Annotated in this window: 97 protein-coding genes, 1 tRNA gene and 1 pseudogene (2 of these 99 cut by a window edge); 43 read left to right on the forward strand and 56 right to left on the reverse strand. The window is 66.1% G+C overall.

All coding sequences use genetic code 11. The features are described from left to right. The 5 genes and pseudogenes from GUY37_RS00275 to GUY37_RS00300 form a co-directional block, all read left to right on the forward strand. Positions 1-297, forward strand: partial view of a class I SAM-dependent methyltransferase gene (locus GUY37_RS00275; RefSeq protein WP_166820794.1) — the final stretch only. Its footprint begins 426 nt before the window's first position; 297 of the gene's 723 nt are visible here — the last part of the coding sequence; its start codon lies off the left edge, out of view; it ends in the stop codon at positions 295-297. 162 nt (positions 298-459) lie between these two features. Then, positions 460-3,645: pseudogene (fdnG, locus tag GUY37_RS00285) on the forward strand (formate dehydrogenase-N subunit alpha); the annotation flags it as partial. A gap of 476 nt (positions 3,646-4,121) precedes the next feature. Further along, positions 4,122-5,255 carry a 4Fe-4S dicluster domain-containing protein gene (locus GUY37_RS00290; protein WP_166820797.1) on the forward strand — a complete coding sequence of 378 codons (1,134 nt, stop codon included), beginning with the start codon at positions 4,122-4,124 and terminating at the stop codon, positions 5,253-5,255. After that, positions 5,252-6,526, forward strand: a complete 1,275-nt coding sequence (gene nrfD, locus GUY37_RS00295) for an NrfD/PsrC family molybdoenzyme membrane anchor subunit (RefSeq protein ID WP_166820800.1) — start codon at positions 5,252-5,254, stop codon at positions 6,524-6,526. Before GUY37_RS00290 ends, nrfD begins: the two co-directional genes overlap by 4 nt. A gap of 198 nt (positions 6,527-6,724) precedes the next feature. Beyond that, entirely contained in the window at positions 6,725-6,955 is a 231-nt protein-coding gene (locus tag GUY37_RS00300) for a hypothetical protein (RefSeq protein ID WP_166820803.1), read from the forward strand. 53 nt (positions 6,956-7,008) lie between these two features. On the opposite strand, the gene selD is transcribed toward GUY37_RS00300, so the two are convergent. Beyond that, on the reverse strand, positions 7,009-7,995 hold the full coding sequence (gene selD, locus GUY37_RS00305) for a selenide, water dikinase SelD (protein ID WP_166820806.1): 987 nt from the start codon (positions 7,993-7,995) through the stop codon (positions 7,009-7,011). Positions 7,996-8,110: 115 nt separating this feature from the next. On the opposite strand from selD, the gene GUY37_RS00310 reads away from it, so the two are divergent. From GUY37_RS00310 to selB, 3 genes are all read left to right on the forward strand, one after another. Then, positions 8,111-8,205: transfer RNA gene (locus tag GUY37_RS00310), tRNA-Sec, on the forward strand. A 61-nt stretch (positions 8,206-8,266) separates the two neighbouring features. Next, a complete protein-coding gene (selA, locus tag GUY37_RS00315) occupies positions 8,267-9,655 on the forward strand; it encodes an L-seryl-tRNA(Sec) selenium transferase (protein ID WP_166820809.1) in 1,389 nt (462 codons plus the stop codon). Further along, positions 9,648-11,585, forward strand: coding sequence for a selenocysteine-specific translation elongation factor (selB, locus tag GUY37_RS00320; RefSeq protein WP_228278268.1), 1,938 nt, complete (start codon positions 9,648-9,650; stop codon positions 11,583-11,585). The genes selA and selB overlap by 8 nt, the downstream gene beginning before the upstream one ends. Positions 11,586-11,649: 64 nt before the next feature. On the opposite strand, the gene GUY37_RS00325 is transcribed toward selB, so the two are convergent. Next, the gene (locus GUY37_RS00325) at positions 11,650-11,991 is read right to left on the reverse strand and encodes a cupin domain-containing protein (protein ID WP_166820813.1); all 342 of its coding nucleotides are present in this window, start codon (positions 11,989-11,991) and stop codon (positions 11,650-11,652) included. A gap of 56 nt (positions 11,992-12,047) precedes the next feature. On the opposite strand from GUY37_RS00325, the gene GUY37_RS00330 reads away from it, so the two are divergent. Next, positions 12,048-12,260 carry a hypothetical protein gene (locus GUY37_RS00330; RefSeq protein ID WP_166820815.1) on the forward strand — a complete coding sequence of 71 codons (213 nt, stop codon included), beginning with the start codon at positions 12,048-12,050 and terminating at the stop codon, positions 12,258-12,260. Positions 12,261-12,537: 277 nt separating this feature from the next. Further along, positions 12,538-13,143, forward strand: a complete 606-nt coding sequence (locus GUY37_RS00335; RefSeq protein ID WP_166820818.1) for a hypothetical protein — start codon at positions 12,538-12,540, stop codon at positions 13,141-13,143. Positions 13,144-13,194: 51 nt separating this feature from the next. On the opposite strand, the gene GUY37_RS00340 is transcribed toward GUY37_RS00335, so the two are convergent. The 3 genes from GUY37_RS00340 to GUY37_RS00350 all read right to left on the reverse strand — a co-directional run bounded on the left by GUY37_RS00340 (position 13,195) and on the right by GUY37_RS00350 (position 17,626). After that, positions 13,195-14,460 (reverse strand): M20 family metallo-hydrolase, encoded by a 1,266-nt coding sequence (locus GUY37_RS00340; RefSeq protein ID WP_166820821.1) that lies wholly within the window; start codon positions 14,458-14,460, stop codon positions 13,195-13,197. Positions 14,461-14,483: 23 nt separating this feature from the next. Beyond that, positions 14,484-16,229, reverse strand: a complete 1,746-nt coding sequence (locus tag GUY37_RS00345; RefSeq protein WP_166820824.1) for a thiamine pyrophosphate-dependent enzyme — start codon at positions 16,227-16,229, stop codon at positions 14,484-14,486. Positions 16,230-16,294: 65 nt separating this feature from the next. Beyond that, the gene (locus tag GUY37_RS00350) at positions 16,295-17,626 is read right to left on the reverse strand and encodes an MFS transporter (protein WP_166820827.1); all 1,332 of its coding nucleotides are present in this window, start codon (positions 17,624-17,626) and stop codon (positions 16,295-16,297) included. A 182-nt stretch (positions 17,627-17,808) separates the two neighbouring features. Here GUY37_RS00350 and GUY37_RS00355 point away from each other — a divergent pair, with 182 nt between their 5' ends. Then, positions 17,809-18,993 (forward strand): helix-turn-helix domain-containing protein, encoded by a 1,185-nt coding sequence (locus GUY37_RS00355; protein WP_228278269.1) that lies wholly within the window; start codon positions 17,809-17,811, stop codon positions 18,991-18,993. Here GUY37_RS00355 and GUY37_RS00360 read toward each other — a convergent pair. After that, positions 18,932-20,107, reverse strand: coding sequence for a DUF2332 domain-containing protein (locus GUY37_RS00360; RefSeq protein ID WP_166820830.1), 1,176 nt, complete (start codon positions 20,105-20,107; stop codon positions 18,932-18,934). The two genes, GUY37_RS00355 and GUY37_RS00360, sit on opposite strands and share 62 nt — an antisense overlap. Positions 20,108-20,493: 386 nt before the next feature. Here GUY37_RS00360 and GUY37_RS00365 point away from each other — a divergent pair, with 386 nt between their 5' ends. Together GUY37_RS00365 and GUY37_RS00370 are read left to right on the forward strand one after the other, a co-directional pair. Next, entirely contained in the window at positions 20,494-21,858 is a 1,365-nt protein-coding gene (locus GUY37_RS00365; protein WP_166820832.1) for an MFS transporter, read from the forward strand. Between the two features lie 91 nt (positions 21,859-21,949). Next, a complete protein-coding gene (locus tag GUY37_RS00370) occupies positions 21,950-23,386 on the forward strand; it encodes an FAD-binding oxidoreductase (RefSeq protein WP_166820835.1) in 1,437 nt (478 codons plus the stop codon). Between the two features lie 4 nt (positions 23,387-23,390). Here the strand turns inward: GUY37_RS00370 and GUY37_RS00375 are convergent, their stop codons facing one another. Further along, on the reverse strand, positions 23,391-24,410 hold the full coding sequence (locus tag GUY37_RS00375) for a siderophore-interacting protein (RefSeq protein WP_228278270.1): 1,020 nt from the start codon (positions 24,408-24,410) through the stop codon (positions 23,391-23,393). Between the two features lie 322 nt (positions 24,411-24,732). Here GUY37_RS00375 and GUY37_RS00380 point away from each other — a divergent pair, with 322 nt between their 5' ends. Beyond that, on the forward strand, positions 24,733-25,713 hold the full coding sequence (locus GUY37_RS00380; protein WP_166820841.1) for an ABC transporter substrate-binding protein: 981 nt from the start codon (positions 24,733-24,735) through the stop codon (positions 25,711-25,713). Positions 25,714-25,745: 32 nt separating this feature from the next. After that, the gene (locus tag GUY37_RS00385; protein WP_166820843.1) at positions 25,746-27,101 is read left to right on the forward strand and encodes a D-serine ammonia-lyase; all 1,356 of its coding nucleotides are present in this window, start codon (positions 25,746-25,748) and stop codon (positions 27,099-27,101) included. A gap of 9 nt (positions 27,102-27,110) precedes the next feature. On the opposite strand, the gene GUY37_RS00390 is transcribed toward GUY37_RS00385, so the two are convergent. Then, positions 27,111-30,341 (reverse strand): hypothetical protein, encoded by a 3,231-nt coding sequence (locus GUY37_RS00390; RefSeq protein ID WP_228278271.1) that lies wholly within the window; start codon positions 30,339-30,341, stop codon positions 27,111-27,113. A gap of 173 nt (positions 30,342-30,514) precedes the next feature. Between GUY37_RS00390 and GUY37_RS19065 the strand changes: the two genes are divergently transcribed. Beyond that, positions 30,515-31,510 (forward strand): hypothetical protein, encoded by a 996-nt coding sequence (locus GUY37_RS19065; RefSeq protein ID WP_228278501.1) that lies wholly within the window; start codon positions 30,515-30,517, stop codon positions 31,508-31,510. A gap of 21 nt (positions 31,511-31,531) precedes the next feature. Here GUY37_RS19065 and GUY37_RS00400 read toward each other — a convergent pair whose 3' ends face one another. Further along, complete coding sequence (locus GUY37_RS00400) at positions 31,532-32,941, reverse strand: APC family permease (protein ID WP_166820846.1); 1,410 nt, start codon at positions 32,939-32,941, stop codon at positions 31,532-31,534. A 146-nt stretch (positions 32,942-33,087) separates the two neighbouring features. On the opposite strand from GUY37_RS00400, the gene GUY37_RS00405 reads away from it, so the two are divergent. Further along, a complete protein-coding gene (locus tag GUY37_RS00405) occupies positions 33,088-33,480 on the forward strand; it encodes a hypothetical protein (protein WP_166820848.1) in 393 nt (130 codons plus the stop codon). On the opposite strand, the gene GUY37_RS00410 is transcribed toward GUY37_RS00405, so the two are convergent. Further along, positions 33,416-34,342, reverse strand: a complete 927-nt coding sequence (locus GUY37_RS00410) for a LysR family transcriptional regulator (protein WP_166820850.1) — start codon at positions 34,340-34,342, stop codon at positions 33,416-33,418. The genes GUY37_RS00405 and GUY37_RS00410 overlap by 65 nt on opposite strands. Positions 34,343-34,497: 155 nt before the next feature. Here GUY37_RS00410 and GUY37_RS00415 point away from each other — a divergent pair, with 155 nt between their 5' ends. The 5 genes from GUY37_RS00415 to GUY37_RS00435 all read left to right on the forward strand — a co-directional run bounded on the left by GUY37_RS00415 (position 34,498) and on the right by GUY37_RS00435 (position 39,216). Further along, positions 34,498-35,856 (forward strand): aromatic ring-hydroxylating oxygenase subunit alpha, encoded by a 1,359-nt coding sequence (locus GUY37_RS00415; RefSeq protein WP_166820853.1) that lies wholly within the window; start codon positions 34,498-34,500, stop codon positions 35,854-35,856. Further along, positions 35,853-37,220 (forward strand): hybrid-cluster NAD(P)-dependent oxidoreductase, encoded by a 1,368-nt coding sequence (locus GUY37_RS00420; protein WP_228278272.1) that lies wholly within the window; start codon positions 35,853-35,855, stop codon positions 37,218-37,220. The genes GUY37_RS00415 and GUY37_RS00420 overlap by 4 nt, the downstream gene beginning before the upstream one ends. 66 nt (positions 37,221-37,286) lie before the next feature. Next, positions 37,287-38,096 (forward strand): class I SAM-dependent methyltransferase, encoded by an 810-nt coding sequence (locus GUY37_RS00425; RefSeq protein ID WP_166820855.1) that lies wholly within the window; start codon positions 37,287-37,289, stop codon positions 38,094-38,096. A gap of 100 nt (positions 38,097-38,196) precedes the next feature. After that, a complete protein-coding gene (locus tag GUY37_RS00430; protein ID WP_166820857.1) occupies positions 38,197-38,877 on the forward strand; it encodes a DUF2306 domain-containing protein in 681 nt (226 codons plus the stop codon). Positions 38,878-38,958: 81 nt separating this feature from the next. Then, the gene (locus tag GUY37_RS00435; protein WP_166820860.1) at positions 38,959-39,216 is read left to right on the forward strand and encodes a hypothetical protein; all 258 of its coding nucleotides are present in this window, start codon (positions 38,959-38,961) and stop codon (positions 39,214-39,216) included. A gap of 129 nt (positions 39,217-39,345) precedes the next feature. Here GUY37_RS00435 and GUY37_RS00440 read toward each other — a convergent pair whose 3' ends face one another. The 6 genes from GUY37_RS00440 to GUY37_RS00465 form a co-directional block, all read right to left on the reverse strand. After that, positions 39,346-40,887, reverse strand: a complete 1,542-nt coding sequence (locus tag GUY37_RS00440) for an ABC transporter substrate-binding protein (protein ID WP_166820862.1) — start codon at positions 40,885-40,887, stop codon at positions 39,346-39,348. Beyond that, entirely contained in the window at positions 40,887-41,720 is an 834-nt protein-coding gene (locus tag GUY37_RS00445; protein WP_166820864.1) for an ABC transporter ATP-binding protein, read from the reverse strand. Before GUY37_RS00445 ends, GUY37_RS00440 begins: the two co-directional genes overlap by 1 nt. Beyond that, complete coding sequence (locus tag GUY37_RS00450; RefSeq protein WP_166820867.1) at positions 41,717-42,532, reverse strand: ABC transporter ATP-binding protein; 816 nt, start codon at positions 42,530-42,532, stop codon at positions 41,717-41,719. The genes GUY37_RS00445 and GUY37_RS00450 overlap by 4 nt, the downstream gene beginning before the upstream one ends. 2 nt (positions 42,533-42,534) lie before the next feature. Next, positions 42,535-43,476: an ABC transporter permease gene (locus GUY37_RS00455; protein ID WP_166820869.1), complete on the reverse strand. Its 942-nt coding sequence runs from the start codon at positions 43,474-43,476 to the stop codon at positions 42,535-42,537. After that, positions 43,476-44,414, reverse strand: a complete 939-nt coding sequence (locus tag GUY37_RS00460) for an ABC transporter permease (protein WP_166820872.1) — start codon at positions 44,412-44,414, stop codon at positions 43,476-43,478. Before GUY37_RS00460 ends, GUY37_RS00455 begins: the two co-directional genes overlap by 1 nt. 92 nt (positions 44,415-44,506) lie before the next feature. Beyond that, positions 44,507-45,187: a TetR/AcrR family transcriptional regulator gene (locus GUY37_RS00465; RefSeq protein WP_166820874.1), complete on the reverse strand. Its 681-nt coding sequence runs from the start codon at positions 45,185-45,187 to the stop codon at positions 44,507-44,509. A gap of 45 nt (positions 45,188-45,232) precedes the next feature. Here GUY37_RS00465 and GUY37_RS00470 point away from each other — a divergent pair, with 45 nt between their 5' ends. Then, positions 45,233-46,201 (forward strand): quinone oxidoreductase family protein, encoded by a 969-nt coding sequence (locus GUY37_RS00470; RefSeq protein WP_166820877.1) that lies wholly within the window; start codon positions 45,233-45,235, stop codon positions 46,199-46,201. Between the two features lie 18 nt (positions 46,202-46,219). Here the strand turns inward: GUY37_RS00470 and GUY37_RS00475 are convergent, their stop codons facing one another. Continuing rightward, positions 46,220-47,266 (reverse strand): proline racemase family protein, encoded by a 1,047-nt coding sequence (locus GUY37_RS00475; protein WP_228278273.1) that lies wholly within the window; start codon positions 47,264-47,266, stop codon positions 46,220-46,222. Further along, the gene (locus tag GUY37_RS00480) at positions 47,263-49,386 is read right to left on the reverse strand and encodes an oxidoreductase (protein WP_166820879.1); all 2,124 of its coding nucleotides are present in this window, start codon (positions 49,384-49,386) and stop codon (positions 47,263-47,265) included. The genes GUY37_RS00475 and GUY37_RS00480 overlap by 4 nt, the downstream gene beginning before the upstream one ends. Positions 49,387-49,574: 188 nt before the next feature. On the opposite strand from GUY37_RS00480, the gene GUY37_RS00485 reads away from it, so the two are divergent. Continuing rightward, positions 49,575-50,321, forward strand: a complete 747-nt coding sequence (locus GUY37_RS00485) for a GntR family transcriptional regulator (protein ID WP_228278274.1) — start codon at positions 49,575-49,577, stop codon at positions 50,319-50,321. 292 nt (positions 50,322-50,613) lie between these two features. Here the strand turns inward: GUY37_RS00485 and GUY37_RS00490 are convergent, their stop codons facing one another. Together GUY37_RS00490 and GUY37_RS00495 are read right to left on the reverse strand one after the other, a co-directional pair. After that, positions 50,614-52,152 (reverse strand): MFS transporter, encoded by a 1,539-nt coding sequence (locus tag GUY37_RS00490; RefSeq protein ID WP_166820884.1) that lies wholly within the window; start codon positions 52,150-52,152, stop codon positions 50,614-50,616. 305 nt (positions 52,153-52,457) lie between these two features. Then, on the reverse strand, positions 52,458-54,002 hold the full coding sequence (locus tag GUY37_RS00495) for an aminotransferase class I/II-fold pyridoxal phosphate-dependent enzyme (protein ID WP_228278275.1): 1,545 nt from the start codon (positions 54,000-54,002) through the stop codon (positions 52,458-52,460). A gap of 91 nt (positions 54,003-54,093) precedes the next feature. Here GUY37_RS00495 and GUY37_RS00500 point away from each other — a divergent pair, with 91 nt between their 5' ends. Next, positions 54,094-55,098, forward strand: a complete 1,005-nt coding sequence (locus GUY37_RS00500) for a LysR family transcriptional regulator (RefSeq protein ID WP_166820887.1) — start codon at positions 54,094-54,096, stop codon at positions 55,096-55,098. A gap of 34 nt (positions 55,099-55,132) precedes the next feature. Here GUY37_RS00500 and GUY37_RS00505 read toward each other — a convergent pair whose 3' ends face one another. The 6 genes from GUY37_RS00505 to GUY37_RS00530 form a co-directional block, all read right to left on the reverse strand. Then, on the reverse strand, positions 55,133-56,518 hold the full coding sequence (locus tag GUY37_RS00505) for a tripartite tricarboxylate transporter permease (protein ID WP_152348949.1): 1,386 nt from the start codon (positions 56,516-56,518) through the stop codon (positions 55,133-55,135). Continuing rightward, positions 56,515-56,937 (reverse strand): hypothetical protein, encoded by a 423-nt coding sequence (locus GUY37_RS00510; RefSeq protein ID WP_166820889.1) that lies wholly within the window; start codon positions 56,935-56,937, stop codon positions 56,515-56,517. The genes GUY37_RS00505 and GUY37_RS00510 overlap by 4 nt, the downstream gene beginning before the upstream one ends. A 48-nt stretch (positions 56,938-56,985) precedes the next feature. Further along, positions 56,986-57,921 carry a hydroxymethylglutaryl-CoA lyase gene (locus tag GUY37_RS00515; protein ID WP_166820892.1) on the reverse strand — a complete coding sequence of 312 codons (936 nt, stop codon included), beginning with the start codon at positions 57,919-57,921 and terminating at the stop codon, positions 56,986-56,988. Continuing rightward, entirely contained in the window at positions 57,918-59,192 is a 1,275-nt protein-coding gene (locus GUY37_RS00520; RefSeq protein ID WP_166820895.1) for a hydroxymethylglutaryl-CoA reductase, degradative, read from the reverse strand. Before GUY37_RS00520 ends, GUY37_RS00515 begins: the two co-directional genes overlap by 4 nt. Positions 59,193-59,342: 150 nt before the next feature. After that, positions 59,343-61,241 carry a helix-turn-helix domain-containing protein gene (locus tag GUY37_RS00525; protein WP_166820898.1) on the reverse strand — a complete coding sequence of 633 codons (1,899 nt, stop codon included), beginning with the start codon at positions 61,239-61,241 and terminating at the stop codon, positions 59,343-59,345. 78 nt (positions 61,242-61,319) lie between these two features. Continuing rightward, positions 61,320-62,600 carry a pyridoxal phosphate-dependent aminotransferase gene (locus GUY37_RS00530; RefSeq protein WP_208094730.1) on the reverse strand — a complete coding sequence of 427 codons (1,281 nt, stop codon included), beginning with the start codon at positions 62,598-62,600 and terminating at the stop codon, positions 61,320-61,322. A 161-nt stretch (positions 62,601-62,761) separates the two neighbouring features. Here GUY37_RS00530 and GUY37_RS00535 point away from each other — a divergent pair, with 161 nt between their 5' ends. From GUY37_RS00535 to GUY37_RS00545, 3 genes are all read left to right on the forward strand, one after another. Further along, positions 62,762-63,397: a TetR/AcrR family transcriptional regulator gene (locus GUY37_RS00535; protein WP_166820904.1), complete on the forward strand. Its 636-nt coding sequence runs from the start codon at positions 62,762-62,764 to the stop codon at positions 63,395-63,397. Positions 63,398-63,506: 109 nt separating this feature from the next. Continuing rightward, entirely contained in the window at positions 63,507-64,343 is an 837-nt protein-coding gene (locus tag GUY37_RS00540; protein WP_166820906.1) for an ABC transporter ATP-binding protein, read from the forward strand. Continuing rightward, positions 64,340-65,074, forward strand: a complete 735-nt coding sequence (locus GUY37_RS00545; RefSeq protein ID WP_166820909.1) for an ABC transporter permease — start codon at positions 64,340-64,342, stop codon at positions 65,072-65,074. The genes GUY37_RS00540 and GUY37_RS00545 overlap by 4 nt, the downstream gene beginning before the upstream one ends. 40 nt (positions 65,075-65,114) lie before the next feature. Here GUY37_RS00545 and GUY37_RS00550 read toward each other — a convergent pair whose 3' ends face one another. From GUY37_RS00550 to GUY37_RS00570, 4 genes are all read right to left on the reverse strand, one after another. Continuing rightward, positions 65,115-66,587: an amino acid permease gene (locus tag GUY37_RS00550; RefSeq protein WP_166820912.1), complete on the reverse strand. Its 1,473-nt coding sequence runs from the start codon at positions 66,585-66,587 to the stop codon at positions 65,115-65,117. A 170-nt stretch (positions 66,588-66,757) separates the two neighbouring features. Beyond that, the gene (locus GUY37_RS00555) at positions 66,758-67,333 is read right to left on the reverse strand and encodes a GNAT family N-acetyltransferase (RefSeq protein ID WP_166820915.1); all 576 of its coding nucleotides are present in this window, start codon (positions 67,331-67,333) and stop codon (positions 66,758-66,760) included. 190 nt (positions 67,334-67,523) lie between these two features. Continuing rightward, the gene (locus tag GUY37_RS00565; RefSeq protein WP_166820918.1) at positions 67,524-68,660 is read right to left on the reverse strand and encodes an ABC transporter permease; all 1,137 of its coding nucleotides are present in this window, start codon (positions 68,658-68,660) and stop codon (positions 67,524-67,526) included. After that, the gene (locus GUY37_RS00570; protein WP_166820921.1) at positions 68,657-69,544 is read right to left on the reverse strand and encodes an ABC transporter ATP-binding protein; all 888 of its coding nucleotides are present in this window, start codon (positions 69,542-69,544) and stop codon (positions 68,657-68,659) included. Before GUY37_RS00570 ends, GUY37_RS00565 begins: the two co-directional genes overlap by 4 nt. A gap of 328 nt (positions 69,545-69,872) precedes the next feature. On the opposite strand from GUY37_RS00570, the gene GUY37_RS00575 reads away from it, so the two are divergent. The 3 genes from GUY37_RS00575 to GUY37_RS00585 are packed head-to-tail and all read left to right on the forward strand — an operon-like array spanning position 69,873 to position 74,702. Beyond that, on the forward strand, positions 69,873-72,299 hold the full coding sequence (locus tag GUY37_RS00575) for a SpaA isopeptide-forming pilin-related protein (protein WP_166820924.1): 2,427 nt from the start codon (positions 69,873-69,875) through the stop codon (positions 72,297-72,299). A gap of 10 nt (positions 72,300-72,309) precedes the next feature. Then, a complete protein-coding gene (locus GUY37_RS00580) occupies positions 72,310-73,692 on the forward strand; it encodes a SpaH/EbpB family LPXTG-anchored major pilin (RefSeq protein WP_166820927.1) in 1,383 nt (460 codons plus the stop codon). Continuing rightward, positions 73,689-74,702, forward strand: coding sequence for a class C sortase (locus tag GUY37_RS00585; protein WP_228278276.1), 1,014 nt, complete (start codon positions 73,689-73,691; stop codon positions 74,700-74,702). The genes GUY37_RS00580 and GUY37_RS00585 overlap by 4 nt, the downstream gene beginning before the upstream one ends. Here the strand turns inward: GUY37_RS00585 and GUY37_RS00590 are convergent. From GUY37_RS00590 to GUY37_RS00625, 8 genes are all read right to left on the reverse strand, one after another. Next, on the reverse strand, positions 74,674-77,352 hold the full coding sequence (locus GUY37_RS00590; RefSeq protein WP_166820930.1) for a helix-turn-helix transcriptional regulator: 2,679 nt from the start codon (positions 77,350-77,352) through the stop codon (positions 74,674-74,676). The two genes, GUY37_RS00585 and GUY37_RS00590, sit on opposite strands and share 29 nt — an antisense overlap. Before the next feature lie 244 nt (positions 77,353-77,596). After that, the gene (locus GUY37_RS00595) at positions 77,597-78,268 is read right to left on the reverse strand and encodes a response regulator (RefSeq protein ID WP_166820933.1); all 672 of its coding nucleotides are present in this window, start codon (positions 78,266-78,268) and stop codon (positions 77,597-77,599) included. Next, complete coding sequence (locus GUY37_RS00600) at positions 78,265-79,719, reverse strand: sensor histidine kinase (protein WP_166820936.1); 1,455 nt, start codon at positions 79,717-79,719, stop codon at positions 78,265-78,267. The genes GUY37_RS00595 and GUY37_RS00600 overlap by 4 nt, the downstream gene beginning before the upstream one ends. A gap of 142 nt (positions 79,720-79,861) precedes the next feature. After that, positions 79,862-80,449 (reverse strand): class I SAM-dependent methyltransferase, encoded by a 588-nt coding sequence (locus tag GUY37_RS00605; protein WP_166820939.1) that lies wholly within the window; start codon positions 80,447-80,449, stop codon positions 79,862-79,864. Between the two features lie 47 nt (positions 80,450-80,496). Further along, positions 80,497-81,366, reverse strand: a complete 870-nt coding sequence (locus GUY37_RS00610) for an anti-sigma factor (RefSeq protein ID WP_166820942.1) — start codon at positions 81,364-81,366, stop codon at positions 80,497-80,499. Next, positions 81,363-81,938 carry a sigma-70 family RNA polymerase sigma factor gene (locus tag GUY37_RS00615; RefSeq protein ID WP_166820946.1) on the reverse strand — a complete coding sequence of 192 codons (576 nt, stop codon included), beginning with the start codon at positions 81,936-81,938 and terminating at the stop codon, positions 81,363-81,365. Before GUY37_RS00615 ends, GUY37_RS00610 begins: the two co-directional genes overlap by 4 nt. A 228-nt stretch (positions 81,939-82,166) precedes the next feature. Next, entirely contained in the window at positions 82,167-82,859 is a 693-nt protein-coding gene (locus GUY37_RS00620) for a fasciclin domain-containing protein (RefSeq protein WP_228278277.1), read from the reverse strand. A gap of 225 nt (positions 82,860-83,084) precedes the next feature. Then, entirely contained in the window at positions 83,085-84,653 is a 1,569-nt protein-coding gene (locus tag GUY37_RS00625; RefSeq protein ID WP_166820949.1) for a molybdopterin-dependent oxidoreductase, read from the reverse strand. Positions 84,654-84,761: 108 nt separating this feature from the next. Between GUY37_RS00625 and GUY37_RS00630 the strand changes: the two genes are divergently transcribed. Beyond that, positions 84,762-85,265, forward strand: coding sequence for an OsmC family protein (locus GUY37_RS00630; protein WP_152347219.1), 504 nt, complete (start codon positions 84,762-84,764; stop codon positions 85,263-85,265). On the opposite strand, the gene GUY37_RS00635 is transcribed toward GUY37_RS00630, so the two are convergent. Beyond that, the gene (locus GUY37_RS00635; RefSeq protein ID WP_166820953.1) at positions 85,258-86,127 is read right to left on the reverse strand and encodes an alpha/beta fold hydrolase; all 870 of its coding nucleotides are present in this window, start codon (positions 86,125-86,127) and stop codon (positions 85,258-85,260) included. The genes GUY37_RS00630 and GUY37_RS00635 overlap by 8 nt on opposite strands. 135 nt (positions 86,128-86,262) lie before the next feature. Here GUY37_RS00635 and GUY37_RS00640 point away from each other — a divergent pair, with 135 nt between their 5' ends. The 3 genes from GUY37_RS00640 (at position 86,263) to GUY37_RS00650 (ending at position 88,807) form a co-directional block, all read left to right on the forward strand. Next, positions 86,263-86,955 carry a trimeric intracellular cation channel family protein gene (locus GUY37_RS00640; protein ID WP_166820956.1) on the forward strand — a complete coding sequence of 231 codons (693 nt, stop codon included), beginning with the start codon at positions 86,263-86,265 and terminating at the stop codon, positions 86,953-86,955. Between the two features lie 93 nt (positions 86,956-87,048). After that, positions 87,049-87,942 carry a hypothetical protein gene (locus GUY37_RS00645; RefSeq protein ID WP_166820959.1) on the forward strand — a complete coding sequence of 298 codons (894 nt, stop codon included), beginning with the start codon at positions 87,049-87,051 and terminating at the stop codon, positions 87,940-87,942. A 4-nt stretch (positions 87,943-87,946) separates the two neighbouring features. Next, a complete protein-coding gene (locus GUY37_RS00650; protein ID WP_166820961.1) occupies positions 87,947-88,807 on the forward strand; it encodes a PPK2 family polyphosphate kinase in 861 nt (286 codons plus the stop codon). A 111-nt stretch (positions 88,808-88,918) separates the two neighbouring features. Here the strand turns inward: GUY37_RS00650 and GUY37_RS00655 are convergent, their stop codons facing one another. Together GUY37_RS00655 and GUY37_RS00660 are read right to left on the reverse strand one after the other, a co-directional pair. After that, positions 88,919-89,341 (reverse strand): OsmC family protein, encoded by a 423-nt coding sequence (locus GUY37_RS00655; RefSeq protein WP_166820964.1) that lies wholly within the window; start codon positions 89,339-89,341, stop codon positions 88,919-88,921. A 113-nt stretch (positions 89,342-89,454) separates the two neighbouring features. Continuing rightward, on the reverse strand, positions 89,455-90,024 hold the full coding sequence (locus tag GUY37_RS00660; RefSeq protein WP_166820967.1) for a cysteine hydrolase family protein: 570 nt from the start codon (positions 90,022-90,024) through the stop codon (positions 89,455-89,457). Between the two features lie 94 nt (positions 90,025-90,118). Here GUY37_RS00660 and GUY37_RS00665 point away from each other — a divergent pair, with 94 nt between their 5' ends. Continuing rightward, a complete protein-coding gene (locus tag GUY37_RS00665) occupies positions 90,119-91,420 on the forward strand; it encodes an MFS transporter (RefSeq protein ID WP_166820970.1) in 1,302 nt (433 codons plus the stop codon). 67 nt (positions 91,421-91,487) lie between these two features. Beyond that, entirely contained in the window at positions 91,488-92,333 is an 846-nt protein-coding gene (locus tag GUY37_RS00670; protein ID WP_228278278.1) for an MOSC domain-containing protein, read from the forward strand. On the opposite strand, the gene kynU is transcribed toward GUY37_RS00670, so the two are convergent. Next, positions 92,330-93,643, reverse strand: coding sequence for a kynureninase (kynU, locus tag GUY37_RS00675; protein WP_166820976.1), 1,314 nt, complete (start codon positions 93,641-93,643; stop codon positions 92,330-92,332). The two genes, GUY37_RS00670 and kynU, sit on opposite strands and share 4 nt — an antisense overlap. 215 nt (positions 93,644-93,858) lie before the next feature. On the opposite strand from kynU, the gene GUY37_RS00680 reads away from it, so the two are divergent. Further along, positions 93,859-94,413 carry an OsmC family protein gene (locus tag GUY37_RS00680; RefSeq protein WP_166820979.1) on the forward strand — a complete coding sequence of 185 codons (555 nt, stop codon included), beginning with the start codon at positions 93,859-93,861 and terminating at the stop codon, positions 94,411-94,413. 121 nt (positions 94,414-94,534) lie between these two features. Here GUY37_RS00680 and recQ read toward each other — a convergent pair whose 3' ends face one another. From recQ to GUY37_RS00695, 3 genes are all read right to left on the reverse strand, one after another. Next, complete coding sequence (recQ, locus tag GUY37_RS00685) at positions 94,535-96,361, reverse strand: DNA helicase RecQ (protein ID WP_166820982.1); 1,827 nt, start codon at positions 96,359-96,361, stop codon at positions 94,535-94,537. Positions 96,362-96,575: 214 nt separating this feature from the next. Next, complete coding sequence (locus GUY37_RS00690) at positions 96,576-97,778, reverse strand: IS110 family RNA-guided transposase (protein ID WP_166829080.1); 1,203 nt, start codon at positions 97,776-97,778, stop codon at positions 96,576-96,578. Positions 97,779-98,312: 534 nt separating this feature from the next. Next, positions 98,313-99,620, reverse strand: coding sequence for an MFS transporter (locus GUY37_RS00695; RefSeq protein WP_166820985.1), 1,308 nt, complete (start codon positions 99,618-99,620; stop codon positions 98,313-98,315). A 54-nt stretch (positions 99,621-99,674) separates the two neighbouring features. Between GUY37_RS00695 and GUY37_RS00700 the strand changes: the two genes are divergently transcribed. Continuing rightward, on the forward strand, positions 99,675-100,133 hold the full coding sequence (locus GUY37_RS00700; protein ID WP_166820988.1) for a Rieske (2Fe-2S) protein: 459 nt from the start codon (positions 99,675-99,677) through the stop codon (positions 100,131-100,133). Positions 100,134-100,159: 26 nt separating this feature from the next. Here the strand turns inward: GUY37_RS00700 and GUY37_RS00705 are convergent, their stop codons facing one another. The 3 genes from GUY37_RS00705 to GUY37_RS00715 form a co-directional block, all read right to left on the reverse strand. Next, a complete protein-coding gene (locus tag GUY37_RS00705; protein ID WP_166820991.1) occupies positions 100,160-100,534 on the reverse strand; it encodes a hypothetical protein in 375 nt (124 codons plus the stop codon). Next, positions 100,531-101,634 (reverse strand): serine hydrolase domain-containing protein, encoded by a 1,104-nt coding sequence (locus GUY37_RS00710; protein WP_166820994.1) that lies wholly within the window; start codon positions 101,632-101,634, stop codon positions 100,531-100,533. The genes GUY37_RS00705 and GUY37_RS00710 overlap by 4 nt, the downstream gene beginning before the upstream one ends. Positions 101,635-101,715: 81 nt before the next feature. Beyond that, complete coding sequence (locus GUY37_RS00715; RefSeq protein ID WP_166820996.1) at positions 101,716-102,312, reverse strand: ArsR/SmtB family transcription factor; 597 nt, start codon at positions 102,310-102,312, stop codon at positions 101,716-101,718. 124 nt (positions 102,313-102,436) lie between these two features. Here GUY37_RS00715 and GUY37_RS00720 point away from each other — a divergent pair, with 124 nt between their 5' ends. Both GUY37_RS00720 and otsB read left to right on the forward strand, forming a co-directional pair. Then, positions 102,437-103,378 carry an HdeD family acid-resistance protein gene (locus tag GUY37_RS00720; protein ID WP_208094732.1) on the forward strand — a complete coding sequence of 314 codons (942 nt, stop codon included), beginning with the start codon at positions 102,437-102,439 and terminating at the stop codon, positions 103,376-103,378. A gap of 35 nt (positions 103,379-103,413) precedes the next feature. Further along, positions 103,414-106,059 carry a trehalose-phosphatase gene (otsB, locus tag GUY37_RS00725; RefSeq protein ID WP_166821013.1) on the forward strand — a complete coding sequence of 882 codons (2,646 nt, stop codon included), beginning with the start codon at positions 103,414-103,416 and terminating at the stop codon, positions 106,057-106,059. Between the two features lie 200 nt (positions 106,060-106,259). Here the strand turns inward: otsB and GUY37_RS00730 are convergent, their stop codons facing one another. Next, complete coding sequence (locus GUY37_RS00730; protein ID WP_166821016.1) at positions 106,260-106,712, reverse strand: MaoC family dehydratase; 453 nt, start codon at positions 106,710-106,712, stop codon at positions 106,260-106,262. Between the two features lie 146 nt (positions 106,713-106,858). On the opposite strand from GUY37_RS00730, the gene GUY37_RS00735 reads away from it, so the two are divergent. Continuing rightward, positions 106,859-107,407, forward strand: a complete 549-nt coding sequence (locus GUY37_RS00735; RefSeq protein WP_166821019.1) for a DUF1990 family protein — start codon at positions 106,859-106,861, stop codon at positions 107,405-107,407. Between the two features lie 113 nt (positions 107,408-107,520). On the opposite strand, the gene GUY37_RS00740 is transcribed toward GUY37_RS00735, so the two are convergent. From GUY37_RS00740 to GUY37_RS00755, 4 genes are all read right to left on the reverse strand, one after another. Beyond that, on the reverse strand, positions 107,521-108,405 hold the full coding sequence (locus GUY37_RS00740; RefSeq protein WP_228278279.1) for a M15 family metallopeptidase: 885 nt from the start codon (positions 108,403-108,405) through the stop codon (positions 107,521-107,523). Positions 108,406-108,805: 400 nt separating this feature from the next. Then, positions 108,806-110,092: a sensor histidine kinase gene (locus tag GUY37_RS00745; RefSeq protein ID WP_166821023.1), complete on the reverse strand. Its 1,287-nt coding sequence runs from the start codon at positions 110,090-110,092 to the stop codon at positions 108,806-108,808. A gap of 4 nt (positions 110,093-110,096) precedes the next feature. Next, the gene (locus tag GUY37_RS00750) at positions 110,097-111,065 is read right to left on the reverse strand and encodes a response regulator transcription factor (RefSeq protein WP_152347199.1); all 969 of its coding nucleotides are present in this window, start codon (positions 111,063-111,065) and stop codon (positions 110,097-110,099) included. After that, complete coding sequence (locus tag GUY37_RS00755; protein WP_228278280.1) at positions 111,065-111,826, reverse strand: hypothetical protein; 762 nt, start codon at positions 111,824-111,826, stop codon at positions 111,065-111,067. The genes GUY37_RS00750 and GUY37_RS00755 overlap by 1 nt, the downstream gene beginning before the upstream one ends. Positions 111,827-112,051: 225 nt before the next feature. Between GUY37_RS00755 and GUY37_RS00760 the strand changes: the two genes are divergently transcribed. Next, positions 112,052-112,333, forward strand: coding sequence for a hypothetical protein (locus GUY37_RS00760; protein WP_152347198.1), 282 nt, complete (start codon positions 112,052-112,054; stop codon positions 112,331-112,333). A 278-nt stretch (positions 112,334-112,611) separates the two neighbouring features. Here the strand turns inward: GUY37_RS00760 and GUY37_RS00765 are convergent, their stop codons facing one another. The 3 genes from GUY37_RS00765 to GUY37_RS00775 all read right to left on the reverse strand — a co-directional run. Then, a complete protein-coding gene (locus tag GUY37_RS00765) occupies positions 112,612-114,879 on the reverse strand; it encodes a heavy metal translocating P-type ATPase (RefSeq protein ID WP_166821025.1) in 2,268 nt (755 codons plus the stop codon). Next, complete coding sequence (locus GUY37_RS00770; RefSeq protein ID WP_166821027.1) at positions 114,879-115,091, reverse strand: heavy-metal-associated domain-containing protein; 213 nt, start codon at positions 115,089-115,091, stop codon at positions 114,879-114,881. Before GUY37_RS00770 ends, GUY37_RS00765 begins: the two co-directional genes overlap by 1 nt. A gap of 87 nt (positions 115,092-115,178) precedes the next feature. Next, a protein-coding gene (locus GUY37_RS00775) for a metal-sensitive transcriptional regulator (protein ID WP_166821029.1) crosses the window boundary here: on the reverse strand, positions 115,179-115,343 show its 3' portion. It continues 129 nt past the right edge of the window; 165 of the gene's 294 nt are visible here — the last part of the coding sequence; its start codon lies beyond the right edge, outside the window; its stop codon occupies positions 115,179-115,181.

The raw sequence follows: 115,343 nt of genomic DNA on the forward strand, positions 1-115,343 counted from the left end.
ACCCGGGAGGAGCTGCTGGCCCGCGTCGCCGCGCACGTGGCACCGGGAGGGGCGCTTCTGCTCGTCTCCCATGCGACGATGCCGCCGTGGGCCGAAGAGCACAGCGAGAAGTTCGAGCACGGCATGGATCACCACCACGAACTGGTCAGCCCGAACGGAGACTTCGCACTCCTCATCGGCGCCAGCCCGAACCGGTGGGAGATCGAACTCGCCGATACCCGGACACGACAGGTGATCTCACCGTCAGGCGAACCCGCCGAACTCGACGACGCGGTTCTCCTGGCCCGCCGAGTCTGAACTCCACAGCCCGAGTTCAGCTCTATGCACGAAGAGCTCCGCAGTCGAGACCGACGGCGGAGCCGCCTCGGTGAACCGGGTGATTCCCAGCCTCTGAGACAGGGGCGAATCACCCGGTCTCACCAGGTGCATTTCCGCCCGATGAGGGTCTATGGTGGAGCCATGGCTCGATTCAGCTTCCTCGAGTGGCCGGTACTCCGGCAGTTCCGCACGTCCGATAAGTCCGGACGCGGAGAATCAGTCGTGTCTCCGACGACTCGAGACACCACTCCACGCACGGCCACGGCCGATAAGGTCGTCCAATCCGTGTGCCCGTACTGCGCCGTCGGCTGCGGGCAGAAGATCTTCGTCAAGGACGACAAGGTCGTCCAGATCGAAGGCGACCCGGATTCGCCGATCTCACGAGGCCGACTGTGCCCGAAGGGCGCAGCCAGCGAACAGCTCGTCAACGCCCCCGGCCGCGTCACCGACGTCCTCTACCGGGCCCCGAAGGCCAAGGACTGGACGAAGATCGACCTGTCCACCGCGATCGATATGATCGCCGACCGCTTCATCGAAGCCCGCCGCAACCACTGGGAGGACGTCGACGACAAGGGCCACCCGCTCAGGCGCACGATGGGCATCGCCAGTCTCGGCGGGGCGACGATCGACAACGAAGAGAACTACCTCGCGAAGAAGCTCTACACCGCGGCCGGGGCGATACAGATCGAGAACCAGGCGCGTATTTGACACTCCGCCACGGTTCCCAGTCTGGGAACCTCGTTCGGGCGCGGCGGCGCCACTCAACCCGTCCAGGATATGGCGAATGCGGACTGCATCATCATTCAGGGCTCCAACATGGCCGAGTGCCACCCCGTGGGCTTCCAATGGGTGACCGAGGCCAAGGCCCGAGGTGCCCGCGTCATCCACGTCGATCCTCGTTTCACGCGTACCACCGCGATCGCCGATAGGCATGTGCCCATCCGGGCCGGCTCCGACATCGTGCTGCTCGGTGCGCTCATCAATCGCGTCCTGTCCGAGGGCACGTACTTCTCCGAGTACGTACGGGCGTACACGAACGCGACGAACCTCATCAGCGACGACTTCATCGGCGCCGAAGACCTCGACGGTCTGTTCTCCGGATTCGACACGGACACGCACTCCTATGACAACTCGTCGTGGTCGTACCACACCGACGCCGAGGGTGCACCGGTCCGTGACGAGACGATGAGCGACCCGCGTTCGGTGCTGCAGATCCTGAAGCATCACTACTCCCGCTACACCCCGGAGATGGTGGCCGAGAACTGCGGCATCAAGCCGAACGACTTCGACTACCTCTACGAGTCGGTCACGAAGAACTCCGGCCGGGACCGGACCACGTGCTTCGCCTATGCGGTCGGGTGGACCCAGCACAGCCTCGGCGCGCAATTCATCCGCACGGCCTCGATCCTCCAGCTCCTGCTGGGCAATATGGGTCGCCCGGGCGGCGGAATCATGGCCCTGCGCGGTCATGCCACGATCCAAGGCTCGACCGACATTCCGACGCTGTTCAACCTCCTGCCCGGCTACCTGCCGATGCCCAGCGCCGGAGTCCACGACACCTTCGACGACTACGTCGCAGCCGTCGGCACCCCCGAGACCCACAAGGGCTATTGGGCCAACGGCCGCGCCTACACGGCGAACCTGCTCAAGGCCTGGTGGGGCGACGCGGCGACGCCGGAGAACGACTTCGCCTTCGACTACCTGCCGCGGATCAACGGAGCCCACGGCACCTACCAGACGCAGGTGCGGATGCTCGCCGACGGCGTCGACGGATACTTCCTGCTCGGCCAGAACCCGGCCGTGGGGTCGGCGAACGGACGCATGCAGCGGATGGCGATGAGCCACCTGAAGTGGATGGTCGTCCGCGACTTCAGCCTCATCGAGTCCGCCACCTGGTGGAAGGACGGCCCGGAGATCGCGACCGGGGAGCTGAAGACCGAGGACATCGACACCGAGATGTTCTTCCTGCCTGCCGCCAACCACACGGAGAAGGCCGGCACGTTCACACAGACCCAACGCCTCGTGCAGTGGCGGCACAAGGCCGTCAACCCGCCCGGCGACGCGCAGAGCGAACTCGACTTCTTCTTCGAGCTCGGCAAGGCCGTGCGGGAGAAGCTGAGAGACTCCGATGACCCGCGCGATCGGCCGCTGCTCGACATGACCTGGGACTATCCGGTCGATGACGAGGGCGAAGTCGACGCCGAGTCGGTCGTCAGGGAGATCAACGGCTACTTCGTCGGCGGTGAGCGGGACGGGCAGGCGTTGGAGAACTTCAACCAGATGACCGACGACGGCACCACCGCCGGCGGCTGCTGGATCTACGCGGGCGTCTACGCGGGAGGCGTGAACATGGCCGCCCGACGCAAACCGCGCAGCGAACAGGACGAGACCGCGGCCGAATGGGCGTGGGCATGGCCGGCGAACCGCCGCCTCCTCTACAACCGCGCCTCCGCGGCCCCCGACGGAACTCCCTGGTCGGAACGGAAGAAGTTCGTGTGGTGGGATGAGGAATCCGGGAAGTGGACGGGCAAGGATGTGCCTGATTTCCCTATCGACCGGGCACCCTCGGCACGATCGGATGTCGCCTATGGCGGACCCGACCACCTCGACGGCGATGATCCCTTCATCATGCAGGCCGACGGCAAGGGCTGGCTGTTCGCTCCCAGCGGCATGGTCGACGGCCCCCTGCCCACACACTACGAACCGCAGGAATCGGCGGTGACGAACCCGCTGTACCCCCAGCAGAACTCTCCGACCCGGATGGTCATGCGCCGCGAGGACAATCTGTCCGCACCCGGTGCCGGCGTGCCCGGTTCCGAAGTGTTCCCCTACGTGTTCACGACCTACCGGCTCACCGAACACCACACCGCAGGCGGGATGTCCCGCTGGCTGCCGTACCTGTCCGAGCTGCAGCCGGAGATGTTCTGCGAGATCTCCCCGGAGCTCGCCGCGGAGGTGGGCCTCGAACCCTACGGCTGGGCGACCTTGGTCTCCCCACGGTCGGCCATCGAGGCCCGGGTGCTCGTGACCAGGCGGATGACCCCGCTGACGATCGGCGGGACGACGGTCCACCAGATCGGCCTGCCCTACCACTGGGGTGTCGGCGGAACCGGAGCCGTGGTCGAAGGCGATTCCGCCAACGACCTGCTCGGCGTGACGATGGACCCCAACGTCTATATCCAGAACAGCAAGTACGTCGCGGGAACGATCATCCCCGGCAGGCGTCCGCGCGGCCCCGAGCTCGTCGACTTCGTCGAGAAGTACCAGCGAGAGGCCGGGTTGAGTCCCGAATCCGGCAACCAGCAGGTCACAGTGCCCGCCGAGGATGTCGAGACCTCCCACGATGCCGGACGGGGACGCAGCGTCGGCGGGCACGCTCACCGCGGCGGCGATTCGGCCGTCGGAGTCACCCCGGGCAGGACTCTGGCCGGGGGACCGGGGGCAGGCTCCGACGAGAACGGCACGACCGCCTCGGCGAAGGGATCGGATCAGGACACGGACACCTCGGCGACAGTCGACAGTGCCGATGACCGCACCGGACGGATCGGCCTCGAGCCCGTCGAAACAGCAGTGGCCAACCGCGCCGACGACGGCGACCCCAGCGACGGCGACCCCGCCCGCGGACGGCGCGACGACGGCACGGCGATCACCGACGCCGAGGCGGAAGCGGCCGAAGCCCGCGCAATGAAGGCGCGAGAGGTCTCGCTCGGATCCGAGGCTGCGGACGGTGTCGACTCGACCGAGTCCGACACCGGCTCTGCCGAGTCCGAAGCGCGCAACGACGATGAGGAGGACAACGACTGATGTCGACACCGACGATCGATGAGGGCACGCTCGCCGACGGGCATTGGCACGATTCCTCGCACAGCCGCAAGGGGTTCTTCACCGACACCTCGATCTGCATCGGCTGCAAGGCCTGCGAGGTCGCGTGCAAGGAATGGAACCACAATCCGCAGGACGGAACCTTCGAACTCCTCGGCTCCTCCTATGACAACACCGGCGGCCTGGGCGCGAACACGTGGCGTCACGTCGCTTTCGTCGAACAGGATTCCGACCGGATCGAGAAGGCCCGCGAATCCGGACGCAAGCTCGTCAACCTCGGGATGCCGACGATCCGACCCCGCACGGATGAGTCATCGGGGGCCCAGCCTCTCGACGGCGCCCTCGGTGCTGCTGCGGAGGGGCGGACCAGCGCAGGACTGCCGACGACACCGGAGCTCGGTGTCGACCTGTTGGCTCCCGGTGCCCTGGAGCCGACTGACCCTGCAGACTTCACCGGCGTCGATACGACCCCGCCGGACACCGCCGACTTCCGCTGGCTGATGTCCTCGGACGTGTGCAAACACTGCACACATGCAGGCTGTCTCGACGTCTGCCCGACCGGCGCCCTGTTCCGCACCGAATTCGACACCGTCGTCGTGCAGAACGATGTCTGCAACGGCTGCGGCACCTGCGTGGCCGGCTGCCCCTTCGGTGTCATCGAACGCCGCGACGACGGCACGATCAACACTCCCACCGACCGGGAAGATCGCAAGGCCGCGGATATGGACGTGCCGGACAAGGGCACCGCGAACAAGTGCACGCTCTGCTACGACCGCCTCGTCGAGGGCCAGGAACCGGCCTGTGCGCAGACCTGCCCGACTCAGTCGATCAAGTTCGGCGACCGGGACGACATGGTCGCCCAGGCACATGAACGCGTGGCCGCACTGCACGAGAAGGGGCTGACCGAGGCCCGCCTCTACGGAGCGAACCCGAACGACGGCGTCGGCGGCACCGGGTCCGTCTTCCTCCTCCTCGACGAGCCCGAGGTCTACGGGCTGCCGCCGGATCCCAGGGTGGTGACGAAGGACCTGCCCGGCATGTATGCGAAGGCCGGCCTGGCGGCGCTCGGCATGGCGGCGGCGGCCGGTCTCGCGTTCCTGGGGAGCAGGCGTTGAGCACATCCGAATTCGATTCCTACCGACCACCCGAGCCGGAAGGCGGACGGAAGAAACGTCGCCGAGGCGGCCGCGGCGGTCCCGGCGGACGCCGCGGTGGGCCCGGCGGTCAGGGTTGGAAGAACCGGGGGGCCGAGGGCAATCGTGAGATGCCGATGGTCGAGGACGTCGAATTCACGTCCTACTACGGCAGACCCATCGTCAAGGCTCCGCCGTGGGGCGACGAGATCGCCCTCTACCTGTTCCTCGGAGGCCTGGCCGGAGGCTCCTCCCTGCTGGGCCTGGGTGCACAGTTCACCGATCGCCCCGGTCTGCGCATCGCCACGAGGCTCACGGCGCTCACCGCGACCGGTGTGGGCGGCGCGGCCCTCGTGGCCGACCTCGGGCGGCCGGAGCGCTTCATCAACATGATGCGTGTGTTCAAGGTGTCCTCGCCGATGAGCTTGGGCACCTGGATACTCTCGGGCTTCGGCGTCGGCTCGGGAGTGCTCGCTGCCATCGAGGTCGATCGGCTGACCGGTGACAAGCTGCTGCCCTTCGGCCCGCTGCGACGTCTGCTCCACGCCTTCGAGACGCCTGCCGCCATCGAGTCCGCTCTCTTCGCCACTCCTCTGGCTGCGTACACCGGGGTGCTGCTCGGCGATACCGCGGTTCCCACCTGGAACGCGGCCGGTCGCAATGGACTGACGTACGTGTTCGCGTCGTCTGCCGCGCTGGCCGCCGGTGGTGCCGCCATGGGGCTGGCGCCGGTTCGCGAGGCGGGGCCCGCTCGTCTGCTCGCGCTGACCGGTGCCGCGAGTGAAGTGGTGGCGATGGACCGGATGAAGAAGGGGATGCATCCCGCCGAGGTCGATCCCATGGAAGAGGGCGAACCCGGTCACAAGCTCCATCGGGCCGAGAAGCTGCTCATCGCCGGAGCCATCGGCACCGCCGTCGCCGAGGTGGGCGCCAGGGTGTTCGCGAAGAAGCTGGCGCGCGGTGGCGGTGCAGCTGGTGGCGCGACTGGTGCGATTGCGGATGCCGTGAGCCGCGCTGTTGGTTCAGCTGGCCGCGGCAAACGCAGCTGGAAGACCCGCGCTGTGCTGCGCGGACTGTCCGTCGTCTCCGGTGCGGCTCTTGCGGCCGCCTCGGCGTACACGCGTTTCGGTGTACTCGAGGCAGGCATCGAATCGACGAAGGATCCCAGGCAGGTCGTCGAACCCCAGCGCGCTCGCCTCGAAGAGCGTCGCGCGGCCGGCATCACCGACGACTCGATCACCACCGGACGGTAAGCGTCCCTCACCGATAGTGGCTCTGGCTACTGTTGGTGTCGGCGCCTACAGTTCGCTCGGCATCTCTCACCGTGAGCTCCGAAGCCTCGCCGAAACCACTCGGTGCAGCGGTGCGATTCGGAGCTGACGGCGTGTGATGCCCGTCGGTTCGGCAACGAGGCTTGCGGAAAGAGTCTCGTCGGGTAACGTGAGAAACCTATGAAGAAGCTGCTCAAGGACCGCGAAAGCCTGAGAAGTGGTGTGCTCGTGGCGCTGCTCTTCCCGCTGGTCTACTTCGGCATGAATCTGCTCGGCTGGGGCAACGAGTCTTTCAACTGGTGGCAGACACTGCTGGGTGGCCTATTCACTGGCGTCTTCTTCTGGTTCTTCATGTCCAGCTTCCGCCAGTTCCGCGACGAGGACGTGACCCCGCCCAGCCAAAGGAAATAGCAGCCGCGGACTGGTGGCACCCGCATCCGAGTGTGAAGTGCCCCTGGCGAAACTCACCGCACGTGCACACCCGAGCCGGCGACGATCTCGCCGATGACAGGGTGACCGGGCAGCTCGCCGACGACGAGCAGTCCGCCCGAGGTCTGCGCATCGGCCAGAAGCAGCAGGTCATCCTCGCTCACCGAATCATCAGCGGTGAGATGCGGTCGCACCCAGTCGAGGTTGCGCCGCGTTCCGCCTGAGACATAACCGGCGGCGACCGACTCATCGACACCGTCGAGGCGCGGCACCGCGGCCGCGTCGATGACGGCACCGACCCCCGAGGCACGAGCCATCTTGAAGAGGTGGCCGAGCAGACCGAAACCGGTGACGTCGGTCGCCGCCCGAACACCAGCGGCAACAGCGGCCCGTGACGCCTCGTCGTTGAGCGCGGTCATCGTCGCGATGGCCTCATCGAAACGATCACCCGTAGCCTTGTGCCGATTGTTGAGGATGCCCACGCCGATCGGCTTGGTCAAGGTCAGGGGCAGCCCCGTCTCGGCGGCGTCATTGCGCAAGATCTCATCCGGGTGGGCGATGCCGGTCACGGCCATCCCGTACTTCGGTTCGGGATCATCGATCGAATGTCCGCCGGCCACGGGGCAGCTCGCCTGCGCGGCAACGTCGAGCCCGCCGCGCAGGACCTCGGTGAGCAGCTCCATCGGCAGCTTCTCGCGCGGCCATCCGACGAGGTTGATCGCCGTGACCGGTGTCCCACCCATCGCGTAGATGTCGGAGAGCGCATTCGCGGCAGCGATCCGTCCCCAGTCGTAGGCATCGTCGACGACGGGAGTGAAGAAGTCCGCGGTCGACAGCACCGCGAGATCCTCACGAACCCGCACCGCCGAGGCGTCGTCACCATCGTCGAGGCCGACGAGGACATCGGGGGAAGACTGTCCCGTGAGCCCACGGACAGCGTCCTCGAGCTCACCCGGCGGGATCTTGCAGGCGCATCCTCCGCCGTGGGCGAACGAGGTCAGACGGTCCACAGTCGCAGTCATACCGTGAGACTAACACTGGTGGCGACGACCCGTCACCAGACGCCGCGTGTGGGCCCCACCGACCGCGGCGAGGCGGGCGAACACAGCCGCTGACGGCCGCGATAGGATGACCGGTGGAGGCGTCCGTGTCCTGGTGGGCGCCCTGGTCTTCAAAACCAGTGAGACCGAGTATCTCGGTCTGGCGGGTTCGATTCCCGTCCGCCTCCGCCAACCTTTTCGTGGTCACCTCGACGAGGTGGCGCACCCGCGTCGGCACACCCAAGGAGGGCAGATGGTCGAGTCCGACCCGCGTCGGTCCATTCCGCGCACGGATCATCTCCTCGCCCTCCCTGAGGTCGTCGCCGCCGGTGAGCACCTCAAGCAGGGGACGATCAAGGCGATCATCTCCGAGGTGCAGACCGCGGCCCGAACCGGTGAGATCCCCGTCGCCGAGGTGGCCCCCACCATCATTTCCAGGCTCGGTTCCCGTTCGGCCTCCTCCCTGACCCCGGTGCTCAACGCCACCGGAATCCTCGTCCACACGAATCTCGGCCGCGCACCGCTCTCTACTGCGGCGACACGGGCCATCACCGAGGCGGCCGGCTACGTCGACGTCGAAATGGACCTCGGCACCGGCAAACGCAGCAAGCGAGGGGCCGGGGCGAAGGCCGCCCTGTTGCGGGCGTGTCCTGCCGCCGAGGACGCCCTCGTCGTCAACAACGGAGCCGCGGCCCTGCTGCTGGCCGTCACGGCACTGCGCGGCAGCTCCCCGGTGGGCACCGCCTCGGCGAGTGGCGATTCTGCGCGGAATTCCCGCGCTGATTCCGAGCCCGGCGAGATCGTCATCAGCCGCGGCGAACTCATCGAGATCGGTGCCGGGTTCCGCCTCACCGACCTCATGACCACGACCGGTGCACGGCTGCGCGAGGTCGGCACGACGAACCGCACCCACCTGGCCGACTACGCCGAGGCGATCGGCCCGAACACATCGAGTCTGCTCAAGGTGCACACCAGCAACTTCCGCGTCGAGGGGTTCACCTCCGCCGTCGACGTGGCCGACCTGCGCGGACTCGCCGATCACCACGGACTGCCGCTCATCGTCGACCTCGGTTCCGGACTCTTCACTCCCGACCCGGCCCTGCCCGATGAACCCGATATCGACTCGGCTCTGCGCGCCGGCGCCGACCTCGTCATCGTCTCCGGCGACAAACTGCTGGGCGGACCGCAGGCCGGGCTCATCCTCGGCCGCACCGAAGCGGTGCAGACACTGGCGAAACACCCCCTGGCCCGGGCGCTGCGGACCGACAAACTCACCCTCGCCGCGCTCGAGGCGACGATCACGGACGCCGCGAACCCGATCCACGATGCCCTCCACATCGACCCGGACCGTCTGCGCGAACGCACCGAGACCCTCGCCGAGGCAGTCGGTGCCACAGTCGTCGAACACGACGGTCGAGTCGGCGGCGGGGGAGCCCCCGGAGTCCCCCTGCACGGCTGGGCCGTCGAACTGCCCGAAGACTGCGCCCACGCACTGCGTGCCGGCGATCCCGCGATCGTCGCTCGCGTCCATCAGGGGCGATGCCTCATCGACCTGCGCTGCGTACCCGAAAGCGACGACCAGTGCGTCGCCGCCGCCATCGGCGGGGTGCTGGGACCTCGCCACCTCGGTGACAATGGCTGAGATGCCCCACGCCGCCGAAGAGGCAACCGCCGGCACCTTCGTCATCGCTACCGCCGGGCACGTCGACCACGGGAAGTCGACGCTGGTGGGTGCCCTGACCGGAATGGAACCCGACCGCTGGGCCGAGGAGAAGAAGCGCGGTCTGACGATCGACCTCGGCTTCGCCTGGACGACTCTGCCCTCGGGCCGGGAGCTCGCGTTCGTCGACGTCCCCGGACACGAGAAGTTCCTCGCGAACATGCTCGCCGGGCTCGGCCCCGCCCCCATCGCCTGCTTCGTCATCGCCGCCGACAAGGGCTGGCAGGCCCAATCGAGTGACCACCGCGACGCGATCAACGCGCTCGGCATCACCCACGGCCTCGTCGTCATCACCCGCGCCGACCTCGCCCCTGACTCCCTTGAGACCACGAAGGCGCAGGCCAGCGCCCAGCTGCGTAAAACAACACTCGAAGCGGCCCCGATCGTCACGGTCTCGGCCACGACCGGGGAGGGTCTGCCCGAACTCATCAGCGTCCTCGACGAGGTCACGGCCACAGCCGAGCCCCCGTCCGCCTCGGCGCGTGTGCGGTTGTGGGTCGACCGAGCGTTCACGATCAGAGGCGCCGGCACCGTCGTCACCGGAACACTCACCGCAGGCACCCTGACCACCGGCGATACCGTCGAACTGCGCGGAGAGACCATCGACCGGGCCGTGGGCGTGCGCGGTCTGCAGTCCCGGAATTCCACCACCACCGAGGTGGTCCCGCAGGCCCGCGTGGCCGTGAACCTCCGCGACGTTCCCGCCGATGACCTCCACCGCGGCGACGCCCTGCTCACCGCCGACACCTGGCCGATCGTCGACACGATCGACGTTCGCCGCACCATGGGCGAGGCCCTCGACTCCGGCATCCACGAACTCATGGCCCATATCGGCACCGCCGCCGTCCCCGCTCGATTGCGGGCCTTCGATGCCGACCACGCCCGTCTCACCCTCGACCGACCGCTTCCCCTCCAGGTCGGCGACCGGATTGTGCTCCGCGCCCCAGGAAGCCGCAACGTCTTCGCAGGCCTCCTCGTGCTCGACGTCGACCCGCCCGAACTGTCCCGACGAGGCGACGGTGCCCGGCGAGCTCAAGAGCTGGCCGACCGTCCCATCGAGGGCGATATCCTCGCCGAGGTGGCCCGCCGCGGAGCCGTCGAACGCGCCGTCCTCACCCGGTTCGGACTTCAGTTTCCCGTCGACGAGGACCTGCCTGGAGAGGTCGAGGAGGTGGGTGGGTGGCTCGTCCACTCGCCGACGCTGACCGCCTGGGTCGAGGCGGCGAAATCCCTGGTCAGTCGTGAACTCGCCGCTGCACCGATGGTTGCGGGAGTACCCGTCAAGGCCATTGCCGAGGCATTGCGCCGGACCCCTGGCGCAGGTCGCAGACGAAGCGCCGAGACCAGTCGCGGTGCCTCGCCGAAGGCGAAAGGGCGGCCGACGCGGCCCCTGCCCGAAGACTCCGGCGGCGCGACTCGCACACTGCTCGGCGCTATCATCTCCCGAGCGGGACTCGAAACCGTCGACGGAATGGCTCGCCCGCCCGGTCACTCCGCGGACCTCGGAGCCGCCGAAGCCGGGCTCGCCGAGATCGAACGTCGACTCTCAACCGACCCGTTCGCCGCCCCTGAGGCCGATGACCTGCGCGAACTCGGCCTCGGAGGGCGGGAGCTCGCGGTCGCCGAGAAAGCGGGGCGGATCCTGCGCCTCGGCGACGGGATCGTCGTCTCACCGCGCACGCCCGCGCAGGCGATGCGGATCCTCGCCGGTCTCGAACAGCCGTTCACGACCAGCCAGGCCAGGCAGGCGTTGGGGACGACCAGGCGGACCGTCATCCCCCTCCTCGAACACCTCGACGCGCGCGGATGGACTCGTCGCCTCGACGGTACGCATCGCGAGGTCGTGCGTTAGGGGAGTCAGCACTGGTGAGGCGGCGGGGTTTCGGAATCCTATGGTGAGGAGATCTTCGCAGCGCTCAGGAATAGGACGGTTTGTCCACGCTGGTCACCGTGGTGAGCAGGAATGCGCATTCTTCCAGTGCCAGCACCGAGTGGCGCTCATGGGTGAGGATCCACAGTTCGCCGGCCCCGAACTCCCCCTGCATCTCCTCGCCGAGTTCGACCCGAATGCTGCCGGTCAGCACCTGGATGCTGGCCGCAGGGGGCGAATTGTGAGCGGGAAGTCGAACGCCATCTGCCAGAGCGATCACTGATTGGCGCAGTTCGCCGTCGTGGGCGACGAGTTCGGCGCTGCGTCCGTTCTCATTTTCGCGTGCAAGCGCCAAGTGGGTTTCGGTCAGTTCATTCAGGTCAGCCATGTCAGTCCTCAGGGTCGTCGGAGTGTGATCCACGATACCCGAGGGCTGCTGGGAGGATGTCGTCCATCGCGGAGGCGGTCAGCCACGCCCTCGAGGAGAACGGCTCCCTCGGTTCGGTCGCCCACGAAGTCTCGTACCCGTACGACCAGGACGACAGCTTCGTCCCCTACCGCCTGAACGGTGTGATCCTCTCCGGCCCTGAGTTTTCCGTGGCACGCGCCTGCAAGCAGCCCGACGAGCCGATCGAGACCCCGGTCACGGGCAGGTGAGAGCGCCGCTGGTGACCGCGAGGCGTTCAGCGAACTCTGATCGCATGCACACGGAACCGTGACGATTCGTTGCGACGAGAATGAGCCTCCTCGGAGTCTCTCTGCATTGAACGGGGCCGCTCGGTCCGTCAGTGTGGTGTGGGGCGATTCCACGGCACCTTCTGCTCTGGTGTTCCTGTGCCGACCACAGACCGAATACCGCAGAACACAACACGTATGCCGCGCACCAGGAGTCGCCGACCGGGTCGAGGACCCGATCGAGAGAAAGTGAGAACAGATGAAACGTGCGCGCACTCTTGCGGTGACTGCACTGTCCGCCGCCGTCCTCGCCGGGGGAGTCTCCCTGGCAACGGCCACCTCGGCCTCGGCCGGCCCGATCTCCGGAGGCGTCAGCCAGGAGAACGCAGAAGCACCGGCCGGTGACGGCTCCGAAGCCGGATCGACCGGAGGGATCGACGACCCGGACGAGTTGAGCGAGGAGCAGATCGACAATGCGCGCACCATCATCGGCGTCGGCAAGGGCGCGGATCTGTCGAAGCAGGCGCAGACGATCGCTGTGATGACCGCACTGCAGGAATCGAGCCTCAACGACCTCGACGGCGGGGACCGCGATTCCGCCGGTGCGTTCCAGCAGCGTCCGTCGATGAAGTGGGGATCGGTCGATGAAGTCACCGACACCGTGTACGCATCGAAGGCTTTCTACGGAGTCGACTCCGGAAGCGCGAACCCGGGCCTGACCCAGATCGACAACTGGGAGAGCATCGACCCCGGTGACGCCGCACAGGAGGTGCAGCGCTCTGCCTTCCCCGACGAATATGCGAAGTGGGAGCCGCTGGCTGAGAAGCTCGTCGACGACAACCAGGACGTCGACGACATCGACTGATCCAGCGGCGCAGTCAATTGGGTTGGCCCGGACTCAGCCCTTCCGAAGAGATCAGGCCAGGGCCCCGGCGGCGAGCCGGCGAACCACCTCGGTGAGGTGATGGAGTCCCGAGACGAGATCCTCGTCCTTCGTGAATTCGGCGAGGCTGTGGGAGATCCCGTCGACGCTGGGGATGAAGAGCATGACGGTGGGCACCTCGTCCTTCATGTTCGTCGAATCGTGCCCGGCCACGGTCATCACCCGCGCCGAGGTGAGTCCCAGGTCGTCCGCGGCCGACCGTGCCAGCTCGACCCCGTCCTCGGAGTACGGATTCTGATCCCAGCTGTGTTCGGCGACGATCTCGATATCCACGTGATCATCGGCGCTGACCTGGGCGATCGTGGACATCAGCTTCTCATGGGCGGCGGCGATCACCTCGGCGTTGGGGGAGCGCAGGTCGAGCAGCAGGCTGACCTCACTGGCGACGACGACCGGGGAATTCGGATACACGGTGAGCTGACCGCACGCGGTGTGCAGCGCGCCGGGCTCGAAATCGTCGACGAGTTCACGCGCAGCCACGACGAGACGGGCGGCCCCGAGCAGGGCATCCTGCCGATCCGACATGAGCGTCGACCCGCTGTGAGCCTGCGCACCGGTGACCTTGAACTCGTACTTGTGTGCCGCCCACGTGGCGTTGACCAGGCCGATCGTCACTCCGTCCTCTTCCATGCTGCGACCCTGCTGGACGTGGATCTCCGCATAGGAGGCGATCTCGGGGGCGGTGAAGTCACCGCGCTCGCCGATCGCATCGAGCGCCTCGGCGACGGTGACGCCGGCAGCATCCTGCGTGGTCAGGGCCGCCTCGAGCTCGGCCTTGCCGGTGAAGACGTTGCTGCCCATCATCGAGGGCTTGAACCGGGAGCCCTCCTCGTTGAACCAATTGACGACGGCCAGATTGAACCTCGCGCGCGAGGGATCCGCCCGCAGCTCATCGGCGACAGCGAAGCACGCATGCGCCGAGGCCATCACCCCATAGGCACCGTCGAAGCGCCCGGCCGTGGGCTGCGAATCCATATGCGAACCCGTGAGCACGTACGGGGCGCCCGGCACGAGCTCGAGAAGCCCGAACTGATTGCCGATCGCATCCCGGTGGACGCTGAAACCGTGCTGCACGAGCAGATCCTCGAACCATTTCCGCTGCTGACCATCGGCAGCACTCGCCGCCTGTCGGTCGACCCCATTCGTGCCCTCGACCGCACCGAAACGCGAATGCACGGCCCAATCGGCGAGGAACTCGGCTTCGCGATCGGCACTGATCAGAGTGGGTGAAACGGTCATGATGGGTCCTTTCGACAACGGGGTCAGGCGGTTTCGTCGGCGGCTGGGGGCTTGGTCGCCGGGTCGATGAGCACGTGGATGAGCGCGGGAGAATCCGATGCCAAGGCGCGGTCGAGCGCCGGCCCGAACTCCTCGGTCGTCTCGACGCGTTCCCCGTGCCCGGTCAGACCGGACACAGAAGGCCCTGCCCCGTTCCCGGAATCGTCACCCACCGAGGAGACCCCGGAGCTGCTCAGATCGAACGCCGTCATCCAGGCCGCGAAGTCAGGGTTGACCATCCGCGTGCCCGAGGGCCGGCCCGGATAGTGGTTCTCCTGGTGGGACACGATCGTGCCGTACACACCGTTGTCGATGACGATGATGAGCGGCTTCGCTCCGTGGGCGAAGGCCGTGGCGATCTCCTGTCCGTTCATGAGGAAGTCCCCGTCGCCGCAGATCGCGACGGCTCGCCGGTCCGGGCACGCCAAGGACGCGGCGACAGCTGCGGGAACGGCGAGCCCCATGGCTCCGTTGCGGGCCCCGACGAGGGTCGCAGGCCGTTCGTGCCGGATGAAGCGGTGCCCCCAGATGGTGGCATTGCCCGCCCCGTAGGTCAGGATCGCTTCCCCGCCGAGGCGGTCGTCGAGGATCCCGATCGCCACCCCCAGATCGACCCCGGGCCGGTCTCCGGCGGTGGCTTGCGAATCGGCGGGTGCCGCCTCGGCGTCGGGCCTGTAAGCGGCGAACCGGGCCTGTGCTGCCACGCGCTCGTCCCTCCAGTCATCGGTTCGCGCACCGCGCGCAGCGGCGGCATCGAGACTGGTCAGAGTCTCGGTGAAGGACCGTGGTGACGCGAAGATCTGCTGATCGATCCGGCCGGCATGCTGTGTGGCTTCGGCGTCCAGGGATACGAGCACCGTCTCGGCGTCGAAGCCGATCGTGTAACCGTCGCTGGCCACATCGGAACGGGTACAGCCGACGAAGACGAGCAGGTCCGCCTCGGCGAACCCGGCCGCCACCGCATCGGCGCGACCATAGCCGAGCCACCCGGCCCATGCCGGCGAGGAATGCGGCAGCGCATCGTAGGCGCGCCAATCGCAGAAGACCGGCACCCTCGCCGAGGCGGCGAACCGAGCGAGATCGGCACCGCAGCCCGACTGCCAACCGTCACCGCCGAGGACGAACGCGGGACGTTCGGCTGCCGCGATGCGGGAGGTCAGCGACTCGAGCTCGGTGTTCGCCGGGATCGGCGGGGCCGCCTCGGTGAGGGTCGGGGTGGGGGATTCGGTGAGACGGACGAGGACGTCCTCTGGCAGGCCGACGACGACGGGGCCGGGCCGACCGGACGCGGCGATGCGCAGGGCATCGGCGGTGAGCTCTCCGGCACGGTGCTCGTCATCGATGGTGAGCACGCGCTTCGCCGTCGAGGAGAACCATTCGGGCAGGCTGAACTCCTGGAACGATTCCCGCGACCTGTCGGTGAGCGGGACGAGGCCGACGAAGAGGACGAGCGCGGTCGCATCCTGCCAGGCCGTGTGGACGGAGATCATCGCGTTCGCCGCACCGGGCCCGCGGGTGACCATGGCGATTCCCGGACGACCGGTCAGGCGCGATTCGGCCAGAGCCATGAACCCCGCACCGCCCTCCTGACGGCACACCACGGTGTCGATGGACGAGTCATAGAGCCCGTCGAGCACGTCGAGGTAGGACTCGCCGGGGACCGCGTAGACGCGTTCGATTCCCGCGCTCTCCAGGGTGTCGACGATGAGGTGGCCGGCGGAACGCGACATGGGGTGTCCTTTCGACGATCGAGCGGTGAGGGTCCGGGGCTTCCGGATCGGTGCTGTGCTGGTTCTCAGTGTTTGAAGCCGGGCAGGGCGACGCTCATGCGGGGAGCGACATATCCGGCGAAGGCGGTGAACAGGGAGAGGAAGGCGAGCATCGCCGCGGCCGGCCACCAGTGGTCACCGGCGGAGGCGACGAAGCTCGTGGCCAGCAGCGGGATGAATCCGGAGATCATGCCCGCGGCGTTCTGCGCCATCCCCACACCCGTGTAGCGGGTGGTGGCGGGGAACAGACCGGTGAGCACGGTGCCCGAGGCCGCGTAGGGCAGGGACAGGGTGGACACGGCCAGGGTCATGGCGATGACGACGAGGACCGGATTGCCGGACTCGAACATGAAGAACGCAGGCACCGCGACGGCCGCCGAGGCGACTCCACCCCAGAGGATGACCTTCGAGGCTCCGTACTTCGTGCCCAGGGCACCGCCCCAGAGGAGGGCGAGGATCTCGACGGCGGCCGCGACCATGCTGCCGAGCAGGAGGAGCGAATCGTCGTAGCCGAGGATGTTGACCCCGTACCAGACGCAGAACGCGGTGACGAGGTAGAAGCCGCCGACGCCGAGCAGGGCCGCGGCCATGCCGATGATGATCTGCTTCCACGAGTCACGGAAGGTCGTGCGGATGGGGCTCTTCTCGACCTCACCGGACTCTTCGAGCTGACGGAAGACCGGGGACTCCTCGAGGCGGGCACGCAGGTAGATGGCGACGACGAGCAGCGGCAGGGCGATGAGGAACGGGATCCTCCAACCGAATGAGTTGAAGCTGTCCTGGGAGAACACCAGGGTCATGACGAAGAAGCCGCCGGAGGAGAGGATCGTGCCGATCGGGGAGCCGATCTGCGGGATCGCCGCGTAACGGGCGCGCAGGTGGAGCGGGGCGTTCTCGACGACGAGGGTCATCGCGCCCGACCATTCGCCGCCGACGAAGAGTCCCTGGAGGATGCGCAGGAGCACGAGCAGGGCAGGGGCGGCGAAGCCGATCGCCGCATAGGTCGGCAGGAGGCCGATGAGGCCGGTGACGACGCCGATGCCGATGATCGTGATGAGCAGGACCTTCCGGCGCCCGATCTTGTCGCCCATGCGGCCGAAGATCAGACCGCCGATGGGGCGAGCGGCCAGACCGACGCCGAAGGTGGCGAACGAGGCCATCGCGGCGGCCGTGGCGTTCTCGCTGGTGAAGTACTGGACGTTGAAGACCAGGGCGGCCGCTGCCGAGAAGAGGAAGAAGTCGTACCACTCGAGGGCGGTGCCGATCAGCGCCCCGGCGGCGACCTTGTTCGCGTCCTTGATGCTCAGTTCCGTCGTGGCATTGAGCTCGGCGGACGCCGTGATGTTCTGCTCGCTCATGGTTCTCTCCGTCGAGTACTGGGATAGCGGCCCGATCGGCCGCATCCGATTGCGGATGGTGCACTGGCCGGTGTGTTCGACCGGCAGGTATCGACCTTACAGAGTGCCACATGTCCTGATCCAGGCACATTTGTCGCCGATAAGCGGACCGTGTTTGTGCGGATGCACATAATCTTGAGGGTGTGAAGGAAGAACAGGATGGAATTAAGGGCACACGACAGCTTCGGGACCGGCCGGTGCCCGGGGACGAACGACGGTGGCTCGAACTCCTCGACGCCCTCGACCTCGATGAGCTGACCGAGCGGTTCATGACGCGCGTGGTCACGGTCTCCGGCTACGATCCCGCCCCGATTCCGATCTCGGAGCTGCGCCGGACCGGGCGACTGTCCTTCTCCACCCTGATCGAGGGGCTGCGGGCAGGCGGTTTCGACGGGCCTGTGGCGGTCTCGACGGAGGTCGGGGTCTCCCGGGCTCGTGCAGGCATCCCTCTCGAGGCGCTCATGACCGCGATCCGGCATGACTTCAATGTGCTCTGGGAGGTGCTCACCCGGGTGGCGAGCCAGGACGATGCGGAGCTCGTCATCCGCCACACCGGCATCGTCTTATCCACCGTCGACGAGTACGTCTCCCAGGTCCAACAGGCCTACACGGCCGAGCTGGCGCGGATGCGGGCGGAAGAGGATTCGGTGCATGCGGGACTCATCGCAAGCCTCTTCGACGATCCCGATCCGACCGGCGAGAGGTTATCGACGATCGCGACCGGTCTCGGCCTCGGCGTGGACTCACCGCTGCTCGTCATCGCCGCCACCGGGGACGATGTCCGGGCCCTGCGGGTGATCGTCTCCGATCATGCCCGCGCGGGCGGGACCATGTTCACGCACCACCTCGGCGAGGTTCTCATCGCCTTCACGAGTGTTCACGAGACTCCCGGCCACTCCTCGGAGACGCTTGCCCGCAGGATCGCCGAGGCCCGGGTGGGGTATGTGCGCGCCGAGGGCATCGGGGCCCTGCGGCGTTCGGCGCTGACGGCCCGAGACCTCGCCGACGTCATCGCCGCTGATGAGACGTCCGCGATGACGTGGCGCAGCGGATGGGCGCGCCTGGCCGCCCGGTCGCTGAACGCGGCGGGCAACCCGATCCTCGCCGATGTCGAATCGGCGCTGTCCGCCTGCGGTCCGGTCGAGCGCGAGCGCCTCATCGAGGCGGTGCGCGCCTATCTGGCCTCGGGCAGCATCGGCGCCAGTGCGACCGAGCTGTTCTGCCACCGCAACACGGTGGCCAACCGTCTGCGCCGCTTCGCCGAACTCACCGGTGTCGACCCGATGATCCCCGCCGAGGCGGCCCGTCTCGTCGTCGGTTGGGCGTGAGTTGGTCGCGGCGGGGCTGCGGCAGTCCGGTGAGGCTCTGCCCGTGTGGTCCGGTCAGAGCGACTGCTCGGCCGTCGACGCTGAGGATGAATCGCCCATCGGGGTTGATTCCAAGCGCCTCGAGTTGTGCCCGGTTTTCGGGGAGGACGCCAGCTCCCTCATTGCTGATCCACACGAGGTCTTCGCACGATTGCATGAGCGAAGCGAAGCTGGCACGCGCCTCGGCGTCGACATAGGCCAGCACCGCACTGTGGAACACGACCGGCTGGGTGCCGTCCGGTACCTCGGCGAGCAGGGACTCGACGGTGTCGAGCAGGTCACCGCAGACGAGCCGGGGCGGTGCGGCGGCGACGAGCGCAGCCGCCGCAGTGAGCCGTTCGCGTCGCTCATCGTGCTCGGGCCAGATCAGTGAGGTGAGCCATTCCCGCTGGTCAGGTTCGGTAATGTCGAGCGGATTGAGATCGATGCCTGCCCGCCACGCGACCTCGGGGATGCGGAAAGGTGCCTCGACATTAGTCAGTTCGCACTCGAGGACGACCGGGCTGAGGCCTTTCGGCGGGTGGAGGCTGACCAAGCGGCCGGACTTCGCTCCGGGCTCCGTCCGGGACTCCGAACTGGGCGAAGCGGACTCCGAACTGGGCGATGCGTGCCCGGCACGTTCGGTCGTTCCTTCCGCACCGACCACCTCGGTGACGGTGTAGCGGTAGCTGTAACGGTCGGGATAAAGGCAGAGCCCCGCAGAGGCACTGACCTCGATGAGTGCTAGCGGTCGGTCGATCTGCGCGAGCGCCGGCAGCAGCGCCGCGCACCGGCCGGCCTCATTCGTCTGCGTCGAACGGGCGAGCATGAGTTCGCGCACCTTCGCCCAATGATCAAGCAGCCACGACCGCAGCTCAGCATAGGAGCCCTCACCGGCGCCGAGGTGGCGGGCTGCAGCGAAGAGGAGGTTGGCTCGGCGTTTGGGGCGGGGCAGTTCGAGGAGGAGTGCGATGATCTCGTCATCGGCGGACACGCCCTCGGCCCAGGCAGTGTATATCGGGGAGGTGCCGGCGGCCTCGAGGCGGGCGAATGTCCGATAGTAGTCGCGCAGGGTTTCGGCGTCGAGTTCAGTCATCGGCTGCACCGTGGCTCCCCTTCGCAATCGGGTTGTCTGCACTCATCGTAACCAAGTCGCCCAAAGCTAATTCTCGAAGCCTGATGGCGCGGCAGCTGGTTATGAGTGCAAACGCCACGGCACTAAGGCTGCGCGTCTGCACTTTGAACCAGCTGGTCAGTGATCAGGCGCGGGGTCGGCACGCTGCTGAGGGGCGATCGGGACCGCTGAGCCGTCTCGTCCCGCCGCCGCTTCGGCACGCGCCGCGTCCCGGTATTCGGAACTTCGCGCCCGAACCCTGGGCCAGCCGCCCGCGCTGTCGTAATGTGTTGCCGTACTGCGCCGACGGCCGCCACCGCGGCGCATCCCGTGCCACCACCGTGGCCGGCCTGATTGAAGGAGATCCCATGTCATCCGAGGTGAGCCCGCTGACCAGCGGACAGACCCCCGCCGATTCGGCCCTGGAGAAGAGGACCCTGCGCAAGGTCCTCCTCCGCCTCATCCCGTTCATCATCGCGATGTACTTCATCAACTATCTCGACCGCACGAACCTCGGCATCGCCGGACCCGGCGGAATGAACGAAGACCTCGCGATGAACGCAACCCAGTTCGGGTTCGCCGCAGGCATCTTCTTCTTCGGCTACCTCATCCTCGAGGTGCCCTCGAACCTCGCGCTGCACAAGTTCGGTGCTCGTATCTGGCTCGCTCGGATCCTCATCAGCTGGGGCATCGTCGCCGCCGCGATGGCCTTCGTGCCCAACCACGGTTGGCTCTATGTCCTGCGGTTCCTCCTCGGCGTCGCCGAAGCCGGCTTCTTCCCCGGCATCATCCTCTACCTCACCTACTGGTTCCCGACCTCGATGCGCGCCCGGGCCACCGCCCTGTTCATGCTCGCCATTCCGCTCTCCAGCGTCGTCGGCACACCGGTCTCCTCGTGGCTGATCTCCAGCGGCAACGCGATCTTCGAGAACTTCGCGGGCTGGCGCTTCATGTTCATCATCGAAGGCGTGCCGGCGATCGTGCTGGGCATCATGTGCATCTTCTACCTCACCGACCACCCGCGCGACGCGAAGTGGCTGAGCCCCGAGGAGCGCAACTGGCTGCAGACGACGATGGACGCCGAAGAGAAGTCCAAGGAAGAGACCTTCCACTACCCGGTCCGCCGCTCCCTGCTGCAGCCGCGAGTCTGGGCGCTGTCCTTCGTCTACTTCGGCATGGTCTACGGCCTGTACGCCATGAGCTTCTTCCTGCCCACGATCATCTCCGGCTTCCAGGAGACCTTCGGCGTCGAATACTCGATCGTCGAGATCGGCTTCATCACCGCCATCCCCTACGTCTTCGGGGCGCTGGCCATGTATTTCTGGTCCCGCCACGGCGACCGCACCGGCGAACGAGTCTGGCATGTCGCCCTGCCGCTGTTCGTCGGCGGAGTGGCGATCCCGATCGCCCTCTATCTGTCCTCGCCGTTCACCACGATGGTCGCCGTGACCATCACCTGCATGGCCATCTGCGCGGCCCTGCCCACCTTCTGGCCGCTGCCGCAGACCTTCCTCGCCGGGGCCGGTGCGGCCGCCGGGCTGGCGCTGATCAATTCACTGGGCAATTCGTCGGGATTCTTCGCCCCGTACATCACCGGCTGGCTCGCCGATCTCACCGGCACCCAGAATGCCGGTATGTGGGTCGTCGGGGCTGTGATGATCGCCGCCGGAATCGTCACCCTCATCCTCAAGGCCGCTCCCGCGCCCGATAACCTGGACGCGAACCACACGTGAAGGCAGGCAGAGCTGACGTCTCCCGTCGCCGAGGCGGCCGATCGTCACCGTGTCCCGTCCGCGTTCGCCGCCACCGATCCGAGGAGCAGCATTGACGACCCCGACGTCCACCGCACCCGACTTCCCCGCCCTCGACCCGACAGCTCTCGACGATCTCGCCGCGCGGCTCAGCCCGGGCGTACTGACGACGGACCCCGACGTCATCGACGCCCACTCCAGCGACGAAGCCCTGTTCTGTCCACGCGAAGGCGCGATCGCCCTGGTCAGGGCCGCCTCGGCGGAGGATGTGCAAGAGGTCATGCGGTTCGCCACCGAGCATCGCATCCCCGTCGTCCCACAAGGGGCACGGTCCGGAATCTCGGGTGGAGCGAACGCCTCACCCGGGGCGATCCTGCTCAACGTGTCGAAGATGAACGATGTCGTAGCCGTGAACGAGGCCGAACGTCTCGTCACCGTCCAGCCGGGCATCATCAACCAGGACCTCAAGGACCACCTCACCCCGTTCGGACTGTCGTACCCACCGGATCCGGGTTCGGTGGCGCTGTCATCGATCGGTGGGAACATCGCGACGAACGCAGGCGGACTGTGCTGTGTGAAATACGGTGTGACCAGGGACTATGTTCGGTCGCTCACGGTTGTTCTCGCCGACGGGACCATCACCACGCTCGGCCCGCAGACGGCGAAGGGTGTGGCCGGACTCGACATGCGCCACCTCTTCATCGGATCCGAAGGCACTCTGGGCATCGTCGTCGAGGCGACGCTGCGCCTGGTGCCCGCCCTGCCCGAGCCGTTCACCGCGATCGCGACGTTTGCGAATGAGCGCAGCGGGCTGCAGACCGTCGCCGACTTCATGGCCGGAGGAGGGGTGCCGAGTCTGTTCGAGTTCCTCGACGGGGCGAGCCTGCGCATGCTCAACGACTATGGCGACTTCGGCCTCGACGGCGATGCCGGGGCCATGCTCATCATGCAGGTCGACGACAACCCGACCGAAGCGGAAGCCGCGATGTCGACCTTCACCGAGGTGGCTCAGGGCTGTGGTGCCCTCGACGTCGCGTACTCCGACGACCCGACGGATTCCGCGGCCCTCATCACCGCGAGGCGGATGATCCAGCCGGCCTACGAGAAGTTCGCGAACGCCCACGGCGGCGGTCAGCTGCTCGACGATGTGTGCCTGCCGCGCACCGCGCTTCCCGAATTCTGCGACCGACTGGCCGAGCTGCGGGCATCATCCGGACTCGAGATCGCTCTCGTCGCGCACGCCGGTGACGGCAATATGCACCCCTCGGTGTTCTTCGACTCTGCGGATGCGGCCGAGACGGCGAAGGCCGAAGAGGTCTTCGAAGAGATCATGCGCGTCGGCCTCGACCTCGGCGGCACGATCACCGGCGAACACGGGGTCGGGTTCCTCAAACGTGCCTGGCTGCCGAACGAACTCGACGAGGGCTCACGACGGATCCAGCTGGCAGTGAAGAACGCCCTCGACCCGCAGGGCATCCTCAACCCAGGAAAGATGCTCGCCGAGATCTGAGCGTTCAGCCCTCGGCTTTGCCCTGCCGCCAGTAGCCCATGAACGCGATCTGCTTGCGATCGACCCCGACTTCCTGGACGAGGTAGCGGCGCAGACGCTTGACCGGTCCGGCCTCTCCGGCGATCCAGGCATAGAAGGGACGGTCGTCCTTCTCCGTCGCACTCGAACTGCCCTGGGCCGCCTCGGTGAGGGCCGCGGGAACATCCCAGAGGATCTCCTCGTCGATGTTGACATCATCGAGTTCCCGCACCGGACCACTCGGCCCGCCGGCCGACCCTGCCGATCCGGCCCCCGCCTCGGCGGGGATCCGGGTTTCAGAGCGCACGGCCTCACGGACGGCGGGTTCGAGCAGTTGTCCGAAATCGGCGTTGCCGCGCGACAGCCATTCGATCTCGAAGCCGGCGGGAGCAGTCATGTCGATGATGTCCTCGGCGCTCGGGACCTCGAGAACGGCCTTGCCTAGGGCCTGGCTGTCCTTGAGCGAATCGAGGATCGAGGCGATCGCGGGCACGGCGGTCTCGTCGCCGGCGAGCAGGATCTGGTGGGCGTCGCCGGGGGCGAATTCGATCCCGGCGCACGGGGTCTCCGAGGCACGGGAGGGGCCGATGATGTGGAGACTGTGCCCCACCTCGGCGGCTTCGGCCCATTGGGCCGCCGGACCCGAATGACCGTGCTCATCGGTGTGGAGGACCATGTCGATGACGAGTCTGCGCTCGGCATCGTTCCATTCCCGCACCGTGTAGGTGCGCATCGCGCCGCGAACCTCGGGATCGATCTGCAGCCAGGCCTGGTACCAGGACACACCGGCGGCTTCCTGCTCCGTGAGGAATGCGGGCAGATCGAACTGCGGCGCGGCAGCACGCTGAGGAGGGATGACGAGTTTGATCCGCAGGTCACGAGGGTGCGTGTTCGGGCCGAATTCCTCGAGTCCCGCACCCCCGAATGTCACCCGACGGAAAGACGGGCTGAGGTCTTCGACGGCGAGGACCTCTGCTTCGAAGGCACCGATGGGGGCTCGTGACACTGATTCTCCTTCGCATCCCACGACCATAGGGGCGTGGGTTCGTCCCCGCGGGGACGCGTTCTGTTCGTGTGTGCAGCTGTCGAGGACGTCGGAACATCCACAACACTGCTCTACTCTAATTCAGTAAGGCTAGCCTTTCCAAATAGTGTTACGGTGGTTCCGGCGTCACCACAGGCGTCATCAACAGGGCAGCCGAGCAGCGCTCTGACCAGCACTTCCACCGTTCCGTCACGTCCAAGGTCCCCGCGGGGACCTGCCCGATCCGTCCTCGCCGGGACTCACCCGTTCCGTCCCCGCGGGGACGCTCACCGAAAGGCTCTCGATGCGTCGTCGTCAGCTTCTTGCCCTCTCCGTTCTCGCACCGTTCGCCCTCGTCGCCTGTCGAAGTGAGGCCGATGGCGCCGCAGGAAGCGGTGCTTCCGGCTCCACAGGCGGCGTCCCGAACTTCACATACTCGCCCGAAGGCTATGACGGGCTGACGATCGAACTCGACCGGCCTGCCAAGCGCATCGCAGCGGACTTCTATTCGGCGGCCGGGCTCGCGCAGTACGGAATCACCCCGGTCGCGGTCTTCGGCTTCGGGCAGAACGAATCCCCGGGCAAGGCCTTCGACTCCGAAGGAGTCGAGGTCGTCGGCACCGATATGGAACTCGATATCGAAGCCCTCGCGGTCGCCGAACCGGACATCCTCGTCGCCTACGGCAATGAGGCCGGCGACGGGTGGACTTGGTGGGACGATAAGGTGAAAGGCCAGGTCAGCGAGCTCGTGCCCTTCGTCCCGGTCAAACTCGGCGGGCAGGGGCCCGATGCGATGTTCGCCCAGTACGCGGCCATCGCCGAAGCGCTGGGCAAGGACACGGACACCGGCGACATCGCGGACAGACGCAAGGACTTCGACGACTCCCGCACCCGCATCCGCAGCGTGGCGAAGAAGCAGGACGAGCTGACCGTGTTGCTGGCGAACTTCACCGCGGAGATCAATTACACCTCGAACTCCCTGGGCATCGCCGAGATGCTCAGCGAGGACGGACTCACCCTCGTCGGTCCCGATGCCACGGGTGAGAGCAGCTGGGCCGAGGTCTCCTGGGAGAAGATGTCGGACTACCCGGCCGACGTGGTCCTCGTCCACGACGCCTCGACCGACTATGAGGACAACCCCGTCTACAAACGGCTGCCCGCGGTGGAGGCGGGGCAGCTGGGCACCTGGGACGACAAACGCGCCTACACCTACGACGGCTATGCGAAATGGCTGAACGAACTCGCCGACGTCCTCGAATCCGCGAAGAAGATCGTTAAGAGCTGAGCATCTGCGTCTGGCCCGGCTACCATCGGTGCATGAGCGAACTGCCTGACGAACTCAGCACCGACGAGGTCATCCGATCTCTGGCAACGGGCCGACCGACCATATGGGTTCGGTCCAACCCCACCGAGGCGGCCCTGCCCGATCTCGCCGACGTCATGGACTCCGCGGCGGCCCGGTTCGACCGCTTCGCCCCCTGGTTCGCCGAGACCTTCCCGGAAACGGCAACGATCCCGGACGAGCTCGAATCGGCATTCCCCGAGGCCCGCGGCGGGATGATCGAATCGGCCCTGGTCCCCGCCCCCGCGACGCAGCAGCGCCTCGACGGCCTGTTCGGATCGGACTTCGTCGGACAGCTGTGGCTCAAGCGCGACGACAGCCTGCCGGTGAGCGGGTCGATCAAAGCGCGAGGCGGCTTCCACGAGGTGCTCGAATTCGCCGAGGCGGTCGCCGCCGATCGCGGCCTCGAGGCTCATGATCCCGCCACCTATTCGAGTCCGCAGTTCCGTGAGATCGCCGCGAACCACCGCATCGTCGTCGGCTCGACGGGCAACCTCGGGCTGTCGATCGGGATCCTGAGCGCTCGCCTCGGATTCGCCGCCTCGGTGCACATGTCCGCTGACGCCCGCGCCTGGAAGAAAGACCGGCTGCGCGATCACGGAGTCGACGTCATCGAACACGCCGGTGACTTCGTCGAAGCCGTCGAAGCCGGCCGAGCCTCAGCGGAAGCCGCCGAGAACACGCATTTCGTCGACGACGAGGACTCGGTGAGTCTCTTCGCCGGATACGCGGTGGCCGCACTGCGGCTCAGACGGCAGTTCGATGCCGCCGGAGTGACCATCGATGAGCAGAATCCGCTCACCGTCTATCTGCCGTGCGGAATCGGCGGCGGTCCCGGGGGAGTGACCTTCGGACTCAGACGCGTCTTCGGTGCTGCGGTGCGCTGTGTCTTCGTCGAACCGAGCCAGGCACCGGCGATGTTCCTCGGCGTGCGCACCGGTCGGCACAGCGACATCTGCGTTCAGGACATCGGACTGACCGGGGCCACCGCTGCCGACGGACTGGCGGTCGCCCGCCCGTCACGATTCATCGGACCGACGATCGGGCCGCTGATCTCCGGTTTCGCCGCCCTCCCCGACGAGGTCATCCGGGCCGGAGTCGGCGTGCTCTATGAGACCGAAGGCATCGATGTCGAGCCCTCGGCGACCGCTGGGCTGACCATTCCGTGGCGGATGGGCGACGCAGCGGCTGCGTCTCCGGCGGGCGTCCACCTGGTGTGGCTCACCGGTGGGGCGATGGTTCCCGACGATGAGCGGGCTGCCTACGTCGATGAAGGACGAGGGCTGCTGGAGAGGATCGGCGGTACCGCCTCGGCGATATTCGTCGACTGACGCGCCAGCTCACCAGTCCCAGGGATCGTCGGTGACGGTGATGACGACCTTGCCGTCGACGATCTCAGCCGTGCCGGTGAGGTCGAAGGTCACGGTGTCATCGAAGGGTTCGGACTCGTCGAACATGTCGTAGCTGCCGGTCACGAGCGCCTCACCGGAGGTGTCCGAGGAGATCAGCCACGCAGGTCCGCCGTTCGGACCGGTCGCATCCGCGGGATCCGAATACTGGTCGGCACCGATGGAGTCATCGGCGACGGTCACCGTCGGATACGACGAGATCGACCACGTGAGTCCGGTGGCATCGAAGCTCTCCGCCATCGAGGAGCCGAACGGGCACCCGTCGGGCTCGGCGACGGTCTTCTTGGCGCAGCTGTCGATGAGGGTCTTGACCTGCTTGTCGACCTCGCTGCGGAACGCGTCCGAGGGGTGGGCGGCAAGCAGCGGCGTCTCCTCACCCTCCATGTCCGCGTCGTCTCCGAGGAAGGCCCGCACCTCGACCGCGTCGGCGGTGATGAGATCGGACTTCTCAGCCAGATCGATCGTGTAGAGACCGGGGAAGGCCGGCAGGGACAGCGTCGACCCGTCGCTGTCGACATCGATTCCGTTGACCTTGACCTTCTTGAGGCCGGGAGTGTCGACGGTGAGGGTGAGCAGATCCGGGCTCTTGAGCGTCCAGTCGTCGAAGAACAGCGCCTTCTTCCCCGCCTTGTGCAGGGTCAGGGTGCTGTTGCCCTTGGACCCTCCGACGTCATAGGTGACCGCGACCTTCGCTGTGTCGCCTGACATCTCGGCATCCTCGACGGTGACATCGTCGGGCAGCGCCTTGGAGTCGCCGAGGACGTCGTTCGTCAGCAGGGTCCGTGACTCCTGTGGAACATCGACGTCGGCGACCTTGAGCGCACCCTCGGCGTCTCCGTCGGAGAGCTCCGCGAAGTACTTCTCCACCGTCGCTTCAGGACCGAACATGTGACCATTGAGCTGGGTGACGACGATGAGCGCGGCGACTAGGAGAAGGACGGCCCCTCCGGCCACGACCGACACGAGCGTCGTCTTCTTCTTGTCGAAGGGTTTGGCCGGACCCGCATACGGCTGCGCGGCGTACATTCCCTGCGGAGCCGAGTACGACTGCTGCCCGGCCGAACCCTGCGGGTAGGCATAAGGCTGCTGGTCTGACGGTGTCGGAGCCTGCTGCGGCCCAACCGGGGCGGAGAACTGCTGCGGACCCTGCGGCGGCCCGACCGGTCGGCCCGGCGAGCCGAACCCTTGAGGCGATGCCGGCTGACCCTGGTATCCGCCGGGCCCCTGCGGACCGACTTCGCCGGGGACGGGGCCGACTTCGCCGGGGACGGGAGCGACCGGCGGCGGGGTCGGGGCGGTTGCCTGGGCCAGATCGGGATGCGCGAAGGCGAAACGCGGTTCGCTCATGCCCAGATACGGTCCCCAGTGCGGATGCACGGTCCGTCCGGCGGCGATCCGGGCCAGGGCCGGGAAGGTGAGGGCGAGACGTGGGCCGAGGGTCCGCGAGAGCACCTCGATGATCCCACCCCAGAGGGCGAAGATGAGGAACGTCCAGGCCAGGGGACCGATCCCGGCACGGGCCGCACCGGACCCACCGAAGTACATGGCCGCCTCGGCGGATCCGGACATCGATAGGTTCGCGGGAACGGCCAGCAGCGACAGCAGACCCCAGACGAGGCAGAACGCCACCGGCAGCTTCCAGGCACTCGACCACTGCTGTTTGTCTTCTTTGATCACGGTCCAGGCTGGACCTCGGGTGACGGTGGCGACGATCGTGGCGATCAGCACCGCGACCGCAACGACGAGCAGTCCCAGCCACAGCAGGCCGGGAGCGTCGCGACTGAACAGGGTGAGGCTTTCGGTGAAAGTGTCCGAGTAGACGCCGAAGTCGCCCTGGACGGTGGCGCCGATTCCGCCGAGGTGGGTCAGCGAGGTGAGGATGAGCCCCATGTTGACGAACGTCAGCGGCACCAGCTGGCCCGGCATCTCGACGGACAGCGGCAGGACGAAGAGCGCGACGACCGAGAATACGGCCACGCAGAGAGCAAGGTGGATCCAGGTCACCAGCAGCGGTGGGACCGCCCAGCGCAGGAACGGTGCGCCGATCGCCTCGGTGCCTTTGAAGTGCCCGGCGACCCGACCGGCGATGCTCGCGACGAGGATGACGAGCAGAGGCAGGAAGAACGACCGGACGGTGACCGTCGAGTAGGAGAAAGTGAGCGCACCGTCTTCTTCGAACGAGGAGAAGCGGGCGGCGAAGATGACCTGGAGGAGGAAGAGCACGAGCGTCGTCGCCAGGGTGGAGACTCCGATGCGGATCCATGTGGACACCCGGTTGGGCGCGGGGGAACGGCGTTCGCTGATCTTCGTCATCCACCACAGCAGACCCACGATGACGATGGTGACCAGCAGAGGTGCTCCCGTGGTGAAGAGGCTCAGCTGGGCATTGAAGCTGTCAGGGGCGTTGATGTCCAGGCGCAGCGCCGCCGAACCGAACAGAGACAGTGCCATGAGGATGAACGGCAGGGCGTAGCTGAGGCTGTCGAGGTTGAAGCCGGTCTCCTCGGTCAGGGAGCTGAATTCTGACATCGACGCGAGGATGACGGTGAGGATGATGGAGACGATGATGCCGCCGAGGAGGGCGATCCCAGGCGGGATCAGGGCCGTCTTCCACGTGGATCCCTTCGCCAGCGCCGAGGCGAACTTCGACCTCGGGGCGTTCGCCGGGTAACCCGGTGGTGCCGGGTAGGGCATGGGACCGGAGTGGACGGATTGGTAGCGGCCTTGCTGGTGAGAGACTTGCTGGTAGGGGCCCGAGCCCTGCGGGAAGGCTCCGTGTTGGTACGGATCGGGTTGGTAGGGGCCGGGCCATTGAGCGTATGGACCTGCCGTCTGCGGATGCGAACCCGAACCCTGGGGGTACGCGCTCGCCCCCTGGGGCTGAGGGCCGGTGTTCGCAGAGTCGTTCTCGGCGGCGTTCTCGTACGGATCGACTGTCTGCGGGGTGGTGCGCGTGCCGTCTTCCGGAGGCGCCCAGCGAGCAGTCTCTTCGGTGGCCTGACCATCCGGGGCCTCGGAGTCGACGCTCTTCTCGGATTCAGGGTCCGGCTCGAGTTCGGCGCTCGCCTCATCAGAAGGCTCGGGACTCTCCTGAGCCTCGGCGTTCCGATCCTTCGGCTCCTCGGCGGCGGTCGGTGTCGTCTCGTCGGATTCGTCGTCCATACCCAGTCCTCAAGTGCCGTCGCCCGACAGCTCCGCAATGTAGTTCAAACCGAAACAATCAACTGAGCAGATCAAGCATGTGTAGTTCACAACTTATATTAGGCTGTTAATGCAAGAGAAGTTCTATATCGGGACTTTTTCTGGAATACGGCGTGATCGATCTGGAGTTGCGGATGAGTACGAACCCTCCCGGACGCGGGGATGAGGACGAATGGGACGTCAACGACCGATCGGGAAGCCAATGGTCTCCGCAGCCCGGATCTCAACCGGGGCCTCAACCGGGATCCCAACCGGGACCTCAGTCAGGCAATGGCTGGGGCACGCCCCCTCCGCCACCTCAGCCGCCGCAGCGCCCGTATATCCAGACCCCGCACCCGCAGACCGGCCCACCTCACCGCACCGGGCAGCCTCCCCAGCAGCAGAGCGGTCCTCTTCCTCAGGGCACCCAGGCCCATCACGTCGGCGGCCAAGCACACGCCGCAGGCATGCCCCCGCAGCCCGGCCAGCCCGCACACCAGCAGCCCTTCGCCTATGGACCGGGACCGTACCAGCCGGCCGGACAACCTGCGCAGAAGAAGCGCGGCGGACTGATCGCTCTCCTCGCCGTCGTCGTCATCGTACTCGCCGTGGGCATCGGCTGGGGCGCGGCGACCTTCTTCTCGCAGGACTCCGACGACCCCGCCACCGTCGCCTCCACCGATGAACCGACAAACGCCGACAGCGAAGACGGTTCGTCCGCAGCCAGCGAAGCGCCCGAACCCACCGAGACCGAATCGGCGCTTCCTGACGATCCGAAGAAGGCGCTCGAACAGCTCGCCGACTCCGACGGTCAAGCGGCCAAGAGCGAACTCGACGGCAGATGGGTGCCCCAGCTGAGCTCGAAGAAGGTCGGCCTCGAAGCCGAAGGGAAGACCTGGGACGAAGAGGCGATCCTCGAGGAATTCGAAGGACTGCGCGAAGAGTTTCCCCGGGTGAAGCTTCTCTGGTCCGGCGACTTCGACAGCTTCAAGGAAGACGACTTCTGGGTCACCGTCGTCGGCATCGGCTACGACGACCCCGACGACGCTCTGTCGTGGTGCTCATCGCACGGGCTCGGGCCCGACAGCTGCTACGCCAAACAGCTCAACACCTCCGGCGGCCACGACGGAACGACCCGGCTGCAGGACTGACGACTCCCTCGCCGAGGAGGCTCAACCGTGGATTCGCCGCCGGTTGTTGACCGCGAAGACCGCAAGCCCGATGACGAGCCAGACGCTGCCGATGACCAGGGCCAGAGGATTCGCGCTGACGAGGACCGCGATGAGCAGCCCGGCACCGATGACCGGGACCACCCCGTGGTTGACCCAGTTCGGGGCCTCGCAGCCGTGCTTCTTCACCAGGAAGTATCCGACCACTGAGGCCTGAAGGAAGATGAACGCCGTCAGCGCCCCGACGTTGACGATCGAGGTCAGCTGGTCGAGACCATCGGCACGGGTCGCCGCCCACCCTGCCACGATGACATTGCCGGCGGCGGCCACGAGGATCCCCTTCCACGGAACACCGGTCTTCGGGGCCACCTCGGCGAGGAATTTCGGCACCTGCCGGGACCGTCCCATGTCCATGAGGATCCGGGAGCCGGCGGCCTGGCCGATCATCGCGGAGAACGCTGCGCCCACGGCCTTGGCCAGGGCGAGCAGCCAGTGCAGCCACGGACCCAGAGTCGAGTCGACGGCGCTGTAATACGCGGCCCCTCCGAGCGCGGGATCGGCCTGCAGCTGCGCCGGGGTCAGCGGTGAGAGCAGACTGCCCACCCAGGTCTGCGCGACGAAGAAGACACCGGCGAGCACGAGGCAGATGAGCGTGGCCCGGCCGACGATCCGCGGCCCGCCCTTGGCCTCCTCGGAGAACGTCGCCAGCGAATCGAAGCCGAGATATGACAGGACAGCCACGGACACGGCCGCGAGCACCGCGGTCACGGAGAACGCATCCACCCCGGTCAATGGGGTCATCCACCCGCGCGTCGGACCATGCTGGAGAAGGTAGGCGATGCCGAGGACGAGGACCAGGGCGAGGACGGCCACCTCGGCGAGGACTACCCCGGTGATCACGCGGGATGCGACCTTGACCCCGGCGAGATTGAGCCCGGTGGTGAGGATGACGGCCACGGCCACGAACACCCAGACGGGCAGTGCGGGGAAGATCGAGTTCAGGGCGATCCCGGTGAACAGATAGGCGACCGAGGGGATGAAGAGATAGTCGAGGAGGATCATCCACCCGGCGACGAAGCCGGCCGGCTTTCCGATTCCCGCCGAGGCGTAGGCGAACACCGTTCCCGCGCGGGGGACCTCCCGAGACATGCGCATATAGCTGACCGCGGTGAAGGCCATGACGATCGTCGCGACGATGTAGACGAGTGCCACGGCCCCGCCCGAGCGGGCGTCGAGAGTGCCGAACACTCCGACGGCGGCCGCCGGACCGATGAAGACGAGACCGAAGAAGACGAGTTCGCTCAGGCCGATCGTCCGTCGCAGGCTCCCCCCACTCGCCGAGGCGGCCGTGCCCTCGGGCGCTGACGGATCGGTTCCGGTTCCGGATCGGTCGTCGGCAGTCGTGTCGTCCATCGTGGTGCCGTCCCTTCGCAGCGAGGTTCGATTCGCTATGTTCCGTCCGCGGTGTGCGATCGGGGAGTGTGCGCTTCAACTCTACGCGCCGGTCATGGTGTGGTTTCCGGTCCCCGATAGGATCGGGGGAGACGAAGGAGGCCCGGATGACGCATCACCCGCACATGATCCGGCCCGGTGGGTTCCCGCCGGGTGGGGTGCCTGCGAAGAAACCGTCCGTGGTGCCGGGAATCCTCCTCATCATCGCCGGAGTCCTCGGGCTCGGTATGGGGTTGTGCATCCTCGTCATCCCCATGCTTCTGTTCCTCCTCGGAGGCGGCGGGAACGTCGATGCCTTCGACGATTTCGCCTCCGGCTTCTACACCACCGGGTTCGTCGTCGCCGTCGTATCCGTTCTGGTGCTGATCGCCGGGATCGTCCTCACCACCGTCGTCGCCAGAAAGCGACGCAGAATGCGACCGCAGGTCTGGATGGTCAGGCCCCCTGGCGGGCCGCAGATACAGCAGCCTCCCGGAGGACCTCCAACGCCGAGGCGATGATCGGCTGAGCGCCCGAACCGCGGCGAATGCCGGAGAGGATCTTCCGCGACGGCACCGGATCACCGCGCAGCGGCACCCGAACCACATCGAAGCCATCGGGCAGGCGGGCCAGACGAGGAATGAGCGCGACCCCGAGTCCCGCCGAGACCAACGACGCACCCGTCTCCCACTCCCGTGACTGATGGGCCTGCTCCGGTTGGAAGCCGGCCGCCGCACACGCCGTGCGCACCAGACGGTGATACGGCGAACCCGACCGATCGAGGATCCAGGACTCCTCGGCGGCCTCACTCAACGGCACCGACGCCTTCTCGGCCAGACGATGCCCGACGGGAACCAGCAGATCGAGACGATCGCTCAACAGTGCGGACTGCTCGAATCGAGGATCGCTGCGCGGCGGCAGCGGGTCGGTGGCCACGACCACGGCGACGTCGGCGTGGTCGGAGACGAGAAGATCGAAGCACTCTTCGGGATCGGCTTCGATGATCGTGACTTCGGCACCCGGGAACCGCTCCATCACCGTCAGGGCGGTCGGTGGCAGCAGGGCTGCTGCTGCAGTGGAGAACCCGCACAGACGAAGCCGCCTGTTGCGCGTGTCGAGCCCGGAGCCGAGGCCGTCGAGCTCACCGCGGATCTCCTCCCACCGGGCGAAGAGCTCCTGCGAACGCTCGAGGAGGAGCTGACCGGCGCGAGTGAGGACGAGACCGCGGCCGCGCGGTTCGACGACACGCACGCCGAGATCTTTGGACAAGCCTCTGAGCTGGTGCGATACGGCCGAAGGAGTGTACCCGAGGCGGTGTGCCGCCTCGGTGAGGGTGCCGACTTCGGCAAGGACCCGAAGGACGTGGAGACGCGGATCGATCATGCAATAGTATTGCACGTTTCGGATGAAGAAGATTCGCTTTTCTTCAGCATACCTGTGGCGGACACTGGGGGCAGGAGCACGAACTCCCGGGCCGCGGCCGGCGAAGGGGCCGGCAGGAGAAGCGGTCGAGACATTACGACGAGGTGGTGGACGAAATGACTCTGGCACCAGAGCAGAAGAGGACCAATTCCAGTACGAGCGGACCCGCCGGATCGGGTGCGGTCGCTGGATCGGGCGGGCACGGCAGGACCGACATCGACCGACTCATCGACGAACGCGTACCCGGCTACTCGTTGGCGGCACCGTTCTACATCAGCCCGGAGTTCTTCGAGCGCGACATCGAGGCGATCTTCGCCTCGACCTGGATCTTCGTCGCCTCCACCGCCGAAGTGCCCGAAGCCGGCGACTACCTCACGATCGACATCGGCACCTACTCGGTCATCGTCATCCGCGATGACGATGGCGAGATCCGCGCCCACCACAATGTCTGCCGGCACCGGGGCACCCGACTGCTCAACGACCTGTCCGGGTCGGTGGGCAACATCGTGTGCGGCTACCACCAGTGGACGTACACTCCCGCAGGCGAGCTCATCTCCGCGGGCGTCCAAGCTCCCGGTTTCGATCGGACCTGTTTCTCGCTGCGCTCGGTGAACGTGCGCGTCATCGGCGGGCTGATCTTCATCTGCCTCAGCCCCACCCCGCCGGACGACATCGACGAGGTGGCCGCCGTCATCGAACCGTATCTGGCAGGGCATGACATCGCCGGGACGAAGGTGGCTGCGCAGAGTGACCTCATCGAGGACTCGAACTGGAAGCTCGTCATGGAGAACAACCGCGAGTGCTACCACTGCGAAGCCGGTCACCCGGAGCTGACCTGCACATTCTTCCCCACGTACGGCTACGCACCCGACGAGATTCCCAAGCGTCTGCAGCCGGCTTACCAGCGTTACCTCGACGCCGAGGAGCAGCTGCGTGCCGACTGCGACCGCAACGGCCTGCCTTATGCCCTCGTCGAGGAACTGAGCGGACGGCCGACGGGGTTCCGAATCGAACGGGCCGCCCTCGATGGGCGGGGTGAGTCGTACACGATGGACGGTTCGGCCGCCTCGGCGAAATTGTTGGGCGAGCTCGACACCTTCGTTCTGGGCCGGGCCTCGCTGCACGTGCAGCCGAACATGTGGTTCCACGCGATGGGCGACCATGTGGTGACGTTCAGCCTGCTGCCGCTGGCCGAGGACAAGACGCTGGTGCGCACGACCTGGCTCGTCCACGCCGATGCGGAAGAAGGCGTCGACTACGACCTCGACAACCTCACAAAGGTGTGGATCAAGACGAACGAACAGGACGCGACCTTCTGCGAACGCGGACATCTGGGCATCTCGTCGCCGGCGTATGAACCCGGCCCCTACGCACCGACCGAATCGCAGGTCGACGACTTCGTCACCTGGTACATCGAACGGCTCCAGGCACACAAGGAGCTCAACGCCCACAAGGAGAAGGGAGCGCGGCGATGAGATACCGTCACTCGACGCTGGCCTCCAGGCTCGTCGACGCGGCAGCTGCGGCAGTCACTGCGACAGGAGATCCGGCGACTCCGTCTCCGACAGGCAAGGCGACTTTCCGTGTGCCCGCGAGGACCGGGCGGGCCTGGGCCGAGTGGCCTGCCCAGACGAGCGCGGCCGCCGGGGCCGCCTGGCCCGCTCAAGCGACCATGGCTGCTCCGGCCGCCCCGTCCACGTATCCGGCTGCGACCACCCCGGGCGTCCCGCCTGCCCCGACCGGGCAACTTGCCGTCGTGGAGGAGCCGCTCGACCCGGAACTGCTCACCGGACCCGTCGAGGTCACCGGAATCACGCAGGTCACCCACGACGTGAAGACCTTCGAGCTGCGGGCAGGGTGGATGTCCGCCGTCGACTTCGCGCCGGGCCAGTACGTGACGATGCGCATCCCCGAGCTCGGACTCGAGCGCTGCTATTCGATCTCCTCGGCGCCCTTCGGCACGAACATCTTCACCATCACGGTCAAGCGCGAGCCCGAGGGAGCGGTGTCGACCCATCTGCATGACAATGTTCAGGTCGGCGATCGGCTCCACGTGGACGGGCCCTACGGGCTCTTCAGCACGAGCTTCCATCAGGCCGAACGCCACCTCTTCCTCTCCGCCGGCTCCGGGATCACCCCGATCATGTCGATGGTGCGCAACCTGCTTGCCCGACAGGGCGGTTTCGGCACCGACATCGTGTTCGTCCACAGCGCCTCGACGCCGGAAGACATCATCTTCCGTGCCGAGCTCGAACAGCTCGCCGAGGTCGCCGGGGTCAGCGTGACCATCCTCTGCTCCCGGGACACTGAGGCGGAGACCTGGACCGGCCGTCACGGTCGGATCGATGCGGCCACCCTCGCCGAGGTGGTCCCCGACGCGGCCGATCGCGAAACCTTCGTCTGCGGCCCCGGTCCGTACATGGACGCGGTGCGTCCCCTGCTCGCCGAGGCGGGGGTGTCGCAGGCTCGGACGCATGAGGAGTCGTTCGTCTTCGCCACCTCGCCTGCCGATCGTCTGGCCAGGGCCGGGGCGAGGGCGAAGGCCGCAGGAGCCGGCGCCGTTGGAGTCACCGGTGTGAGCCATGCGGTCGAGTTCACGGTCTCCGGGCGCGTGGTCGACTGCGATGAGTCCACAACCGTCCTCGACTCGGCTCTGGACGCTGGACTGTCGGTGCCCTCCTCCTGCTCGGAAGGCGCCTGCGGGACCTGTAAGTCCGTCCTCGTCAGCGGGGAGGTCGAGATGAAGCATGCCGGTGGGATCCGGACGAAGGAGATCGCCGCCGGGAAGTTCCTGCCCTGCTGCTCGACCCCGTTGACCGACCTCGTCGTCGAACGGTGAGTGGTTCAGGCCCGTGACCACGGGGACTCCTCGATGGTGTCGGGCCGGGGCGAGTACCGTGGCACCATGGATGCTGACATCTGGTCCAGCGCCAGCTTGGCCGACCGCTTTGCCGATGACGTCTACGCTTCAGCCAAGGGGTACGTGCGCACCTATGTGCTGCACCATCACCTGCTGGAGCGGCTGCCGCCGCCACCGGCACCCGTGCTCGACGTGGGCGGCGGTGCCGGTCACCAGTCCTTTCCGCTGGCCGAGGCCGGTTATGACGTGACACTGCTCGACTCCTCGACGGCGATGCTGGAGAAGGCCAGACAGCGGCTCCCGCAGCTGTCCGCTCAAGCCCGACGACGGGTGACACTCGTGCTGGCGGACGGGGAGAAGGCCGAGGATGCGATGAACGGCCGGCGTTTCGCCGCCGTCCTGTGCCATGGCGTACTCGGCTATCTTGAGCCGGAACCCCTGATCGAACAGCTGTGTCGGTGCACTCGGGCCGGTGGTGTGGTCTCGATCATGGCAGGAAACGCCGCGACGATGGCGGTGCGCCCGGCCCTGGAACGACGGTGGGACGATGCGTTGGCCTCGTTCGATGAGACTTCGGGGGACATCAAGGAGTTGGGCGTCCACGGCCAGTCCCACACCGTGGATGAGGTCAGCGAACACCTGCGCGGTCACGGGGTCGAACCACTCGGTTGGTACGGGACGTGGCTGTGGGTCGATCAGCTCGAGTTCAGCGGAGTCGACCTGGCATCGATCGATTCCAGAGAACTGTCGGCGATGGCCGAGGTCGAACTCGAAGCGAGTCGCCGAGACCCCTACCGCCAACTCAGTCGCACCTTTCATGTCCTCGGGCGCAAAGGCCCCGCTGGCCAGCGGTGAGGCAGAGACGATCCGGATCGCCGGTACTTCTGCGAGCTGATACCCGGATACTCCCAGAAGCGGATGTGTTCGGCTGCCCATGCTGTCTACGGTCGACAACATGAATAAGGATGTCGCCGTCTCAGAATCTTCCGCACGCAGCAGGAATCCCTTCGCGTGGATCCTACTGGTCCTGGCGCTGGGCTTCGGCATCGCCATCACCTTCCCCTATTGGAACCTCGACATCACGGAGAGTCGCCTCACGGTCGGCAGCGAGCTGCAGTATTCGGTGCTCATCGTTCACATCTGCACGGCCGCCGTGGCTCTGGTCCTCGGTCCTCTGCAGTTCATGCCCCGACTGCGGGCCCACCGGCGGATCCACAGGGCCATCGGCCGGAGCTATCTCCTCGCAGGGGTGCTGCCCGCAGCGGTGAGCGCGGTCCCGGTCGCCCTGTGGTCGGGGCGCATCATCACCCAGATCGGACTGACCACCGCCGCAGTGCTCTGGCTGATCACGGGCGTTCTGGCATACAGAGCCGCCGTCCGTCGTGACTTCGCCGCCCACCGGGCGTGGATGATCCGCAACTATGCGCTCGCTCTCCTCGCGGTCACTGCGCGCATCCTCACTCCCGTGCTGCTGCTGGTTCAGATTCTCGTGAGCGGAGCCGAACCCGATGTGATCAGGGAGCAGGTGGACTCGATGATTCCGGTCGGTCAGACAGTGGGATGGATCGTCAACCTCATCGTGGCCGAGATCGTGGTCATCAGGAGGTCGCCGAAGCCGGTCTTCGCCGAAGGCTAGTTGTCGCGGGGTAGGTCGTTCAGGGAATTTTCAGTTTCAGCCCACGGGAATCTTCAGGGAACAGCGACCTATGGTCGTTCCATGCCGAAGCTCAGAATTGAAATCACCGCGACCGATCAGATCGAGGCCAAGCGAATTCAGTCCGTGTACCAACGTGGGGAGCGAATCGTGAAACTCGATGACGAAGCCACTGACGCAACGTGGAAAGCGGGGTACACGCCTGTCGGCCGGCCGATATTCATCGGACTGACCAATGGCGAACCAATCAGCTATCGTTACGATGTGCCGGTTGAGACGTCGGCGGGACAGCCTCACTCCCGCCGGTCATCGGCGAGGTGAATGTACCGATAGTCGGGCCGGCCGCTATGGGACTCGGATCCCTGTCCCTGGACGCCGAGAATGTCGTCGGGATCCCGATCGTTAGGACCTGAGGGAGGGGCGGCTGCACATGTCCGGGTGGAATCCGGCTCAGTGTTTGAGCTTCGCCTCCTTCAGCCCGTAGGTGCCGAGGACATAGGGCTGGAAATCCACGACGTCCCTGCTCATCCCGTACAGCGCTCGCTGGTAGGCGATCGGAACGATCGGTGCCTCCTCGGCGACCTGCTGCTGGATCTGGGCGTAGAGCTCGTTCTGCTTCTCCGGATCCTCTTCGGCCACGGCCTCCTCCGCCCACTTCTCCACCTTGGGATTCGCATAGCCGGAGCGGATTCCGGAGTCGTCGGTGACGGCGAGGAAATTGATCATCTGTGAGGTGTCGGAGACATCGGAAGTCGCATAGCTGACCTGGACTTGGAAGTCACCGTTCGTCCGGTTCGTCGTCAGTGTCGCATCGTCGAGCTTTTGGACGTGGACGGTCAGCCCGATGTCCTGCCACGCCTGTTGGGCGATCTGCGCGAGCAGCTCACGATCAGCGACTCCCGAGGGGATCTGGATGGTGATGTCGATGCCTTCGGGATGATCGGACTCCTTGACCAGTTCTTTGGCTTTCTCCATGTCGAACTGGCTGCTGTCGACCTCGTCCGAATGACCCGCGAGGCCGGGGGAGATGAACGAGGTCGCGGGCTCGGCATAGCCGGCGTACACAACCTCGACGATGGACTTCCTGTCGACCGCGTATGACATGGCGCGTCGCAGCTTGGGATCGTCGAGTCCCTTCTCCTTATTGTTGAGGTTGAAGTAGAGGATCTTCGTCGAAGTGAATGCCTGGGCGTTGATGTCCTGGGAGCGCGAGAGCTGACTCATGCTCAACGGTGCAGGTTCCTGATTGATATCGGCCTGGCCTCCCTGCAGCTGCAGACGACGAGTGTTGTCATCGGCGACGACGTTGAAGGTCACGGAATCCAGTGAGGGAACGCCCTTCTCCCAGTAGTCCGGGTTCTTCACCAGTTCGAGACTCTGCCCCTTATTCCATCTGCCGACCTCGAACGGCCCTGTTCCGTCGGCATGTGCGGCCATGTACTCGGCGTCGTGTCCGCCGAAGTCATCGGGATAGATCGATGCGGCGAACAGCGCCATATAGCTCGGCAGAGGACCCCATGGCTGCTTCAAGTCGATGCGCACCGTCTTGTCGTCGACCTTCTTCACGTCTCTGATCGGATCGAACTCGGCCGCCCAGAGGTTGTTCTCATCCTCCTGATCGCGGGCATAGTTGAGGGAGAAGACGACATCGTCGGCATCGAGCGTCTTGCCGCTGTGGAACTTCACTCCCTCGCGCAGGTGAAAAGTCCAGGACATCTTGTCCTTGGATTCCTCCCAATCGGTTGCCAGACCCGGTTCGACCCCGGACCCGTCGGGTTTGTTGAGGGTGAGAGTCTCATAGACCTGCTGCAGCGTCCAGATGTCTTCGTTCTGGGTCGTCGTCGGCGGCAGAAGAGTAGTGGCATCGGCGGCGCGAGCGAAGACGAGATCGCCTCCGGGACGAGCGGTCTTCTCCCCTCCCGAACCGCACCCTACGAGGACCAGGAGGCAGGCACAGAGCGCTGCAGTCACTGCTGCGAATCTTCTGGCCATCACCCTTCACCTCCTCGGATCCGGTCGAGGTAGGCGCTGTGGAAAGTCGGTATCGCCTTCAGCAGCGTCTTCGTGTAGTCGTCGCGCGGGGACGTGAAGATCGCCTCGGTGGTGTTCTCTTCGACGAGGCGGCCACGGTGGATGACGTAGATCCGCTCGCACAGCTTTCTGACGACGGCCAGGTCATGGGAGATGAAGAGGATCGACAGGTCGAGCTCCTCCCGCAACCGGGCGAAGAGCGCGACGATCTCCGCCTGAACACTGACATCGAGGGCGGAGACTGCCTCATCGGCGACGATGACGCTGGGTTCGACGGCCAGGGCACGAGCGATCGCCACCCTCTGCCTCTGCCCGCCCGACATAGCGGTCGGGGTGCGGTCGAGGAACTCCTCGGGCAGCCGCACCATCTCCATGAGTTCTCGGCAGCGGTCCCGCAGCGCGGACCCGGAGGCGAGACGGTGATGGCGGATCACCTCGGCGAGGGTCGCCCGCACCGTGTAACGGGGGTCGAGGGAGGCGAAGGGATCCTGGAAGACCATCTGCACGATCCGCCACTGTGCGCTCGTGCGCTTCTGCGCGAACTCCCTGCCGTCGACGCTCACCTTTCCCTCGTATTCGCGTTGGAGTCCGCAGATGACGCGGGACAGCGTCGATTTTCCGGAGCCCGATTCGCCGACGAGTCCGACGATTTCGCCGGGTCGGACATGCAGATCGGCGGAGTCGACGGCGGTGAAGGCGCGGTCACTGCGTCCGAAGGTGACGGTGACGTTCTCGGCGCGCAGGCCGAGCGACGGTGCCGGCGTCGGCGAAGACTGAGTCAGGGTCTCGGTCATCGCGCCTCCTCGGCAACGCCCTCGTCGATGCGCGGAGTCGCCGTGAGCAGTCGACGCGTGTACTCCTCCTGAGGTGCGTCGAAGACCTCCTGCAGCACTCCGTGTTCGATGATCTGTCCGTCCTTCATCACGCTGATCGTCGAGCACAGCTGAGCGACGACCGCGAGATCGTGCGTGACGTAGAGCAGGCCGAGCCCCTCGTCCTGCTGCATGGAGCGGAAGAGGTCGAGCACCTGGGCCTGGATCGTCACGTCGAGCGCGGTCGTCGGTTCGTCACAGAGCAGAACCTGCGGCTCCTGAGCCAGCGCCGCCGCGATCATCACGCGCTGACGCATGCCGCCGGAGAGCTGGAACGGGTAGTTCGACGCTCTGCGGTCGGGCTCGGCGATGCCGACGCGGTCCATGAGCTCGACGGCGAGGTCGTGCGCCTGCCTCTTCGACAGCCCCCTGCGCTCGGCGATGGCATCGGTGATCTGGCGTCCGACCTTCATCACCGGGTTGAGCGCGATGGCCGGTTCCTGGAACACCATCGAGATGCCGGTGCCGCGTATGCGCTGGTCGAATCGTCCGCCCGGCCCGGAGGAGAGGATATTGCGACCGTCGAATCGGATCTCTCCGTCGACGACGGAGGCGCCCGGCGGGAGCATTCCGAGGATGCTGCGCAGCGTCATCGACTTACCCGACCCCGATTCGCCGACGAGCCCCATCGGCTCACCGGCCTCGAGGCTGATCGACACGTCGTGGAGGATCCGGCGTCGACCGGCCTCTCCGTCGATGTCGACGGTGAGGGAGTCCACTTCGAGAATCGACATTGTCACCTCTTCGGCTTCAGGGTGTTCGTCAGACCGTCGCCGATGAGCGCCAGTGCGAAGGAGACGATGACGACGGCGAATCCCGGCCACAGGATGAGTCCGTAGTTGCCGGTGCCCATGTACTGCTGACCGTCATTCATCATCTGACCCCAGTCGGCGGTCGGTGGGACGATGCCCATGCCGAAGTAGCTGAGGGTGACGACGACTCCGATGTTGAGCACGATGTCGGACATCGCGTAGATGACGCCCTGGCTGACGGTGTTCGGAATGATGTGGCGAGACAGGATACGGGGTGTGCTCAGCCCCGAGGCGCGGCAGGCGGAGATGAACTCCTGCTCTCTCAGGACGAGCACCTCGCCGCGGACGATGCGGGCGTAGGCCACCCAGGACACGGCGCTGATGGCGACGAAGATGCTGCCCATGCCGTTGCCCATGACGAAGACGAGCACGATGACCAGGACGTAGAACGGGAAGGCCGAGACGATATCGGCCAGGCGCATGATGACGATGTCGACCCATCGGCCGAAGTACCCGGCCAGCGAACCGAGGACGGTGCCGAGGAGGAAGGGCACGATGACGGCGACGACGGCGACGATGAGGTCGACGCGTCCGCCGTGGAGGAAGCGGGAGAGGACGTCACGGCCGAGCTGATCCGTGCCCAGCGGGTGCGCGACCGAGGACGGAGCGAAGGTGTTGAGCAGGTCCTGCCGGTTGGGATCATCGGTGACGAAGAGCGGTCCGATGGCGAGCAGCAGCACCATCGCACCGAGGATGACCGCACCGATCCACAGCTGCAGATTGTGCCGCCGCAGGAACGCCGGCAGGGGAAGCGAGAACCGCGCGGTCGGCGTCGCCCGGGACGCCGTGCCGCCGCGAGTCCGCGGTGGCTTGCCGCCCGGACCACCGGGGCCGGCCGTCGCTGGGGAGGTCATCGGTTCGGTCATCAGGCCCCCAGACGCACGCGCGGATCGACGAGGCTGTAGACGACGTCGGTGAGCAGGTAGACGAGGACGACGAGGACACCGAAGATCACGGTCAGGGCCTGCACGACGTCGTAGTCGCGGGCGAGGACGGCTTCCATGAGGAGTGAGCCGACTCCGGGTATCGCGAAGACGTTCTCGACGACGAGCGCACCGCCGACGAGGTGGCCGACCTGGATGCCGAGGATCGAAACACCCGTGATTCCGGCATTGCGGAATGCGTAGTCGATCACGGTCCGCTTCCTGCTCAGTCCCTTCGACAGGGCGAAGTTCGTGTACTCGGCCGACATCGAATCGTTCAGTGCCGCCGTGAGGCTGCGGATGAGCACGGGGCAGATCGTCAGCGCCACAGCAAGTCCGGGCAGGACGAGGGAGTAGAGGTGCTCACCGAAGTTGCTGCCGTAGCCGCCGACCGGGAAGATTCCCAGGTTCACGCCGAGGACGAGGATGAGCAGAGTGCCGACGAAGAACGCCGGCATGCCTTGTACGGTGGCGGCGAAGACCCTCGACACGATCGCCGAGGCGGCAGATCGCTTCGCGGCCACCCACAGTGACAGCGGGACGGAGATGACGACAGCGAACACCAGAGACACGAGCATGAGCAGCAGCGTCGCCGGCATCCGCAGCTTCAGCAGCTCGAGCACCGAGGTCTGGAAGATGAACGACTGCCCGAAGTCACCGACGAGAAGGCCCGCAAGGAACTGGAGATACTGGATGATCATCGGTTCGTCGAGGCCCCAGGCCCGACGAAGCTGAGCGACGTTCTCCGGAGTGGCTTTATCGCCGAGATAGGCGGCGGCGGGATCGCCCGGTGCCAGCTTCATGAGGATGAAGGACAGCGTGGCGACACCGAGCACGATCGGAATCATCAGCAGCACACGCCGGAGGATGTACTTGCCCACACCCACCCCTTCGCAGTGTGACCGGGATTACACCTGTCAGTCTATTCGCACCACGCCTTGCCTCTGCGATCCGGGATGCGGCGTGTCGGTCCCTACCGTGAGGCGATCGCGGTGACGATCGTCTGGATCTGAGGGATCAGCTCGTCGAGTGCGCGCCCCTGGCTGTGCAGCCACTGATCGATCTGTGCGGCGGACAGAACTGCCATGACCGCCTCGGCACGGGTTCGGATCAGATCGGGCTCGGGTGCGTTCGCGTCCGACGGCTCGGGGGCCCCGGTCGTCCAGGTGTCGGTGATGAGGATCTCGACGTGGCGCCGCCAGAAGGGGTAGGTCTCTCGGTCGAAGCGTCCTTTCGGGGAGCTGCTTTCGGTGAGGAGCACGAGGTCGAGATTGCGCGCGATGTGGTTGAGGTAGGCGGCGACGAATGCTCGGAGGCGCTCGCCTCCTGAGGCGCCGGGCCCCAGCGGGGGCGGCCCCTGCAGCATTCTGGCGTGCATGTCCCTGACGCGGTCATCGAGCAAGGCGGAGGCGATCCCCGCCTTGTCGGTGAAATTGCGGTAGAGAGTGCCTTTGCCGACCCCGGCACTCCGGGCGAGTTCGTCCATCGTCAGCCCGTCCACTCCGTATTCGACGAGGATGTCAGCGGCCGCATCGAGGACCTTCCGCCGATTTCTCTGCGCATCGGCGCGCAGAGGCGCCTGTGAGGGGACCAGGGGGAGAACCTTCTCGTCCCCTCTTCCATAAGCGGACTGCGGTCCGGTAATCTCTTCCATATCCGGACTATAGTCCGCATCGATCTCGACTTCGAGGAGGCAGCAATGACATCGATCATCGTCAACGAACACGGGGGACCCGAACAATACGTGGTCACCGCTGATGACTCCAGCGCATCCGCCGCGCCCGCCGAGGGTCAGCTGCAGGTCAGTCTGAGCAAGTCGGGAGTGAACTTCCTCGACGTCGTCCAGCGACGTGCCGCCCTGCCTACCCCCTTCCGCGCGGGAGTCGAAGGGGTCGGCACGGTCACCGCCGTCGGTGACGGAGTCGACGGCTTCTCCATCGGCGATCGCGTCGGCTGGATGGCAGGCGGTCAGGGAAGCTTCTCAGCGACCGCGCTCGTCAATGCCGACAAGGCAGTGCCGCTGCCGGATGACATCGATGACGAGACCGCTGTTGCCGCCCTCATGCAGGGCATCACCGCCCACTACCTGACCACGGACACCTACTCGGTCTCATCCGGCGACGTCGTCCTCATCCACGCGGCCGCCGGTGGACTCGGTCAGCTGCTCACCCAGATTGCGGTGCTCAAGGGAGCCACAGTGATCGGCACGACCTCCTCCGAGGCCAAAGCGGAGATCGCCCGGAAGAACGGCGCCGCCCATATCTTCGGCTACGAGGACTTCGCCGAGAGGACCCGCGCAGTCACCGACGGCCGGGGCGCCTCGGTCGTGTACGACGGGGTCGGCAAGACCACCTTCGACGGCGACCTCGAAGCCGTTGCCACCCGCGGCACCATCGTCGTCGTCGGCAACGCCAGCGGACCGGTCGATCCGGTCGACGTCAATACCCTCAACACCTCGGGCTCGCTTTTCCTCACCCGTCCCACCGTCGCCGACCATGTCCGGACCCCTGAAGAGCTCCGCACTCACACGGACGAGATCTTCGGCTGGATCCGCAGCGGAGACCTCAAGATCGATATCGGCGACCGGTTCCCCATCACCGAGGTGGCCGCCGCGTTCACAGCGCTCGAGTCCCGGGCGACGACCGGAAAGATCATCCTCGAGCACTGATCGGCGAGGAACGGAGGCTCACCGCAGCACGAACCCGGGCACGAGGTCATCGAGCGGGTCGATTTCGAAGGTCGAGGTTGCCACGCGGTGGGCACTGCCGCTGATGACCGGAACGACGCCGTCAGCGGTCTCCTCGAGCACTCTCGCCCGAAAACGCGTGCCGACGATCGACTCATGGATCAGCGTCTGTCCCGATCGAAGCTCACCGGTGGCATGGAGAGCGGCCACTCGAGCCGCCGTTCCCGAACCACAGGGTGAGCGGTCGACCTGACCGTCGGCGAAGACTGTGACATTGCGCTGATGCAGCGCCCCGCCGGGCATGGTCCCGAATCGGTCGACGAAGATCGTGCCATAGACGCCGGAGAGGCGGTCGTCCTCGGGGTGGACGGTGTGCGGATTCTCGGCGAGACCCGCCTTGATCTCCCTGCCGACGGCGATGAGCGCGGTGAGATTCTCGGGAACGACCTGCCGACCGGGGGCACCGAACCGGGTCGCGTCGACTGCGGCGGCGTCGAACTCCGCGGTATCGACGATCGCGTAGATCGCCCCACCCCACGCGAGGTCGACCGATACCGGTCCCCAGCTAGTGGGCACTGTGATCCCCGAGGAGACGAGTCGACTGGGCACATTGACGAAATCCACCGAGGTGGCCCGCCCATCGGCATCCGTGTGCACCTGCGCACGCACCCGACCCGAGGGCACGTCGATCGTGACCTCGGTGATCCCGGACGGATCGACGGCGACGATTCCCGACGCCACAGCCCACGCCCCGAGCGCCATGGTCCCGTGCCCACAGGCGGTGGAGAAGCCATCCTTGTGCCAGCACAGCACCCCGAAATCGGCCCCGTCGTCATCGGGGGCGGTGATGAAGCCGCCGTACATGTCCGCATGGCCGCGCGGTTCGAAGCACAGCAGCCTGCGCAGATCATCGACCGCCGAGCCCGGCACGGCCAGTGCCCGACGCTCGGTCACGTTCGTGCCGGGGATGTCCACGGGCGGTTCGGCCACGATCCGGAACGGTTCGCCGGCAGTGTGGAAGTCGATGCTCGTGCAGATCGTGCTCACAGACCCATGCCCACTCTCAATCCTTCCAACACCGCCGCATGCACATTGCGGGAGGCGACAGCGTCACCGATCCGGTACAGCGCGAACTTCGGCCCCGCCTCGGCGTCGGTGGATGTGCTCACCGGGTCGGCACCGGAATCCGGCTGCGGCCGTCCCCGGACCCACGCCTCGAGATCCGTCGCCCCGTGGTTCGACGACTGCGATTTGAGCTCGAAGTAGACCTCATCGTTTGGGGTCGTCCCGAAATCGACGACCACGGCATCGGTGACGACCTCGGTCTCCCGATCCGAATAGTCGTTGCGCAGCATCGCCACGATCTCCTTCCCCTCGATTCGCGGCTTCTCCGTCAGGCGCTCGCCGAGGCGGACCTCGACCCCGAATTCGGAGAACGCCTGCAGATAGGCGGGGGAGTTCATCGATCCCACGTCGATGCCGATCGTGCGTTCGGGGCTGACATAGGTGACCTGCTGGCCGCCCCGAGCCAGACGTTCGACGGCGTCGAGGGCGGGGTAGAACCCATGATCGTCGAAGACGAGCACCCGCTGCTTCGACTTGAGCCGGTCGTCCATGACGTCCCAGACGTCGAAGCTCGGGCCCTGCTCACGGAAGGGATACCCGGCGTCGGGGACTCCTCCGGTGGCGACGATGACGACGCCGGGGTCGAGCGCGAGGATGTCGTCCGCCTCGGCGAAGGTGTTCAGGCGCAGATCGACACCGTGCTTCCTGCACTGCTGGACGCGCCAGTCGATGATGCCGATGAGATCGCGGCGGCGCTGCGAGCGGGCGGCGAGGCGGACCTGCCCTCCGGGGGCGTCCTCGGCCTCGAGCAGGGTCACCCGGTGCCCGCGCACGGCGGCGACGCGGGCGGCTTCGAGCCCGGCGGGACCGGCACCGATGATGACGACATGCTTGGGTCCGGTCTCGACGTCGTGGGGGATCTCCTGGGGCAGGTCGGCCTCCCGGCCGCTGGCCGGGTTGTGGATGCAGGTCGCCGCTCCCGAGGTGTAGATGGAGTCGAGGCACATGTTCGCACCCACGCAGGGCCGGATGTCGTCCTCGCGCTTCTCCTCGATCTTCTTCACCAGATACGGATCGGCCAGTTGTGCTCGGGTCATGCCGACGAGGTCGAGGCAGCCGTCCTCGATCGCGAAGCGGGCGGTCGGAGCATCAGCGATGCGCGCGGCGTGGAGAACGGGGAGATCGATGGCCTCACGGATGCGTCGGCAGGTCTCGAGCCAAGGTGCCGAGGGTGTGCCCATGCCCGGGATCGCCTCGGCGAGTTCCCGATCAGAGCTGATCGTCCCGACATTGAGGTTGAGGAAGTCGATGCCGTGGGCCGCATATTCCGTGAGTGCCTCGATGGCCTGCTCCTCGGACGTGCCTTCGGCGACCTGCTCGAGCACTGACATGCGCACGCCCAGCGCCATTCCGGTGGACTCCCTGCGCATCGCGTCGATGATTCGCAGTGGGAAACGCAGGCGGGCTGAGAGATCTCCGTTGTACTCGTCGTCCCGGTCGTTGAACCGGGAAGCGAAGAAATAGTCGATGAGGTGCCCGGTGTGGAGAAACTCGAGCCCGTCGAAGCCGGCCGCCTTCACGCGCGCCGTGGCCGCGGCGAAGTCGTCGACGACCCGCTCGATGTCGAAGTCCTCCATCGCCTTCGTGAACGAACGATGAGTCGGCTCGCGATGGCGGCCGGCTGAGATCAGCGGCAGCCAGTCGGCAGTGAAGTTCGAGTTCCGCGGCCCCAGATGCGTGAGCTGGATCATCACCGCAGTGCCCTCGGCGTGGCAGTCCTCGGCGATCGCGGCCAGCCACGGAATGACCTCGTCGGTGGAGAGATCGACGTTGCCGAAGGCGGCGGGGGAGTCCTTGGAGACTGTTGCCGAACCTGCGGTCATCGTCAGGCCGACTCCACCGCGTGCCTTCTCCCGATGGTAGAGGCGGTAGCGGTCCTTGGGCATGCCGAGTTCTGTGTAGGCGGGTTCGTGCGCCGTGGATACGATGCGGTTCCTCAGCTGTACGGGGCCCAGCGTGAACGGTCGGAGCAGTGGGTCGGTGGATGTGTCGGCCGCGGACGTGGTCGGTGCAGATGTGCCGGGTGCGGGTTCGGCAGTCATGGGTTCCTCCTTCGTTGCAGGAACGTCATTGTGGGAACGACTCCGGTAAGGAGTCGAGGTGGGTAATCGATTACCGACTACCTACGTCAATGGTGCGATCTCGCGGATATGCTGTCAATAGTCGGCGAGCAGATCGGGGCTCAGAGATCGAGCCGGCGGGCCGACGGCGATTCGAAGGGGTGTGTGAGATGGAGCGAGTGAGACCGCAGGCCGAATCGCTGCGCGAGCAGGCATTGGGCATCATCCGCGATGCCATCACCGCAGGTGAGCTCGCCGAGGATCGCATCTACTCCGCCGCCGGCCTCGCCAAGCAGCTCGGCATCTCGCTCAGCCCGGTGCGTGAGGCGATGATGGCGCTCGTGACCGAAGGGACCGTCGAAGCCGTGCCCAATCGCGGCTTCCGCCTGGTCACGATCACCGAGGCGGACCTCGAGGAGATCATCGCCATCCGCGTCCTCCTCGCCGTTCCGGCCGCCCGCAACCTGGCCGAGGCGGGCAGCGATGACATCGTCGGCCGTGCGGCGGACGCTGACGGGGAAGCAGGCGGGGCGAATGCAGAGCCGATCTGGGCGACGAAAACAGCGACCAAGACGGAGGCGATCGCACGATTGCGAGATTTCGCCGAGGCGACCGTCGCCGCCGCCGTGGCCGGCGAATTCGCGGAGTTCTACACGCAGGACCGCCGGTTTCACGAGGCTCTGCTCGAGTTCGGTCTCGGCGGGCGGGCGGCATCGATCAGCCTGCGCCTGCGCGATCAGTCCCGCCTCTACCGGCAACAGGACCACATCGGGACCGTCGCAGTGGACTCGGCCGGCGAGCTGCCGAGAATCGTCGATCTCATCGAAGCGGGAGACTCCGCCGAGGCGGCCGAGCTCGTGACGTCGAACCTCTACTTCTTCAAACGGTTCCCGGCCACGACGGACGCCGAGGGCTGAGTCGTCACTGTCGAGCCTTGCACCTTTCGACAGACGCGCTGCGGCTTGAACGAGGCGATTGCGGCGCCGTTGCATCGATGCGACCTGGCGAATCGGTACACCTTTTTCTCAGCTGCACACGGAGGAACGTGAGCAGTTCAGAGAAGACAGTACCGAAATGGCCTTAGCCGCCTGCTCACGCCTACGAATCGCACCGAGAAACGACGAATCGACGCTGGGCCGCCCCGAAACGGAACGGCCCAGCTTCTTCTGCACTCGATCTGGCATCGCAGCCGATAGGTTCTCACCTCGATCAGGCAGGTGCCTTGTCGGGGTCGATGTCGACGATCGGCATGGAATCGATGTCCATGTCCGGGTTGTCGGCCTGGGTGCGAGCGAGCTCTTCGGCCTCCTCGTGGGTGTTCACCGTCGGGAATGAGCCCGGCAGCGGCCTGTGTGCCGATTCCTTCATGAGCAGCACGGCGACGAGCGCGACGACCGAGAAGAACATGATGTAGAACGCGGGCATAAACGAGTTGCCGGTGAGGTCGATGAGTGCCTGAGCGAACAGCGGCGTGGTGCCGCCGAACAGGGAGACGCCGAGGTTGAACGTCAGCCCCATCGCACCGTAGCGCGACGCGGTCGGGAACAGAGCCGGCAGCGTCGAGGCCAGGCACGCGATGTAGAACCCGGCGGGCAGGGCGACCATGAACAGGGCCACGATCACCGCCCACATCTCACCGATCTGCATGACGGCGAAAGCGGGAACGATGAGGACGATCGTCATGATCGCGGCCGCGAGGAAGACGAACTTGCGTCCCAGCCTGTCGGAGAGCCTGCCGATGAGCGGCAGGCACAGCGACATGATGACGAGGACCGGGATCGTGGCCACGGCGGCCTGGACGTTCGAGACCTTGACGGTCTCTTCCAGATAGGTGGGCATGAAGCTCGTCAGTGCGTAGCCGACCGTCTGGGAGCCGGCGACGACGGCGATGCCGATGAGGATCTCCTTCCAGAAGTGGCGGACGACGCCGATGAGACCGTGGCGGGCGTACTTGTCGTCCTTGACCTTGACGTCGCGGCCGGCTTCCTCGCTCGACTCGAAGCTCGGGGTCTCCGGGATCTTCAGACGGAACCAGATGGCGACGGCACCGAGCGGGATGGCGATGAGGAACGGGATCCTCCAGCCGCCGTCGAGCATGGCGTTCTCGCCGTTGATGGACGTGGTGACCACTGTTGTGATGGCCACGGTTCCGGCGCCGGCGGCGAAGCCGAGGTATGAGCCGACATCGAGCCAGGAGGCCCAGTAGCCGCGGGACTTGTCCGGAGCGAACTCGGAGACATACGTGGTGGCACCGGCGTACTCGCCGCCGGTGGAGAAGCCCTGGATCATCTTGAGCAGGTAGAGGGGGACGATCACCCACAGGCCGACCTGGGCTGCGGTAGGCAGGACGCCGATGAGGGCAGTGGCGGTGGCCATCGTGGCCATCGTGAAGAACAGGACCTTCTGTCGTCCGATCTTGTCGCCGAGCGGTCCGAGCACCATGCCGCCGAGCGGGCGGACGAGGAAGGACACGGCGAAGCCGAGGAGGGTCACGAGCAGACCCATCTGTCGATCCATGCCTTCGGTGAAGACCGAGGTCATCGTCACGGCCAGGTAGCCGTAGACACCGAAGTCGAACCATTCCATGAAGTTGCCGACTGTGGTGCCGCCGATGGCGGTGCGGATCGATTTTGTTTCGACGACGATGCAGTCATCGGCCTCGAACCGCTTCTGTTTCTTGATCGCACGCCGTTCCCTGCGGGTCGGCTTCTTGTCTTTCTGCGCGGGTCTGTCGTGGGCCTCTGGCATCAGTGGTTCCTCGTTTCAGCTGCTGCTGGGCAAGTTGCAGTGCCGAGTCGCCGGAATGGAGCGAACTCTGCGCGGCAGTTGCTGTCGAATTTCGACAATGCAGAACATCCTTACGTGGCGGTGAAAGCATGTCAATAAAAATTGTGACACAGTTCACGCCGAATGCACCCGCGGGCAGTTGCCTTCGTTGGAATCCGTCCAGTGGTCCAGAAGATACGCAACAAGGATATAGCCTAATTCGCAGCGTCACTTGTCCAGTGACGTTGTCGGCCGAGGGCATCGGGATCGGCCGGAGCGCTGATCGATCAGTCCCTGACGACGCGATAGGTCTCGAGGCCGGGATCGACGGCACCCCGGACGTGGCCGGAGGGGCTCGCCGCCACGGCCTGGAGGAAGCCGGTCGTCTCGGCGGTGATCTCCTCACCGGGCAGCACATTGGGGATCCCGGGCGGGTACGCAGCCAGCGAGCTCACACTCACCCGTCCGACCGCCTCGGCGGCGGTGACGAGTTCGGAACCGGCGAAATACGCCTCGCGCGGGGTCATGGCCAGTCGGCCGGCCGTGGGCAGCGGCGGGAGGGCGGCTGCCGGGCTCGTCGCCGAGGCGGAGTCTGCGGTTTCGAGGCGCAGGATCTCCAGGGCATCGATGAGGCGGCCGATGTCCGGGGACTTTCCGATGCCGATGAGTGCGACGAGGGTGGTCGCCGTCGACATCTCGGGGAAGATGTCGAACTCCTCGGCCAGGCGCTTGCGCACCGTGTGACCGTCGAGTCCGGTGGCGGTGATGTCGATGGGCAGGCGGAACGGGTCGATGTCGACGACATCGGCATGGCCGAGGAACTCGCCGGACAGCAGGTGGTAGCGGTCGGTCGCCTCGATCTGCGCGCGGATCTGACGGATGTTCTCCAGCGAATCCGTGATCGCCTCGGTCGAGGTCATGAGTTCGCGCCGGGCCAGGTCGATCGAGGCCATGAGGTGCGCGTTCTCGCTCGTCGAGGCGGTCATCATGAAGGCGCGGGCCAGCGCCGGTTCGAGACGATCGGCGAACTCGGTGTCGCCGAGGTGGAGCAGCGCGGACTGAGTGAGCGAGCCCGCGAGTTTGTGCGTGCTCATGATGACGATGTCGGCGCCCTGGGTGACGGGGGAGGCCGGCAGGTCCGGGTGGAAGCCGAAGTGCGCACCCCAGGCGGCGTCGATGATCAGTGCCGCACCCGATTCGTGAGCCGCCTCGGCGAGGGCTTCGACGTCGGCGACGGCACCGAAGTAGCTCGGGGTCACGAGGTAGACGGCGGTCACCGGCTCGGGATGGCTGCGAATGGCCCGGCGCAGGGCGTCGGGGGTGACGCCGTGGGCGATGCCGTTGACCTCGTCGACGTTGGGGTAGACGAAGCCGGGGTTGAGTCCGGCCAGCACGATGCCGTCGATGAAGCTCGAATGCGCGCTGCGCTGGGCGACGACGCCGGACCCGAGGGTGCCGACGGCCAGGGCGGCCATGCGGTTGCCCTGCGAGGAGCCGTTGGTGAGGAACCAGGTGCGGCGGGCGCCCCAGGCCTCGGCGGCCAGGCGCAGGGCTTCGTCCTTCGGGGTATCGACGCCGAGGTCGATGCCGTCGAAGAGCGGGGGGATGTCCAGGGAGAGGGTGTGCTCGCCGAAGAATTCGGCCTGACCTGCGGAGATGCCCTCAGTCGTGCCGCCGTGTCCGGGGGTGGACAGGAACAGCGAGCTGCGGTCGGCCGCGTGTGCCAGAGCTTCGGCATAGGGTGCGCGGGACTGCGTGAGGGCGGGATGCGTCGGTGACCCCGAGGAGGTGTGCGGGGCCGGGGGCATGGGGGAGTCCTGGTGCACGGTCATGCGTCCAGACTAAGGAGGCGAGCAGGTCCGAGAGAATAGCAACTTTCCTCCCTTGCTCTATAGTCAGTATTGAACTCAATGGGGGAGATCAATGGAACCTCTGGATACTCGCGGGCTCACCGCTCTGCGTGCCGTCGCCGAGAACGGATCCGTGGCCGCGGCCGCCGCGCAGCTGCAGTGGAGCCAGCCGACGGTCAACCACCATCTGCGCAATCTGGAGCGGGCACTGGGCGCCACTCTGCTCGATCGCACACCGCGCGGATCGCAGCCGACGACAGTGGGCAACCTCGTGGTGACCCGGGCTGTGGAGATCCTCGGTCTGTGTCAGCGACTCGGCGCCGAGGTGGCCCTCTGGCGGGAATCCCAGGCGGTGCCGGTGCGCATCGGAGCCGTGCCGACGGTCGGTGCCCGCGTCATCCCGCGCCTGCACGATCAGCTGCAGGTCCGCCCGAGGTGGCAGACCCGCGATGAGGCGGTCGCCGGCGACCGGACGGATGTCCTCACTGCGGCCCTGGACGTGACGATGGACGAGCACGCGAAGCTCGTCTCCCGGCTCGAATCCGGGGATCTCGACCTCGCGCTGCTCGTGTCGACCGATCTCGATCGGACGTGGATTCCGGCGACGCTCACCGCCGCCCACCTGTATTCGGAGAGGCTGTTCCTGTGCGTGCCGAAGTCCATCGGCCCGATCGGCGTGGACGACCACGGGCTGCCGGACCTCAAGGCACTCGTCTCACAGACCTGGGCGTTCAGCATCGACCCCGGTGACGCCATCGATGAGGTGGTCCGCTCCTTCTGTCTGAGCGCGGGATTCGAACCCCGGGTGGGGATGCGGATGGATGACTATGCGGCCATCAACCGGATGATCTCGGCCGGTCTGGCGGTGGCGATGATCCCCGAGTCCTCGCTGTCGACCGACCCGGACATCGAGGTCATCCCGATGCCGCTGAGCGACTGTCGCCGCGATGTGCTGCTCGTGTCGCGTGCCGCACAGCCGCCGGCGCGCACCCGCCACGATCCGATCGTGGATGCGCATAACGCCGCCATCGCCGAGGTGGTCGCCGACGTCCGCACCGTCACCCGGCAGTGGCGGTGACGCCGCGGTTTCAGAGTGGCGGTCAGAATGCGTCTCAGAGGGCGAGGAGTGCGGGCACGGTGAGCACGGCGACGTAGTAGCCCATGAACTGGACTCCCGCATGCATGCCGATGAACCGGTTGAACAGGCCGCCGACGAGTCCGACGGTGAGCGTCACACCCAGAGCCAACAGTCCGCCTTCATAGAGGCAGATGACGCAGATGAGCGCGGCGAAACCGGCGATGATCGCTTCGTGGGAGACCGACTTCATCACCCAGGTCGCCGCCCGATGGGCATTCGTCATCACGAAGGGGTAGGCGATGGCGACGGCGATGATCGCCGCGATGACGGAGAAGAGAGCGAACTCACCGGTCGTGAGCAGGTCATGGAGATTGTTCGTCGTTCCCGCTTCAGCATCGAGGGTATAGACGGGGGGAGCGTTGAACAGGGGTCCTGCGGGACCGGCCGCCATCGGTGACAGCGGCAGGCCGATCGCGATGAGCGGGATGAGAGTCTCGGCGATGTAGGTCGACTCTGTGGTTCCGTTGCGGACAGTGATGACGGTGGTGAGTCGTTCGTACCCGTTCTTGACCCGGCTTCCGACGATCTCGCCCATGAGCACAGCCATGGCGACGGGGGAGAAGACGAAGGTCGCGCTGGTGATCGCAGCTGAACCGCTGGTGTATGCCAATTGCTTTCCGGTCAGCACCTTGAAGGGGTTCGGCATCCTCGATCCCCCTGCGGGCCGGACGTCGGGGGCAAGGTTGAATTCCCGCTTGCCCGACTGCTGCATCGAGCGGCGTCCGACGGGGGAGAGTGCCGCGAACAGGTCGAAGATGAGCGGCCCGGTGGCGATGCCGAGGAAGAACGAAGTGGTGAACGTCGCTTCCTTCTGCTCCATGATGAAGGCCTGCAGGCCGACGATGAGCAGGACGAAGGGGATGAGCCCGGCGATCGCAGCGAGCTTGCCCTTCGAGGTGTAGGCGACGAGGACGGCCGCGGCGATGAAGATCCAGGGCGCGGCAGCGCCGATCGCCTCGGCGAAAGGGGTGAGGACGAGGGCGAACACGATCGACAGCGGAATGGCGATGGCCACTGAGACGACTCCACCGGAGATCGCCTTCTGCAGCGCGATATGCGGGATTCCGAGCGACCTCAGCAGCTGCGCCTCACGCAGCATCGGCACCGCTGTGGTGTCACCCGGGATTCCGAGGAGAGTCGTCGGTACGGCGTGGGAGATGTGTTTGGCGATGATCGCGGCGAGGAAGAAGGCGATCACCCCGGCAGGCGGCACACCGATGAGGATGACAAGCAGCGCCAGCGGTGCCACGATCGCCGTCTCGTCCGTGCCCGAGATCAATCCGATGCCGGTGAAGAGCACCCCGGCCAGCAGCGCCATCCCGACTGCCCACAGGATCGGTTCGATGAGTTCCGCAGTCACTGGTGCCCGCCCTTCTCTTGGGCGCGCGCCTCATGGTTGTCGACGAGGGCGTCGTAGAGACCGAGGGCTCGGACTTCGGCCTGAACCGCCGGACCGAGGTCACGGGGGTCACCGAGATCCCCGTATTCCTCGACGACCTCGTCGATGATCTCCTGGCGGCTGCGGGTGTCGGCTGCCGAGGTGGTGATCACTCTCTTGGGTTTGAACAGAAGCCCGGAGATCACGGCGCCGACGATGCAGCCGACGATGCCGACGAGGAGCGCATAGGAGTGACCCAGCGCTTCGTCTCCTCCGGCGGCGAAGAGATGATCGGCGATGAGATAGGCCGGGACTGCTGTCCCGACGGCTATGGCGATACCGCCGATGAGATGTCTGGGGTCGACGGTGTCATTCCACACCTCGAGCAATTGCGGCATCATTGCCTGCCTTCTGTAGGCCGACGGCTGTCGGGAACGTGAACGATGGAACTACCGGCCGAGGACGGCCGAGGATGTTGCGGATGGAAGCGGAATGCCGAGCTGCTCGCCCAGCCACTGGCTGACCGTCGCCACGGCGTCGATGTCGACGCCGGTCGAGATGCCCAGACCCTGGAGCATCCAGAGAAGATCCTCGGTCGCCAGGTTTCCGGAGGCGGTGCGGGCGAAGGGGCAGCCACCGATCCCTCCTGCCGATGCGTCGAACTGACTGACACCTGCTTGAAGCGCGGAGTAGACATTCGCAAGCGCCTGGCCATAGGTGTTGTGGGTGTGCAGGGCGATCCGATCGATCGGAATCCCGGCGCCGACCAGGCTATCAAGAACAGCGGTCACATGACCGGGAGTCGCGGTTCCGATGGTATCGCCGAGCGAGATCGTCAGGCAGCCCGCATCGACGAGGCGACGCGCAGCTGTCGCGACGCGTTCAGGATCGACCGCGCCTTCCCAGGGGTCCCCGAAGACCATTGACAGATAGCCGCGCACCCGCAGGCCCGCCGCAGTCGCCGCTCGTGCCACCTCGAGGCTGCGATCGGTGGTGTGATTGAGGGAACCGCCGAGGTTGGCCTGCGAGAATGATTCGGTGACGCTGATGAAGACCGAAGCATCCTTCGTTCCCGCTGCGACGGCATCATCGAGACCCCTCCGGTTCGGGACGAGGACGGAAAACGCGAGATCGGAGTCCAGGTCGAGCCCTGCAAGCACCGATCGGGTGTCGGCCATCTGGGGAACGGCCCGCGGAGAGACGAAGCTTCCGGCTTCGATGGTCTTCAGGCCGGCATCGGAGAGCCGCCGGATCAGTTCGAGCCGGGTTGAGACAGGAAGCGTGCGTGCTTGCGACTGCAGACCATCTCGAGCGCTGACTTCGCAGACACTGACCGCGGTCGGCAGGTCCGACGGCGCGAACTGCTGTGGAAGCTGTGCCGTCATCGCGACCCAGCGGAGCGGAGTTCGTCGAGGATGGACTGGACTCTGTCGAACCGGAAGGCCTTCTCTTCGATCAGGCGGTCCACGATGATCGTGGTCTCCTCGGCGTTCGCTCCGGCAGAGGCAGCGAGGTTCTTCGCATGCAGTGACATGTGTCCGCGCTGCACGCCCTCGGTGGCGAGAACTCGCAGTGCCGCGAGGTTCTGCGCCAAGCCGGCGGCGACGATCATCTCGGCGAGATCCTGTGCGCTCGCCACCTCGGCGATCTGCAGAGCTGCGCGCGCGGCGGGATGGACCTTGGTGGCGCCTCCGACGAGGCCGACCGGCATGGGCATCTCGAGGGTGCCGACCAGGTCGCCGTCGGCATTCCTCTCAAACGTCGAAAGCGAAGAGTAGCGGCCGTCGACGAGCGCATGGGAGTGCGCTCCGGCCTCGACCGCGCGGGTGTCGTTCCCGGTGGCGAGGACGACTGCGGAGATGCCGTTCATGATGCCCTTGTTGTGAGTGGCCGCTCGATAGGGATCGGCCGCGGCGAGTCCGTAGGCATGGAGGATGTTGTCGATGACCTCGTCTCCGCCGAGCAGTTCCCGGTCGAAGACTGCCCGTGCCCGAGACAGTCGACGGTCCGCCTTGTTGGTGAGGATGCGCAGGAGTGCGTCGCCTCCGGCGATGGCTGCCACGGTCCCGGAGACCGCCTCAGCCATCGTGTTGACCGCATTCGCCCCCATCGCGTCTCGGACATCGACAAGGAGGTGGACGAGAACATACGTCATCGTCCGCGCCTCGACGAGGCGGACCTCGATGCTCTTGACTCCGCCGCCGACCTCGACGAGCTTGGGGTCCTGCGCATTGGCCAGGTCGATGATCTCTGCTTGGCGTTCGAGAATCCGTGTGCGCGCGGCCTGCGGGTCCGCCACGTTGATGAGCTGGATCTGCGCCTGCATGACGGGCTCGGTCGAGCTTGTGAAGAAGCCGCCGTGCGGACGTGCCATCCGTGCTGCATTGCTGGCGGCGGCGATGACCGAGGCCTCTTCGGTCGCCATGGGTACGAGCACGTCGGTGCCGTTGATCGTGAAGTTGGTGGCTGCGCCGAGAGGAAGCGAGAACACGCCGAAGATGTTCTCGCTGAGGTTGGCGGCGTCTTCGGGACCGAAAGCGTCCGCATCGAGCTGGCTGAACAGTTCGGCGTCGAGCCCGGTCGAGGCTGCCACGGCTTTCCTGCGATCGTCGACCGACATGTTTCGGAAGTCGGCAATTCGGCTGTTCTCTGCCATCGTGTATCTCCAGTCAGGTCGTCTTCGGCCGACATCGGCCGTCGGTCGGAGTTCCTCCGCAGAGGTCAGTCAAACAATGCACGCGCGAATCTTCCATGTCCTTTTCGGACGTGAATGTCGCACAGCTATGGCTGTTCCAGACATAACGGTCTAGAGAGATGACTTCAGCTTGTCCAAGCGGAGCGCGACCTGGAGGCGGAACGCCCGCTCCGGTGCCCTCCACTCCTGACCGAGCACGAGATCGGCTCGCTCCAACCGCTGCTTGACGGTGTTGACATGCACTGACATCTGAGTCGCGGTTCTGCGGATGTTCATGCCGGACTCGAAATACTCTCGCAGCGTCGAGAGCAGCTCGGCCGAGTGGGTTCGGTCCCATCGGCGCAGCGGCTCGAGCATCCGTTGCATGAAACTCTCCGCCTGCTCCGGCACGGTGCCGAACATTGCGGTGTAAGGCGCGAAGTCCTCCGTGGGAAAGATCCCTTCGCTGATGCCGAGGGAATTGAGGATGCGGATGCACGACCACATTTCGTCCTCGGCAGTGCGCAGCTGCTTCCGGTCGTAGTCGGTGTCGGAGATGATCACCAGCGAACTGTCGAGGGCGCCCGACTCTTCGAACAGCGTGTCCAAGGTGGGCCTGTCGCGGATCACGGTGCTGGGGAGGAGCACCGTGATCCCGGGGGACCGCTGCGTCATGAGAATTCGCGGCTCGACGCGGACCAGGCGAGCGCCGATGCGGTCATCGTTTTCGATGTCGCCCTGAATCGTCATCAGTCTCCACGGGCCGGAGAGACTGAAGCTGCCGGTTCGGGAGCGGGCCTCGAGCTCACTGAGATCACGTGTGCCGGCAATGATGTCGACTGCGAGTTCTCCACGGACTCGGTTCTCGGCATCGGCCCGGGCCTGTTCATTCATTCGGATGAGCGCGAGCGTCTGCGCCGCCTGGGCGACGATGTTCGCGTCGCCGTCCGCCGGTTCGTGGTTGAAACGGACGAACAGTCCGCTGTGCTGTCGGCGGTGGGACGCCACTGAGGCGACGTACAGGTGCTGTGCACCAGCGACCTGTGCGCTTCGGCCCGTCGCCCGGCTGCGACTCAGCGCCGTTCGGACGTCGGCATTGTTCACCGTTATGCCGTCGAAGAACGTCTCATCGGCGAGGAAGCTCGGAGAGCCGAGGCGTCCGCTGTCGACGACGATCACGTCGGCCTCGAGCAATTCGGAGATGGCGTCGAGAACTGCCGGGACTCCCCGTCCCTGCAGGACAAGCTGCGTCAGCTGCTCCTCGACTTCGACAAGCCGTCGGAGGGTGCTGGCCTGCGCGGCTGCTGTCTCCTCGGCGTCCGCGGAGGCCTGGGCCGCCTCTGCGAGGTCTCCCATCAGCTGCGCCGTCTTCAGTACCACGGAAGCGTGGTCCGCGAGAGCCGACAGCAGGGTGATCTCGTCGGCGGTGAAGTCATGTGGGTAGCGGTTGGCCGCGAAGAGGGCGCCGAGGACTTCGCCGTCGACGACCATCGGCACTCCGAGGAGCGATTCCATGCGCTCGGCCTTCACCGCGGAGTCGACGCGTCTTTCGTGAGGCAGTCGGGTCAGATCGTAGTTCGACGTCCACTGTGCGGCGCGATCGCGCACGACCTGTCCTGCCAGGCCGACGCCGGGAGGCACGCGCAGCTCATTGAGATTCGCCGAGATCGCTCCGCGACTGGCCTGAACACGCAGGTCGTCGGTCTCCGGATAGTACTGGGAGAGGTAGGCGATATCGCATCCGATGAGTGTTCGGGCACGATTGACGAGCTTCTGCAGCAGCTTCTCGGTGTCTCGCACGCGGATGAGCTCCGAGGCGCTTTCGAGCAGGGCCGAACGCTCGTGATCCTTCTGCTTCCACCGGGTCATGGTCGCAGAGAGATCGGAGAAGGAGTCGATGAGGTCGGGGTGGTGCTCGAGACCGCGGGCAAGGGCCGCGCGGTCGAGATCGACTCCGCGGGAGAGGGCTCTGACGATCTCGGCCACGGCGGCCGCGGACACGGTCCCCGACTCATCATCGATCTCTGTCATGAGACCAGTGTCGCAGGGGCTCGGTGCCTCTGCCGCACCCGGCATCGGACGGATGATTCGCCCGGGCCGTCGTCGCCGTCAGCCGGCGGCTGCGGCTCCGCGCACCTCATGCTCGCGCACGATGGGCAGCTCACACGTCGTCGGAGCGACCTGCCGGTAACCGGAGAGGAACGTGTCGAGGCGTTCGATCGCCTCGGTGAGCACCTCGACCGAGGGCAGGGTGACGAGCCGGAAATGGTCCGGTTTCGGCCAGTTGAAGGCCGTGCCGTGGGAGACGAGGATCTTCTGTTCGCGCAGCAGATCGAGGGCGAACTGCTCGTCATCGGTGATGCCGAACTTCTCGACATCGAGCTTCGCGAACATGTACAGCGCTCCGTCGGCCCGGTGCGCCGAGACCCCGTCGATCGAATTCAGGCCCTCGTAGGCGACCTGCATCTGTTGGCCGAGGCGACCGGCCGGCAGGACGAGGTCGTCGATCGACTGCTTCCCGCCGAGGGCCGCCTGGATGGCGTGCTGTGCCGGCACGTTCGAGCACATGCGCATATTCGCCAGCAGCTTGATGCCCTCGAGGTAGCTGTGCGCCTCGTTCAGCGGTCCGGTGATCGCAAGCCAGCCGGAACGGTAGCCGGCGACCCGGTAGGCCTTCGACAGACCCGAGAAGGTCAGGCACAGCACGTCGTCGCCGGTGAGCGTGGCCATGTTGACCAGTTCGACGCCGTTGTAGGTGATCTTCTCGTAGATCTCGTCGGAGAAGACGATGAGGTCGTGACGGCGGGCGATGTCGGCGATCTTCTGCAGCGTCTCCTTCGAGTACACCGCGCCCGTCGGGTTGTTCGGGTTGATGACGACGATTCCGCGGGTGCGTTCGGTGATCCGGGATTCGAGATCTGCCAGATCCGGCTGCCAGGCGTCTTCTTCTGCGCAGCGGTAGTGGACCGGGGTGCCGCCGGACAGTGCGACCGAGGCGGTCCACAGGGGATAGTCCGGACCGGGCACGAGGATCTCGTCGTCCGGGTTGCACAGCGCCTGGAGGCTCAGGGTGATGAGTTCGCTGACACCGTTGCCGAGGAAGACCTCGTCGGTGCCGAGATTGTGGATGCCGCGAGTCTCGTAGTACTGGACGACCGCACGGCGGGCGGAGAGGATTCCCCGCGAGTCGGAATATCCCTGGGTCACCGGCAGGTTCGCGGCGATGTCCTGGACGATCGCCTCGGGGGCTTCGAAGCCGAACGGGGCAGGGTTGCCGATGTTGAGCTTGAGGATCGTGTGCCCGGCGGCTTCCATCGCCTGGGCCTCTTCGAGGACGGGCCCCCGAATGTCATAGAGGACATTGGCCAACTTCGACGACTGCCTGAACATGTGAACCGAAAAACCTTTCATACGACTGCTGCTATATCCACGCTAGGACCCCCGCCGAGGTGGTTCTGACCAAACAGAGGCCCGTTTCCCAGACCTTTGCCGGGCGCGGCGGATTGTTGTGCAGACCTTTTGCAGCTTGGTCTCACGATACTCTGGGAACCATGGCGGATCTGAACCCGGGGCCCCGCCGGAGGGGGCGCCCGCGCAAGGCGGGCAGCAGTGACGCGCGAGCCGCGATCACCGACGCCGCTGCGGCCGAATTCGCCGAGAAGGGCTATGACAAGGCATCTCTGCGCGGCATCGCCCGCCGTGCCCAGGTCGACTCCGCGCTCGTCCACCACTACTTCGAGTCCAAGGCCGGCCTCTTCGCCGAGGTGGTCAGGCTTCCCGTTCGACCCGACCGCATCATCCGCTCGGCTTTCGACGTATCGGACGACCGCCTCGGCGAGTCTCTCGTGCACACGGTGCTCAGCGCCTGGGAACACTCGAGCGTGAAGTCGATCGGGGTGACCGTTCTGCGGTCTGCGGTCAGCGACTCGGCGGCCGGCCGGCTGATCAGACAATTTCTGCTGCGCGAGCTCAAAGGAGCAGTGGCGGGGAGGATCGAGGACAGCGGTGTCGACCGGGCCGAGGCGGACCTGCGGGCCACGCTCGTCCTCACTCAGATGGCGGGTGCGCTCATGTTTCGCCACGTCCTCGAACTCGAACCGCTGGCGTCGATGTCCGTCGACAGTCTCACCGCACGCCTGTCGCCCGCGGTGCAGGGGCATCTCGATGGGGTCAGCGACGCGGATTGAGCCCGAACGGCTCCAGCGCAGCTGCCGCTCATCGGCGATGGGGCGGCGCTTATGAGATCTGTGGGTGACAACTCTTGACCGGAGCACTCTCGGATGTCATATTCATCACATGATGAATAAGTCGGTGGAAGCACGAGGACTGACGATCCGGAGGGGCCGTCGGACCGTCATCGACTCCTTGGACCTCGATGTGTCCGGGGGCGCTGTCGTCGGCCTGCTCGGGCCCAGCGGCAGCGGGAAGACGACGCTGATGAGGGCCGTCGTCGGAGTCCAGATCGTCGCAGGCGGGCGGGTACAGGTGCTGGGTCGGCATGCCAGGTCGGCGGATCTGCGGCATCGGGTCGGGTATATGACTCAGTCGGCGAGCATCTACGAGGACCTCAGCGTGCGAGCGAATCTGCGCTACTTCGCCCGGGTGCAGGGCGCTCCGAAAACCGATGTCGACCGGGTGCTCGAGCGCACGGATCTCATCGGGCAGGCCGATCAGCTGGCTCGGACGCTCTCGGGCGGTCAGGCGAATCGGGTGTCCTTGGCCGCGGCAATGCTCGGGTCCCCGGACCTGCTGGTCCTCGATGAGCCGACCGTGGGCCTCGACCCTGTGCTGCGGACCGACCTGTGGGATCTCTTCCGCGGTCTCGCCGAGGAGGGGACCACGCTGCTCGTCTCGAGCCATGTCATGGATGAGGCCACTCGGTGCGATCGGCTCCTGCTCATGCGGGAGGGCGCGATCATCGCCGATACGACGCCGCGCGATCTGCTCGCGACCACGGGGGCCGCCTCGGCGGAGGAAGCGTTCCTCGACATCATCGACAGGGACACGACCGGTCGGGGATCGGCCGGGCGACAACATTCGGGGACTCATCTGCTCTCGCGCGAAATCGACGGGCCAGGGAAACGGGGGCATGGGCGACGAGGCCATGCCGGGGACAGAGGAGGCAGGCGATGAATCCGATGCGCACCCTGGCGACGACGGGACGCGTCCTCGCTCAGATCCGGAACGATCCGCGTACGATCGCGCTGCTGCTCATCGTGCCCAGCCTCCTCATCGGCCTAGTGGCGTGGATCTTCGACGAGACCGAAGTGTTCGCCGACATCGGACCGGCGATGCTCGCGCTCTTCCCCTTCATCGTCATGTTCCTCGTCACGAGCATCGCCACACTGCGCGAACGTCGCAGCGGAACTCTCGAGCGTCTGCTGTCGATGCCGTTGGGACGCGGCGACTTCATCCTCGGATACACCCTGGCGTTCGGTCTCCTCGCCGTGGCGCAGACAGCGGTGGCCGTCGGGTACGCAACATTGGTGTGCGGGCTTGAGATCAAGGGATCGGTCGGACTGCTCTTCGTCGTCGCGATCGCCGATGCTCTGCTCGGCACGGCGTTGGGGCTGTTGGCCAGCGCCTTCGCCCGCACGGAGTTCCAGGTCGTGCAGTTCATGCCCGTGTTCGTGTTCCCGCAGATCCTGCTCGGCGGGATCTTCCTCCCGCGCGATCAGCTGCCCGACGTGCTCGAGGTCATCGGCGACTGGCTGCCGCTGTCACACGCGATCGACGCGCTCGGGGCGGTCTCGACCGGAGATGAGGACAATGCCTATATCTGGCTGCGGGTGCTCTTCATCGCCTGCTGGATCGTCGGTGCCATCATCATCGGATCGCTGACTCTGCGGCGTCGGACGCCGTGAGATCTGGCGGCGACGTCGCGGTTCGTCGCGAACCGGAGCGTCAGTTCCGTCCGGGCCCCATGGGTTCGGTGCGGTCGGTGAGTTCAAAGGGTCGGCGGCCCTGACCGCGGACGAAGGCGAGGTAGCACAGCCACAGCGCAGCCACCCACAGCAGTCCGACCCACAGCGCCGGTCGTGAATCGGGGACGATGCCGACCATGACGACGACGAAGACGATGAACGCCACGGTGATCCAGGAGCCCGCCGGCCACAGCGGCATGGGGAATTCGCTGGGAAGGCGTGCCTCCTCGGCGATCACCTTCTTCATCCGGATATGGGAGGCGAGGATGATCAGCCATACGAGCACCGTGGCGAAGGTCGCCAGCGCACCGAGGAGGAACAGCGCCTGATCGGGGTAGAGGTAGTTGAGGAGAACGCCGAGCAGGAGTGCGACGATCATCGTGACCACGGTCATCACGGGCACGCCGCTGTGCGAGGTACGGGCGAAGGATCGTGGGGCCTGCCCCTGTTCGGCCAGGCCGTGGAGCATCCTGCCTGCGCCGAAGATATCGGCGTTGATGGCCGACAGAGCCGCCGTGATGAGGACGACTTGGAGGATGGCGGCGGCTGCACTGAATCCGACGGAGTCGAAGATCGCGACGAAGGGGCTGACCTCGGAGGTGATCTGGTTCCAGGGCAGGATGCACATGATCACGCCGAGGGTGAGGACATAGAAGAGGAGGATGCGCACCGGCACCGAGTTGATGGCGGCCGGCAGCACCTGCTTCGGGTTCTGCGCCTCGCCGGCGGTGACGCCGATGATCTCGATGCCGCCGAAGGCGAACATCACGATGGTGAACGATGAGAGCAGCCCCCAGAATCCGTTGGGGAAGAAGCCGCCGTGGTCGACCAGTGCCTGGGGGCCCATCTGGTCGTGGTCGGCGATGCCGAAGCCGAAGATGATGATGGCCACCCCGGCGGCGATGAGGGCGATGATCGCGACGATCTTGATGAGAGCGAACCAGAATTCGAGCTCGCCGAAGACCTTGACGCCGATCATGTTGATCGCGGCGATGAAGAAGACGACGGCGAGCACCCAGATCCAGCGGGGGACTTCCGGGAACCAGAAGCCCATGTAGACGCCGATCGCGGTGGCGTCGAAGACGGCGACGAGGACCATTTCGAAGGCGAAGGTCCAGCCGACGAGGAATCCGGCGAAGGGGTGGATGTAGCGGGAGGCGTACTGGCCGAAAGAGCCGGAGACGGGGTGGCGGACGACCAGTTCGCCGAGGGCGCGCATGACCATGAAGACGGCGGCACCGCCGATGATGTAGGCGAGCAGCACAGCCGGTCCTGCGGCTTGGATCGACTCGGAGGAGCCCATGAAGAGGCCGGTGCCGATGGCTGAGCCGAGGGCCATGAAGCGGATGTGACGGGCGGTCAGTTCCCTTTTCAGGCCGACGTTCTCTTCGTGTCCGTTCGCGGTTTCGTCGCTGGGGAGCGCCTCGTTGCGGTCCTTGTCGGCTGGAGCCATCGGTGTCTGTAGTCCTCTTCTCTCGACTGCCCGAGGTCACCTTGCCTGTTTGATCGTCTGACCGGCCCCAGGGCCACATCAGACTTTCACACCGATACGGCGGCAGAGAACGGATGCCGGGAGAAAGAGTCCGAGATCTCAGAAAGTCGAGTCGGACAGACGGCCGAGAGTCAGGCCGTCTGTCGGTCGGTTGAGAGCATTCCGAATATGAGAGTGTCGGTCCATTCGCCCTTCGACCACCAGTCCTTGCGCAGGTGCGCTTCCTCCCGCATTCCGATCCTGCGAGCCAGTTTCGCCGAGGCGGCGTTCCGGGAATCCATCTGCGCGAACACCCGGTGGAGGCCGTAATGATCGAAAGCGACGTTGAGGACCGCGATGGCTGCCTCGGTGGCGAAGCCATGGCCGCTGGCGGCCGGATCGAGGATCCAGCCGATCTCCGCCTTCTCATCACTTCCGTCTTCGAGCCAGATCGCGATGTCCCCGATGACGTGTGAGCCTTCAATAGAATCGAGACCATCGGCAGTCTCGATGACCAGGGCCAGGGCACGGGATTCGGTCTCGAGCCCCGTACGCCGCATGCGTTCTGAGACCTTGGTCCGGGCCGCCTCGGCGGTCCACGGATCTTCGAGGAGGAAACGGGAGACGTCCTCGCGGGAGAAGATGCGCAGCTGCTCCTCGGCATCGGATTCGACATAGGTGCGCAGACGCAGTCGGTCGGTGGTCAGCGGAAGTTCGAGCGGTTCCATGGGCCTACTCTGCCAGGTCGACCTGTGGAGACGACGAACGATGCCGGACGCTTCGCTGGGAGCGTCCGACAGCGTTCGCATCATCGGATCCAGCCGAGCCGTCCTCGGCGATCGGGAAGACGAACGCCCGCAACCGTGCCGATGCCGCCCGGATCGCCGCGGAGAACGGTTGGCTGTAGGCCTCAGCCCGTCACCGCTTGAGCGCCTGCCCCCACGTCAGCTTCGGCCCTGACTTGAGGATCGAGCGTTCGAAGATCCGCGTGGCCAACAGCAGCGCCAACAGAGTGGTGGCGATGAGGATGAGCAGGGAGACCAGCGGCTCCCACCACTCGATCGTGCCGAGGAAGACTCGCATCGGCACCGCCACCGCAGCCGAGAACGGGATGTAGGACAGCACTGCCATGACCGTCTCGTTGGACGAGAAGATGATGACGCCCATGTAGGGCAGGAAGATGAGCATCATGATCGGGGTGCTCGTCGACGGCAGGTCCTCGGTGCGCGAGACCATCGAGGCGGCCGCCGCATAGAGGGCGGCGACCATGACGAAGCCGACGATGAAGAGCGGGACGAACCAGGCGATGGGTTCGGCGACCTTGCCCAGCACCAGGTCGTTTCCGCTGATGGCGGCGCCCGCGAGGACCGCGACCGCGGTGAGTCCGATCTGTGCGAAGGCGAGGATCGTACACGCGATGACCTTGCCGAACATGAGCACCCGCGCCGAGGTGGACGCGAGGAGGATCTCAACGATCCGCGACTGCTTCTCCTCCACCACGGACGAGGCGATCGTGTTCCCGAACGTCATCGCCGCCATGAAGAACACAAGACCGAGGCCGAGCCCGATGAAGTAGGTGAGCGCAGGGTCCGGGGCGTCGGGATCGAGGAGTTCGACCTCAGGGGTGAGGCTGAGCGCCCCGATGAGGGACTCCGGTGCCGAACGCAGGGACAGCACTGCGACCCCGGTCGGCGAATCCGTCGATTCGACGACAGCGGATTCGACCTCCTCGGAGGTGATCAGAGCCTTCGCCTCGGCCGCGTCGTCGACTGCGACCGGTTCGATATCGTCGATGCCCTCGACGGCCTTCGCCCCCGCCGAGGTGACCGCCACCTTGTCGGTGGAGGAGAACAGTGAGGGCAGCGATCCGGAGACCCCGACGAGCACACCGAAGAGGACGATGCTCAGGATCGTCGAGACCATGAAGGCCTTCGACTTCAGACGGACCATGATCTCGCGTTCGATGACGAGGCCGATCGCGGTGGCGAAGCCCGCCCGAGCGGAGCCTCTGCTGATGACGTCGGTGGTTGCCGAGTCTGTGACCGTCGTGCTCATGACTGCGTGACCTCCTGGAAGAGACGGTTGAGGGCGACCTCGTGGGGAGCGAAGGAAGAGACCGATGAGACGGAGAGCGCTTGGCGCAGGACCGCCTCGGCGGCATCGGCGTTCGGGGCCGTGAACCGGGCCCAGCTGCCGTCGAGTTCGATGACGGAGATATCGGGCAGGCCGCGCACCCAGCCGAGGTCGGCGTCGGTCTGCAGAGTCCACTCGGGCAGGCTGCGCTGGCGACGCAGTTCCGCGGTGGTGCCGGCGGCGACGAGGCGGCCGTCGTTGATGATGACGAGATCGTCGACGAGTCGTTCGACGAGGTCGAGCTGGTGGCTGGAGAAGAGCACCGGGGCGCCGGAGGAGGCGAAGGACGTGAGGACGTCGAGGGTGCGTTCGACGGCAGCGGGGTCGAGTCCGGAGAATGGCTCGTCGAGGACGAGGGCCTGCGGGTCGTGGATGAGGGCCGCGGCGATCTGGACCTTCTGCTGGTTGCCGAGGCTGACCGATTCGAGGGTGTCGGTGGGTTCGCCCTTGAGGTCGAGCTGCTCGAGGAGCTCGAGCCCGCGCTTTTTCGCTGCCTGGCGGGACAGCCCGTGGAAGCGGGCGAGGTAGACGAGCTGGTCGATGATCGGCATCTTGGGGTAGAGGCCACGCTCTTCAGGCATATAGCCGATGGTGCTGCGGTGGCCGGGAGTGATCGGTGCGCCGTCGACGAGGATACGGCCGGAGTCCGCGGCGAGCACGCCGAGGAGGATTCGCATGGTCGTGGTCTTGCCTGAACCGTTCGATCCGACGAAACCGGTCATCCGGCCGTCGCCGATGTCGAAGCCGAGGTCGTGCAGCACCTGCTTGTCGCCGAAGCTGCGGTTGATGTTCTCCAAGGTGATCATGTCTCAACGCTATGCGGAGATCAGAGATCGGGGATCAGCCGTGAGGGTGAATTCGTTCCCCCGCCTGCGGGGGAGGAACGGATGCTTAATGGTTGAAAATCAAACTACTGAGTAGTCGAAACCGAAACTACTCAGATCACGATCGACTACTCAACTCTTGCTGAAGTGTGTGGTCTGGGCAATGTGATTGAACGAGCAACTGTCTAGGTTGAAGGAGTTCGACCAGCTCTTCTCTCCCCCACCCCTGATTTCTGCGACACATGCGCGTGCGCAGGCAGGGAACCGAATCGGGCTGGAACACCTTGCTCGACTTCGAAATGAGGGACATATGACCCGGGTACGTCTGCGCGTGCGCGCCCTGTGGGCTGCACTCACCGCTGTGCTCATCGTGATGGCCGGCGGTGCTGTTGTGTTGCCGGCCGCTCCGGCGCAAGCTGCCGTTTCGATCACCTGCGAACCGGATGTGGTCTACTCGGTGTCGGGGAAGGGGCAGTTGCGGAAGGCTGCAGGGGGTGTCTCAACAGACATCGGCAGTCCCGCGAGCGGCGTCGGTAACTTCAATGGCTTGGGGATCGGCAAGAAGGACTCGGCTGTCTACGCTTTTAACCGCTCGAGCAGTGGCTCCGGTGGTGAGACTGTGGAGATCTATCGTTTCGATACTTCAACGGGCCGGTGGTATTCAACGCAAAAGAAGAAGTCGAGTGATGTTGCGTTCATCGGTGGCGCGGTGGATCTCAAAAGCGGATTGTTCTATTTCGGAGGATATACCGCAGACGGTAAGAAGTTTCGACTCTTCGTGTACGACCCGAATTCAGGAGAGCTTACTTCGAAGGGCTGGATCAACACGAGTACAAGTGCGAGTGGGTCGTCAAACGGCGATATCGCGTTTGATTCTTCAGGGAACCTCTTTGTCGTTCGCGGTGTTGGGAAAAAGACCACCATCTTCTCCGTAACATCAACGAGCTTGGTGGCGGGCAGCGGAGAGAACAACGAAATCGTTGCCGGAGACTCCAAAGAGCGTAGCACCACAGACAAAGTGAATGGTGTTGCCTTCGATGCGAACGGCACGGGCTATTTGGGTGCTGAATCAACCGTTTCAGGCTGGGATACACCAGATTGGTCCAACGCACAGGAGTTTTTCGCGGGGACTCATAGAGAAGGACTCTTTGGTTGGAGAGAAGTATGGGACTGGATTGGCGACACCGGCAGCACCGATCTTGCATCGTGCTCTTCGCCGGCAACAATCACTCTACAGAAGGACATTAAGAACGGGCGGGCGAAAGCCAGCGACCAATTCCGACTGAATCTCGAGCAGAACGGGTCGTCGTTGGCGACTGGTACGACTGCGGGCTCAACCACTGGTCTGCAGAAGGTCGGTACTGTGGGCCCGCTCCCTGCCAAGCGCGGTGTGACCATCGACTTCTCCGAGACGGCTGGTACGTCCGACACAGATCTCGATGACTACTACAGCGAATATTCCTGCACTGTTGAAGGGAGTCAAAAGGTACTGGCTTCGGGCGAGGCCACGTCGGGATCTGTGAAGATTCCTGTTGCGGGTCAAGGCGACGCTGTGATCTGTACGATCACGAACTCGCCACTGACCGCAAACGTTTCGATCCACAAGGATGTCGTCGACGAGAACGGTGAGAACAAGAAGCCGGGCAAGGACTGGTCCGTCGGTGCGAAGGCGACAGCCACGTCCGACACTGTGTCCTCGACCCCGACGGCAGCCACGCAGAAGACCGATGCAAACGGCGATGCGAAGTGGGGACTGCGATTCAGCAAGACGACCGGTCGGGCGACCATCGCGGTCTCCGAAACTCAGCAGGACGGCTACGAGTTCAAGAGCGGCAGCTGCGACATCACTCGCCTTGACGGGTCGAAGGCCACGACGAGGAAGCTCACGAGCGACAAGAGCTTCGACCTCACCGGAATCAAACCCGGCGACGACGTCAAGTGCTCCTACCTCAACAAGGTTAAGGACACGTCGCTGACACTGGTGAAGAAGGTCGACAATACGGCTGCAGCCGGTACCGCCAAGGACACCGACTGGACTCTCAAGGCCGAAGGCGACGCGGCCTCCGGCGACAAGACGATCGAAGGCAAGACCGGCTCGGAGCCGGTGACCAAGGCGAAGGTCAAGGCCGGCAAATACGCGCTGTCCGAAACCGGAACTCCGAAGGGCTACGAGGCCTCCGACTGGGCCTGCGCACCGACCTCCGGTTCCGGAGTCGTCACCTCGGACAAGAGCTCGGTGACGCTGAAGAACGGAGACGATGTCGCCTGCACCATCACGAATACCGCGAAGACCGGTGCCGTGACCTGGGGCAAGACCGACGAAGCCGGAAACGCACTCGAGGGCTCGGTATGGACCCTCACCGATCCCGACGGGAAATCGACGGAGATCGAGGACTGCACGGCCGCCTCGGCGGACAAATGCGCGGGGCCCGACAAGGACCCGGCAGCCGGCAAATTCTCCGTCGACAGACTCAAGTGGGGCAAGCACACTCTCGTCGAGAAGAAGGCTCCGGCCGGATACATCCTCGACGACACGCCCCACACGTTCACGGTCTCCGGATCCGCACTCGACAAGTCGCTCGGATCGTTCACCAACGAGCAGAAGCCCCCGATGGCGCTGCCGCTCACGGGTGGAACCGGAAGCCAGATCTACCTCATCGGCGGAGCAGCTCTGCTCGCGGCCGCCGGTGCCATCGCACTTCTCAAGGGCCTGCGCCGCAGGAACCGGAAGCACTGAAAGGGAAACAATGAAAAATAGGAAACTGGGTCTTCTGCGGCGTCTGACCGCGGTGGCCACGATCGCCTCGCTGAGCGTGCTCGGCGTGGCCGGCACGGCGCAGGCCGACAGCAGCGTGGGCAACATCGACACCGGTCGCTCGGGCTCGATCATCGTCCACAAGTACGACGGCGCCTACGGCACCAACGGTGGTGACGGTTCGGTGAAGACCGACACCTCGAACCTCGGCGCCCCGCTCAACGGTGCGGAGTTCACGGTCAAGCAGGTCACGGCCAAGGGTGGCCAGGCTCTCGATCTGAAGACCCCCGAGGGCTGGGACCTTATCAGCGGCCTCAAGGCCTCCGAGGTCACCGCCGGCGGATTCTCGCTGGGCAACGGTGTCTCGAAGACCACCGCGAACGGCGGACTCGCGACGTTCGGCAACCTTCCCCTGGGTCTCTACCTCGTGGAGGAGACCAAGGCTCCGGCGAACGCGACCTCGACCACGGATCCGTTCCTCGTCACGCTGCCGCTGTCCCAGTCCAACGGCAAGTGGCTCTATGACGTCAACGTCTACCCGAAGAACTCGGTGAACAAGACGCAGCCGACCAAGGAGGTCTCCGACCCGTCGGCGCCCATCCTCGGCTCGACCGTCGACTGGACGATCACGGCACCGGTTCCCGCAGCGAACAACGGCTTCAAGAAGTTCTCGATCGTCGACCAGCTCGACTCGCGCCTGGAATTCGTCTCCGCCAAGGTCGCCGGTTTCACCGAAGGCACCGATTACGACATCGTCAGGGACGGTCAGACCGTGACGATCAACTTCACCAAGGTCGGACTCGGCAAGCTCACGGCCGGCAACAAGGTCGTCGCGACGATCACCACGAAAGTCACCTCGCAGGGCGACGGGACCATCGAGAACACTGCGCTGGTCAACACCAATGACTCCAAGGTCGAAACCCCTCAGGTGAGCACTAACTGGGGTTCGCTGAAGGTCATCAAACACGTCGCCGGCGATCAGTCCCACACCCTAGCCGGAGCCGAGTTCGACATCTTCTCCGACAAGGACGCGCAGAACAAGGTCGCCTCGGTGAAGACCGCGGCGGACGGCACCGCCTCGATCACGCTGTGGGTCGGCAACAACGACGACACCTCTCAGACCTACTGGGTCAAGGAGACCAAGGCCCCGACCGGCTACATCCTCGATGACTCACTCAATGAGGTGACTGTCAAGGCCGGCTCCACCACCGCAGCCGTCGAGTACAAGCTCGCCAACACCCAGCAGGGCCACCCCGAGCTCCCTCTGACCGGTGCTGACGGCAAACTGCTGGCCATGATCGCCGGTATCGGCCTCATGCTCATCGCCGGTGGCGCAGGCATCGTCGCAGCCAACCGCCGCAAGAACCAGGTGTGACCCTCTCACCTGGTGGCAGGCCGGCCGCCGAGGCCGCCGTGCCGGACACGACCACGCGGCGCCCGTCCACCGACGGACGCCGCTGGCGCGTGCCCATCCTCACCCTCGTCATCCCGCTCATCGCGCTGACCGGACTGGGCATCTGGACCTACCCGAGTGCGGCCGCGTGGTTCTCCCAACTCGACCAGTCGAAGATCATCGACAATGCGGCCGGAGTGACCGAAGGCAGTCAGGTCGAGAACGCTCGACAGATCACCCTCGCGCACAAGTACAACGAGGCATTGGAGTCCGGCGCTCAGCTCGAGTCGAATCACCGTCTGCCGTCGGGCAGCGGCACCTCAGCGAAAGGGGCGCCGACCTACGACGAGGTGCTCGACGACGGTGGGCCGGGAGTGATGACCAGGCTGCGGATCCCCGAGATCGACGTCGACCTGCCCGTCTACCACGGCACGGATGATGCGACCCTGCTCAAGGGCCTCGGCCACCTCGAAGGCACGAGCCTGCCCGTCGGCGGAAACGGCACACATTCGGTCATCACCGGACATCGCGGGCTCGCCGAGGCGACCATGTTCACGAACCTCGACAAGGTCGGCAAGGGCGACCGATTCACACTCACGACCTTCGGCCAGGTGCTCAGCTACCAGGTTGTGAGGACTCAGGTCGTCGACCCGGATGAGACCGAGTCCCTGGGCGCGATCTCCGATCGTGACCTCGTCACTCTCGTCACATGCACGCCGCTGGGCATCAATTCCCAGCGAATCCTCGTCACGGCCGAACGGGTCTTTCCGACGCCGGCGGCCGATCTCGAAGCGGGCACGGCCGAACCCGATGTGCCCGGGTTTCCCTGGTGGATCGTCATCATGGCAGCGGGACTCGTGGCCGCCGGCATCTACGTCTGGTGGTCAGGTCGACCGGTGCGCCCGAAGACCCCGAGCGCGGGCGGTCGGCCCCGCCGAGGCGGCCGGTCCCGTCCCAAGGCCGTTACGACCTCGCGCGGCCCACGGCATTGATCCGACCCGAGTCACGCAGCGTGAGCATCAGCCGCGGAATATCACGGCGGCGTTCGGCTCCGAGCTTGGCCCTGGCCTGCAGCACATGTGATTCGACGGTGCGCACCGAAAGGACGAGACGCTGACTGATCTGCACATTCGTCAGTCCGTCGGCGACGAGACGGCACACCTCGAGCTCACGCTCGGACAGGGTCACGGCAGGGGCCGTGGACAGAGCCAACGCGGTGTCCTCCTGCGGCTGAGGGTCCTCGGGAGGCGCTGCCGCTCTCTGCCGCAGCGCATCCAGCGCTTCCCCGGCCACCCGGGCGCGGGAGCTGAGGCGCTGGCCGAGGAACAAAGCCCTGGCCTGAGTGTAGGCGTGACGGGCGGCACCCCTGTAGCCGGCCTCCTGCAGTTCCCGCCCCACAGTCAGAAGCCCCTCGGCGTCCTCGTCGGCCACGGCTTCGATGTGTCTGCGCGCGGCCCGGGGGCCGGGCAGACCGAGCTCGGTCGATTCGAGGGGCAGCGTCTCGCGCGCCTCGGCGGCGTTGAGGGTGCCGTCGAGGACGCGGGCATGAGCGAAGACGGCGTGCATCCATGCGGGCATCGGTCCGGGACTCTTCGCGCCCGGACCGAGCAGGAACGAGGCCAGGCCGTCGTGGAGACGATAGCCCTGCGGGGGAGCGGACTCATCGGCGGTCGTCGGGTGATAATACGGCGCATTGCTGCGCTGCCACCGGCCGAGTGTGTCGCGCAGGCCCCATCCGACTGCCAACAGGGCCGGGGTGGCCGTGGCGGCGAGGGCCTCGAAGTCACGGGCGGCCAGATCGGTCTCCCCATCGAGCAGACGCTGGATTCCGATGCACCAGGAGGCTGTCGCGGTCAGCTGCCAACCACTGTGGGTGGAGGCTCCGCTGGCCATAGACAGCAGTGTGCGAGTGGTGAGTTCGCAGCGTTGGGGTTCGATGCCGGCCAGCAGGCAGTTGACGGTCGAGCCGACGATGAAGAACCAGGCCATGGTGAGGGTGAAGCCTGAGAGGGGCCCGGACCGGACGCTTGTGAGGTCGACGTAGAGGTCGAGCCCTTCGCTCGCGGCGGCGGCCAGCCCTTCGGCATCGTCGGTCTTGAGGTGATATTGGCACAGGGCCGCGAACGCGGCTAACCGCAGGGCCGGCATTGCGAGAGGCGAAGCTGCGACGGCGCGCACCTCTTCGACACGAGTCATCCCACCCCCGGTGAAGGAGGACACAAGGTTCGCGATGCCCGGGATCAGCGGGTCGATCTCATCCCGGAGGAAGTCCGTCCACCACGGCGGCAGCTCCGGCTCGGCAGCGAGGCCCGCGGCCGCCGTGAACAGCAGCTCGAGTCCGACCGGATCCCGCTCGCACCCCATCGTTCCGTGAGTGGTTGCGGATCTGATCAGCTGGATCGCTCCGGTGCGGTCACCGGTGAGCAGACGCGCCGTGATCATCTGCAGCTCCCACTCGAGCAGCATCGGCGGTTCGTCGTGAACCTCGTCCTCGACCATGTGGAGCATGATCATCGCTTCCAGAGGGTCGCCGAGGCGGTTGAGCGAGCGCGCCGCCCCGAGCAGCAGGGCGGCATGGGGCCGATCGATGTCGCGGCCGTCGTTGATGGCATCTCGAGCGAGGCGGATCTCGGCGGCTTCCCCGACTGGGTAGCCCGCCTTCCACAGAATCGTCAGGCGACGGTCGAATTTCTCCTCGTCCGCGGCATCGGTCTCACCGATGAGCTGGTTGGCCATGGCGTCGACGTGCAGCGGTGAGACCGCCACCGCCGGCTGACCGCTGACCTCGAACTCCCGTGCCAGCCGCAGGTCGACGAGTCGGGCGATGACCGTTTCGCCGAAGAGCTGCTTGGCCGTGCGGATGGGCATCGGACTGAGATCGCCGAGACGGCCGGCGGCGATGAGTGTGGAGCTGCGCAGCTGCGGATACTGGACTGCGAGGCGGGACAGGATCCGGTTGCCGAAGAACGGGGTGTCGAAACTGGAATGCGGGTAGTGGCGCGGAACTCGGTGCGGGGCCTCCTCCGCCCAGGCGACGAGATCGGCGGCGACCAGCGGTCTGCCCGCGGACAGTGCGGCCAGGGTCCTCAGCTGCAGATCATCGAGCGGAATCGTCGCCGACAGCCCCGTCACCAGGGCCAGGGACTCGCTGCCGGTGAGCCGTGCCAGGTCGAGCCTCTCGAGTTGCCCGGTGCTCCACGCGTCGGCGATCTGCTGGAGGACGCCGTTGCCTCCGCTGTGGATGGAACGCAGCCGGTCACCGTCGACGAGGTAGGCGATCGGCACCCCTGAGGCGTGGAGGGCCTGATCGATGACAGGTTCGGCGGCGGCCGAAAGCAGATGCGCTCCGCTCATGATCCGCGGTCCCCCGCCCAGCCGGCGGGCGTCGACGAACTCCGCGACCTCCTCGGTGGTGGTGTGGGTGCTCACCCGCAGCAGCGACTGCTCGGACTGGCCGAGGGCGCCCGAGAGCGACCGGGCGAAGTCCAGGGCTCCGTCGCCGGTCAGGCAGGCGACGACGACAGAGCGGCCGGACCGGAGGATATCGAGGATCTGGGCCGATTCTCGACTGCGAGTCGGTGCCTGGTGCACGAGCCGGTCGTAGGCGGGATCGATGGGGGCGAAGCCGTCCACACTGTGCATGGGAGTGCAGCCTTTCCGGTCTGCGAAACGGGGCAGCCGTGAGGGCCGCGGTCCCGTTCGCCGGGGGTGACCGTGAATGGGATGGGTGGGTATCTGTGGGGAGGGACGGGTCGCCTTGCGGCGACTCGACGCGAACAACATTACCCCCGTTGTTGATGGAGGAGCGCTCATTGTCCGAAATTGTTGTGCGACACCTGCGCCGAGGCGGGCGATCCCCTCGCCGAGACGGCTGTGACAGATCGGCTCATCGGGTTCGTTCCTGCTGACCGACGGCTATGACTCCGTTCTCATACGCCCAGATCACCGCGTGGATTCGATCGCGGATGCCGAGTTTCGACAGCAGGTTCGACACGTGGGTCTTCACGGTCGCCTCACCGACGAAGAGGTTGCCGGCGATTTCGGAGTTGCTCGCCCCGGTCGCCACCAGTCGCAGCACTTCGAGTTCCCGGTCGGTGAGCTGCTCGAGCTCCGGGGCGGTCGGTGCAGCCGGTTCCGGGGTGGACACGGAGCGTTCGATGACACGGCGGGTGACCTCGGGGGAGAGCAGGCCGTCGCCGGCGGCCAGGGCGGTGACCGCGTCGATGAGCTGTTCGGCTTCAGCGGTCTTGAGCAGGAACCCGCTGGCGCCGGCGGCCAAAGCGCGAAACAGGAAGTCGTCGCGGTCGAAGGTCGTGAGCATGAGGACGGCTCCGGCCGCCCCGTGGCGGACGATCTGCGCGGTCGACTCGAGTCCGTCCATGACCGGCATCTGCACATCCATGCAGATGACATCCGGGGCGAGCTCGAGCGCCCTGTCGATGGCGATCTGCCCGTTCTCGGCCTCTCCGACGACGGTGATCCCGTCTTCGGATTCGAGGATCGTGCGGAATCCGGTGCGGACCATGGATTGGTCGTCGACGAGGAGGACCCTGATCATATGGATGCCTTTGCTGAGGGATCGGAACCGGTTGTGGGGCGAACCGGAGCGGCGGATGCGGCGGCGTCGGATTCAGTTGCCGTTGTGTCGGGCGCTGGGGAGTCCGCAGTGCTGCGCGGGTAGGGGATGCGGGCACGCACGAGCCAGCCGCCGCGCGACTTCGGTCCTGCTTCGAGGCTGCCGCCGAGGGCGCTCATCCTCTCCCGCATCCCGACGATGCCCAGTCCCAGTCCTTCGCTCGTGGACCGTCTCTCAGCCTCGGGTCGGGCCTCAGAGGAAACAGACGCGACGGCGGTGCTCGTCGGCCTGGAATCGCTGATCTCGACCTCGAGGTCACTGCGGCCATAGCGCAGCCGCACTTCCACCTCGGCGTCGGCGCCCGCATAGCGGGAACAGTTGGTCAGGGATTCCTGGATCACACGGTAGATCGACATCTCGGTGATCGGGGTGAGCGGGCGAGGGTCTCCGATCGTCGTGTACTCGACGCTTCGGCCGAATCGTCGGGCGGATTCGATGAGTTCGGGAAGGTCGCCGAGGCCGGGGTTGCCCTTCGTCGACGACGCCGTCGGTGAGTCGGTCGGGAAGGCTGCCGCATCGTCGCTGGTGTCGGCCGGGTCGTCTGTGTCGGCAGTGCCATCGGTCGGGGAGTCCGTGTCGCGGAGGGTGTAGACGAGGGCGCGGAGTTCGTCGACGGTCTCTCGGGTCGAGGCTTCGATGACCTGCAGTGATTCCTTGGCCTTGTCGGGGTTCTTCTCGAGGCTGCGACGGGCGGCTGCGGCGTGGATGCCGACTCCGGCGATATGGTGGGCGACCCCATCGTGGAGTTCGCGGGCGATGCGCACCCGTTCGAGGTCGAGCGCCTGCCGGGTCAGCTGCTTCTCCTGTGCACGGACTTCGTCATTGGCGGCTCGGAGATCGGCCATGAGTCTGCGTTGCTTCCATGCTCTGTTGCCGAAGACCCACGCTCCACCGAAGAAGGCGACATTCGTCAAGAAGGACACCCCGCCCGAAGCTGCGAACTGAAGAACAGTGAAGTCTCCGAGCGTCCGGAACTGGACAGTCAGCGACACCGTGAAGAGGACCGCCATACCGATGCACAGCAGCAGACGCGACCAGAAGGCCACTCGTCGGCTGCGCTGCCACGGACCGATCGAATAGACTCCCAGGAACAGGATGATCTGCGAGACACCGATCTCCATGGCACTGTTGACCAGCGCCACCGAATAGACGAGGCAGATGACGGCAGCGCTCTGACTCGGATAGCGGCGGCGATAGAGCAGAGGGACCGTGAGAAGCACTGACGCAAGGGCGCACGCCCACAGGGGGGCCTTGAGGACCTGAATGCTGGAGGCGCTGTAGAGCACGGCGAAGAGCACCGAGGACACGGACAAGGCAACGACGATGTAGACATCGCCCCTGGTGGTTCGTGTGGATGACTCGTTCTCCGTCATCCTTCCAGCTTAGACAGTGGTCGGGTCGGTCGGCATCCGTCTCAGTGAGGAATTCGCGGGGCGCCTCTCCCACTGGTGGTGGAGGTGCGGGTCGGAACAGACCCTGGAGGCGGCACGAGCCATAACTGTCGGCGAGACCTGCTCAGTCCTTCTGCGCGACGATGACGGCCAGGTCTCGGTGCTGCCAGTGCACGCGGGTGGTCAGCCCCGCCTCGGCGAGCCAGGTCAGCTGCTCATCGAGGGAGCTGGGAGTGTCGTCGATCCAGTCGATCGGAGTGACGACGTCCGCCGGGTCGGCTGGCACGACGAGGTCACCGAGGACGAACCGCCCGCCTGGGGCGAGCACTGCGGCGATGCAGGCGAAGAGGTCCGCCTTGCCGGGGCCGTCGAGGTGATGGACGGCGAGCGTCGACATGACGAGATCGAAGGGTCCCCGAGGAAGCGGGTCTTCGAGGCGACCCAGCCGCAGCTCGGTGCGCTCGGGGTCGAGGATCGCCTCGGCGGCGGCGAGCATCTCTGGACTCGCGTCGATGCCGAGCAGCCCGGCCCCGGGGAGTGCGTCGAGGACGCGCTGTGCTGTCAGCCCGCTGCCGACGCCCAGATCGAGGATCGAATTCGGTGCTCCCACAGCCGCTGCAGCAGCCACCTCGGTCTGCAGGCGCGGATAGTCGGGAATCTCCTCGGCCATGAGCGCCTGGTAGGTCTCCGGGTCCCACTCGAATTCGGGCATATCAGCTCCTTCGCCGCCGATGCGAGGAAGCCTACTCCCCGCAGCCGCTAAAGGTCGATGGCGACGATCGGATCCGTGGTCGGCTGCTTCGAGCCGCCTTCGGGCTCGACGGTGATGCCGAAGACGCTGCCGGCGGAGAACTTCTCACCGGCGATGGTCACCGGCTCGTCCGACATCAGCCCGACGCTTTCCGGTCCGTCGGCGCCGATCACCCACATCTGCATCGACTTTCCGGCCGGCGGCTGCCCGAGGTCTTTGGGGCTGAGGCGGATGAGCTGCTCGCTCTCGGAGGAGAACACGGTGACAGAGCCGCCTTCCGGCATGTCCGCAGTGTCTGTGCGCAGGTCGCCGGCCTCCATCAGGCGGGCGGAGTCGTTCAGCTGCTGCTGGGTCGCGGCCAGGTCCTCTTCCAGAGCGTTCTGCCGCTGATGCTGCTGCCAGACGGTCGCACCGAGACCGGCTGCGACGACGATCGCCGCCGCGGCTGCGACCCAGGGCAGCCAGGAACGTCGGCGAGACTGCTGCCCGCCACGGCCCTCAGTATGGTCGCCGGATCGGCGAGCCTGCCGATGGTCGCTGAGCGACGTCGGTGCAGGCGGTGCCTCGGTGCCGGTATCCGCGGCGGTCGGTGATGGCGCGGGTGCCGATGAGGCACCTGCCTCGGCGGTCGGTGACGATTCGGGTGTCGGCTGCTGTTCGTGGTTCTCGGGGATGGCGAGGATCGCATCGCGAGTCGCCGCGCTGACCTCGACCGGTTCATCGGACTCGGCCGCGTCGGCCATGACGTCGGCATAGGCGGCGACCTCGGCACGGAAGTCTGCATCGGACTCGGCCAGCGCCCGAGCCTCGGCGAGCTCGTCGTCGGTGAGCCCGCCCAAAGCCAGGCCGGCGGCCAGATAGTCACGATCGGTGCTCATCGACTCGCCTCCAACTCGTCTCGCAGCTTCTTCATTCCGTCTCTGATCCGTGACTTGATGGTACCCAGCGGCACCTTGAGGTCCTCCGAGATCTGGGTGTGGGTCAGACCCTGATAGAAGGCCATGACGATCGGCCTGCTCTGTTCCTCGGGGAGGATCTTCAAGGCGGAGACCGTCCGGTCCGACTCCGCTCGGTCGATCACGGTCTGTTCGACCCCTTCGGCGGCCTCGACGGAGGTGCGCAGCCCATCGGCGAGGTCACGGTCCTGCTGGGACTGAACGCTGCGCACACAGTCGATGGCTCGTCTGCGGCACAGGGTGACCAGCCACGCCCTGCCCGTTCCTCGGGCGGGGTCGAAGCCCGCACACCGGGTCCACACCTCGGTGAAGCAGTCCTGGAGGACCTCCTCGGCGAGAGATCTGCTCTTGACGATCCGCACGATGACGGCCATGAGGATACGGGAGTGGGTGGTGAACAGCTCTTCGAATGCGGACCGGTCGCCGTCGGCGATGCGGATCAGCAGGGCTCCGCCGGGATCGGCGGAATCCGCCGGCTGGTGATCAGAGCTCATTGCCCAATCATGCCATGCATGCAGAAACCGATCACACCTTTCCCAGGTGAGCGAGTCGGGCGGGACGAGCGCAGTGGTGGGAGTGTGTGCAGCAGACACGGTCAGCCGGCGGTCGCATGAAGCCGCACGAACCGGCGAGGAACCGAAGGCGGCCGGAAGCCGATCCTGTTGCTGCTGATCGGTTCCCGGCCACTGCATCGTGGTGCTCTCTCGCTGCGGTAACTCCGGTCACTTCTCCGGCATCATCACGGCGTCGACCATGTAGACCGTGGCGTTGGCGGTCTTGACTCCGCCGCAGACCAGTCCGGCATCGTCGAACTTCATGTCCTCACCCTCACCGGAGACCTTGACCTTCGAACCTTCGACGGTCTCGTGCTCACCGGCGATCTCATCGGGGGAGAGCTGACCGGGGATGACATGGTAGGTCAGAACCTTCGTCAGCTGGTCCGAATCCTTGGCCAGGGCATCGAGGTCGTCCTTGGGCACATCGGCGAACGCGTCGTCGACCGGGGCGATGACCGTGAACTCGTCGCCGTTGAGGGTGTCGACGAGGTCGACATCGGGATTGAGCTCACCCGAGACCGCCTTGGTCAGCGTCGTGAGCATCGGGTTGTTCGAAGCGGCAGTGGCCACCGGGTCCTGGCCCATGCCCTCGACTGATCCGGCCCCGTCCGGGTTCTCCTCGGCGTAGGTCGAGCAGCCGGAACCGACGAGGTCGGTATCGGCCATGGAGGAGTCACCGGACTCGTCGGGCATCTCGGACTCGCCCGAGTCGGCGGGCTGGGATTCGGAGCTGTTCGAATCCGAGCCGGATTCCTCCCCTTCGGAGCCGGAGTCCATTCCGCAGCCGCTGAGAGCCAACAGGCCGATGGCGCCGGCCGAGAGGATGGTGGCGGTGCGTGTGCGAAGCAGTGTCTTCATTGTTCTTCTCCTAATCAACAGTGATGCGTATTCGCGCACAGCTGTGAAGTGATCTCCATTGCTCGCTGTGTACTGGGTATTCGCAGCGGGTGAGCATCCGGATGGGTCGATCGGGAAGAAATCTGAAATTCTCTTCGCCGAGGCGGCCCCGGAGATTTCGCCCGGACGTTCCTACACGGATAATTCCGTTCGGACGTTGCCGCTCGGACGATTCCCTTTGCAAGATCATTCGACGCGGAACTGGATGTGGTGGTGTCCGGTGGCCGAGTTCGGAATCGAATCCCGGCGTTTCCCCGTCTGCACGGTGCCGTCCCTGTCCGTGGCGCGCACGGTGAGGGTATGGGTGCCGGGCTCCACCTCGGAGAAGTCGGCACGCCATTGTCGCCAGGTGTCGATCGTGACCTCCTCGGCCAGATCCGCCTGCGTCCAGTCGCCGTCGTCGAGCTTGACCTCGACGCGGTCGATCCCCGAACGCTGCGCCCAGGCAGTGCCGCCGACCCGGACGGTCCCAGCGGAGACCTTGGCCAGCGGCTTCGGCACTTCGATTCGGGAGGCGACGAGGATGGGCGCCTTCGCGTCCCACCCGCGGTCGGTCCAATAGGCGGTCTTCTCATCGAAGCGGGTGACCTCGAGCTCGGTCACCCATTTGGTCGCGGAGACGAATCCGTAGAGTCCGGGCACGACGAGGCGGGCGGGGAAGCCGTGTATCGGGGTGAGCGGTTCGCCGTTCATCCCCACCGCCAGCAGAGCGGCACGGTCATCGGTCAGCGCTCCGAGCGGAGTCGAGGCGGTGAATCCGTCGAAGGAGTGGGAGAGGACCATGTCGGCGTCGGTGCTCGGGCGTGCTCGGGCGAGAAGCTCGCGCACGGGATAGCCGAGCCAGGCCGCGTTGCCGACGAGCTCTCCACCGACGGGGTTGGACACGCAGGTCAGCGTGATGTGGTGCTCTTCGAGGGGCAGATCGAGGACGTCGTCCATCGTCAGGGTCACCTCCTCCTCGACCATCCCGTGGATGCGCAGGGACCACTGTTCGGGGTCGATGACCGGGGGTGAGAGCACCGTGTCGATGCGGTAGAAGTCCTTCGCTTCGGTGACGAAGGGAACCGTGCCCTCGACGTCGGTGCTCGCTGCGGCCGGGATCGCGGCCGCCTTCTTCGCGGGGGTGGGCAGAACCAGCTTGGCCACCGCGGCTCCGGCCTCCTGGGCGAGCGAGGCCACGGTCTGACCGGCGGCGATGGTGACGGCGCCGATAGTGCCGACGGCTCCGGCCAGGGTGAAGAAGCGACGCCGGCTCAGCGGATCGGACTGCTGTGGCCGGGCGGTGTGCGCGGTCGCCTCGGCGAGGGGTGCCGGTACCCCGAAGCGCAGCAGAAGTAGGAAGACCGCAACACCCGCCGCAATGCCGATCAGCGTGGGAATGACGTCGATGGCACCCGCCTCGGGGCGGATGATGATGACGATGACTGGGACGAGCCCGGCGACGACCAGCAGCGTCGTGGCCAGACGCCGGCGGGAAACCGCCAGTGCTCCGATGAGACCGGCGAGGACGATCGCACCGAGGCCGGTGGAGAGGATGAGGACGAGTTTGTCGTTGTCGCCGAAGAGGGCGATGACGGGTTTGATTGCCGCCGGCGGAGCCAAGGGAATGATCGCCTGCCCGAGAGTGAGCAGGGGCGCGGCGCTCGGGCTGAAGGCGCGGGCAAGGACGTCGGCGAGGCCGAACATCACGACGGTGGCGACGACTCCGGCCAAGGCGCCGCGGAAACGGTGTGCAACACGGGTTTTCCGATTCATAGTGATCATTCGGAGCCATCGGGACGGCGGATGGGTTCACAGCCTTCGTCACTGACCATTCACCGAAACGCCAGTGACCTCGTTGCGCTCCTGTCGTAGCATGGTGCAATGACTGAGAAACCCGGATACGCCCAGCCGCAGGCTCCGACCGGAGATGCGGATGAGCCGAAGAGCCCGAGCGCGCCGATCTACACCGCGAAGGTCGAAAACCTCGGCGGCACCTCGGGTGAGGTGCGCGTCGAAGACGGCCAGACCCTGCCCACCGCCCCGACCTCACGGGTCGAGGAGGGCAACAACCCGGAACAGTTCCTCGCCATGGCCTGGTCGACCTGCCTCGGTGAAACGCTCAAGGTCGTCCTCGCCGTCAATGAGATCGAAGCGCTCTCACGAGTGCGCGTCGAGGTCGAACTGCACAACGAACCCTCCGGCAACGGCTTCTACTTCGCCCCGAAGGCGTTCATCTCCATCGAAGGGGTCCCGGACACCGACGCCGAGAAGTACGCCGCCCGCGCCCACGCTCGCTGCCCGATCTCCAAACTGCTCATGGGCAAGGGCACCCCGGTCGTCGAGATCGAACCGTACAAGAACCCGGACAACTTCCAGCTCAGCTGAGTTCACCACTCACCTCGGCGGTGATCTGCGCCAACTGCACGGCTGCCTCGGTAGGACGGATCAGCCATCCCACGTGGGACGATGCGAGCGTGCGCACTCGGTAGGGGTTGTCCGGTGTGAGGGCATCGCCCTCGCGGATGAGGCGGTCCTGCATCGTGATCGGGATGCTCCGATCCTCGCCGAGACGGACGAACGTGCGCGCAATCGTCCCCCAGTTTTCCGCCTGCGCCCGGTGTTCGGGACCACCCGCATCGAGGTTCTCATCCGGCTGGAGCGAGTTGAGGAAGATGCGGAACTCGTCGTCGCCGACGTCTGCACAGAAGAGATCCTTCAATCCCTCGAGGACTCCGGTGTCGGCCTGGCGGAAATTGCAGCGCAGCAGTCCCAGCTCCCCGGGATCACCGGCCAAGGCTTGTCCGAGGGCGGCATTGTCGACCTCGGCCATCTCCGGTTCTCCGTTGTACTCGGCGGCCGGAAGCGCCACTGGTGCCCAAGCGGAGACATAGACCATATGGTCGATGAGTTCGGGGCGTGCATTGGCCAAGGCGGTCAGCGCGGCCCCGCCGCGACTGTGGGCGAGGATGATCACTGGTCCATTGTCCTTGGCGCGGGCGGCCGCCTCGGCGAGAGCCTGAACATTGTCGTCCAGGCTCACACCTCTGATCGACCCCGGCGCCGAGATGAACTGAGCGAGATCCTGCGGCGCCTGATATCCGTGCGGAAAGGTGGCGGCGAAACCATGGCCGAGCAGGTCGACCGCTGCCGAGCGCACACCGTGGAATGCGAGTTCGGCCTGCAGCGGGGCGAAGGAGAAGGAAGTGGCGAAAGCACCGTGGACGAGGATGAGCGTCGGCTGCGTCATCTCATCAGCCTAGCGGTCGCCTCGGCGATGGGGAACGGTCCACCAGACAATGGCTCACCAGGCGCCGAAGCGGATTACAGTGGCGGGTAGGGCATTCGGCACCGGGCCGGGCACGGGTCGTTGAGAGGAGCCGAGGTGGATACGGACCTGCAGGAGTTCCTGTTCCTCGCGCTCGACCTCACCGGCACCTTCGCGTTCGCCGTATCCGGAGTGCTGCTGGCCGCGCGCCGGAATTTCGACATCACGGGCGGGCTCGTGCTCGGCACGCTCACCGGCATCGGCGGCGGCATGATCCGCGACGTGCTCCTCGACCGGGTGCCCAACGCCATCGGCCAACCGATCTACCTCGCTCCGCCGGTGATCGCGACCCTGCTCATCTACATCATCGGTTCGCACATCTCCAGGGCCCGGATCTGGATCGTCGCGTTCGACGCGATGGGCATCGGGCTCTTCAGCGTCACCGGGACGACGATCGCGCTGTCGGCGGGGACGAACTATCCGGCGGCTCTCCTCATGGGGGCGCTGACCGCGTGCGGCGGCGGGCTGATGCGCGATGCCGTGGCCAGTGAGGATCCGGCGATCTTCCGCGGCACCGACCTCTACCTCATCCCCGCGCTGTTCGGGTCGGGGCTGACGATCATCGCCGAGGTGACCGGGCTGTTGGGTGCCATCGTCTCCCTGGTCATCGCGGCCGCCGCCTTCGGCTTCCGCATGCTCGCATGGAAGCTGCAATGGCGGGTGCCGCAGCCGATGCGGCAGTGGTCGTACAAGGACACCGGCCGTCGAGTGAAGAAGAAGCTGCCGTCGGTGTTCCGGAAACCGGACTGAGCGGTTGATGATATCAGAGCGTCGTCACAGGGGCGACAGATCTGCCGCATCGGCATCGGCTTCGCCGACCGGGACGAGTGCGACGATGAAATCATGAGTCAGACACCTGCTGGACCGCCCCCGCCCGGATCGTCCAGGGTCGACGAGGTCGAGCCGGTCCCGACGTGGACGCGTGACTTCCTGCGGGTCCTCGGCATCGCACTCTTCGGCGCGCTCTTCTTCACATTTCTGATCTGGTTCGCCTCGACCGGGCTGCTGCTGCAGCAGAACCTGGAAGCGATCGAAGCGAACGCAGGCTGGGCGGGGATCTGTGCCGGATTGATCGCTTTTCTCTTTCCTTTCCTGTTCATGGAACACAAGCGCCGGGACAACGGGTTCAGGCGTGATGGTCTCATTCCGCTGGTCACCTTCAGCGTGGTCTGCAGCGGAGTGATCGTGACCCTGGTGGCGCTGATATGGCCCGTCATCCTCGGTGATCGGGCGGTGCCCGGAACGGTCGCGGCGGGACTCAGCAGCGATCCGGCGAGCTTCTTCCTCGTCCTGCTCTTCTTCATCGGCGGCATGGCGTGGGCGATGACCCTGATGCTGCCCATGAAGGTCGGCGGCTATAAGATCGCTCTCTGGCTGCTGCTGCCCTATCTCGGTTTCGTCTTCCTCATCCTCTTCGCCGGTCTGAGGGTCTTCGAGAATCCGCCGAGTCTGCTCTTTACGATGATCTGGCTGGCTGTGGCGCTGTCGGGCCTGGCCGCGCTGACGGGCATCGCCGCTCTGCGCAATGTCATCGACAGACCGAGTCGGCAGATGACCGGTGCCGAACGCGACGCCTCCTACCAGCAGTTCCTGGACGACCGGCGCCGTCGCGGGCTGGGGAACGAGAGCCCGCTGCCGGGGATCGACACACCTCAGACGAGTCCGTCTCCGAACTCTCCACCCGGCCCGAGGGCGAACGGTCCATATAGACGCGGACCCTCTCACCTGGAAAGATGAACGCATGAGTGAGCCGACGAGCAACTGGGCGAGCGACCCCGCCCCACTTCTGCGCGTGGGGGAGGGGTTCCGCCTCGGCGAGGTCGGCCCCGATTCCACCCCCGGCTACGAGGGGGATAAGAAGAGCGGGAGGAGCGACTTGGCGGCGCTGTCGACCGAGCTGAGCGACCTGCAGGAGAGGCTCTTCGCCGCCCACCACGACGAAGATTCCGGACCCGCCGTTCTCCTCGTCCTCCAAGCCATGGACACCGCGGGCAAGGGCGGCATCGTCCGCCACGTCGTCGGTGCCGTCGATCCGCAGGGCGTCGAACTCGCGACATTCAAGAGACCCACCGAGGAAGAGCTCGCCCATGACTTCCTCTGGCGCATCCGCCCTCGCGTGCCCGGACCGGGAATGATCGGTGTCTTCGACCGCTCCCACTACGAAGATGTGCTCATCGGTCGGGTCCGCGAACTCGCCGATGAGGCCGAGATCGACCGCCGCTACTCGGCCATCAACGACTTCGAAGCCGAACTCACCGAGGCGGGGGTGCGGATCATCAAGGTCATGCTCCACATCTGCCCGGACGAGCAGAGAGAACGCCTGGCCGAACGCCTCGACCGACCCGACAAGCACTGGAAGTACAACCCCGGCGACGTCGACGAACGTCTCCTGTGGCCGGACTACATGGACGCCTACCAGGCCGTCTTCGACCGCACCTCCACCGAGGCGGCACCCTGGTTCGTCGTGCCCGCGAACCGGAAATGGTACGCCCGCTTGGCCGTGCAGCGGCTGCTGACCGACGCCCTGAACGCGATCGATCCGCAGTGGCCGGCGGCCGACTTCGACGTCGAAGACGAGAAGAAGCGCCTGGCCGAGAGCTGAGGTTATGTTCGGCACGGGCCTGCGGCACAACGTCGATCAGGCTCGCACGGTCACGGCCGTACGGGAGGTGGAGCCGCCTCGGCGAGGGTACGCCGTCACCGGTTCGCGAACTCAGTCGCGACGGATGCTGAAGTCGACCTTCGTGGGATGTTCGACGGTGCGCGAGACCGTGCAGTACTTGTCGTGGGAGAGCCCGACGAGGCGTTCGATGCGGGCATCGGCCTTCCGGCCCTCCTCGTCGTCGGGGAAGGCGAGGTCGAAGTCGAGGTGGACGTTGTCCACGCGGGAGACTCCGTCCTCGTCGATCTTGTCGGCGGTCGCGGAGACGTCGAACTTCGTCGGTTCGGTGTGACGGCTGGTCACGGTGTCGACGTCGATCGACGAGCAGCCGGCGACGGCGGCCAGGAGCAGTTCGACGGGGGTCATGAGGCCCTCGCCGCGGCCGAATTCGATGCTCGCTCCGCTCGGTGCGGTGGCGCGGTAGTGGTTTTCGGCGATGCGGGTCAGTTCGATGCTGCGGATGTCTTCACTCATGAGCCCATGATGTCAGATCCCGGGCGGGACGGCGTCTGGGGCTGGGCTTCGACGATCCGGTCCGGTGGTGGTCAGGGTCTGAGGTTCGGGGTCCGGGGTTCAGGGTTCGGGGTTCAGGGTTCGGCGAAGTCGACCTCGCTCGATTCCTGCACCCGCGCCTGCCGACCGGGACCGGATTCGAACTGCCAGTACAGGTTCGTGTGGGAGACGACCTGTTCCGGTGGGGGAGCGCCCCATTCGGTGAGGTCCTCCGTGGTGTGGGCGTCGGCGACGAGGGTGACGTCGTAGCCGCGGGCGAAGCCGCCGTGGATGGTCGAACGCACGCAGGCATCCGATTGGGCGCCGGCGACGACGAGGTGGCCGACGTCCTTTCTGGCGAGCACCTCCTCGAAATCCGTGTCCTCGAAGGTGTTGCCATGGGTCTTCTCGACGATCGCTTCGCCGTCGGCGGGGGAGAGGGCGTCGACGATCTGCCATTGCGGGGAATCGATCGGCAGCTCACCGGAGCTGTGCCGGACCCAGACCACCTCGGTGCCGGTGTTCCGGGCGCGGTCGACGAGATCCGAGATCGTGGAGATGACGCCCTCGGAGTTCCACGCGGCCTGCATCACCCCGTTCTGGACGTCGATGACGATGAGGGCGGTGTTCGGGCGAGTGGACGTCGGCGGCTGTGCTGTGGACATGTGATCCTCCTTGATCAAGGATCATTGTCCTCGCCTCGATCCCAGCAGACAAGAGGCAGAGGCCGGTTCGCTGTGAGGGTGTGAGAATGGGGGAGTGAGCGATACCTCCCAGAACTCCGGCGACGAGGCGGGCGTCGGCAAAGCGGCTGTCCCGCGCCGTTTCAGCGTGCTCCGGAGCTGGAAGACTGCCCCTTACCTGGTCGGATCGGGCACGGCGATGATGGGCGACAACATCGAACACGTCATCACCTATTGGGTGCTGTGGCAGAAGTTCGAATCCCCGGCGCTGGTCGGGTTCCAGCTCATCAGCCACTGGCTGCCGTTCCTGCTGCTCTCCGTCTATGCGGGGTCCCTGGCCGAACGCTTCGACTGCCGCCGTCTCATCCAGATCGGGCAGATCATGTTCATGGTCGTGTCCCTGTGCTGGGGGATCCTCTTCCTCACGGACTCGCTGCAGCTGTGGCAGGCATGCGTGCTGCTCGTCATCCATGGGCTGGCCGGATGTCTGTGGGGTCCGGCAGAGCAGATGATGCTCCATGATTTCGTCGATCGGAAGGAGCTGCCGAGCGCGGTCCGCCTCAATGCGACGTTCCGCAGCCTCGGCATCCTCTTCGGTCCGGTCGTCGGTTCCGCTCTGCTGCTCGGGGTCGGCGCCACCTGGGGCATCTTCATCAACATCCTCTTCTACCTGCCGCTGACGATCTTCCTCATCCGCACCCCGTTCACCGGACATCTGCGCAGCGGAGGAGTGCGCACTGCGCGGACGACCCTCATCCAGTCGCTGCGGGTGCTCATCGATGTCCGCCGCAATCGGGCGATCGTCGGCATGCTGCTGCTGGCCGCGCTCGCCTCGACGACGATCGGGGCGGTGCTGCAGACGGCGATGCCGGTGTTCGGCGACATACTCAACCCGGTCGGCGGGGACAGCGACTTCACGTATGGTGTGCTGCTCTTCGCCATGGGCGCAGGCGGGGTGCTCGGCGGCTTCGGGCTCGAGGCGACCGGGTGGATCAAGGCAGTCCCGGCCGCGGCCGCGCTGGCCGCCGCGGCCATGGGGGTCAGCGCCTTGCTCTTCGCCCTGACCTCGCACCTGTGGGTGGCGGTCGTCATGCTCGTCATCGCCGGAGTCTCGAAGATCACCGCCGAATCGACGGAGATGGCGATCATCCAACTCGAAGCACCCGCGGAGATCCGCGGCCGCGTCATCGGCTCCTATGCGACGTTCGGTCCCGGCATGCAGACCTTCTCCGGTGTCACCGTCGGAGTGCTCGGCACAATCGCCACGATTCCCGGAGCCGTCATCATCGGCGGCACGGTCCTGGCCATCGGAGCTGTGGCCATCGGCACCTACGCCGTCACAGGAAGACGCAACCCCCATGCCCCAATTACTACCTGACGGGGGCGCAGCAACCTGGCGCCAGGTATCTGCGCCGCCGTCACCTGCTCCGGCGCGGGGCTTCGGCGTGCTGTCGATCGGATTCGCCCATATCAAAGGCACGCGGCACGAGGCCCGGCCCGGCGCAGTCATCGACGCTCACGGCCCGAGAGGTGACCGCGAGTTCTGCTTCGTCGACGTCGACACGCGGCAGGTGCTCAAGACAGTGCAGAACCCGCGGCTCATCCAGATCGCCACGAGCCTGAACAGAGCCGGCCGTGAGGGCGGCGAGGACGGTGAAGAGGCCGGTCGGCTGACGATGACCCTGCCCGACGGTCGATCCGTGAGCGGAGTTCCACATGGGTCGGGTGAGCGGCTGACCTGCGACTACTGGAAACGACCTGTCGATCTCGAGCTCACCGACGGGCCGCATGCACAGCTCGCCTCCGAATGGCTCGACCGCGCGGTCCGTCTGGCCCGGGTGCCGCGCGGAGCAGTGGTCTACGGGGCTCCGCTGTCGATCGTCACGACGGCGTCCCTGCGCGATCTGAGCGACAGGATGGCCGATACACGACAGGTCGCGACCGATCTCACCAGGCAGGCAGCTCGGTGCCGCGCCACAGTCGTCCTCGACACAACTGACCCCTATGCGGAGGAGGCCTGGGTCGGTCGGGTGCTCCGCCTCGGTGGTCTGCGGGTACGGATCGGGTCGCCGATCCCGCGCTGCGCGGTGATGGATCTCGACCCGATCACCGGCGAACGCAACGCCCCGGTGCTCAAGACGCTCGCCGGTTTCCGACCGGCGAACTCGGCCGGCGAACCCGTTTTCGGTGTCTACGCCGAGGTGATCGGCACTTCCTCGCGCTCAGACGCTGGTGACGGCGGCCCAGATACCTGGCGCCAGGTTGCTGAGCCGCCGTCGGGTAGCAATTAGGTGACGGCGCCGCGGACTTTGTGGGCTGGGGAGTCCCAGAGGCGGTTGTCGAGGATGTCGCGCAGAGCTTCGACGGTGTCCCAGACCTCGGTGAACCCGATGTAGAGCGGGGTCAGCCCGAACCGCAGCACCTCCGGTTCCCGGTAGTCGCCGATGATGCCGCGTTCGATGAGGGCGCTCATCACCGCAAACCCTTGCGGATGCCTGATCGAGACCTGCGATCCGCGGTGGGCGTGCTCGCGTGGGGTGACGACCTCGACCGGGTGGTCGGCCAGCCGTGTGTCGACGAGATCGATGAACAGATCCGACAAGGCCAGGGACTTCTCTCGCACACGCTCCATGTCCACACGGGAGTGGATGTCGAGGCCGAGCTCTGCCACGGACATCGACAGGATCCCCTGCGTGCCGGTGAGGTATCGGCGGATGCCCTCGGCAGGCCGGTAGTCCGGGGCCATCTCGAAGGGCTGCGCATGCGACCACCACCCCGACAGGGGCTGACTGAACCGGTTCTGCAGTGCTTCGGCGACCCAGATGAACGCCGGAGAGCCGGGCCCGCCGTTGAGGAACTTGTACGTGCAGCCGACCGCCATGTCCGCGCCCGACCCGGCGAGATCGATCGGCAGGGCACCGGCCGAATGGCACAGATCCCAGATGACCATGGCCCCACCGGAATGGACCGCCGAGGTGGTCAACCCCATATCGAAGAGCCGACCGGTCCGGTAGTTCACATGAGTGAGGACGACGAGAGCCACCTCGTCGGACATCGTGGTCGGGAACCCCGCGGTGACTTCCTCATCGTCGACGAGGCGAACCTCATACCCGTCGCCGAGCTGGTCGGCCAAGCCCTGCAGCATGTAGATATCGGACGGGAAATTCTCCCGCTGGGTGAGGATGATGCGGCGTTCGGAGGAGTCCTCGACCTGCATCTTCAGCGCCGCCGAGGCGGCCTTGAACAAGTTGATCGAGGTGGTGTCCGTGACCACGGTCGACCCGGCCCCGCCGCCGACGATCCCGGCGATCTTCTCCCCGAGCGTCGCCGGCAGATCCCACCACCCGGCCGTGTTCCACGACCCGATGAGGCCGGTGCCCCACTCGTCGGTGATGACTTCCTGGGCACGTTCGGCGGCTCCCTTCGTGCGGGGACCGAGTGAGTTCCCGTCGAGGTAGATCGTGCGCGGCGGGAGCAGGAATTCCCCTCGGAAGTCGCGCAGGGGATCGTTCGCATCGCGTTGTTCGCAGTCCGTGCGGGTGATTGCAGTCGGGGAGAGAGCTGAGTTCGCCGAGGTGGCTGTCCGGTCAGGGGTCGTCATCGTCGCCTTCCACGTGGTGAGGGAACCGGTGGGTTCGTCCGCATCCCAGGCTACCGTGCGTCGGCTGATGACGATCTATGACCTGCTGATGACATCAGACGACGGTATTCGACGGTGGAAAGGGGGCAGTCAGGCGGCCGTTTCTAGTCTGAGACCAGCACCGACCCGCACGATCTCGATCAATCGCTTCACCCTTCGATCAGGAGACCACCCTCATGACCACCACCGACTTCGACACGACTATCGCCATCAGTGACGAGGAACGCGCCACGCGACTGACCACGGCCGGAAACGCATGGAACGAGCGTCTGGCCGCCTCGGCGACGAACGGGCAGCTGACGTTCTCGGCCTCCGGCATCGCTCGCGGGTCCGTGTCCTCGGTCATCACGGCGGGCCGCCACACCTTCACCGTCGACGAACCGACCCCGCTGGCCGGGGACGATGCCGCCCCGAACCCCGTCGAATACGCCCTCGGCGCACTCATCTCCTGCCAGGTCGTCGTCTACCGCCTCTACGCCCAGAACCTCGGGCTGACCATCGACGAACTCGATGTCACCGCCGAGGGCGACCTGGATGTGCGGGGGCTCTTCGGTGCCGAAGAGACCGTGCGTCCCGGGTTCTCCGCCGTGCGCGTGAGCGTGAGCATCACCGGACCCGACAGCGAGGAGGACTACCGGAAGCTGCAGGAGACCGTCGATGCTCATTGCCCCGTCTTCGACATCTTCACGAACCCGACTCCGATCGACGTCAGCGTCACGAAGACCAACTGAGGTCACAAAGTCCCGCTCCGCCCTTCCAGAACTACCTGACGGCGGCCCAGCAACCTCGCGCGAGATTGCTGCGTCGCCGTCAGGTAGCAATTGGGGGCGAGGGGCGAGGGGCGGGCAGGGATCAGCCCGCGTGTGCGGAAAGCACCTCGAGCACGTCGTCGCCGTAGCGGTCGAGCTTCTTCAGGCCCACACCGCTGATCTGACCGAGTTCGCTGATCGTCGATGGCTTGGCCTCCACGATGCCGTAGAGCGTGGCATCGGGGAACACGACGTAGGCGGGCACGCCCTGCTCCTTCGCCTGCTCGCCGCGCCAGGACCGCAGAGCCTCGAACAGGGAGGCGTCGGCGGGGTCGAGTTCGGCCTCGGGACCGCCTCGGCGAGTCCTCTTCGCGCCGGACTTCTTCACCGGGTCGACGCGCAGGGAGATCTCCTCTTCGCCGCGCAGGACGGGTCCGGCGTTCTCGCCGAGCACGAGCACTCCGTAGTCACCGTGGGATTCGAGGAGCCCACGGGCGAGCACCTGCCGGATGACGGTCTTCCACTGGCTCTCGGACAGGTCCTCGCCGACTCCCCAGACGCTCAGGCTCTCATGGTCCGATGCCCGTGACCGGTCGTTGTCGTTGCCGCGCAGCACATCGATGACCTGACCGGAGCCGAAACGCTGCCCGCGTTCCCGGTCAAGCCGGATGACCGCGGACAGCAGCTTCTGCACGGCCACGGTCGCGTCCCAGGTCACCGGGGGTGTCATGCAGGTATCACAGTTTCCGCACGGTGCGGATTCCTCATCGAAGTAGCGCAGCAGCTGCACCCGGCGGCAGTCGACGGTCTCACATAGGGCGAGCATCGCATCGAGGTGGCTCATCTGGCGGCGTTTGAACACCTGGTCGCCCTCGCCGGATTCGATGAGGCGGCGTTGGGAGACGACATCGCCGAGGCCGTAGACCATCCACGCATCCGCGGGCAGTCCGTCACGTCCGGCTCGGCCGGTCTCCTGGTAATAGCCTTCGACCGACCGGGGCAGGTCGAGATGGGCGACGAAGCGGACATCGGGTTTGTCGATGCCCATGCCGAAGGCGATCGTGGCGACCATGACGATGCCGTCCTCGCGGAGGAACCTCGCCTGATTCTCCGCCCGCACCTCGGACGGGAGCCCCGCGTGATAGGGCAGAGCGGTGATGCCGCGGGCGACGAGCGCCTCGGCGAGCTGGTCGACTCCGCGCCGCGACAGACAATAGACGATCCCGGAATCCCCGGGGTGTTCGGTGGTGATGAAGTTCAGCAGCTGCGACCGCGCCGAGGCCTTCGGTTCGATCCGGTAGGTGATGTTCGGCCGGTCGAAGCTGGCGACGAAGTGCTCGGCGTTCTGGAGGTGAAGGCGCTCGGTGAGTTCGGCATGGGTGGCGGGAGTCGCCGTGGCCGTCAGCGCAATGCGCGGAACGTCGGGAAACTGTTCGGCCAGCACTCCGAGACCCAGATAGTCGCTGCGGAAGTCATGTCCCCATTGGGACACACAATGGGCTTCGTCGATGGCGAACAGGGAGATCTGAGCCTGCTCGAGCAGTCGCATCGTCCGCGGCAGGACGAGCCGTTCGGGCGCAAGGTAGAGCAGGTCGATCTCACCGGCGAGCAGCTGCTGTTCGACCTGCTGCGCGGTGTCGAAATCGAGGGAGGAATTGAGGTAGGCCGCGCGCACCCCGAGGTTCTCCAGGGCAGCGACCTGATCGGCCATGAGCGCGATGAGCGGGGAGATGACCACGCCCGTACCGGGCCTGACCAGAGCGGGGATCTGATAGCACAGGGACTTTCCGCCGCCGGTGGGCATGAGCACGACCGCATCCCCGCCGCCGACGACCTGATCGACGACAGCCGCCTGCTGCCCCCGGAACTCCTCATACCCGAAGACATCGTGGAGGACATCGAGGGCGGAGGTCGTGGCTGCGGAGGTCATGGGACCCACCCTAGTTCACGTCACTGACTCGAATCTCCGGGTCGTGCGGTCGTTAGAGGCCGTTCGATGACGAGGATGTGGGGGGTGCCCCTATGTTTTAAGTCAAGGGGTAGCGCCCAGATTCTTCAAGAATATTTGGGAAGACTCGAAGGGCAGGGGTGATCGGTCCGGGAACTGTTTCCCAGACTGATCAGGTACTTCGCTGCAGAACGGTTCAGGCCGCAGTCCCCTGCTCGGGTGCGTGGAAATAGGCACCATCACGCAACATCGCGTACAGCACGTTGCAGCGCCTGCGCGCTAACGCGATCAGTGCTTGATTGTGTTTCTTGTGCTCGGCACGTTTCTTGTCGTAATACGCCCTCGACAACGGGTCCTTCAACGCCGCGAACGCGGACAAGAACAACGCTCGTTTGAGGATCTTGTTGCCCCGACGCGAGGAATGATCCCCGCGGATCGAGGTTCCTGACCGCCACGTCACCGGTGCCAGTCCCGCATAGGATGCGAGGTGTCCGGCTGATTCGAAGTCCTTACCCACGACCTCGGTCAGGATCCTCGCCGCTGTCCTGACGCCGACTGCCGGCATCGACGTCAGGAGCTCGAAAAGCGGATGCGCCTCAACCAGCTCCTCGATCCGGGCGAGCACGTCATCCCGCGACGACCGCGTCTGCGCCAACGACGTCGCCAACTGGGGCAGCACGAGGCCGGCCGCGTCGGTGCCCGACACCACCACCGTCTGACCGTCCATGGCAGTGAAGATCGCTGCCGCCCACCTCTTCCACGCCCTCGGTGCCTGCTTACGCAGCAGAGTCTCGACACGGTGTTTGCCGGCATGCCGCAGTGCTTTCGGTGTCGGGTATTTCGCCAGCAGGGCCAGCATGGCCGGATGATCCAAGTGGGGACCGATCACGGTCTCTAATCCGGGGTGGATCTGAGTGAGTAGCCCGCGGATGCGATTCGACGTCGCGGTGGCTTGTTTCGCGAGGTCATCGTCGTAGCCGCACAGCATGGACAGTTCGGCGACGTTCTCGTCGGCAACCCGGATGTCCCGCAGGGTGTGGGGCATGGTTCGGGCCGCGTCAGCGATGATGCTGGCATCGCGGGCGTCGGTCTTCGCCTCACCAGGGTGTAGGTCGGCGATGCGGCGCATCGCCAACCCCGGCAGGTAGGCGACCATGATGCCTTCGGCTTGGGCGACCGCGACTGGTAGGGCCCCGATCGTGGCGGGCTGGTCGACGATGACGAGTAAGGTTCCGTGCTTGGAAAGCCGGGTGAGCAGGGTCTTCAGTTTCGTTTCGTTCTGCGGCAGCGCCTTCGATAACAGTTGTTTTCCGTCGCGATCCACCGCGACGGCGTGGTGGTTGTGTTTGCCGACATCGATGCCGATGAATACGTCGATGTCAGCGTGGTTGGTGATCATGTCACTCATCTTCTTCGACTCATGTGACCGGATAGTGGTTGTGGTTCGGCTGGCCGGTAGTGCTGGGTGGCTCCAAGGTTCGGCATCCACGTTACGGTCGGGCTCAAGGCATGGGTTCTGCCAGTGGTTCTGGCCCCTATCAGCGATTTCCCTGGTGCCTTCGAACCCCGGTGACAACACCCCCCGGATCATGGGTGACTGGGGGTATAAATCATGCCGGGGTCCTCAGGCCAGCGACCCCTTCTATCCTGACGGATGGTGGGGCTAGTTAAAAGGTAACGGGTGCCCGCCGAATATCGGTCACAATCGGATACTCGAGCCGAAACTCAGGTCACAATCGGATACTCCGCGCGCCGGCGCCGAAAAAGTATCCGAAGGCGACCACTGTTTCCGACCCACTGTCCGAAAGTGACCACCTCTCGGCCGAGGGCCCGGGATCGGCCGAACTCTCGGCATCGGCTGACAGCCTCCGATCACGGCCCACCACACCACTCAGCACTCGCCCTCATCGGGCAGAGAACCTCCGCGCCGCCCTCACCGGGAAGAGAACCTCCGTGCCGCCATCAACCCGAACACACAGACGAACGCCACCCCGATGGCAAAGATCGTCGTCGCATTCGCCAACCCCACAGTGGCGGCGAGGGATCCGGCACCGATGGCCGGCACCGACATGAACACGTAGGCGAGGATGAAGTACGAGGTGGTCGCCTCGGTGCGGTGCTCGGGTGCGGTCACCGCAGTGATCGCGCGCATCCCGGTCATGAATACGAGCCCCTGTCCGGCTCCGGCCAGCACAGAGGAGGCGATGAGCACTGTCAGCGAGCTGACCAGGAGCGCGGCCACGAGGGCGCCCATGCTCACGATCATCGTCACTGTCCCGCCGATGATGAGCCGGCGGTCGCTGAGTGCGCGGAAGACCAGCTGCGCGCTCGCCGAGGCGCCGAAGAGGAGGAACACGACGGTGCCGGTGACCGCGGTCGACGTCACGTGCAGGGTCTGGCCGATGAAGCTCGGTGCGATCGCCGAATACAGTCCGCATACCGCAAATCCCGTGATCGCCCCAGGTGAGGCAGCCAGGAACATCCGTTTCGCCGAGGCGGGAATCCCCGGCAGCTGCAGCCGCACGGCACCCCGGTTGCCTCGCATCTGCCCGCCCGTGCGGTCGCGGACGAGGAGCAGCGCGACCCCGGCGATGACCAGCATGATCGCATTGACGAGGAACGGTGTGAACAGGGGTGCGGGTGCGAAGCCGGCGAGCAGGCCGGAAGACAGAATTCCGAGTCCCAGGCCGCCCATATTCGCCGCCGTCGCCAGGGACCCGGCGAGCCGTTCGCGGCCGACCGGGGCGTTCTCGAGCACGGTGACGGTGGCCGTGGACGTGAAGATCCCCGCCGCGAGCCCGGAGAGGACGCGTCCGGTCAGCAGCAGGCCGACGTCGGAGCCGATGAGGAAGAGAATCGCCGAGGCAATTGAGAAGATCACCCCGAGGCTGAGCACCGGACGCCGCCCCAGTCCGTCGGAGAGGCGACCGAAGACGACGAGCGCGGCGATGACCCCGACCGCGTAGATCGCGAAGAGCTGCGTGGTGAACGCGGTGCCGAACCCGAATCGCTCCTCATAGAGCGGGTAGAGCGGGGTCGGCAGTGTGGTGCCCATCATGACGACGGTGAAGATGTACACCGAGGCGGCCAATCCCCATCCCGTCGCGGCGCGCGATTCCGGATCGCGCCGGTTCGCCGCGGGAGCTTCCTCCGCCATCAATCGCACCGCCTTCCCGGCCTCCGGGTCCCACCTGAGAGCCACGAGCCGTCTGCGATTGTACGCTGGAACTCCGATGCCCATGCCTGCGTGAGAGCATGGCGGATTGTGCGCACCCGCGAGAAGGAGCAGATTCCGATGACCACGACCCCGAACAGCCCCGCCGAAGCCGACCCGACCGCACCGGCGGATCCGAGCCGGCGCCGAGTGATGAAGACGGCGGGCGTGGCCGGAACGGTGGCGGTCATCGGCGGCTCCGCGGCGGCCACCTCGGCGTGTTCGTCCGACGAGGAGGCGGAGCCGACGAAGGACGCGAGCCTGCCGGCCTCCGATGTTCCCGTCGGTTCCGGCACCGTCATCGAGGACACCTACGTGATCACTCAGCCGAAGGAGGGCGAGTTCTTCGCGTTCTCATCGGTGTGCACCCACCAGGGCTGCCAGGTCACCCGGATCACCGAGGAGGCCATCATCTGCCCGTGCCATTCCTCGAACTTCTCGGTGACCACCGGAGAGGTGGTGTCCGGACCGGCCGAGGAACCGCTGCCGAAGTACGAGGTCTCCGAAAGCGGCGGCACTCTCACCGTCACGGGCAAGTAGCGCCGAGGCCGACTGCCGAGCGGCACTCAGAGGAAGAGCCCGGGCAGGACGAGGGCTCCGGCGACGAAGACCGCGAGGAGAGCGGAGAAAGCCAGTCCGCTCGACTCGCTGCGTCGAGTCTTCGTGTCCTCGGCCCGCCATGGCAGGTCCGGCCATACGCGCGCGGTCCGAAAGACGGCGACGACGATGACGAGCATGCCTGCCGACCACACCCAGATGAACCAGCCGTCCCACCCTCCGAACGGTGTGATGAGGCGGATGAGCAGGATGAACACGACCGCCGTGACAATCCCTGAAAGCAGACTCAGACGGGTCTCCGCGCGGGGAGCGCGCCACGCGGTGAACGCACCCCAGGCCACGATCAGTGCCCCGATGACCGTTGAGACGAGTTCGGGGTTCATAAGCGAGGTCCCTTCTTCGAGATGATCGACGCGGCGGCGTCGACGTCATTCGCGGAATCATTGAGCACGATGACACCATTCCCGGATTTCGGATCGAAGCCGAGAAACGACCTGTAGCCGCCGGTGCCGCCGTTGTGCCAGGTGAGGTTCGGCGTTCGGTTCGTCGTCGTGAACCAGGCCCAGCCGATCCGGTCGCCGCCCTCGAACTCGGCGCGGGGTTCGGCCGCGTTCGCGCCGGGTGCGGTTCCGTCCCGCACGGCCCGCAGCCAGATGCTCATGTCGTGGGTCGTCGAGCGGACCGCTCCGGCCGAAGCCGAACCGCTCATCGTCCACGGAGCCGCCGGCAGCCCCGAGGCCGTGTACCCGTGGCCGATGCCCTCGGCAGAGTCTGGTACGAACGTCTCCTTCATTCCCAGGGGTGCGGTGATGCGCTCTGCGACGAGGTCCGCATACTCCATGCCCGTCACCTCGACGAGAGCCTGGCCGAGGACGGCGAAACCGAAGTTCGAATACGCGGGTTCAGGGTCGCCGATCTCCACGTCGATGAGACTCGTCACGATCTCCGCCGAATTCGCACGGTACGGATCCGTGTGCAGATAGTTCGACAGGGTGCTCATCGCTCCGTCGATGAAGTTCGGCGCCGGTACCTGCGCGGGCAGCCCGGACCGCTGCATCGCAATCGACTCGAGCGTCACCTCGGCGACCTTTCCCTCGAGATCCGGCCAGACCTCGCCGAGGCGGGTGTCCGCCTCGACCTCCCCGCGGTCGATCGCATCGGCGAAGAGGGCGGCGGTGAACGTCTTCGTGATCGAGCCGATCTCGAACTCGGTGTGCTCATCGGCCCCGGTGCCCGCGAACGTCACCTCGTCGCCGTGGATGTGGGCTGCGGCCACATGCTGCCAATGCCTGCTGCCGAGGCTCTGCTCGACGTCGGCCATGAGACCGGCATCGCCGGTCGCTGCGCCCTGGAACCCGCGTGGCCACGGAGTGATCGCCGCGAGCGCGGCGGCCGTCAGCGCGGCGGCGATGATTGCGATCAACCGGCACCGAGGCAGGGATGGGTTTGTCGCGGGAGTGCGGTGTTCCTCGGTGGTGGTCATCGTTCCTCCTGGTGAGCAGGGGTGGGATGTGCGGTGGTCGGGATCGGGCCGCACAGTGCGCGGTGCGGTCGAGAGGTGTGGTCAGTGCGTGCCGATGAGGACGAGGGTGAGCAGCGGGATGACCCGCTGGGCAGGCACGCGCCAGTGTCCGCGGCGGGCGCTTTCGAGCCATCCGGCCCCGGCGAGGGCATGCACATGGTGGTAGATCTGCCCGGACGTGCCGAAGCGCTCGTCCTTTCCGAGCTCGGCCACGGTGCTCGTGCCCTCGTAGATCGCCTGAAGCAGCTGGAGTCGGACGGGATGACCGAGTGCTGCCAGGGACTCGGCCGCCTCGGCGAAGTCGATCTGCGCCAGCCCCGCACTGTTGAGACCCATCTGCCACGCCACGGGATCGGAGCTGCCCGGGGGAGTGGTGTACCCGGTGTAGGTCACCCCATCGCCGAGGTGGTCGACGAGTCCGTGCAGAGCCCAGAACGTCTCCGTGTCGCTCGGCAGGGCCGTGCCCGCTCTGTCGGACAGCGCAGACGATTCCGCTGTGACTGTCGATCGTGCGTCCGGATTCTCCTGTGCTGCCGCAGTCTCCTGAGGCGACCCGGGCGTGGCGGTCGCAGCCTCGAGTTCGGCGACTCGACGCTCGAGCGCGGAGAGGCGTTCGTCAGCTGATGCGATCGGTTCCATGTGTCGACAATACAATAAATACGTAATTACGTAAATACAGAGGTGCCACAACAGCGGTGCCCGTCAGTCCCTGAGACGACACTGACCGGACAGACTCAGCTGGGAGACCTAGACTGGTGCCGTGATGAGTACCGAAGAACCGCGCACCGAATCCACGCCTCCGCGTTCCGAGGCCGCACCGCAGGCCGTTGCCGCAGCGAGGCGACTCGGCTGGCCCATGGTCGTGCGCGGAATCCTCGGTGTCGTCTTCGGCATCGTCACCGTCTTCTGGCCCCGCGATGCGAGCAATCCGCTGCAGCTGAGCCTGCCGACCGAGGTCGTCGACCACCTCGCCATCGGCTACCTCATCCTCTTCGCCCTGGCGCTGGTCTTCCAGGCCGTGCGCTCGCCGTTGAACGTGCGCACCGCGGTCTTCGGCCAGGCCGTCATCGCGATCCCGGCGATCGTCTTCCTCTTCCTCGCCGACAATCCCGCCGAACTGCGCGCGGCCCTGAGCATCTGGGCCCTGCTGCACGGCGCCCTCGAATTCTGGACCTACCGACAGCTGCGGTCCCAGCCCATGGCCTCGGACTTCCTCATCGCCTCAGGAGTCCACGTCCTGCTCGGCATCATCCTCGTCTTCGGTGACGGAATGGAAGCCTTGTCGATCCTCGGCTTCACCGGCGCCGCGACCCTCATCGCCGGTGTGATCTTCATCATCGGCGGGTACTCCCGCCTGAGCAAGGGTCGCCAACTGGCCAAGCTCGGTGCCCTGCCCGAGCAGATCGACACCCCCACCGAGGCGGCCGACCCCGCCGGGGCGGCCGACCCCGCCGGGGCGGCCGACCCCGCCGACACTCCCGCCGCCCCTTCCGACTCCTCTGACGTCGCCGGCGCCGCGGACTCCTCCGACGACTATGACGCCACGGCCCCTTCCGGTGCCGCAGACCCCTCGGGCGCCGTCGAATCGGGCGAGTCGACCGACCCCGCCGGCGAATCCGATCGTGCCGTCGATGCCGGTCACGCAGCCGAGTCCGAGCATCCCGATGATCCGGACAACGACGCCCCTGTGAAGAAAGAGCCCTGACCGGCACCCGAGCCAACCGAGACATCCGAGGTGAGATGAGCACTGTCGAATACGAGAGCGCAACCGAATCCCGATTGGCCACCATCGCCGCCTCGGTGAGGTCCTCCGAGCTTCTGGGCGACCTGGCCGAAGCGAGCCGAGCGCTCGACCCCGCCCTCTTCCGGCGTCTCTTCGAACTCTCCCGCTCCCCATCCCTGCTGGTGGCCACCGACTACGACGGGACGATCGCGCCCATCGTCGACGTGCCCAGCCAAGCCTTTCCCCTGGAGGGCTCGGTCGATTCGCTGCGTGCGCTCGCCCTGCTGCCGACCACCTCGGCGGGGGTCATCTCCGGTCGCAGCCTGCGCGATCTCGCGGCGATGTCGCGACTGCCCCGCGAGGTTCACCTCTTCGGATCTCACGGCGGCGAGACCGACACATTCACCATCGACGCCCTCACCGAATCGCAGCGGGCGGTCCTGGCCGACTTCCGCGCCGATCTCACCCGCACCCTGCCGCGAGAGGTCATCGAGCACAAGACCACGGGCGCTGCCGTGCATCTGCGCGGACTCGAGGAGGCGAATCGACGCGACATCGAAGCCGCTGTCGAGAAGCTCGCCGCCGCCCATCCGATCCATCCCACCCGCGGCAAGCAGGTCATCGACCTGACCGTCGTGCCCTCCTCGAAGGCCGATGCGCTGACCCGCCTGCGCAGCCAGACCGGAGCGGAAGCCGTCGTGTTCATCGGAGACGACACCGCCGACGAATTCGCCCTCGAAACCCTCAGGGCCGACGACCTCGGACTCAAGGTCGGAGCCGAAGCAGCGCCCACGCACGCCGATTTCCGGTTGGACTCACCGGACGAGGTCTCCACCGTCCTCGGCGCGCTGTTCGAACTGCGCAAGTCCTGGCTCTTCGGCCGCCGCGCCACCCCGATCCAGCGGCACAGCCTGATCGGCAACGGTCAGTCGACCGCGCTCATCGACCCTGCAGGCAGCATCTGCTGGATGCCGCACCCGATGCCGCACTCGGCGTCGATGTTCTCCGAGGTCCTGGGCAGCGAGGCGGCCGGCTTCTTCGCTGTCGCCCCTGCCAACGGAGCCGCTCCGCTGACCCAGCGCTACCTCGGGAACTCGACTCTGCTCGAGACGCGGTGGGCCGGGCTGAGCTGTGTAGACTACCTCGCTCCCGTCGACGGACACAGCGACGACACGATCGTCGTCCGGGTGCTCACCGGCGACGTCCCGACCCGCATTCGCTTCGCACCCCGACTCGACTACGCAACGATTCCTACCCGCATGACCAGGACCGATGACGGTGTGGCGCTGCTCGGCACGGCGGAGCCGATCGAACTCCACGCCCCCGGCATCGACTTCGAGATCGTCGAGCACGGAGATTCCCACACCGCCGAGGCGACCGTCATCCCCTCGCAGCGGCCCGGCGGATCCGTCGTCCTCGTCCTCGCCTGCGGAACCGGCACCGGCGACGCCGGATATATGGCCACCGGCGGGGAGCACCATGTGCGCGAGCGCGCCCTGAACTTCTGGACCAACTGGGTCGAGTCGCTCACCCTGCCTGGCCACCACCGCGAGGAGGTCATCCGGTCGGCGATCACATTGCGCGCACTGTGCCACGAACCCACCGGCGGAGTCCTCGCTGCCCCCACCACCTCCCTGCCCGAGGGCATCGGCGGCGTCCGCAACTGGGACTATCGCTATACGTGGCTGCGCGACGGATCGATGACCGTCCGCGCCCTGCTCGCGCTCGGATCCACCGGTGAGGCCGAAGGATTCCTCACCTGGCTGTCGGGGGTCCTCGAGCGCACGGTCTCTCCCGAACAGCTCCATCCGCTCTATGCCGTCGACGGTTCGGCCCTGACCACCGAGGCGGTGCTCAACCACCTGCCCGGATACGCCGGTTCCCGGCCGGTGCGGGTCGGCAACGCCGCCGAACATCAGGTCCAACTGGACGTGTTCGGCCCGGTCACGGAGCTGCTCGACGAACTCAGCGGCCACCTCGGCGAGTTGCCCGAAGATTATTGGACGCTCACCTGTCAGATGGTCGAAGCCGTGGGCAAACGGTGGTTCGAGGCCGATCACGGGATCTGGGAGGCCAGGCGCCCGCCGAAGCACAACGTGTACACGCGGGTGATGTGCTGGGTGACGGTCGACCGGGCGCTGCGGATCGCGGACCGGTTCGATCGGGAGCCGCCCGGTGCGTGGCGGCAGCTGCGTGAGGAGATCGCCCAGGATGTGCTCACTCACGGCTACAACGAGGAAGTCGGGGCGTTCACCGTCGCCTACGGGGAGACCGACCTGGATTCGGCGGCGCTGTTCGTCGGGCTCTCGGGGCTGCTCGACGCCGACGACCCGCGATTCGTGTCCACCGTCGATGCGATCGAACGCGAACTGCGGGTCGGGCCGACGGTCTTCCGCTATCGCTACGACGATGGGCTGCCCGGTCTCGAGGGCGGGTTCCACATCTGCACGACCTGGCTCATCGAAGCCTTCATCAAGGTCGGCCGCATCGACGACGCCTGGGACCTGTTCCGACAGGTCGACGCCCTGCTCGGACCCACAGGGCTGCTGTCGGAGGAGTACGACCCGGTCGCCGAGATGCACCTGGGCAACCACCCGCAGGCATACTCGCACCTCGGCTACATCCGCGTCGCCCAGCAGCTCGACGCGTACCGCCCCACCTGAGGTGTACGGCGGTCGCAGCGGCGCCAGCCCCAGCCGCGAGCCGCCCGAACGCGGCGGCCGCACACCTCCCGGCCGCTCAACCGTGCCTTAGGTGGACGAAATGGTCACAGAAACCGCCAGCCGGAGGGTGACCATTTCGCCCACCTGAGACTGGATTGAGTGCCCAGGAGCTGCTGCCTCACTCGAGAGACCTCGCAGCCTCACTCGACGAGGAGGGTGACCACCTCGGCGACGCATGCGGGACGGTCTTCACCGTCGATCTCGATCGTGTGCTCGAGGATGACCTGCGTGCCCTTGTCGCCGCGGATGACGTTGTTGACGCTGATGGTTCCGCGCAGTCGGGAGCCGACGACGACGGGCTGGAGGAAGCGGACCTTGTTGAGTCCGTAGTTGACGCGGATGGCCACGCCTTCGATGGTGAAGACCTCGGTGGAGAACTTCGGGATCAGCGCAAGGGTGAAGAATCCGTGCACGATCGTCGCACCGTAAGGGCCCTCGGCCGCGCGCGCTTCGTCGACGTGGATCCACTGGTGGTCGCCGGTGACGTCGGCGAAGGTGTTGATGGCGTCCTGGTCCATCGTCATCCATTCGGAGGAGCCGAGCTCCTGGCCGATGAGCGATTCGATCTCGTCGATGCCATTGATTGTGCGCAAGTGGTTCTCCTTTGATCCTGGCTCAGATGGTGAGCGGACATTCGATCGAGGTCCGCTGTCCTTGGCATCATACGTGGCGGGCCGTCCGAGGCCGCCCGGGCGTCCGGACTGTGAGTCGCACGCTCCGCGTCCGTTAGGTTGGAGGCATGGCCGACAATGCACAGGAACGTCCCGATGCGCTGACGCATCCCCTCTCGCCGAGGTGGCTGGAGCGTCCCGACGGCTACCGTCACTTCGAATCCGCGTACTTCGTCGGCCGTGGCCGGGACACGTTCGACCGCTGCGCCGAGGAGCTGCTGCACTGGGAGGTCAAGATCCGCAGCGGCTTCGACATCGATGTGGACGGCGACATCGACGTGGACGGCGACGGAGCTGCGCGGCCGCCGCGTGTGGAGCGTGAGCAGGAACCGACGATTCGGGTGCGCCTGGGACCGTTCCGGCTGCCCGAGCCTTCCCGAGTCATCGATGTCTTCGAGACTGAGGATCGGTGCGGCTTCACCTACGGCACGAAGTCGGGGCATCCGATCACCGGCGAGGAGTCATTCATCCTCATCCGCACCGCCGATGACCGGGTCTTTCTCGTTCTGAGGTCGGTCTCGCGGGCGGGGCTGGGAATCTGGCGACTCGGCGAACCAATCGTCCGGCTCGCTCAGATCGTCTACCGGCACCGCTACGGGCGGGCGCTGCGCCGCTGACTGTGCAGCGCAGAGGCGATCCGGTTGCGAGCTGCGGGTTCGGGTGCCTGGGCGCACATTATGGGCTGCCTCGGCGGCAAGAAGTGCGTGCTGCCGGACAGACCGCTGTTCGATCACTTGCCGGGAATAGAGCTCCGAGCAGGCTTGTACTCCCAGTGCCACGGCTCGTACATGCTCGCCTTGGCCCAGTCGGGGTTCTCCCAGCCGTATTCGTCGCCGTGCTCGACGAGCCAGCCCCAGGCTCCGGACTTCGAGGCGACTCCGCCGCCGAGGTCGAGGGCGATTCCCCAACCGTGCAGAGAGGTCCCCGGTTCGGCCGACAGTCCCGGTTTCCGGCTGGCCACAGAGAGCTGGCCGGCCATGTCACGGTAGGAATCCGTGATCTCGAGTTCCTTGCCGGTGTCCTTCTTGTATGCGGCATTCATCTTCGCGAAGGAGACGGCGGCGTCGGCCCGGAGCTGGTGGTCTCCCTTGCCGAGGTCGCACAGCCACTCATCGGGCAGTTCGCCGTTGCCGGCGGACTGGTCGAAGTCCTGCTTCGCATCGCAGCCGGGCAGAGCGCTCTTCTCAACTGCGCGGGACGCGGCTTCGACCTTCTTCTGCTCGGCGCTCGGCACGCCGATCTCGATCGACGACTTCCCCTCGGCAGCGGGGACGTCGGCGTTGACCTTCTCGGCGTTGATGGCGGCGGGCTCACCGGCAGCGGTCGGATCGGTTTTGACCTCGGCACCTCCGCTGAGGTTGTTGACGAGCATGGTCACGGCGGTGGCGGCACCTGCCACGGAGACGGCTGCCAGTGTCGACATGGTCCGCAGCTTCCGTTTGCGCACGGACTTGAGCAGAGCACCATCGGACCCGCGGCTTTCGGCGGCTCCTGCGCTGACCCGGCGAATCGATGAGGCGGAGTGTGAGCCGAAGGTCGCAGGAACCTCGGCGGCCTCACGCTCCATTGCGGCCCGACGCGGGGGCGTCTCCGCTGCTCGGGCCTCGGCGGCCATCGCTGCACGCCTGGGCGACAAGGTGTCGGCCGAGGAGTCAGCGGGAGCAGGGGCTGGCGGCGTCCCGGTCCCGCGCGTCGCGGTGCGTGCGCGTGAGAACGGGGACGATGAGCGACGCCTGTGCAGATCCCGTCGACGCACCGGTGGTTCTGTGGCCGATGATGACTCTGACATAACTCTCCGTGTGACTGTGACTCGTCGAAGACCGCCGAGGTTTCGACGACTTCAATCCAACATCACAAAAGTGTAACGGGAATATATAGAAGCTGTCACATACAGGTGACGAGTCACACTGACGGGCACTCAGCCGACGCTCAGGCCGATTTCGGTCGGACCGCTGCGAACCCTGCATCACGCCAGTTCAGCTGGCTTCCGGAAGCGGAGGGCCGCCTCGGCGAGGTTATTCGGATCGGCTCTCGACGTACTGTCGGAGAGCGCGTTCCTGGGCCTCTTCGTCGGGGAAGATCACTTCGGTCCGCGCGCCCCCTGTTACGGGATCGTTACTGAAGATCAGCTTGATGCCGAGCAGGCGGGCCTGCCCTTGGGCGATGACGAGGCCGAGGCCCATTCCTCCTCCGCCGGCGGAGACGAAGCGGGTCGGACCGGTGTTGACGATATCCGGCGGGTAGCCGGAGCCCGAGTCGGTGACGACGATGCTGCGCGTGCTCGTCTCGAGGCGGATGGGATCCCCGCCGTGTTTGATCGCGTTGACGAGCAGGTTCGACACGATGCGCTCGAAGCGGCGGACATCGGTGACCAGCGTCGAATTCAGTGCGGCCAGATGAGTTTCGATCTGGTGCCCGGCCAGAGCGCCCGAGGCCTCCATCGTGCCCAGCAGGGATCGGATCGCCTGATCGACGTCGACGCGGGTGAACTCGGGGTTGGCCCGTCCCGCGTCGAGGCGGGAGACCTCGAGGAGGTCCTCGACGAGGACCTGCATGCGCACGACCCGGTCCTTGACGAGTTCGGCGGGGCGGGAATCCTCTTCGAGCAGGTTCGCGGCGTTGACCAGCCCGGTCAGCGGGGTGCGCATCTCGTGCGCGAGGTCGGCGGTGAATCGCTGCTCGGAGTCGATGCGTTCGGTCAGTCTTGCCACCGCGGTGTCGACGGCCGTGGCGAAGGCCCACACCTCCTGATCGGATTCGTCGATGACGTCGGCGATGCGCGTCGTCGTGTCCCCGGCGGCGATCTTCCGGGCCGCCTGTGCGCCGAGGGTGAGCCTGCGGGAGATGCGGCCGGCGACGATCGATCCGACGCCGCCGACGACGAGGGCGGATCCGATCATGCCGACCAGCAGCGCCTGGTCGATGCGGCCGATGAGCTCCTGACTGTCCTTCGTCGATGCGCGTACGGAGATCACCTCGGTGTACTCGCCGACCTCGATCGGGGCCGCGGCCCACACGATCTCCTCGCCGTCGACCTCGGAGCGGATCGTCACGCTCTGCCCCTTGAGCGCGGACTTGCGGGCCTCCTTGGGCAGCTGCGGATCCTCGATGCGGGCGTTGAGGGTGAGCACCCCCGTCTCGGAGAAGATGGCCGTCGCATTCGTCAGCTGCTCGGTCACCGTCGACCGCATCCGGTCGTCCTCGGCCCGGGCAGCGGACTGGCGCAGCACGATCGAACACGATAAGACGGCGATGATCACCGAGGCGACGATGAGCAGAGAGATCTTCCAGCGCAGCGACATACGATCAGCCTGCGAAGCGGTAACCGAATCCGCGAACGGTTTCGATCATGTTCGCCCCGATCTTCTTCCGCAGGCGCTGGATGTGGACGTCGACGACGCGGGAGTCGCCGGCCCATTCGTAGCCCCACACCGTGAACGCGATCTTCTCCCGCGAATACACGTGCTCGGGCTGCTCGGTCAGCAGCAGGAGCACACGCAGCTCGGTCGGGGTGAGGTGGACTTCCTCCCCGTCGACCTCGACGGTCAGCCGCCCGGTGTCGAGAACGAGGGATCCCAGCTGAGTGCGGAACGGGCCCAGCCCGCCGTCGGAGCCGGACGTTTCCGGGGCCACCGTGGGGGAGCCGCTCGGTCGAGGGGGGACCCCGGTGCCGCCGCCGATGGCCTCTTCGTCGTCGTCCGCCTCGGGGGCGGTGGTGAATCTCCCACCGGCACCGAGGTAGGTGTCATCGGATTCGAGCTGCGCTCGCAGCCGATCCCGGGTGTCCATGCCGGGGCTGGCGCCGAGGACCTCGGGGATGCCGTCGCCGGTGACCATGCCGCCGGGTCCGATCACGGTTTCGTGATGCTCATCCGCCTCGGGGGCGGGGGAGTAGCCGAACCGATCGGTGCCGGTGGTGATGAACCGGCGGACGACAGCGCGGATGCGGGCGTTGAGCACCTGCATGTCGAAGGGCTTGGTGAGGTAGTCGTCGGCTCCGGCCTCAAGGGCCTGGACGATGTCGATGGCGTCGGAGCGGGCGGAGATGATGATGATCGGGATCGTCGAACGCTCGCGCACGGCACGGCAGATGGAGGCGCCGTTCATCGTCGGCAGCATGAGATCCAGCAGGAGGACGTCGGCGCCGTTGGCGGAGACGAACTCGTACCCCTCGCGGCCGTCGGCGAAGGCCGAGACCGTGTAATCGAAGCGTTCGAGTCCGATCTGCGTCGTTTCGCGGATGACCTCGTCATCCTCGACCAGAACTATATGCATTACGTTTCTCCATTAAGCCGCGTGAAGCGTTGACCTGGTTCAAACCTACCGTCGTGCAGGCGGAACACCTGCACCGACCATCCGGAGGGGCAGCATGCTCTGTCCCCGTCTGCGAACATGGCCTCCTGCACCACCAGTGTCCCATTTCTGCCGGGGCTGACCTTGAGCTGATTGCCGGTGGCGATGAGTTCGAGGCGGGGCCGGCCCTTGTGCTCGCTGATGACTGCGCCGGCGATGATCTCGTCCCGCTGTTTGGGGTTGGCCACCGTGACCAGCTGGAACTTCTGTTCGCCGCTGAGGAACGGCGTCGAGAACTTCAGACAGTCCTTGCAGTCGGCGACGACCTGAGCGGTCTCCGAGGCACTGCCGGTGACGGCGATCCCCGACGAGGATTCGATGGCCCTGCGGACCTCGTCGAGCGAGAACGGTTCGTTCGGCTGGCCGGCGGCCACGGTATTGGGGGCGAAGAGGGAGGGGGAGGGGTTGCCCTCCGGTGAGACCTTGAGGCCGCGATCGGGTCCGCATGCAGTGACGGTGAAAGCCATGACGGCCGCGAGGAGGAGTGCTGTGACGGTCCGGACGGTGCGGCGGGAGGATCGTGAGTGGGGACTGTCGAGGGTGCCGGGGCCGCCGGCTGCGATGCCGGCAGCTGTGGCCGTCGGGGTCGCGGCGTCTGCGCATGGTTCACGGCCAGGCGGGGCCTGGCTGGAGTGAAAAGAGCGCAGCGCCTCCCCGGAGGCGCGTCTGACGGTGACGGGCACACACTCATTTTTGCCTGTTCGGAGCCCGTAGTCCACCTGATCATCGGCGCAGGCGAGTCGGATCCTCCCTCGGATCCACCGGTCGCCGCGCTCTTCGCCGGTTTCAAGGCGGCTTGTGGCCTTCTCGGTGCCGATGGGAATGTGGTTCCAGATGGAACGGTATGGGGTGATGATCTCGGGCACAGGATGGGTCGGCTCTCAGGTCCGACCGGTAGAATGAGGGGCATGGCGCCCACGAACACCCCGAAGAAGAAGTCCACAGGCGGCAGGCCCACCAGCACGGTGTCCTACAAGGATGCGATCAAAGTCGGCCTCGTCTGCGGAATCGTCACCCTCGTCCTTGCGATCATCGTCACCCGAGCTTGGCAGGACGGCCGCGCCTTCGGCTACGCATTCCTCTACGCCGGAGCGGCATTTGTGGTGGTGTCAGGCTTCGCGAGCTACCTCAACTGGGTGATGCGCAAGGACACGCAGAACCAGAACCAGTCCTACCCGGTCATGCGGTAGGACGCCTCGCCACGCACCGAGACGCGCCGGCCCTCCGCTGAGGCGTCCACTGCGGCGCCAGCATCGACTTCCCTTTCGCGGCAGTTCGTCGCGTGACTGTCACTGCCTACAGCTGCTGAGGCATCAGACACCGAAAGCGCCATAACGCCCTGCTCCTGCAGGGTGTTATGGCGCTTTCAGTGGGGGATGCTCGCGGTCGAGGGGTGACGGCTCGTCGGATTCCGCAGTGTGCAGCTCCGTCGCTCTGACCCGCCGTCGCCGGCCGGGCCCCGGCGCACCTACTTGAAGCGCAGGAGGCGGAGGCTGTTGAGGATGACGAACACCGACGAGAAAGCCATCGCGGCCCCGGCGATCATCGGGTTGAGCAGTCCGAGAGCCGCGATCGGGATCGCCGCGGTGTTGTAGGCGAAGGCCCAGAACAGGTTGCCCTTGATGAGCCCCAAGGTCCGGCGCGAGAGCCGGATCGCCTGCGGGATCTGCTGCGGATCGGACTTGACCATGGTGATGTCCGACGCCGCCATCGCCGCATCCGTGCCCGATCCCATCGCGATGCCGAGATCGGCGCCGGCCAGAGCGGCGGCGTCGTTGACACCGTCGCCGACCATGGCCACGGCCCGGCCCTGCCCCTGCAGTTCGCTGACCACGGAGACCTTGCCTTCCGGGCGGACATCCGCGCGGACCTCGGTGATCCCGAGAGCCTCGGCGACCACCTCGGCGGCTTGGGCATTGTCCCCGGTCAGCAGCACCGTGCTCAGTCCCAGCGAATGCAGTTCGGCGATCGCTTCCGCGGCCGTCGGCTTGGCCTCGTCGGAGACGAAGCTCAATCCTCGGAACTGCCCGTCGATCGCCAGTGCGATGATCGTGGCCCCGCGGGGAAGCGAGTCGGCCGGGTAGTCGACCGTGATTCCGCGTTCCCGGAGCAGGTCCGGGCGACCGGCGAGCACCTCGGCGCCGTCGATCGCTGCCCGCAGTCCGCCGCCGGGGATGTTCTCGAAATCCGTGACCGCTGCGTCGGCCGGCGTTCCGGCCGACCTCGCCGAGGCGGCCCCCGCCGAACCCGCCCCGACGATGTCGGGTGCGGCCTCGACGATGGCACGGGCGATCGGGTGTTCGCTGCGCGATTCCAACCGCGCGAGGATGTCGTAGTCCGCCGGTGAGAGCTCGCTTCCGGTCAGGCTCATCACGCCGGTCGTCAGGGTGCCGGTCTTGTCGAGGACGACCGTATCGATCGACCGCGTCGACTCCAGCGCCTCGGGCCCGGAGACGAGGATGCCCAACTGGGATCCGCGCCCCGACGAGACCGCAAGGGCCGTCGGCGTGGCCAGACCCAGGGCACACGGACAGGCGATGATGAGCACGGTGAGTGCCGCATGCAGCCCCGTCGCCCAGTCGCCGGTGACGAAGCCCCAGATGAGCAGGGTGAGCACGGCGATGCCGAAGACGATCGGGACGAACACCGCCGAGATCCTGTCGGCCAGTCGCTGCACGGCCGGTTTGCCGGTCTGAGCGCGGCTGACGAGATCTGCCATGGCCGCCAGCGTCGTGTCCGCCCCCACTCGGGTGGCGCGGACCTCGAGCACACCCGAGGTGTTGATCGTGGCGCCGGTGACGGAATCGCCGGGAGCGACCTCGACCGGCACGGATTCGCCGGTGAGCATCGCCTCGTCGATGGCCGAATGGCCGGTGAGCACCTCACCGTCGGTGGCGATCTTCTCACCGGGACGGACGAGGAAGACATCGCCGACGGCCAGCTGATCGATCGGCACCTGCACCTCGACACGGCCCCCACCCGCGGAATCAACACCCGCGGCACCGATGCCCGAAGCAGCTCCATCCGTGGCAGCGCCTTCGCGCAGCACGGTCGCGGACCTCGCCCCGAGATCGAGGAGTGCCTTGAGCGCGGCCGTCGCCCGGTTCTTCGCCCGGTCTTCGGTGAGCTTGCCGATGAGCAGGAACACCGTGATCGCCGCGGCCGCCTCGAACCACACGTGGTATTCGGCGGGAATCGCCCAGCCGTAGCCGTCGGCGACGGCCCGGCCCAAGGTGTAGTAGGAGTAGAGGCTCGCGACGGCGATGCCGACGCTGACCAGGGTGTCCATGGTCGTCGAGCCGCCGCGCGCGGCCTTGTACGCCGCCGAGTGGAACGGCCACGCACCCCAGGTGACGACGGGCAGGGCGAGGATCGCGACGATCCACTGCCAGCCGGTGAAGTGCCAGCTCATGACCATCGAGATCGCGACGATCGGGACGGCCAGGATGAGCGAGCCGATGAAGCGCGGCCGCAGATGACGGGGATCGTAGTCGACGATCTCCGGACCATCGGCGCCGGCACCGGGGCCGCGCACCGCGGCCCCGTAGCCGGCCTTGGCGACGGCGGCGGTGATGTCGTCGTCGCTGAGATCGGAGTCGATGACCACATGCGCGGTCTCCAGCGGCAGATTGACCTCCGCCGTGACCCCGTCGAGGCGGGTGAGCTTCTTCTCGATCCGAGACGAACACGACGCGCAGGTCATGCCCGTGATGTCGAGCTCGAGCTCGCGTGACATCACTTCACCTCGTAGCCGGCCTCATCGACGGCGGCACGGATCGCCGCGTCGTCGAGTGCGGCCGACGATGTGATCGTGACCGGGGAATCGCCGCCGGCGTTGAGGTCGACCGCGACGTCCGAGACGCCCGCGAGTGACCCGAGCTCTTCCCTGACCGCGGCTTCGCAGTGTCCGCAGGTCATTCCCGAAACGGTGATGGTGGTGGTCGTCATTGTGCTCTCCTATCAGCTGTGAACGTTTCCCGATGGCCGAACCTCCGGCGTCGTCGCACCCCGATCGGGCCGACGCGGCCGGCAGGCTCAGCTCTTGATGAGTCGGGAGATGGCGGCTGATGCCTCCTCGACCTTCTTCCGCGCTTCCTCGTCGTCGCCGGATGAGGCGGCGTCGACCACGCAGTGAGCGATGTGCTCTTCGAGGAGGTTGATGGAGACCGCGTGCAGCGCGGCTGTCGCGGCGGAGACCTG

Source organism: Brevibacterium limosum, assembly GCF_011617705.1.
In the GTDB taxonomy this organism is placed as follows: domain Bacteria; phylum Actinomycetota; class Actinomycetes; order Actinomycetales; family Brevibacteriaceae; genus Brevibacterium; species Brevibacterium limosum.

Excerpts from the sequence above, each read along its gene's own strand:
- GUY37_RS00435 (WP_166820860.1), top strand. The coding sequence starts at position 38,959 with ATGCCGAAGCTCAGAATTGAAATCACCGCGACCGATCAGATCGAGGCC.
- GUY37_RS00345 (WP_166820824.1), bottom strand. The coding sequence starts at position 16,229 with ATGTCGCGTTCCGCCGGCCACCTCATCGTCGACACCCTGGAGAGCGCG.
- GUY37_RS00380 (WP_166820841.1), top strand. The coding sequence starts at position 24,733 with ATGCGTCGTCGTCAGCTTCTTGCCCTCTCCGTTCTCGCACCGTTCGCC.
- GUY37_RS00455 (WP_166820869.1), bottom strand. The coding sequence starts at position 43,476 with ATGACCGAACCGATGACCTCCCCAGCGACGGCCGGCCCCGGTGGTCCG.
- GUY37_RS00450 (WP_166820867.1), bottom strand. The coding sequence starts at position 42,532 with ATGTCGATTCTCGAAGTGGACTCCCTCACCGTCGACATCGACGGAGAG.
- GUY37_RS00705 (WP_166820991.1), bottom strand. The coding sequence starts at position 100,534 with ATGAACCCCGAACTCGTCTCAACGGTCATCGGGGCACTGATCGTGGCC.
- GUY37_RS00710 (WP_166820994.1), bottom strand. The coding sequence starts at position 101,634 with ATGACCACCACCGAGGAACACCGCACTCCCGCGACAAACCCATCCCTG.
- GUY37_RS00635 (WP_166820953.1), bottom strand. The coding sequence starts at position 86,127 with ATGACGCAGCCGACGCTCATCCTCGTCCACGGTGCTTTCGCCACTTCC.
- GUY37_RS00580 (WP_166820927.1), top strand. The coding sequence starts at position 72,310 with ATGAAAAATAGGAAACTGGGTCTTCTGCGGCGTCTGACCGCGGTGGCC.
- GUY37_RS00550 (WP_166820912.1), bottom strand. The coding sequence starts at position 66,587 with ATGGCTCCAGCCGACAAGGACCGCAACGAGGCGCTCCCCAGCGACGAA.
- GUY37_RS00300 (WP_166820803.1), top strand. The coding sequence starts at position 6,725 with ATGAAGAAGCTGCTCAAGGACCGCGAAAGCCTGAGAAGTGGTGTGCTC.
- GUY37_RS00770 (WP_166821027.1), bottom strand. The coding sequence starts at position 115,091 with ATGACGACCACCACCATCACCGTTTCGGGAATGACCTGCGGACACTGC.
- GUY37_RS00555 (WP_166820915.1), bottom strand. The coding sequence starts at position 67,333 with ATGGAACCGCTCGAACTTCCGCTGACCACCGACCGACTGCGTCTGCGC.
- selB (WP_228278268.1), top strand. The coding sequence starts at position 9,648 with ATGGCTGAGATGCCCCACGCCGCCGAAGAGGCAACCGCCGGCACCTTC.
- GUY37_RS00500 (WP_166820887.1), top strand. The coding sequence starts at position 54,094 with ATGGAACCTCTGGATACTCGCGGGCTCACCGCTCTGCGTGCCGTCGCC.
- GUY37_RS00340 (WP_166820821.1), bottom strand. The coding sequence starts at position 14,460 with ATGACCGTTTCACCCACTCTGATCAGTGCCGATCGCGAAGCCGAGTTC.
- GUY37_RS00430 (WP_166820857.1), top strand. The coding sequence starts at position 38,197 with ATGAATAAGGATGTCGCCGTCTCAGAATCTTCCGCACGCAGCAGGAAT.
- GUY37_RS00445 (WP_166820864.1), bottom strand. The coding sequence starts at position 41,720 with ATGACCGAGACCCTGACTCAGTCTTCGCCGACGCCGGCACCGTCGCTC.
- GUY37_RS00695 (WP_166820985.1), bottom strand. The coding sequence starts at position 99,620 with ATGGGCATCGGAGTTCCAGCGTACAATCGCAGACGGCTCGTGGCTCTC.
- GUY37_RS00660 (WP_166820967.1), bottom strand. The coding sequence starts at position 90,024 with ATGTCCACAGCACAGCCGCCGACGTCCACTCGCCCGAACACCGCCCTC.
- GUY37_RS00735 (WP_166821019.1), top strand. The coding sequence starts at position 106,859 with ATGGCCGACAATGCACAGGAACGTCCCGATGCGCTGACGCATCCCCTC.
- GUY37_RS00325 (WP_166820813.1), bottom strand. The coding sequence starts at position 11,991 with ATGGCTGACCTGAATGAACTGACCGAAACCCACTTGGCGCTTGCACGC.
- GUY37_RS00530 (WP_208094730.1), bottom strand. The coding sequence starts at position 62,600 with ATGTTCAGGCAGTCGTCGAAGTTGGCCAATGTCCTCTATGACATTCGG.
- GUY37_RS00595 (WP_166820933.1), bottom strand. The coding sequence starts at position 78,268 with ATGATCAGGGTCCTCCTCGTCGACGACCAATCCATGGTCCGCACCGGA.
- GUY37_RS00590 (WP_166820930.1), bottom strand. The coding sequence starts at position 77,352 with ATGCACAGTGTGGACGGCTTCGCCCCCATCGATCCCGCCTACGACCGG.
- GUY37_RS00525 (WP_166820898.1), bottom strand. The coding sequence starts at position 61,241 with ATGACAGAGATCGATGATGAGTCGGGGACCGTGTCCGCGGCCGCCGTG.
- GUY37_RS00760 (WP_152347198.1), top strand. The coding sequence starts at position 112,052 with ATGGCGCCCACGAACACCCCGAAGAAGAAGTCCACAGGCGGCAGGCCC.
- GUY37_RS00655 (WP_166820964.1), bottom strand. The coding sequence starts at position 89,341 with ATGAGTGAAGACATCCGCAGCATCGAACTGACCCGCATCGCCGAAAAC.
- GUY37_RS00350 (WP_166820827.1), bottom strand. The coding sequence starts at position 17,626 with ATGAGCGAGCAGAACATCACGGCGTCCGCCGAGCTCAATGCCACGACG.
- GUY37_RS00470 (WP_166820877.1), top strand. The coding sequence starts at position 45,233 with ATGACATCGATCATCGTCAACGAACACGGGGGACCCGAACAATACGTG.
- GUY37_RS00625 (WP_166820949.1), bottom strand. The coding sequence starts at position 84,653 with ATGAATCGGAAAACCCGTGTTGCACACCGTTTCCGCGGCGCCTTGGCC.
- GUY37_RS00565 (WP_166820918.1), bottom strand. The coding sequence starts at position 68,660 with ATGAGCACGACGGTCACAGACTCGGCAACCACCGACGTCATCAGCAGA.
- GUY37_RS00765 (WP_166821025.1), bottom strand. The coding sequence starts at position 114,879 with ATGTCACGCGAGCTCGAGCTCGACATCACGGGCATGACCTGCGCGTCG.
- GUY37_RS00365 (WP_166820832.1), top strand. The coding sequence starts at position 20,494 with ATGTCATCCGAGGTGAGCCCGCTGACCAGCGGACAGACCCCCGCCGAT.
- otsB (WP_166821013.1), top strand. The coding sequence starts at position 103,414 with ATGAGCACTGTCGAATACGAGAGCGCAACCGAATCCCGATTGGCCACC.
- GUY37_RS00605 (WP_166820939.1), bottom strand. The coding sequence starts at position 80,449 with ATGCCCGAATTCGAGTGGGACCCGGAGACCTACCAGGCGCTCATGGCC.
- GUY37_RS00480 (WP_166820879.1), bottom strand. The coding sequence starts at position 49,386 with ATGACTGCCGAACCCGCACCCGGCACATCTGCACCGACCACGTCCGCG.
- GUY37_RS00520 (WP_166820895.1), bottom strand. The coding sequence starts at position 59,192 with ATGGCAGAGAACAGCCGAATTGCCGACTTCCGAAACATGTCGGTCGAC.
- GUY37_RS00610 (WP_166820942.1), bottom strand. The coding sequence starts at position 81,366 with ATGAGCACCGATCGTGACTATCTGGCCGCCGGCCTGGCTTTGGGCGGG.
- GUY37_RS00615 (WP_166820946.1), bottom strand. The coding sequence starts at position 81,938 with ATGAGCTCTGATCACCAGCCGGCGGATTCCGCCGATCCCGGCGGAGCC.
- GUY37_RS00650 (WP_166820961.1), top strand. The coding sequence starts at position 87,947 with ATGAGTGAGCCGACGAGCAACTGGGCGAGCGACCCCGCCCCACTTCTG.
- kynU (WP_166820976.1), bottom strand. The coding sequence starts at position 93,643 with ATGACGACCCCTGACCGGACAGCCACCTCGGCGAACTCAGCTCTCTCC.
- GUY37_RS00620 (WP_228278277.1), bottom strand. The coding sequence starts at position 82,859 with ATGAAGACACTGCTTCGCACACGCACCGCCACCATCCTCTCGGCCGGC.
- GUY37_RS00535 (WP_166820904.1), top strand. The coding sequence starts at position 62,762 with ATGGCGGATCTGAACCCGGGGCCCCGCCGGAGGGGGCGCCCGCGCAAG.
- GUY37_RS00405 (WP_166820848.1), top strand. The coding sequence starts at position 33,088 with ATGACGCATCACCCGCACATGATCCGGCCCGGTGGGTTCCCGCCGGGT.
- GUY37_RS00415 (WP_166820853.1), top strand. The coding sequence starts at position 34,498 with ATGACTCTGGCACCAGAGCAGAAGAGGACCAATTCCAGTACGAGCGGA.
- GUY37_RS00680 (WP_166820979.1), top strand. The coding sequence starts at position 93,859 with ATGACCACCACCGACTTCGACACGACTATCGCCATCAGTGACGAGGAA.
- GUY37_RS00750 (WP_152347199.1), bottom strand. The coding sequence starts at position 111,065 with ATGCATATAGTTCTGGTCGAGGATGACGAGGTCATCCGCGAAACGACG.
- GUY37_RS00410 (WP_166820850.1), bottom strand. The coding sequence starts at position 34,342 with ATGATCGATCCGCGTCTCCACGTCCTTCGGGTCCTTGCCGAAGTCGGC.
- GUY37_RS00575 (WP_166820924.1), top strand. The coding sequence starts at position 69,873 with ATGACCCGGGTACGTCTGCGCGTGCGCGCCCTGTGGGCTGCACTCACC.
- GUY37_RS00290 (WP_166820797.1), top strand. The coding sequence starts at position 4,122 with ATGTCGACACCGACGATCGATGAGGGCACGCTCGCCGACGGGCATTGG.
- GUY37_RS00715 (WP_166820996.1), bottom strand. The coding sequence starts at position 102,312 with ATGGAACCGATCGCATCAGCTGACGAACGCCTCTCCGCGCTCGAGCGT.
- GUY37_RS00740 (WP_228278279.1), bottom strand. The coding sequence starts at position 108,405 with ATGGCCGCCGAGGCCCGAGCAGCGGAGACGCCCCCGCGTCGGGCCGCA.
- GUY37_RS00465 (WP_166820874.1), bottom strand. The coding sequence starts at position 45,187 with ATGGAAGAGATTACCGGACCGCAGTCCGCTTATGGAAGAGGGGACGAG.
- recQ (WP_166820982.1), bottom strand. The coding sequence starts at position 96,361 with ATGACCTCCGCAGCCACGACCTCCGCCCTCGATGTCCTCCACGATGTC.
- GUY37_RS00330 (WP_166820815.1), top strand. The coding sequence starts at position 12,048 with ATGTCGTCCATCGCGGAGGCGGTCAGCCACGCCCTCGAGGAGAACGGC.
- GUY37_RS00420 (WP_228278272.1), top strand. The coding sequence starts at position 35,853 with ATGAGATACCGTCACTCGACGCTGGCCTCCAGGCTCGTCGACGCGGCA.
- GUY37_RS00490 (WP_166820884.1), bottom strand. The coding sequence starts at position 52,152 with ATGCCAGAGGCCCACGACAGACCCGCGCAGAAAGACAAGAAGCCGACC.
- GUY37_RS00360 (WP_166820830.1), bottom strand. The coding sequence starts at position 20,107 with ATGACTGAACTCGACGCCGAAACCCTGCGCGACTACTATCGGACATTC.
- GUY37_RS00335 (WP_166820818.1), top strand. The coding sequence starts at position 12,538 with ATGAAACGTGCGCGCACTCTTGCGGTGACTGCACTGTCCGCCGCCGTC.
- GUY37_RS00510 (WP_166820889.1), bottom strand. The coding sequence starts at position 56,937 with ATGATGCCGCAATTGCTCGAGGTGTGGAATGACACCGTCGACCCCAGA.
- GUY37_RS00400 (WP_166820846.1), bottom strand. The coding sequence starts at position 32,941 with ATGGACGACACGACTGCCGACGACCGATCCGGAACCGGAACCGATCCG.
- GUY37_RS00690 (WP_166829080.1), bottom strand. The coding sequence starts at position 97,778 with ATGATCACCAACCACGCTGACATCGACGTATTCATCGGCATCGATGTC.
- GUY37_RS00570 (WP_166820921.1), bottom strand. The coding sequence starts at position 69,544 with ATGATCACCTTGGAGAACATCAACCGCAGCTTCGGCGACAAGCAGGTG.
- GUY37_RS00720 (WP_208094732.1), top strand. The coding sequence starts at position 102,437 with ATGAGTACCGAAGAACCGCGCACCGAATCCACGCCTCCGCGTTCCGAG.
- selD (WP_166820806.1), bottom strand. The coding sequence starts at position 7,995 with ATGACTGCGACTGTGGACCGTCTGACCTCGTTCGCCCACGGCGGAGGA.
- GUY37_RS00440 (WP_166820862.1), bottom strand. The coding sequence starts at position 40,887 with ATGGCCAGAAGATTCGCAGCAGTGACTGCAGCGCTCTGTGCCTGCCTC.
- GUY37_RS00515 (WP_166820892.1), bottom strand. The coding sequence starts at position 57,921 with ATGACGGCACAGCTTCCACAGCAGTTCGCGCCGTCGGACCTGCCGACC.
- GUY37_RS00540 (WP_166820906.1), top strand. The coding sequence starts at position 63,507 with ATGATGAATAAGTCGGTGGAAGCACGAGGACTGACGATCCGGAGGGGC.
- GUY37_RS00485 (WP_228278274.1), top strand. The coding sequence starts at position 49,575 with ATGGAGCGAGTGAGACCGCAGGCCGAATCGCTGCGCGAGCAGGCATTG.
- GUY37_RS00645 (WP_166820959.1), top strand. The coding sequence starts at position 87,049 with ATGAGTCAGACACCTGCTGGACCGCCCCCGCCCGGATCGTCCAGGGTC.
- GUY37_RS19065 (WP_228278501.1), top strand. The coding sequence starts at position 30,515 with ATGAGTACGAACCCTCCCGGACGCGGGGATGAGGACGAATGGGACGTC.
- GUY37_RS00600 (WP_166820936.1), bottom strand. The coding sequence starts at position 79,719 with ATGACGGAGAACGAGTCATCCACACGAACCACCAGGGGCGATGTCTAC.
- GUY37_RS00390 (WP_228278271.1), bottom strand. The coding sequence starts at position 30,341 with ATGGACGACGAATCCGACGAGACGACACCGACCGCCGCCGAGGAGCCG.
- GUY37_RS00700 (WP_166820988.1), top strand. The coding sequence starts at position 99,675 with ATGACCACGACCCCGAACAGCCCCGCCGAAGCCGACCCGACCGCACCG.
- GUY37_RS00385 (WP_166820843.1), top strand. The coding sequence starts at position 25,746 with ATGAGCGAACTGCCTGACGAACTCAGCACCGACGAGGTCATCCGATCT.
- GUY37_RS00495 (WP_228278275.1), bottom strand. The coding sequence starts at position 54,002 with ATGACCGTGCACCAGGACTCCCCCATGCCCCCGGCCCCGCACACCTCC.
- GUY37_RS00545 (WP_166820909.1), top strand. The coding sequence starts at position 64,340 with ATGAATCCGATGCGCACCCTGGCGACGACGGGACGCGTCCTCGCTCAG.
- selA (WP_166820809.1), top strand. The coding sequence starts at position 8,267 with ATGGTCGAGTCCGACCCGCGTCGGTCCATTCCGCGCACGGATCATCTC.
- GUY37_RS00425 (WP_166820855.1), top strand. The coding sequence starts at position 37,287 with ATGGATGCTGACATCTGGTCCAGCGCCAGCTTGGCCGACCGCTTTGCC.
- GUY37_RS00745 (WP_166821023.1), bottom strand. The coding sequence starts at position 110,092 with ATGTCGCTGCGCTGGAAGATCTCTCTGCTCATCGTCGCCTCGGTGATC.
- GUY37_RS00630 (WP_152347219.1), top strand. The coding sequence starts at position 84,762 with ATGACTGAGAAACCCGGATACGCCCAGCCGCAGGCTCCGACCGGAGAT.